The organism is Nonomuraea sp. NPDC001636 (genome assembly GCF_040298265.1).
Lineage (GTDB): Bacteria > Actinomycetota > Actinomycetes > Streptosporangiales > Streptosporangiaceae > Nonomuraea.
Map to the genome: position 1 here is coordinate 56,962 of NZ_JBEOZT010000009.1, position 112,234 is coordinate 169,195.

General features: G+C 74.0%; 109 protein-coding genes and 1 pseudogene (2 of these 110 running past the window's edge). 46 read left to right on the forward strand and 64 right to left on the reverse strand.

Annotated features, from left to right (window positions below; all coding sequences use genetic code 11):
• From ABT158_RS18945 to ABT158_RS18955, 3 genes are all read right to left on the reverse strand, one after another.
• Positions 1-136, reverse strand: the 5' end (the start) of a protein-coding gene (locus tag ABT158_RS18945; protein WP_352354905.1) for a hypothetical protein. 254 nt of this gene lie to the left of the window's left edge; only the first 136 of its 390 coding nucleotides appear in the window; it begins with the start codon at positions 134-136; its stop codon lies beyond the left edge, outside the window.
• 55 nt (positions 137-191) lie between these two features.
• Positions 192-1,802 (reverse strand): amidase, encoded by a 1,611-nt coding sequence (locus ABT158_RS18950; protein ID WP_352354907.1) that lies wholly within the window; start codon positions 1,800-1,802, stop codon positions 192-194.
• Positions 1,803-1,984: 182 nt separating this feature from the next.
• Positions 1,985-3,112 carry an esterase-like activity of phytase family protein gene (locus tag ABT158_RS18955; protein ID WP_352354909.1) on the reverse strand — a complete coding sequence of 376 codons (1,128 nt, stop codon included), beginning with the start codon at positions 3,110-3,112 and terminating at the stop codon, positions 1,985-1,987.
• A gap of 205 nt (positions 3,113-3,317) precedes the next feature.
• Here ABT158_RS18955 and ABT158_RS18960 point away from each other — a divergent pair, with 205 nt between their 5' ends.
• Positions 3,318-5,180: an ABC transporter ATP-binding protein gene (locus tag ABT158_RS18960; RefSeq protein ID WP_352354911.1), complete on the forward strand. Its 1,863-nt coding sequence runs from the start codon at positions 3,318-3,320 to the stop codon at positions 5,178-5,180.
• 22 nt (positions 5,181-5,202) lie between these two features.
• On the opposite strand, the gene ABT158_RS18965 is transcribed toward ABT158_RS18960, so the two are convergent.
• Positions 5,203-5,745 (reverse strand): GtrA family protein, encoded by a 543-nt coding sequence (locus ABT158_RS18965; RefSeq protein WP_352354913.1) that lies wholly within the window; start codon positions 5,743-5,745, stop codon positions 5,203-5,205.
• A 288-nt stretch (positions 5,746-6,033) separates the two neighbouring features.
• Between ABT158_RS18965 and ABT158_RS18970 the strand changes: the two genes are divergently transcribed.
• The 8 genes from ABT158_RS18970 to ABT158_RS19005 all read left to right on the forward strand — a co-directional run bounded on the left by ABT158_RS18970 (position 6,034) and on the right by ABT158_RS19005 (position 13,095).
• On the forward strand, positions 6,034-7,047 hold the full coding sequence (locus ABT158_RS18970) for an ABC transporter substrate-binding protein (RefSeq protein ID WP_352354915.1): 1,014 nt from the start codon (positions 6,034-6,036) through the stop codon (positions 7,045-7,047).
• The gene (locus ABT158_RS18975; RefSeq protein WP_352354917.1) at positions 7,044-8,084 is read left to right on the forward strand and encodes a methyltransferase; all 1,041 of its coding nucleotides are present in this window, start codon (positions 7,044-7,046) and stop codon (positions 8,082-8,084) included. The genes ABT158_RS18970 and ABT158_RS18975 overlap by 4 nt, the downstream gene beginning before the upstream one ends.
• 147 nt (positions 8,085-8,231) lie before the next feature.
• Positions 8,232-9,314 carry a hypothetical protein gene (locus ABT158_RS18980; protein ID WP_352354919.1) on the forward strand — a complete coding sequence of 361 codons (1,083 nt, stop codon included), beginning with the start codon at positions 8,232-8,234 and terminating at the stop codon, positions 9,312-9,314.
• Positions 9,311-10,588 carry a DUF8832 domain-containing protein gene (locus ABT158_RS18985; protein ID WP_352354921.1) on the forward strand — a complete coding sequence of 426 codons (1,278 nt, stop codon included), beginning with the start codon at positions 9,311-9,313 and terminating at the stop codon, positions 10,586-10,588. Before ABT158_RS18980 ends, ABT158_RS18985 begins: the two co-directional genes overlap by 4 nt.
• Positions 10,585-10,971: a FixH family protein gene (locus ABT158_RS18990; protein ID WP_352354923.1), complete on the forward strand. Its 387-nt coding sequence runs from the start codon at positions 10,585-10,587 to the stop codon at positions 10,969-10,971. The genes ABT158_RS18985 and ABT158_RS18990 overlap by 4 nt, the downstream gene beginning before the upstream one ends.
• 45 nt (positions 10,972-11,016) lie before the next feature.
• Entirely contained in the window at positions 11,017-11,625 is a 609-nt protein-coding gene (locus ABT158_RS18995) for a TetR/AcrR family transcriptional regulator (protein ID WP_352354925.1), read from the forward strand.
• A complete protein-coding gene (locus ABT158_RS19000) occupies positions 11,622-11,822 on the forward strand; it encodes a ferredoxin (RefSeq protein WP_352354927.1) in 201 nt (66 codons plus the stop codon). The genes ABT158_RS18995 and ABT158_RS19000 overlap by 4 nt, the downstream gene beginning before the upstream one ends.
• A 1-nt stretch (position 11,823) precedes the next feature.
• The gene (locus tag ABT158_RS19005) at positions 11,824-13,095 is read left to right on the forward strand and encodes a cytochrome P450 (RefSeq protein ID WP_352354929.1); all 1,272 of its coding nucleotides are present in this window, start codon (positions 11,824-11,826) and stop codon (positions 13,093-13,095) included.
• Positions 13,096-13,142: 47 nt separating this feature from the next.
• Here the strand turns inward: ABT158_RS19005 and ABT158_RS19010 are convergent, their stop codons facing one another.
• Positions 13,143-13,916 carry a methyltransferase domain-containing protein gene (locus ABT158_RS19010; RefSeq protein WP_352354931.1) on the reverse strand — a complete coding sequence of 258 codons (774 nt, stop codon included), beginning with the start codon at positions 13,914-13,916 and terminating at the stop codon, positions 13,143-13,145.
• Positions 13,917-14,079: 163 nt separating this feature from the next.
• Positions 14,080-15,318 (reverse strand): methyltransferase, encoded by a 1,239-nt coding sequence (locus ABT158_RS19015; RefSeq protein ID WP_352354933.1) that lies wholly within the window; start codon positions 15,316-15,318, stop codon positions 14,080-14,082.
• 306 nt (positions 15,319-15,624) lie between these two features.
• On the opposite strand from ABT158_RS19015, the gene ABT158_RS19020 reads away from it, so the two are divergent.
• Positions 15,625-16,686 carry a hypothetical protein gene (locus ABT158_RS19020; RefSeq protein WP_352354935.1) on the forward strand — a complete coding sequence of 354 codons (1,062 nt, stop codon included), beginning with the start codon at positions 15,625-15,627 and terminating at the stop codon, positions 16,684-16,686.
• A gap of 8 nt (positions 16,687-16,694) precedes the next feature.
• On the opposite strand, the gene ABT158_RS19025 is transcribed toward ABT158_RS19020, so the two are convergent.
• From ABT158_RS19025 to ABT158_RS19040, 4 genes and pseudogenes are all read right to left on the reverse strand, one after another.
• On the reverse strand, positions 16,695-17,150 hold the full coding sequence (locus ABT158_RS19025; RefSeq protein ID WP_352354937.1) for a MarR family winged helix-turn-helix transcriptional regulator: 456 nt from the start codon (positions 17,148-17,150) through the stop codon (positions 16,695-16,697).
• A gap of 242 nt (positions 17,151-17,392) precedes the next feature.
• A pseudogene (locus tag ABT158_RS19030) lies at positions 17,393-17,577 on the reverse strand (respiratory nitrate reductase subunit gamma); the annotation flags it as partial.
• A gap of 239 nt (positions 17,578-17,816) precedes the next feature.
• Entirely contained in the window at positions 17,817-18,233 is a 417-nt protein-coding gene (locus ABT158_RS19035; RefSeq protein WP_352354939.1) for a MarR family winged helix-turn-helix transcriptional regulator, read from the reverse strand.
• 330 nt (positions 18,234-18,563) lie between these two features.
• On the reverse strand, positions 18,564-19,397 hold the full coding sequence (locus tag ABT158_RS19040) for an SAM-dependent methyltransferase (protein ID WP_352354941.1): 834 nt from the start codon (positions 19,395-19,397) through the stop codon (positions 18,564-18,566).
• 210 nt (positions 19,398-19,607) lie between these two features.
• On the opposite strand from ABT158_RS19040, the gene ABT158_RS19045 reads away from it, so the two are divergent.
• The 8 genes from ABT158_RS19045 (at position 19,608) to ABT158_RS19080 (ending at position 27,709) form a co-directional block, all read left to right on the forward strand.
• Positions 19,608-20,813 (forward strand): CoA transferase, encoded by a 1,206-nt coding sequence (locus ABT158_RS19045; protein ID WP_352354943.1) that lies wholly within the window; start codon positions 19,608-19,610, stop codon positions 20,811-20,813.
• Positions 20,814-21,212: 399 nt separating this feature from the next.
• The gene (locus ABT158_RS19050; RefSeq protein WP_352354945.1) at positions 21,213-21,896 is read left to right on the forward strand and encodes a hypothetical protein; all 684 of its coding nucleotides are present in this window, start codon (positions 21,213-21,215) and stop codon (positions 21,894-21,896) included.
• A gap of 4 nt (positions 21,897-21,900) precedes the next feature.
• The gene (locus tag ABT158_RS19055; RefSeq protein WP_352354947.1) at positions 21,901-22,689 is read left to right on the forward strand and encodes a glycosyltransferase family 2 protein; all 789 of its coding nucleotides are present in this window, start codon (positions 21,901-21,903) and stop codon (positions 22,687-22,689) included.
• Positions 22,686-23,849: a 2-phospho-L-lactate transferase CofD family protein gene (locus ABT158_RS19060; RefSeq protein WP_352354949.1), complete on the forward strand. Its 1,164-nt coding sequence runs from the start codon at positions 22,686-22,688 to the stop codon at positions 23,847-23,849. Before ABT158_RS19055 ends, ABT158_RS19060 begins: the two co-directional genes overlap by 4 nt.
• A 5-nt stretch (positions 23,850-23,854) precedes the next feature.
• Positions 23,855-24,478, forward strand: a complete 624-nt coding sequence (locus ABT158_RS19065) for an HAD family hydrolase (RefSeq protein ID WP_352354951.1) — start codon at positions 23,855-23,857, stop codon at positions 24,476-24,478.
• An 8-nt stretch (positions 24,479-24,486) separates the two neighbouring features.
• Complete coding sequence (locus ABT158_RS19070) at positions 24,487-25,233, forward strand: NTP transferase domain-containing protein (protein ID WP_352354953.1); 747 nt, start codon at positions 24,487-24,489, stop codon at positions 25,231-25,233.
• Positions 25,221-26,474 (forward strand): lipopolysaccharide biosynthesis protein, encoded by a 1,254-nt coding sequence (locus ABT158_RS19075; protein WP_352354955.1) that lies wholly within the window; start codon positions 25,221-25,223, stop codon positions 26,472-26,474. Before ABT158_RS19070 ends, ABT158_RS19075 begins: the two co-directional genes overlap by 13 nt.
• Entirely contained in the window at positions 26,471-27,709 is a 1,239-nt protein-coding gene (locus ABT158_RS19080) for a glycosyltransferase family 4 protein (protein WP_352354957.1), read from the forward strand. The genes ABT158_RS19075 and ABT158_RS19080 overlap by 4 nt, the downstream gene beginning before the upstream one ends.
• A gap of 3 nt (positions 27,710-27,712) precedes the next feature.
• Here the strand turns inward: ABT158_RS19080 and ABT158_RS19085 are convergent, their stop codons facing one another.
• The 7 genes from ABT158_RS19085 to ABT158_RS19115 all read right to left on the reverse strand — a co-directional run bounded on the left by ABT158_RS19085 (position 27,713) and on the right by ABT158_RS19115 (position 34,650).
• Positions 27,713-28,684: a glycosyltransferase family 2 protein gene (locus ABT158_RS19085; protein ID WP_352354959.1), complete on the reverse strand. Its 972-nt coding sequence runs from the start codon at positions 28,682-28,684 to the stop codon at positions 27,713-27,715.
• A gap of 81 nt (positions 28,685-28,765) precedes the next feature.
• The gene (locus ABT158_RS19090; protein WP_352354961.1) at positions 28,766-29,767 is read right to left on the reverse strand and encodes a hemolysin family protein; all 1,002 of its coding nucleotides are present in this window, start codon (positions 29,765-29,767) and stop codon (positions 28,766-28,768) included.
• Positions 29,764-31,074: a hemolysin family protein gene (locus ABT158_RS19095; protein WP_352354963.1), complete on the reverse strand. Its 1,311-nt coding sequence runs from the start codon at positions 31,072-31,074 to the stop codon at positions 29,764-29,766. The genes ABT158_RS19090 and ABT158_RS19095 overlap by 4 nt, the downstream gene beginning before the upstream one ends.
• A gap of 111 nt (positions 31,075-31,185) precedes the next feature.
• Positions 31,186-31,632, reverse strand: a complete 447-nt coding sequence (locus ABT158_RS19100) for a pyridoxamine 5'-phosphate oxidase family protein (RefSeq protein ID WP_352354965.1) — start codon at positions 31,630-31,632, stop codon at positions 31,186-31,188.
• Positions 31,633-31,658: 26 nt separating this feature from the next.
• Positions 31,659-32,351, reverse strand: coding sequence for a DNA-binding response regulator (locus ABT158_RS19105; RefSeq protein WP_352354967.1), 693 nt, complete (start codon positions 32,349-32,351; stop codon positions 31,659-31,661).
• Positions 32,321-33,439, reverse strand: a complete 1,119-nt coding sequence (locus tag ABT158_RS19110; RefSeq protein WP_352354969.1) for a hypothetical protein — start codon at positions 33,437-33,439, stop codon at positions 32,321-32,323. Before ABT158_RS19110 ends, ABT158_RS19105 begins: the two co-directional genes overlap by 31 nt.
• Positions 33,436-34,650: a sensor histidine kinase gene (locus ABT158_RS19115; protein WP_352354971.1), complete on the reverse strand. Its 1,215-nt coding sequence runs from the start codon at positions 34,648-34,650 to the stop codon at positions 33,436-33,438. The genes ABT158_RS19110 and ABT158_RS19115 overlap by 4 nt, the downstream gene beginning before the upstream one ends.
• Before the next feature lie 287 nt (positions 34,651-34,937).
• On the opposite strand from ABT158_RS19115, the gene ABT158_RS19120 reads away from it, so the two are divergent.
• Positions 34,938-35,702 carry a PP2C family protein-serine/threonine phosphatase gene (locus tag ABT158_RS19120; protein WP_352354973.1) on the forward strand — a complete coding sequence of 255 codons (765 nt, stop codon included), beginning with the start codon at positions 34,938-34,940 and terminating at the stop codon, positions 35,700-35,702.
• 67 nt (positions 35,703-35,769) lie between these two features.
• Here ABT158_RS19120 and ABT158_RS19125 read toward each other — a convergent pair whose 3' ends face one another.
• Positions 35,770-36,303, reverse strand: a complete 534-nt coding sequence (locus ABT158_RS19125) for a hypothetical protein (protein WP_352354975.1) — start codon at positions 36,301-36,303, stop codon at positions 35,770-35,772.
• Between the two features lie 45 nt (positions 36,304-36,348).
• Between ABT158_RS19125 and ABT158_RS19130 the strand changes: the two genes are divergently transcribed.
• The 3 genes from ABT158_RS19130 to ABT158_RS19140 all read left to right on the forward strand — a co-directional run bounded on the left by ABT158_RS19130 (position 36,349) and on the right by ABT158_RS19140 (position 39,992).
• Positions 36,349-37,959, forward strand: a complete 1,611-nt coding sequence (locus ABT158_RS19130; protein WP_352354977.1) for a PucR family transcriptional regulator — start codon at positions 36,349-36,351, stop codon at positions 37,957-37,959.
• A 151-nt stretch (positions 37,960-38,110) separates the two neighbouring features.
• Positions 38,111-39,481 carry a type III PLP-dependent enzyme domain-containing protein gene (locus tag ABT158_RS19135; RefSeq protein ID WP_352354979.1) on the forward strand — a complete coding sequence of 457 codons (1,371 nt, stop codon included), beginning with the start codon at positions 38,111-38,113 and terminating at the stop codon, positions 39,479-39,481.
• 184 nt (positions 39,482-39,665) lie between these two features.
• Complete coding sequence (locus ABT158_RS19140) at positions 39,666-39,992, forward strand: WGxxGxxG family protein (RefSeq protein ID WP_352354981.1); 327 nt, start codon at positions 39,666-39,668, stop codon at positions 39,990-39,992.
• Between the two features lie 114 nt (positions 39,993-40,106).
• On the opposite strand, the gene ABT158_RS19145 is transcribed toward ABT158_RS19140, so the two are convergent.
• Complete coding sequence (locus ABT158_RS19145) at positions 40,107-40,898, reverse strand: putative protein N(5)-glutamine methyltransferase (protein ID WP_352354983.1); 792 nt, start codon at positions 40,896-40,898, stop codon at positions 40,107-40,109.
• Between the two features lie 401 nt (positions 40,899-41,299).
• Between ABT158_RS19145 and ABT158_RS19150 the strand changes: the two genes are divergently transcribed.
• Positions 41,300-43,369, forward strand: a complete 2,070-nt coding sequence (locus ABT158_RS19150; RefSeq protein WP_352354985.1) for a S9 family peptidase — start codon at positions 41,300-41,302, stop codon at positions 43,367-43,369.
• Positions 43,370-43,384: 15 nt separating this feature from the next.
• Here the strand turns inward: ABT158_RS19150 and ABT158_RS19155 are convergent, their stop codons facing one another.
• From ABT158_RS19155 to ABT158_RS19195, 9 genes are all read right to left on the reverse strand, one after another.
• Positions 43,385-43,891, reverse strand: a complete 507-nt coding sequence (locus ABT158_RS19155) for a DUF1707 SHOCT-like domain-containing protein (protein ID WP_352354987.1) — start codon at positions 43,889-43,891, stop codon at positions 43,385-43,387.
• Entirely contained in the window at positions 43,888-44,691 is an 804-nt protein-coding gene (locus ABT158_RS19160; protein ID WP_352354989.1) for an ABC transporter permease, read from the reverse strand. The genes ABT158_RS19155 and ABT158_RS19160 overlap by 4 nt, the downstream gene beginning before the upstream one ends.
• The gene (locus ABT158_RS19165; RefSeq protein WP_352354991.1) at positions 44,688-45,653 is read right to left on the reverse strand and encodes an ATP-binding cassette domain-containing protein; all 966 of its coding nucleotides are present in this window, start codon (positions 45,651-45,653) and stop codon (positions 44,688-44,690) included. The genes ABT158_RS19160 and ABT158_RS19165 overlap by 4 nt, the downstream gene beginning before the upstream one ends.
• Before the next feature lie 17 nt (positions 45,654-45,670).
• A complete protein-coding gene (locus ABT158_RS19170) occupies positions 45,671-46,603 on the reverse strand; it encodes a DUF4097 family beta strand repeat-containing protein (protein WP_352354993.1) in 933 nt (310 codons plus the stop codon).
• A gap of 5 nt (positions 46,604-46,608) precedes the next feature.
• On the reverse strand, positions 46,609-47,175 hold the full coding sequence (locus ABT158_RS19175; RefSeq protein ID WP_352354995.1) for a toxin-antitoxin system HicB family antitoxin: 567 nt from the start codon (positions 47,173-47,175) through the stop codon (positions 46,609-46,611).
• Positions 47,176-47,247: 72 nt separating this feature from the next.
• The gene (locus tag ABT158_RS19180; protein WP_352354997.1) at positions 47,248-47,637 is read right to left on the reverse strand and encodes a YunG family protein; all 390 of its coding nucleotides are present in this window, start codon (positions 47,635-47,637) and stop codon (positions 47,248-47,250) included.
• Between the two features lie 120 nt (positions 47,638-47,757).
• Positions 47,758-48,264, reverse strand: a complete 507-nt coding sequence (locus ABT158_RS19185; RefSeq protein WP_352354999.1) for an FBP domain-containing protein — start codon at positions 48,262-48,264, stop codon at positions 47,758-47,760.
• Positions 48,261-49,622, reverse strand: coding sequence for a DHA2 family efflux MFS transporter permease subunit (locus ABT158_RS19190; RefSeq protein ID WP_352355001.1), 1,362 nt, complete (start codon positions 49,620-49,622; stop codon positions 48,261-48,263). The genes ABT158_RS19185 and ABT158_RS19190 overlap by 4 nt, the downstream gene beginning before the upstream one ends.
• Positions 49,619-50,191: a TetR/AcrR family transcriptional regulator gene (locus ABT158_RS19195; protein WP_352327684.1), complete on the reverse strand. Its 573-nt coding sequence runs from the start codon at positions 50,189-50,191 to the stop codon at positions 49,619-49,621. The genes ABT158_RS19190 and ABT158_RS19195 overlap by 4 nt, the downstream gene beginning before the upstream one ends.
• Positions 50,192-50,322: 131 nt before the next feature.
• Here ABT158_RS19195 and ABT158_RS19200 point away from each other — a divergent pair, with 131 nt between their 5' ends.
• The 3 genes from ABT158_RS19200 to ABT158_RS19210 are packed head-to-tail and all read left to right on the forward strand — an operon-like array spanning position 50,323 to position 53,156.
• Entirely contained in the window at positions 50,323-50,523 is a 201-nt protein-coding gene (locus ABT158_RS19200; protein WP_352355003.1) for a ferredoxin, read from the forward strand.
• Entirely contained in the window at positions 50,516-51,892 is a 1,377-nt protein-coding gene (locus ABT158_RS19205) for an NAD(P)/FAD-dependent oxidoreductase (protein WP_352355005.1), read from the forward strand. The genes ABT158_RS19200 and ABT158_RS19205 overlap by 8 nt, the downstream gene beginning before the upstream one ends.
• A gap of 16 nt (positions 51,893-51,908) precedes the next feature.
• A complete protein-coding gene (locus ABT158_RS19210; RefSeq protein WP_352355007.1) occupies positions 51,909-53,156 on the forward strand; it encodes a cytochrome P450 in 1,248 nt (415 codons plus the stop codon).
• A gap of 76 nt (positions 53,157-53,232) precedes the next feature.
• Here the strand turns inward: ABT158_RS19210 and egtE are convergent, their stop codons facing one another.
• From egtE to ABT158_RS19250, 8 genes are all read right to left on the reverse strand, one after another.
• On the reverse strand, positions 53,233-54,369 hold the full coding sequence (gene egtE / locus ABT158_RS19215; RefSeq protein WP_352355009.1) for an ergothioneine biosynthesis PLP-dependent enzyme EgtE: 1,137 nt from the start codon (positions 54,367-54,369) through the stop codon (positions 53,233-53,235).
• Entirely contained in the window at positions 54,366-55,346 is a 981-nt protein-coding gene (egtD, locus tag ABT158_RS19220) for an L-histidine N(alpha)-methyltransferase (protein WP_352355011.1), read from the reverse strand. Before egtD ends, egtE begins: the two co-directional genes overlap by 4 nt.
• A 17-nt stretch (positions 55,347-55,363) precedes the next feature.
• A complete protein-coding gene (gene egtC / locus ABT158_RS19225) occupies positions 55,364-56,074 on the reverse strand; it encodes an ergothioneine biosynthesis protein EgtC (protein WP_352355013.1) in 711 nt (236 codons plus the stop codon).
• Positions 56,075-57,370: an ergothioneine biosynthesis protein EgtB gene (gene egtB / locus ABT158_RS19230; protein ID WP_352355015.1), complete on the reverse strand. Its 1,296-nt coding sequence runs from the start codon at positions 57,368-57,370 to the stop codon at positions 56,075-56,077.
• Positions 57,367-58,632 carry an ergothioneine biosynthesis glutamate--cysteine ligase EgtA gene (egtA, locus tag ABT158_RS19235; RefSeq protein WP_352355017.1) on the reverse strand — a complete coding sequence of 422 codons (1,266 nt, stop codon included), beginning with the start codon at positions 58,630-58,632 and terminating at the stop codon, positions 57,367-57,369. The genes egtB and egtA overlap by 4 nt, the downstream gene beginning before the upstream one ends.
• A gap of 98 nt (positions 58,633-58,730) precedes the next feature.
• Complete coding sequence (locus ABT158_RS19240) at positions 58,731-58,976, reverse strand: anti-sigma factor family protein (protein ID WP_352355019.1); 246 nt, start codon at positions 58,974-58,976, stop codon at positions 58,731-58,733.
• A 40-nt stretch (positions 58,977-59,016) separates the two neighbouring features.
• Positions 59,017-59,724, reverse strand: coding sequence for an RNA polymerase sigma factor (locus ABT158_RS19245; protein WP_352355021.1), 708 nt, complete (start codon positions 59,722-59,724; stop codon positions 59,017-59,019).
• Between the two features lie 116 nt (positions 59,725-59,840).
• On the reverse strand, positions 59,841-60,239 hold the full coding sequence (locus tag ABT158_RS19250) for a VOC family protein (RefSeq protein ID WP_352355023.1): 399 nt from the start codon (positions 60,237-60,239) through the stop codon (positions 59,841-59,843).
• A gap of 67 nt (positions 60,240-60,306) precedes the next feature.
• Here ABT158_RS19250 and ABT158_RS19255 point away from each other — a divergent pair, with 67 nt between their 5' ends.
• A complete protein-coding gene (locus ABT158_RS19255) occupies positions 60,307-60,795 on the forward strand; it encodes a DinB family protein (RefSeq protein ID WP_352355025.1) in 489 nt (162 codons plus the stop codon).
• Positions 60,796-60,808: 13 nt separating this feature from the next.
• On the opposite strand, the gene ABT158_RS19260 is transcribed toward ABT158_RS19255, so the two are convergent.
• Together ABT158_RS19260 and ABT158_RS19265 are read right to left on the reverse strand one after the other, a co-directional pair.
• On the reverse strand, positions 60,809-61,672 hold the full coding sequence (locus ABT158_RS19260) for an SMP-30/gluconolactonase/LRE family protein (RefSeq protein ID WP_352355027.1): 864 nt from the start codon (positions 61,670-61,672) through the stop codon (positions 60,809-60,811).
• A 37-nt stretch (positions 61,673-61,709) separates the two neighbouring features.
• A complete protein-coding gene (locus ABT158_RS19265) occupies positions 61,710-62,621 on the reverse strand; it encodes an EamA family transporter (protein ID WP_352355029.1) in 912 nt (303 codons plus the stop codon).
• Between the two features lie 76 nt (positions 62,622-62,697).
• On the opposite strand from ABT158_RS19265, the gene ABT158_RS19270 reads away from it, so the two are divergent.
• Entirely contained in the window at positions 62,698-63,195 is a 498-nt protein-coding gene (locus ABT158_RS19270; protein ID WP_352355031.1) for a MarR family winged helix-turn-helix transcriptional regulator, read from the forward strand.
• An 87-nt stretch (positions 63,196-63,282) separates the two neighbouring features.
• On the opposite strand, the gene ABT158_RS19275 is transcribed toward ABT158_RS19270, so the two are convergent.
• The 6 genes from ABT158_RS19275 to ABT158_RS19300 form a co-directional block, all read right to left on the reverse strand.
• Positions 63,283-64,518: an MFS transporter gene (locus tag ABT158_RS19275; protein WP_352355033.1), complete on the reverse strand. Its 1,236-nt coding sequence runs from the start codon at positions 64,516-64,518 to the stop codon at positions 63,283-63,285.
• 44 nt (positions 64,519-64,562) lie between these two features.
• Complete coding sequence (locus ABT158_RS19280) at positions 64,563-65,042, reverse strand: RrF2 family transcriptional regulator (protein ID WP_352355035.1); 480 nt, start codon at positions 65,040-65,042, stop codon at positions 64,563-64,565.
• 23 nt (positions 65,043-65,065) lie between these two features.
• Positions 65,066-65,956, reverse strand: a complete 891-nt coding sequence (locus ABT158_RS19285) for a pentapeptide repeat-containing protein (RefSeq protein ID WP_352355037.1) — start codon at positions 65,954-65,956, stop codon at positions 65,066-65,068.
• A 44-nt stretch (positions 65,957-66,000) separates the two neighbouring features.
• Positions 66,001-66,546 (reverse strand): hypothetical protein, encoded by a 546-nt coding sequence (locus tag ABT158_RS19290; protein ID WP_352355039.1) that lies wholly within the window; start codon positions 66,544-66,546, stop codon positions 66,001-66,003.
• Between the two features lie 26 nt (positions 66,547-66,572).
• The gene (locus ABT158_RS19295; protein WP_352355041.1) at positions 66,573-67,547 is read right to left on the reverse strand and encodes a small ribosomal subunit Rsm22 family protein; all 975 of its coding nucleotides are present in this window, start codon (positions 67,545-67,547) and stop codon (positions 66,573-66,575) included.
• Positions 67,548-67,727: 180 nt separating this feature from the next.
• Entirely contained in the window at positions 67,728-68,291 is a 564-nt protein-coding gene (locus tag ABT158_RS19300; RefSeq protein ID WP_352328110.1) for a TetR/AcrR family transcriptional regulator, read from the reverse strand.
• A 57-nt stretch (positions 68,292-68,348) separates the two neighbouring features.
• Between ABT158_RS19300 and ABT158_RS19305 the strand changes: the two genes are divergently transcribed.
• Entirely contained in the window at positions 68,349-69,308 is a 960-nt protein-coding gene (locus ABT158_RS19305; protein WP_352355043.1) for a DsbA family protein, read from the forward strand.
• 59 nt (positions 69,309-69,367) lie between these two features.
• Positions 69,368-70,213 (forward strand): alpha/beta fold hydrolase, encoded by an 846-nt coding sequence (locus tag ABT158_RS19310; protein ID WP_352355045.1) that lies wholly within the window; start codon positions 69,368-69,370, stop codon positions 70,211-70,213.
• A 33-nt stretch (positions 70,214-70,246) separates the two neighbouring features.
• Here the strand turns inward: ABT158_RS19310 and ABT158_RS19315 are convergent, their stop codons facing one another.
• Positions 70,247-70,717, reverse strand: a complete 471-nt coding sequence (locus tag ABT158_RS19315; RefSeq protein WP_352355047.1) for a MarR family winged helix-turn-helix transcriptional regulator — start codon at positions 70,715-70,717, stop codon at positions 70,247-70,249.
• A gap of 78 nt (positions 70,718-70,795) precedes the next feature.
• On the opposite strand from ABT158_RS19315, the gene ABT158_RS19320 reads away from it, so the two are divergent.
• Positions 70,796-72,247 carry an LLM class flavin-dependent oxidoreductase gene (locus tag ABT158_RS19320; protein ID WP_352355049.1) on the forward strand — a complete coding sequence of 484 codons (1,452 nt, stop codon included), beginning with the start codon at positions 70,796-70,798 and terminating at the stop codon, positions 72,245-72,247.
• On the opposite strand, the gene ABT158_RS19325 is transcribed toward ABT158_RS19320, so the two are convergent.
• Positions 72,171-73,475 carry an MFS transporter gene (locus ABT158_RS19325; protein ID WP_352355051.1) on the reverse strand — a complete coding sequence of 435 codons (1,305 nt, stop codon included), beginning with the start codon at positions 73,473-73,475 and terminating at the stop codon, positions 72,171-72,173. The genes ABT158_RS19320 and ABT158_RS19325 overlap by 77 nt on opposite strands.
• A 55-nt stretch (positions 73,476-73,530) precedes the next feature.
• Between ABT158_RS19325 and ABT158_RS19330 the strand changes: the two genes are divergently transcribed.
• The 4 genes from ABT158_RS19330 to ABT158_RS19345 all read left to right on the forward strand — a co-directional run bounded on the left by ABT158_RS19330 (position 73,531) and on the right by ABT158_RS19345 (position 76,096).
• Positions 73,531-73,920 carry a MerR family transcriptional regulator gene (locus ABT158_RS19330; RefSeq protein WP_352355053.1) on the forward strand — a complete coding sequence of 130 codons (390 nt, stop codon included), beginning with the start codon at positions 73,531-73,533 and terminating at the stop codon, positions 73,918-73,920.
• A 37-nt stretch (positions 73,921-73,957) separates the two neighbouring features.
• Positions 73,958-74,593, forward strand: a complete 636-nt coding sequence (locus ABT158_RS19335; protein WP_352355055.1) for a GNAT family N-acetyltransferase — start codon at positions 73,958-73,960, stop codon at positions 74,591-74,593.
• A 210-nt stretch (positions 74,594-74,803) separates the two neighbouring features.
• The gene (locus tag ABT158_RS19340) at positions 74,804-75,157 is read left to right on the forward strand and encodes a hypothetical protein (RefSeq protein WP_352355057.1); all 354 of its coding nucleotides are present in this window, start codon (positions 74,804-74,806) and stop codon (positions 75,155-75,157) included.
• A 129-nt stretch (positions 75,158-75,286) separates the two neighbouring features.
• Positions 75,287-76,096, forward strand: a complete 810-nt coding sequence (locus tag ABT158_RS19345; protein ID WP_352355059.1) for a TetR/AcrR family transcriptional regulator C-terminal domain-containing protein — start codon at positions 75,287-75,289, stop codon at positions 76,094-76,096.
• Here the strand turns inward: ABT158_RS19345 and ABT158_RS19350 are convergent.
• The 6 genes from ABT158_RS19350 to ABT158_RS19375 all read right to left on the reverse strand — a co-directional run bounded on the left by ABT158_RS19350 (position 76,083) and on the right by ABT158_RS19375 (position 81,434).
• Positions 76,083-77,213 carry an aminotransferase class I/II-fold pyridoxal phosphate-dependent enzyme gene (locus ABT158_RS19350; RefSeq protein WP_352355061.1) on the reverse strand — a complete coding sequence of 377 codons (1,131 nt, stop codon included), beginning with the start codon at positions 77,211-77,213 and terminating at the stop codon, positions 76,083-76,085. The genes ABT158_RS19345 and ABT158_RS19350 overlap by 14 nt on opposite strands.
• Complete coding sequence (locus tag ABT158_RS19355) at positions 77,210-77,836, reverse strand: helix-turn-helix transcriptional regulator (protein ID WP_352355063.1); 627 nt, start codon at positions 77,834-77,836, stop codon at positions 77,210-77,212. The genes ABT158_RS19350 and ABT158_RS19355 overlap by 4 nt, the downstream gene beginning before the upstream one ends.
• A gap of 53 nt (positions 77,837-77,889) precedes the next feature.
• Positions 77,890-79,014 carry a winged helix DNA-binding domain-containing protein gene (locus ABT158_RS19360; protein ID WP_352355065.1) on the reverse strand — a complete coding sequence of 375 codons (1,125 nt, stop codon included), beginning with the start codon at positions 79,012-79,014 and terminating at the stop codon, positions 77,890-77,892.
• 106 nt (positions 79,015-79,120) lie between these two features.
• On the reverse strand, positions 79,121-80,359 hold the full coding sequence (locus ABT158_RS19365; protein ID WP_352355067.1) for an RNA polymerase sigma factor: 1,239 nt from the start codon (positions 80,357-80,359) through the stop codon (positions 79,121-79,123).
• Positions 80,356-80,727, reverse strand: coding sequence for a YciI family protein (locus ABT158_RS19370; RefSeq protein WP_352355069.1), 372 nt, complete (start codon positions 80,725-80,727; stop codon positions 80,356-80,358). Before ABT158_RS19370 ends, ABT158_RS19365 begins: the two co-directional genes overlap by 4 nt.
• A gap of 41 nt (positions 80,728-80,768) precedes the next feature.
• Entirely contained in the window at positions 80,769-81,434 is a 666-nt protein-coding gene (locus ABT158_RS19375; RefSeq protein WP_352355071.1) for a DUF998 domain-containing protein, read from the reverse strand.
• 159 nt (positions 81,435-81,593) lie between these two features.
• Between ABT158_RS19375 and ABT158_RS19380 the strand changes: the two genes are divergently transcribed.
• The 3 genes from ABT158_RS19380 (at position 81,594) to ABT158_RS19390 (ending at position 87,450) form a co-directional block, all read left to right on the forward strand.
• Positions 81,594-82,019: a hypothetical protein gene (locus ABT158_RS19380; RefSeq protein WP_352355073.1), complete on the forward strand. Its 426-nt coding sequence runs from the start codon at positions 81,594-81,596 to the stop codon at positions 82,017-82,019.
• Between the two features lie 557 nt (positions 82,020-82,576).
• Positions 82,577-85,945, forward strand: coding sequence for an OmpL47-type beta-barrel domain-containing protein (locus tag ABT158_RS19385; RefSeq protein WP_352355075.1), 3,369 nt, complete (start codon positions 82,577-82,579; stop codon positions 85,943-85,945).
• 89 nt (positions 85,946-86,034) lie between these two features.
• Positions 86,035-87,450, forward strand: a complete 1,416-nt coding sequence (locus ABT158_RS19390) for an amino acid permease (protein WP_352355077.1) — start codon at positions 86,035-86,037, stop codon at positions 87,448-87,450.
• Between the two features lie 15 nt (positions 87,451-87,465).
• Here ABT158_RS19390 and ABT158_RS19395 read toward each other — a convergent pair whose 3' ends face one another.
• Positions 87,466-89,727, reverse strand: a complete 2,262-nt coding sequence (locus tag ABT158_RS19395; RefSeq protein ID WP_352355079.1) for a hypothetical protein — start codon at positions 89,725-89,727, stop codon at positions 87,466-87,468.
• On the reverse strand, positions 89,724-89,858 hold the full coding sequence (locus ABT158_RS19400; protein WP_352355081.1) for a hypothetical protein: 135 nt from the start codon (positions 89,856-89,858) through the stop codon (positions 89,724-89,726). Before ABT158_RS19400 ends, ABT158_RS19395 begins: the two co-directional genes overlap by 4 nt.
• A 234-nt stretch (positions 89,859-90,092) precedes the next feature.
• Between ABT158_RS19400 and ABT158_RS19405 the strand changes: the two genes are divergently transcribed.
• On the forward strand, positions 90,093-93,098 hold the full coding sequence (locus tag ABT158_RS19405; RefSeq protein WP_352355083.1) for a M4 family metallopeptidase: 3,006 nt from the start codon (positions 90,093-90,095) through the stop codon (positions 93,096-93,098).
• Positions 93,099-93,311: 213 nt separating this feature from the next.
• Entirely contained in the window at positions 93,312-93,797 is a 486-nt protein-coding gene (locus tag ABT158_RS19410) for a DUF4232 domain-containing protein (protein ID WP_352355085.1), read from the forward strand.
• Between the two features lie 17 nt (positions 93,798-93,814).
• Here ABT158_RS19410 and ABT158_RS19415 read toward each other — a convergent pair whose 3' ends face one another.
• From ABT158_RS19415 to ABT158_RS19425, 3 genes are read right to left on the reverse strand one after another with little or no spacing between them, the layout of a single operon-like run.
• Entirely contained in the window at positions 93,815-93,937 is a 123-nt protein-coding gene (locus tag ABT158_RS19415) for a hypothetical protein (RefSeq protein ID WP_352355087.1), read from the reverse strand.
• A gap of 51 nt (positions 93,938-93,988) precedes the next feature.
• Entirely contained in the window at positions 93,989-94,561 is a 573-nt protein-coding gene (locus ABT158_RS19420) for a dienelactone hydrolase family protein (RefSeq protein ID WP_352355089.1), read from the reverse strand.
• Positions 94,562-94,612: 51 nt separating this feature from the next.
• Entirely contained in the window at positions 94,613-94,930 is a 318-nt protein-coding gene (locus ABT158_RS19425; protein WP_352355091.1) for a helix-turn-helix transcriptional regulator, read from the reverse strand.
• Between the two features lie 228 nt (positions 94,931-95,158).
• On the opposite strand from ABT158_RS19425, the gene ABT158_RS19430 reads away from it, so the two are divergent.
• The 5 genes from ABT158_RS19430 (at position 95,159) to ABT158_RS19450 (ending at position 99,250) form a co-directional block, all read left to right on the forward strand.
• Positions 95,159-95,542, forward strand: a complete 384-nt coding sequence (locus ABT158_RS19430; protein ID WP_352355093.1) for an STAS domain-containing protein — start codon at positions 95,159-95,161, stop codon at positions 95,540-95,542.
• Positions 95,542-95,937 carry an STAS domain-containing protein gene (locus ABT158_RS19435; protein WP_352355095.1) on the forward strand — a complete coding sequence of 132 codons (396 nt, stop codon included), beginning with the start codon at positions 95,542-95,544 and terminating at the stop codon, positions 95,935-95,937. The genes ABT158_RS19430 and ABT158_RS19435 overlap by 1 nt, the downstream gene beginning before the upstream one ends.
• A 204-nt stretch (positions 95,938-96,141) precedes the next feature.
• Positions 96,142-97,326, forward strand: a complete 1,185-nt coding sequence (locus tag ABT158_RS19440) for an alpha/beta hydrolase family protein (protein ID WP_352355097.1) — start codon at positions 96,142-96,144, stop codon at positions 97,324-97,326.
• A 263-nt stretch (positions 97,327-97,589) separates the two neighbouring features.
• Complete coding sequence (locus tag ABT158_RS19445) at positions 97,590-98,534, forward strand: DUF6807 domain-containing protein (protein ID WP_352355099.1); 945 nt, start codon at positions 97,590-97,592, stop codon at positions 98,532-98,534.
• Positions 98,531-99,250 carry a cupin domain-containing protein gene (locus tag ABT158_RS19450; protein WP_352355101.1) on the forward strand — a complete coding sequence of 240 codons (720 nt, stop codon included), beginning with the start codon at positions 98,531-98,533 and terminating at the stop codon, positions 99,248-99,250. Before ABT158_RS19445 ends, ABT158_RS19450 begins: the two co-directional genes overlap by 4 nt.
• Positions 99,251-99,343: 93 nt before the next feature.
• On the opposite strand, the gene ABT158_RS19455 is transcribed toward ABT158_RS19450, so the two are convergent.
• From ABT158_RS19455 to ABT158_RS19475, 5 genes are all read right to left on the reverse strand, one after another.
• On the reverse strand, positions 99,344-100,345 hold the full coding sequence (locus ABT158_RS19455) for a LacI family DNA-binding transcriptional regulator (RefSeq protein WP_352355103.1): 1,002 nt from the start codon (positions 100,343-100,345) through the stop codon (positions 99,344-99,346).
• A 109-nt stretch (positions 100,346-100,454) separates the two neighbouring features.
• Positions 100,455-103,583: a glycosyl hydrolase gene (locus ABT158_RS19460; RefSeq protein WP_352355105.1), complete on the reverse strand. Its 3,129-nt coding sequence runs from the start codon at positions 103,581-103,583 to the stop codon at positions 100,455-100,457.
• A gap of 4 nt (positions 103,584-103,587) precedes the next feature.
• On the reverse strand, positions 103,588-104,466 hold the full coding sequence (locus tag ABT158_RS19465) for a carbohydrate ABC transporter permease (RefSeq protein ID WP_352355107.1): 879 nt from the start codon (positions 104,464-104,466) through the stop codon (positions 103,588-103,590).
• Positions 104,463-105,350 carry a carbohydrate ABC transporter permease gene (locus tag ABT158_RS19470; RefSeq protein ID WP_352355109.1) on the reverse strand — a complete coding sequence of 296 codons (888 nt, stop codon included), beginning with the start codon at positions 105,348-105,350 and terminating at the stop codon, positions 104,463-104,465. Before ABT158_RS19470 ends, ABT158_RS19465 begins: the two co-directional genes overlap by 4 nt.
• Positions 105,334-106,713: an ABC transporter substrate-binding protein gene (locus ABT158_RS19475; protein ID WP_352355111.1), complete on the reverse strand. Its 1,380-nt coding sequence runs from the start codon at positions 106,711-106,713 to the stop codon at positions 105,334-105,336. The genes ABT158_RS19470 and ABT158_RS19475 overlap by 17 nt, the downstream gene beginning before the upstream one ends.
• Before the next feature lie 210 nt (positions 106,714-106,923).
• On the opposite strand from ABT158_RS19475, the gene ABT158_RS19480 reads away from it, so the two are divergent.
• The gene (locus ABT158_RS19480; protein WP_352355113.1) at positions 106,924-107,958 is read left to right on the forward strand and encodes a LacI family DNA-binding transcriptional regulator; all 1,035 of its coding nucleotides are present in this window, start codon (positions 106,924-106,926) and stop codon (positions 107,956-107,958) included.
• On the opposite strand, the gene ABT158_RS19485 is transcribed toward ABT158_RS19480, so the two are convergent.
• Both ABT158_RS19485 and ABT158_RS19490 read right to left on the reverse strand, forming a co-directional pair.
• On the reverse strand, positions 107,939-110,908 hold the full coding sequence (locus ABT158_RS19485) for an alpha-mannosidase (RefSeq protein WP_352355115.1): 2,970 nt from the start codon (positions 110,906-110,908) through the stop codon (positions 107,939-107,941). The two genes, ABT158_RS19480 and ABT158_RS19485, sit on opposite strands and share 20 nt — an antisense overlap.
• 18 nt (positions 110,909-110,926) lie before the next feature.
• A protein-coding gene (locus ABT158_RS19490) for an FAD-dependent oxidoreductase (RefSeq protein WP_352355117.1) crosses the window boundary here: on the reverse strand, positions 110,927-112,234 show its 3' portion. It continues 936 nt past the right edge of the window; the window shows 1,308 of its 2,244 coding nt (coding positions 937-2,244); its start codon lies off the right edge, out of view — the gene reads right to left on this strand; its stop codon occupies positions 110,927-110,929.

Below are 112,234 nucleotides of genomic sequence, written 5' to 3' on the forward strand. Positions count from 1 at the left end.
TGACCTGCGTGACAGCCTGCGTGACGGCCTGCGTGACGGCCGGGGCGGCGACCTGGGCGGCGACGGCGGCGTGGCCCGTCGCGGGGAGCAGCCACGACAGGACGAGAAGCAGCGCGGCGGGCAGCCTGGTGCGCACCTCGCCTCCTTCCCGTCGTGACCGTCGCCCCTACCGTAGCCCGCCGCCGGGTCGCTCAGGGCAGGGTGCGCAGGTACGTCGGCGGTTTGCGGACCTGAGCGGCCTGCTCGAAGGCGTATCCGAGAGCGATCAGGGACGGCTCGGAGAACCGCCCGCCGAAGAACGTGACGCCGAGCGGCAGGACGTCCCTGGCGTACCCGGCCGGGACGGTGACCGCCGGATAGCCGGAGATCGCCGAGGGCGCGGAGGAGGAGACGAAGCCGGTGAAGTCGTCGCCCTTGGTCAGGTCGGTCAGCCAGGCCGCGTGGTTGGTGGGGGCGAGCAGCGCGTCCAGGCGGCCGGCGGCCATCGCCGAGTCGATCGCGCGGCGGGCCAGCGTGGTGGCCCGGTCGCGGAGTGCGCGGTAGGCGGGGTCGTCCAGGTCGCCGGTGGTGGCCTGCGCCTGTTCGAAGACCTCCTGGCCGAAGTACCGCAGCTCGGTCCCGGCGTGCCGGCGGTTGAAGTCGATCAGCCCGGCCAGGTCGGCGGGGTGCCGTCCGGGGGTGGCGGCGAGGTAGGCGTTCAGGTCGTGCTTGAACTCGGTCAGCAGCGCCGGGAACTCGGCCTCGCCGGCCTGGTCCATGCCCTCCAGCTCGACGTCCACCACGGTCGCGCCGCGGGCCCTGAGGGTGGCGACGGTGGCGTCCAGGGCGGCGCGCACCTCCTGGTTGTCGCCCGCGACCGAGCGCCACACGCCGACGCGGGCGCCGTTCAGGGCGCCGGGACGCAGGGCCTTGAGGTAGTCGCGGTCGCCACCCGGGACGGTCGCGGGGTCGCGCGGGTCCGGTCCCTGGATGGCCGAGAGCACGGCGGCGGCGTCGGTGAGGTTCCTGGTGATCGGCCCCGCGGTGTCCTGCCGGGCCGAGATCGGCACCACGCCGGCCCGGCTGACCAGCCCGATCGTGGGCTTGATGCCGACCACGCCGTTGATCCCGGCCGGGCAGACGATCGAGCCGTCGGTCTCGGTGCCGATGGTGACGGCGGCCAGGGTGGCGGCGGCGGCGACCGCCGAGCCGCTGCTCGACCCGCAGGGGTTGCGGTCGAGGACGTAGGGGTTGCTGGTCTGCCCGCCGATCGCGCTCCACCCGCTGGAGGACGGGCTGGAGCGGAAGTTGGCCCATTCCGACAGGTTGGCCTTGCCCAGGATCACCGCGCCGGCCGCCCGCAGCCGCTGGACGAGGAACGCCTCCGCGGCCGGCCGGGCGCCGAGCAGCGCCTGCGAGCCGGCGGTGGTGCGCAGCGGCGCGGCGGTGTCGATGTTGTCCTTGAGCAGGACCGGGACGCCTTCCAGTGGCCCGTGCGCGCCCCGGCGGCGGCGCCGGTCGCTGCGCTCGGCCTCGGCCGGCGCGTCGGGGTTGGTCTGGACGACCGCGTGCAGCAGCGGGTCCACCGCGCGGATGCGGTCGAGGTAGAAGCGGGTCAGCGTCACCGCGTCGAAGCGGCCGTGGTCCATGGCGCGTTGCAGGTCGAGCACGGTGGCGCGGTCGAGGTCCAGCCCGCGCAGGACGGTGCCGGCGGACGGCGGGGCCGCCTCGCGCGCGTGCGCGGGGACGGCCGCGGTTAACCCGGCGGCGAGCGCGAGCGCCAGAGCGGCGGCCGCCCGGCGTGCGGGCTTCAGGAGAGTCATGGCTGTCGAGCGTAGCCATGATGCTTTCCCGGGAAAATATTCCAATTCGTATATATCCACCACCGTCGGCCCGGCCCGGCCCCCGCGCGTGCGAAGGCCGGACCGGCGGCGGGGCGGCCCCGCCTACGCGGTCCCGGGCCGGTGGCCGGGCGGGCCTTCCCCCACGGGCCGGTGGCCGGGCGTCAGGGGCAGCCGGTGGCGGCGAAGGCCGTGAACTGGCTGACCTCGTTCCTGCTGAAGTTGTCGTCCGAGCCGATCACCAGCGTGCACTCCCCACTGGCCAGCCGCGGCCCCCACGACATGGCCTCCAGGTTCTGCACCGGCGGCCGGAAGTCGCCCAGGTCGTAGACCAGCCGCTTGCTCACCGGCCGGTACCCGGCGCTCAGGTCGTCCCGGCTCAGCACGTTGGTCGCGCCCGTCAGGTCGATCTCGTACAGCTTGACCTTGTAGTCGACGCCCTCGATCCAGGAGCGTTCCAGGGCCAGGTAGCGGTGGTCGTCGATGGGCAGGATCTCCGAGACCCCGCTGTCGGACTCGCCGGTGGGCGGCACCGGCGCGGCCGGGAGCGCGTCGAGCGGGTAGACGAACTGGCCGCGCGGGACGCCCCGCCGGTCCCACACGGTGAGCCGGGCGGGCGCGCCGTTCCGGACCGTGGACGGCTCGCCGTCCTCGTACCGCGGGCCCTCGGTCATCGCCGTGATCCGGCGGGCGGTGACGGCCAGGCCCTCGAAACCGGCGTTGCGCCGCGGGCCGTGCTCGGTCGTGGTCAGGCGCAGGTTGCCCGGCAGGCGCAGGTCCCCCTGGTGCCGGCCCTGGAGGTCGGCGGCGCGCACGCCGGAGGCGGCCAGCGGCAGGTCGGGGTGGCCGGCGTCGGGGCGGTCGCCCTCGTCGCCCCACAGCAGGCGGCCGGACCAGCGGTCGTACCTGATGGACTCGGGGTCGGCCGAGCCGGGCTTGCCGTAGCCGGGATAGGGGGTGCCGTCCTGCCTGGTCAGCGTGGTGACGCCGGTCAGGCTGATGCCGGTGAACGCGCCCGAGTCCCGGTCGATGTCCAGGCGGGCGGTGTAGAAGCGGGCGGGACCGTAGCGCCAGCGGTCGTCGGAGATCAGGTACCAGGCGCCGGTGCGCGGGTCGCGGTCGATGCCCGACACCCCGCCGACGGTGGTGCCGTCGAACTGCATCAGGTACGGCAGGCGCTGCTCCCCCAGATACCGGGTGATGCGGACCTCCTCCCGCGGGGCCGCCCAGGCGGGCTGGGTGACGCTGATGGCGACCGCGCACGCGACCGCGAACCCCGTGATTCTTCGCATTCCGTCCCCTGTGTCGTTCTGGTTACGTGGAGTGACCGGGGGACATGAAATCGTGCCCGCGCCCGCCGGGCGACCGGGACACGCCGCCGCCCGCGCGTCTTTGCCTGGCGGGCCGTGGACAGGCGGGTGGCGCACGGGCCACCGTCCTGTCACTCCGGCGCGCGAAGCGATGGAAACCGTCGGTGCCCGCCCGCACACTCAGCGCATGCCCGATGAGCCTCTGGAACTCGGTGAGATCACCGTCTCCGACTGGTACGCCCACAACGACAAGATGGCCGAGGTCGGCTTCCTGACCATCGCCAGGCGTCTGCCCTCGCTCGTGGCGCAGGCGATGAGCATGTCCTGGCGGGCCGGCCCCCGCGACACCGTGGCCACCATCGCGCTCAACCTCCTCGGCGGCGTCTTCACCGCCTTCGGCCTGCTGGCCACCACCGGCGTGCTGAGCGCCCTGTTCAGCGAGGGCCCGACCCCCGACCGCGTGCTGGCCGCCCTGCCCAGCCTCGTCCTGGTGGGCGTGGCCGCCGTGCTGCGCACGGTGGTGCAGGCCGGCGCGGGCTGGGCGCAGTCACGCCTGACCCCGCAGATCTCCCGCCACACCGAGGAACGCCTCTACGGCCTGACCAGCCAGGTGGAGCTGGTCGCCTACGACGACCCGGAGTTCCACGACAGCCTCGAACGCGCCAACATGCGCGGCGTCAGCGTGGCCGGCGCGGTGGTCAGCTCGGCCATCAACGTCGTCACCGCGGCCGTCGGCATCGCGGCGGCGGCCGGCGTGCTGGGCGTGCTCCACCCGGTGCTGCTGCCGCTGCTGCTGCTGGCCGTGCTGCCCGACGCGTGGGCCACCGTGCGCGGCGCCCGCATGCGCTACTCGACGATGTACTCCCTCATCCCCGCCCGCCGCCGCAAGTGGATCATCGCCGAGCTGCTGGCCGACCGCGAGCCCGCCGCCGAGGTGCGCTCGTTCACCATGCGCGGCTTCCTGCTGCGCATGTACGACGCCGTCGCCAGGGCCGAGCAGGAGGTGCTGCTCACCCTGGCCAGACGCCAGACCCTGGCCGGCCTGGTCGGCGAGGCCCTGGGCGGCCTCGGCACCGCCCTGGTCTACGTCGCGCTGGGCGTGCTGCTGGCCGTGGCGGCGATCCCGCTCGCGGTCGCGGGCACCGCGGTGCTGGCCATCAGGACCGGCCAGTCCTCGCTGGCCAACCTCCTGTACGCCACCAACCGCCTCTACGAGGACGGCCTGTACTTCACCGACTTCCTCCAGTTCTGCGCCGACGCCGAGCGCCGCGTGCCCACGGCCCGCTCCGCGGCCGCGCCCGAGGGGTTCGAGCGCATCGTGGCCGACGACGTGACGTTCACCTACCCGGGCGCCGACCAGCCGGCGCTGCGCGGGGTGACGGTCGAGATCAAGCGCGGCGAGGTCATCGCGTTCGTGGGCGAGAACGGCTCCGGCAAGACCACCCTGGCCAAGATCCTGTCCGGCCTGTACGAGCCCGACACCGGCACCGTCTTCTGGGACGACGTCGACCTGGCCGACGTGCCCCCCGACGACCTGCGCCGGCGCACGGCCGTCATCGCCCAGGACCACACCCGCTGGCCGCTCACCGCCCGCTACAACATCACCATGGGCACCGACAAGGGCGAGCCCGCCCTGGTCGCGGCGGCCTCGGTCGCCGGGGCCGACGAGGTGGTCGCGGGCCTGCCGCACGGCTACCGCACGCTGCTCGACCGCCGTTTCAAGGACGGCTGCGAGCTGTCCGGCGGCCAGTGGCAGCGCATCGCGGTGGCCAGGGGGTTCCACCGGGACGCCGACCTGCTCATCTGCGACGAGCCCACGGCGGCCCTCGACGCCCGCGCCGAGCACGCCCTGTTCGAGCGCATCCGCGACCACTCCGAGGGCCGTACGGTGCTGCTCATCACCCACCGCCTGGCCAGCGTGCGCTACGCCGACCGGATCTACGTCCTCGACCACGGCAAGGTCACCGAGCAGGGCGACCATCAGGCGCTGATGGCGCTCAACGGCCTGTACGCCGACCTCTACACCCTCCAGGCGGCCGCCTACCGCTGACCCCGCCTACGGCTGCCCCCCTCTACCGCTGACCCTGCCGGACGCCGGACCTGCGCGGCTTGCGCTTGGCCACCGGCAGGGTGCGCCGTCCGTGGTACCGGGGAAGGGCGGCCGGCCGCACGCCGACGGGGTGGGTCTTCTCGTCGGGGAAGACCCACTTCCGCAGCGCCCAGAAGCGGAAGACCATGGCGATCACCGTGCCGACGAGCTGCGCGCTCACGAAGTCGGCGATCTCCTGGGCCGCCAGGCCCACGTCGGGGGCCTCCAGGCGGAACACGTAACGGGAGACCCACAGCGGCGCCGAGCTGAGCACCAGGCCGATGCCGCTGACCAGGAAGAACAGCCCCGCCTCGTGGCGGCGCTCGCGACCGCCCCTGAGCCGGAACGACCACTCGCGGTTGAGCACGTAGGACACGATCGTCGCCACGAGCACCGCGATGATCTTCGCGGTGACCGGCTTCGGTTGCAGGATGGTCAGCTTCAGCCCGTAGAACACCGCGTTGTCCACCACGAACGTCGCTCCGCCGACCACCGCGAACTTCAGCAGTTCACGGTGCCTCAGCACGAGCGCCTGCAGCGGCGCCGGTAACCTCGCGATTACTGCTTCTGCGATTCGGAGCACTCTCGATCTTCTCATCCGTCCGGACCGCGGACGACGCTCACCCCGTCGCGGCCAGGCTGCCGCGCCGGACGGGTCGCGGTCGATCACGGCGGTCTGACAAGGCGGCCATCCCGTTCTGACCGGGCGTTGCAAGGCGGGCCTCCCGATGGTGCACTCAAGGACGTTGGTTCCGACCTGTGTTCAGGCCGCCAGCGGGAGCGAGGGCCGGCGGCGGACCTCGAAGGGAGAACCGTGAGACGATTACGTCCCCTACTGCTGTTCCTGCTCGCCGCCCTGCTTGCCGCCCTGCTCGCGGCCTGCGGCGGGGCCGCGCCCGGCGGCCCGCGGCCGACCGGTTCCGGCGCGCCGCTGGAGAAGATCCGGATCGGCGTCATCCCGATCCCCGACAGCGCGCTGGTCTACCTCGCCCGCGACCGCGGCTATTTCGCGGCCGAGGGGTTGTCGGCCGAGCCGGTGACCGTCCAGGGCGGCGGCCCGGCGATCGACCGGATGAAGGGCGGCGCCCTGGAGTTCGGGCTGGTCAACTACGTGACGGCGTTCCTGTACCAGCGGCGCGAGCCGGGGCGGCTGAAGCTGGTCGCCGACGCCTACCACGCCGCGCCGGGCGCGTTCCAGCTGTTCGTGGCGCCCGGCAGCCCGATCAGGAGCCCGCGCGACCTGCGGCGCTCCGGCGGCGCGAAGAAGAGCGTCGCGGTGGCCACGCTGCGCTCGGTCGGCACGCTGAGCGCCGAGACGGTGCTCGCCGCGGCCGGGGTGTCCGCGGACGACGTCGCGTTCAAGGAGATCCCCCTGCCCGACATGCCGGCCGCGCTGGCCGCGCACGCGGTGGACGTGGCGTGGATGACCGAGCCGTTCATCACCGCCTACCGCCGGCAGGGCGGCCGGTCGCTGGGCGACGCCATGGCGAACGTCCCCGCTGGATGGCCGATCGCGGGGTGGGCCACGACCGCCTCGTACGCGGCCGCGCATCCCCGGGCCGTCGCCGGGTTCCAGCGGGCCATGGCGCACGCCCAGCTCGACGCCCGCGACCGGAACCTGGTCACCGGGGTGCTGGGCACGTACACGAAGATCCCGCGCGAGGTGCTGCCGACCATCACGCTCGGCTCGTTCCCCGCCGCGCTGGAGCCCGAAGGGCTGCGGTCGGTGGTGGACACCATGGTGAGGTTCGGTTACCTGCCCGCGCCGGTGCGGGCCGAAGACATGATCGTCCGGCCGGCCTGGGAGTCGGGGAAGGGGAACCCATGAGCGAGACGCCGGAGCGGGCGCGGGTGCTGCGCCTGATCGACGACTTCATCCTGTACGCCGCCGTCCGGGCCGCGCTGCGGCTGTCGGTCTTCGACCTGCTGGCCGCCGGGCCGTGCGCCGTGCACGAGCTGGCCGACGAGATCTCCGCGGGCGGCGCAGGCCGTCCGGACGAGATGCTGCTCGGCCGCCTGCTGCGCGCGCTGGAGCACCTGCGGCTGGTCGAGCGGGACGCCCGCGGCCGCTACCTGCTCACCGGCGAGGGCGACCTGCTCACCAGCGGCCGGGACGACTCGCTGGCCCCCGCCGCGCTGATGTGGGGCGAGGAGCTGTGGCGCGACTCGGCCGACCTGCTGCACCGGACGATCGTCGGGGGCGCGCCCGCCGCGCTGGAGCTGCACCAGGTGGACTCCCCCTACGCCTGGCTGGGCGCCCGGCCCGCGGCCGGCGCGCTGTTCAACGAGTTCATGGCCACCCGCAGCGTCACCGTGGCCCGCGCGCTCGCCGAGCAGGACGTGACCGGCGTGGACGTGGTCGCCGACATCGGCGGCGGCACCGGCATCGTCCTGGCCACGATCCTGGCGGCCCACCCGCGGCTGCGCGGCGTGCTGTTCGAGCTGCCCGAGGTGGCCGCCCAGGCCCGCCGTCACCTGGACGGGCGGGCGGGCATCACGGTGGCCGAGGGCGACATGTTCACCGACCCGCTGCCCCGGGCGGGCCTGTACCTGCTGGGCAACATCCTGCACAACTACCCCGACGAGCAGGCCGCCAAGCTGCTGGCGCGGCTCGCGGCCCTGATGGACGGCCGCGCCGAGCTGTGGATCGTGGACGCCGTCCTCGACGACGACCCGCTCCGCTCGCCGACGTCGGCGGTCGCGCTGGACATGAAGATGCTCACGCTGTTCAGCGGCGGCCAGGAACGCACGCTGACCGAGGTCGAGAGCCTGCTGGGGGCCGCGGGGCTGCACGTCGCCCGCACCGAGCCGCTCCCCCACGGGCTGCACCTGGTGGTGGCCAGGCAGCGCCCGGCTCCGGCGTGAGCCCCGGCCGCCGCGCACGTGCGGCGGCCGTCGGCGAGACTGGCGGCCACGGGCGTCGGCCCGGGCCGCTCGGCGATGGTGATCTTGGGCTTCCCGCCACTTCGCGGCTTCTGGAAGTATTCGATCATGGAAGAAGGGAGACGCGAAGTGGCAGAGGCCAACGCGGGCGTACGGCGATTACTTGCGGACTCTGGGGAGCCGCGCGGATGGGTCCCGCTCCGGGCGGATCTCGTCACGGCGCTGCTGGGGGTCTGGTTCGGCGTCGGACTGATGATCGACGCCTGGGCGCACACCAATCGCAGCGACCTGGAGACGTTCTTCACGCCGTGGCACGCGGCGTTCTACTCCGGGTTCGCGGCGGTGTCCGGCTGGATCATCTGGCAGGTGTTCCGCAACGTGCGGCTCGGCCGGCAGGGGGTCGCGGCCGTTCCCCAGGGTTATCTGGCCGGGCTGGTCGCCATCCCGGCGTTCGCGCTCTTCGGGCTGGCCGACATGACCTGGCACACCGTGCTCGGCATCGAGACGAGCGTCGACATCCTGTTCAGCCCGTCGCACCTGGGGCTGATCGTGACCATGCTGCTCATCATCACCACGCCGCTGCGCTCGGCCTGGAACGCCCCCGACGTCGGCGTCCGGCCCTCGCTCGGGCGGCTGTTCCCGGCGCTGGCCGGTCTCGCGTTCGCGGCCACGCTGGTGTCGCTGTTCCTGTCGTACGGCGACGCCCTGCAGTACCGGTCCGCGCGCGTCGTCGTGGCGTTCTCCAGCGTGGACGGGCCCGGCGCCGAGCATCTGGCCACCTCCATGGTCATCAGCAACGTCGTCCTGCTGGCCCCGGTGCTGCTGGTGGCCCGGCGCTGGAATCTGCCGTTCGGCGCGGTGACCGTCATGTACACGATCGCCGTCCTGATGCCCGGCGCGCAGACGGCGTTCGAGAACGCGTCCACCCTGCTCACGTTCGTCGCCGCGGGCCTGGCGAGCGACGTGCTGATCCGCCTGCTGCGCCCGTCCGGCGCGCGGCGGGGCGCCTACTGGGCCTTCGCCGGGCTGTCGGCCTTCGTCACCTGGTCGCTCTACATCGGGGTCGCCTCGGCGGCCGTGGGCAGACTGCCCGCGGTGCCCGAGCTGTGGACCGGCGCGCCGGTGGTGGCCGGGCTGATCGGCCTGGCGCTCGGGGCGCTGTTCCTGCCGAACGCGCTCCCCGCGGACGCGGCCGACGCCGGACGGGCATGATCCGGCCGCTCCGGGTCCTGTGTCTCGTCGCCGTACTCATGCTCGCGGGCGCCGCCCCGGCCGCGGCCCACAACGTCACGGCCGGGGCGGACCTGCGCTTCGCCCAGACCATCGCCGGCGCCGAGCTCACGGTCGTGATCAAGGGCACGTCGCGGGTGCCGGGGCCGCTGCTGATCGGCGTGATCGCCTACGAGCCGGCGACCGGGCCGCCGATCGGCCTGGAGGTGCGCTCGGTCGAGGACGGCCACAAGGCGACGGCCACCGCGCAGCCGTCCGCCACCCCCCGGTACGTCCAGATCGCGGTCGAGCGCACCGGGCCGCACGAGCTCCGGCTGACGGCGGGGGGCGAGGTCGCCGTGCTGCCGTTCCGCGTCCTGGTGGACCGCGGTTCCGCCGGCGAGTTCCTGATCTACGGCGGCCTGCTGGTGGCCGGGTTGCTGCTGGTGGGCGGCCTGCTCACCGGGGCGCTGTCGCGCCGGACCCCGGCGATGCTGCTGGCCGGCGGCGCGGCGGCCGCGGTGACGGTGGCCGCGATGGTCGTCGTGTTCGAGCCCTCGCTGCCGCCCCCGCCGCCGGACGGCGCCGCTCCGGCGGTGAACACGACGGCCCTCGGACGGCCCTTCGCGCAGGGACGGGTGACGACCGTCCCGGCCCGTCCGGCGGCCGGCGAGGAGTTCACGCTGCGCCTCGACCTCACCGACGGCTCGACCGGGCATCCGGTGGACGACCTCGTCCTGCACCACGAAGCGCTCGCCCACCTGGTGGTCACCAGCGAGGACGGCGCCTACTTCCGGCACCTGCACCCGCTGCGCACCGCGCCCGGACGGCTGGAGGTCCGGCTGCGCGCCGACCGGCCGGGCCGGTTCCTGGCCTACGCGGAGCTGGAACGCGAGGACTCCGGCGGCCAGCTGCTCGACGGCGAGTTCCGGGTCGCCGGGCCGGCGGTGGCCGCCCCGCCGCCGGTCCCGCCCGGGACGGGAGGCACGCCGGTGGTGCGGCCGTCCGTGCCGGTCGCGGGGCGTCCGGCGGCGATCGAGGTGGGGCTCGGGGTCACGCCGCGGCAGTGGCTGGGCATGTCGGGGCACCTGATCGTGCGCAGCCAGGACGGCGCGTTCCTCGGCCACGTGCACGAGATGGGCGCGCCCGCGCCCCGGCTGCGCTTCACGTTCAGCTTCCCGGCGCCGGGCCGCTACCTGGCCTGGGCGCAGTACGCGGCCGCCGACCGGATCGTGACCGTGCCCTTCACCGTCGAGGTCGCGGAGGCTCTCCGATGAGGCGGATCCTGGCCGTCGCCGCGCTGCTGGCCGCGGCCCTGGCGGTGTTCCTGTACGTGCGCGGCTCGGCGCCCGGCCCGCTCACCCTCACCAGCACCGGCGAACGGTACGCCGTCACCGTCCTGGTCCCGAGGCCGACGACGGGCCGCGTCACGGCCGAGGTGCGGGTGACCTCCGGCGACCCGCACACGGTGGCAGTGTCCACGGTGATGCCCGGCATGGGCCACGCCACCCCGGAGATCGTCGCCGGCCCGCGGCAGCCGGGCCGTTACGTGGCCGAGGGCGAGTTGTTCCCGATGGCCGGGGTGTGGGAGCTGTCGGTCCGGCTGAGCGGCGCGGCGGGAGAGGAGGTGCTGGTGGTGAAGGCGCCGATCACGGGATAGGAGGCCGCTCTTGACGGATGAAATGAACGATCTTTTAATTCGTCCATGGGACGTATCGCCGGCGTCACCGCCGCCGAGACGCGGGAACGCCTGCTGCGCGCCGCCGCGGACGTCTTCGCCAGGCGCGGCTACGACGGCACCCGCGTCGCCGACATCGCCGCCGCCGCCGGGGTGAGCAACGGCGCCCTGTACGCCCACTTCGGCTCCAAGGCCGGCCTGCTCGTGGCCGCCCTGGGCGCGCACGGGCGGCGGCTGATGGACGGCCTGTTCGCCGACGACCCCGATCGGCCGGTCGCCGACCTGCTCGTCGCCGCCGGCCGCCGGCTCCCCCGCCCTCTGGACGCCGGCGGCGACCTCGTCGTCGAGGCGCTGGCCGCCGCCCGCCGCGACGAGGACGTGGCGCTGCCCATGCGCGACTACGTCGGCGAGCGCGCCCGCCGGCTGGCCGGCCTGGTCCGCGCCGGCCAGGACGGCGGCGAGCTGGACCACGCGCTGTCACCCGAGGCGGTCGCCCACTTCTGCCTCCTGCTCGCGATGGGCAGCGCGCTCGTCGCCCCGGACCCCCACCAGGTGGACGAGGAGGAGTGGGCCAGGCTGCTCATCCGCGTCGTCGCCGCCCTCTCCCCCGCCCCACCGCACGAAGGAACGCCGTGAGAGTACAGATCGACCCCGAGCGCTGCCAGGGACATGGCCGCTGCTACGACCTCGCCCCCGACCTGTTCGGCGAGGACGACGAAGGTTACGGAACGGTCCTCGGCGACGGCGAGGTGCCGCCCGGCCAGGAGCGCACGGCGCGGCTGGCCGTCTCCAACTGCCCGGAGCGGGCGATCGACCTGCTCGGGGAGGCGTGACATGAGCGTGGACGAGCGCTTCGTCAAGAACTTCGGCGAGCCGGGCGACGGCGAGGAGCTCGGCACCCGCAGCGAGATCGTCACCGGCCCGGTCTCGGACTGGGCCACCGACTTCTCCCACCTGGAGCCGGAGTGGGCCGCCGACCCGTACCCGATCCAGGACGACCTGCGGCGGCGCTGCCCGATCGCGCACACCGACCGGTTCGGCGGCGGCTGGCTGCCCACCCGCTACGAGGACGTCGCGGCCGTCGCCTACGACACCGAACGCTTCTCCTCACGCTCGATCATCATGAGCAACTTCCGGCCGCCGCGGGAGAGCGCGCCGGTGGGCGGCACGCCGCCGATCTCGTCCGACCCGCCCTTCCATCACGACGCGCGCAAGCTGCTGCTGCCCGCGTTCACCAAGACGGCGGTCGCCAGGCGGGAGGAGTCGACGCGGGCGCTGTGCCACGAGCTGATCGACGGCCTGGAGGGCCAGGACGTCGTGGACGCCGCCCGCGACTACGCCCAGCACATCCCGATGCGGGTGATCGCCGACATGCTGGGCTTCCCGCCCGAGGACGGCCCGCGCTTCCGCGAGTTCATCGAGAACGCCCTGGAAGGCGTCAACCTGCCGCCCGAGCAGCGGACCGCCAACATGGGACGGCTCTTCGACTACCTGCTGGACCAGATCCGCGACCACGTGGAGCACCCGCGCGACGACCTCACGACGTACCTCGTCGAGGCCGAGCTGTACGGCCACAAGCTGGAGGCCGGGCACGTGGCGGGCACGATCGCGCTGCTGCTCATCGCCGGGATCGACACCACGTGGAGTGCGATCGGGGCGTCCCTGTGGCACCTGGCCAAGACCCCCGCGGACCGCGAACGCCTGGTCGCCGAACCCGCCCTGCTCCCCACCGCCATGGAGGAGTTCCTGCGCGCCTACGCCCCCGTCACCATGGCCCGCCTCGTCAAAGACGACATGCACTGGAACGGCGTCGACATGAAAGCCGACGACTGGGTCCTGCTCTCCTTCCCCGCCGCCAACCGCGACCCCGCCCACTTCGACCACCCTGCCCACATCCGCATCGACCGCGAGGTCAACCGCCACGCCGCCTTCGGACTCGGCATCCACCGCTGCGTCGGCTCCCACCTGGCCCGCATGGAACTCCGCACCGCCCTCGACGTCTGGCTCCAGCGCATCCCCGTCTTCACCCTCGCCGACCCCGACGCCGTCACCTGGGCGACGGGCCAGGTCCGCGGCCCCCGCACCCTCCCGCTCCGCATCGCCTGACCCGCGCCCGGCCCCTCGCCCGCCCCTCGCCCCCGCCAGGGCGCCGATCACCCGGCTTCGGCCGTCACCAGGAACAGCAGGGCCGAGGCCAGGAAGGGGCGGGAGCGCAGGTCGTCGAACCACTCCTCGGCGCCGGGTGCGAGATGTCCGGCGCCGACGGCCCTGACCAGGTTGCGGCGCAGGCCGAGGACCTGGTCGGCGGTGGCCAGGTCGCGGAAGACCGGCGCGACCGTGGCCACCGACCGCACCGTGAGGCCCGCCTCCTCGCACAGCCGGGCCAGGCTGCGGCCGAGCGTGCCGTGGCGGACGATCTCGGTGGAGATGAACCGGGCCAGCGTCCGGCCGACGTCCGGGCGCGGGGAGTCGACGAGCATGCCCTCCCAGTCGGGTTCGGCCATGACGATCCGCGCCCCCGGACGCGCCACCCGGCGGAACTCCGCCAGCACCCGCGCCGGGTCGTCCACGTGCTGCAGCACCCGGTCGGTACGGGCGCGGTCGACGTTCCCGTCCGCGAGCGGCAGCTCGTGCACGTCCCCGGGACGCACCTCGACCTGGGGACGTCCGGCCAGACGGGCGGCCGCCTCGGCGACCATCGCCGGGTCGCGGTCGAGGCCGATCACCCGTCCGGCAGGGGTGACGGCGTCGGCCATGGCGGCGAGGTCGGTCCCGGGGCCGCAGCCGAGGTCGAGCACGGTCTGCCCGGGCCGCAGGTCCAGCAGGTCGAGGACCTGCCGCTTGTACCCCCTGCCGACGTCGGTCGAGGCGACGTGGTCGAGGTAGGCGATGGGGTCGGGGCGGGAGGCGGGGTCAATGTCGATCATGAATCCAGCCAACCAGACGCGTTCGCAGATCCCGGGGACACGAGGTGAAGGTTCCGTGCACCCGAGCCCCCGGCCGCGCGCTGCCGCCCGGGGGCGGGTGGGCGCGCGGTCCGACTGCCCGGCCCGGCTCAGGGGCCGGGCCCGGCCGGGCGGGGTGGGGGCGTCAAGTGCGGCGGAGGCGCCACAAGGAGGTGGTCTCGGTGGCGCGGGCGGCGTGCAGGGGGTCGGTCCGGTCGGAGGCGCGTGGGTGGCGTGGCCGGGTCCGGAGCCGGTCCACGACCCGCAGGCCCGCGCTCGCGAACGCGGACAGCAGCTCGGCGCGGGTCCGCAGCCCCAGCCGTTCGGCCAGGTCCGACAGGATCAGCCAGCCCTCGCCCTCCGGGGTCAGGTGCTCGCCCAGGCCGTCGAGGAAGCCGCGGAGCATGCGGCTCCCGGGGTCGTAGACCGCGTGATCGAGGGGCGAGGCGGGCTTGGCCGGGAGCCAGGGCGGGTTGCAGACGACGAGCGGCGCGCGTCCGGGCGGGAAGAGGTCGGCCTCCCGGACGTCGACCCGGCCGGACAGCCCCAGCCGTCGCACGTTGTCGCGGGCGCAGGCCACGGCGCGCGGGTCGCGGTCGGTGGCCACGACGCGCTCGACGCCTCTGCGGGCGAGGACCGCGGCGAGCACGCCCGTCCCGGTGCCGATGTCGTACGCCCCGGCGCGCGAGACCAGCGGGGCCGCGGCCACCAGGTCGACGTACTCGCCCCGCACCGGTGAGAAGACGCCGTAGTGGGGGTGGATGCGGTCGTTCAGGGCGGGCACCTCGACGCCTCGCCTGCGCCATTCGTAGGCCCCGACGATGCCCAGCAGCTCACGCAGCGAGATCACCGAAGCCTCCGTCGCGGGCCCGTAGACCTGCGCGCAGGCGCTCCGCACGTCGGGGGCGCGCCGCAGGGGGACGCCGTGGTCCGGGTCGAGCGGCACCAGCAACCGGCCCAGCGTGACGGCCCGCTGGGAGCGGGCCTGCCGGTGCTGGTGGAACGCCTGCGCGAGCGAAGACGCAGGCACGGGCAGGTGAGCGGACGCGAGGTCCGGCGAGGGCGAGGGCGTGGCCCCGAGGGCGGGCGAGGGTGGGGGCGCGGGGGCGGGTGGGGGCGGGGGTGTGGGGGACGGGGAGCGGGAAGGGCGGGGTGAAGGTGCGTGGTGGTCGGCGCGGCGGGTCATGGCGCGGAGCAGGCGGCGGGCGGCGTGGAAGTCGCCGCGCCACAGCAGCGCCGTGCCCTCGCAGGCCAGCCGGTACGCCGTGGCCGCGGCCAGGCGCTCGTCGGCGATCACCACGCGCGCGGGCGGCGGCGAGCCGTTCTCGGAACGCCAGCGGGCCGACCGGACCTCGCCGTCTTCGGTCCAGCGGATCTCGAGCACTCAGGGCTCCTCATGATCGAACCAGTGATGGCCATGAGAAGCACTTCGACGCGGAGAGGGTCAGCCTGTGGCGGCCTCCCGCGAGGAAGTGCGCGCCGGGGCGTCGCCGAGAACCATGCCGGGCGGTGGGAACGACATGATCAACCTCCTCGCGGTGCTGGAAACCCTCTCATCCTAACTTCACGGACGGACGTCGAGCGCTGTCAGCTTCCTCCTGACCGCGTTTCAAGGACAGATCCGGTCGAGCCGGAATACGGTGGGCCGTTGACCATCGGCCAACGCCCGCAAGCCCTACGGAGTCCCTCCATGCGTACCGCAGCGGCAGTCCTCTCCTTCGTGCTCGCCCTCGCCCTTCTCCCCGTCCAACCGGTGACGGCCACTGTGACGGCCACCGCCACCACCGCCACCACCGCCGCCGCCTCGCCGCTGCCGGGCGGCAAGTCCACCTTCGTCGTCTCGCAGGGCCATCTCCAGGCCGCCTCCCGGCAGAACTGGGTGCGCCTGGGCACGTACCGCTTCGCCGCGAACGGCACAGTGAGCGCCGCCCTGTACCTGTGGTGGCAGCGCTTCCCCAAGGCCAGGCAGCGCACCGGCACCGTGCCCGACCCGAGCTGCACCACCAAGGCCGGCGGCGTCGCGTCGCGGCCGCGCGGCTGCGAGGTGCTCACCGCGGGCGGCTACACGGGCGGCCCGAGCGAGACCCGTACCGGGACGTACACGCTGGCGGGCAACGTGCTCACGATCCGGTGGAAGATCGCCCAGACCTGGACCGAGCAGTGGTACGTGCGCACCTCGCCCGACGGCAAGCTGGCCCGCCTCGACCTCAAGGGCAGCAGCCTGGCCACGCACGGCTACGGCTACGGCAGCAACGCCGCGGTCGGCACCCGGCGCGCGATGACCTCGGTGCGGGCCTTCCCCGGCTCGCTCAGGCAGGACCTGACGAGCTGGGCGAGCGGCACGCTGGTCAACTCGGCGAACCAGCCGTTCGGCCACTCCTCCTTCCGCGCCTGCAAGTCGACCACCTCGTGCCTGACCTACCTGCAGCCGTCCTCGCGGGGCGCGTGCCAGAAGTCGGGCGGCTGCCCCAAGTACGGCGGCGGCACGAAGGCCAACGTGAGCTCCATCCAGTACTACCTGACGACGATCTCCAAGTCCGACCGGCGTGACACGCTGTGGCACTGGTGCACGTGCCTGGCGATGGAGCGCGGCGAGTTCTGCTACACGGGCAACTCGCACGTCAAGCCGCTGATGCAGATCATCGACGACACGGGGGCCTTCCGCGGCTGGGTCGGCGTGGAGGCGTCGTTCTCGACCGGTTCGCGGGCGACGGACATGCTGGCGGTGCTGCGCATCTCCGACTTCCGCTGACCGACGGGTCAGGAGCCGGAGCGCAGGTCCTCGGCGGCCTCCTGGTAGGCGCGGGCGGCCCGGTCGAAGTAGTCGTAGAGCACGTCGAGGTGCTCGGCCGGGTAGCCCGCGAGGATGTCGCCGATCTTCTGCCGGACGGGGGCCATGACCGCGTCGAGCTCGGCGGGCTTGCCGACCGGCTCGACGATCACCTTGCGGCGGTCGTCGGGGGCGGGCACGCGGCGGACGTACCCGGCCTGCTCCAGCCGGTCGATCAGCCGGGTGGTCGGGCCGGTGGTCAGGCCGGTGCGGACGCCGAGCTCGCCGGGGGTCATCGGGCCGGCCAGTTCGAGGATGTTCAGGGCGTACAGGTCGGTGGCGCCCAGGCCGCAGGCTTTGGCGCCGGCGTGGCCGTGCAGCATGACCGCGCTCAGGTAGCGGCGGTAGCGCCGGCCGGCGTCCGACGGGTCGGGGGTGTTCGGCACGCGGTCCTCACTTCCTGTCCTCCTTCTTGGGGAAGATAAATCCTCCAAGAAGTAACTTCTTCTGCGAAGTTACCACGCGGAAGAGGCACAGGCGTCCCAGCGCGGGCACGCTGATGCACGCCGCGGCCCGCCCGGCGACCGCGCACGCCCGGCGGCCCGCGCCCTGACCGTTCCCCGCTCCCCGGCCCGGCCACCGGCCGCCCCCTCCGCGCCTTCCGACCCCTCCGCGGCGGCTCCGGCGCTCATCGGGGCAGCGCGCCACCGCGGGAGCGGTAGACGATGTACGGCCTGGCCAGGTAGCGACGGGCGCGGCGAAGGCGTGCACCAGGCGGCTGAACGGCCACAGCGCGAACAGGGCCAGGCCGAGCAGCGTGTGCGCCTGGAACACGGACGGCGCCGAGGCCATGGCGTCGACGTCCGGCTCCAGTTCGAGCAGTGCGCGCCGGCCCGGCCGGGACGCGGTCCTCCCCCTGCGCCCGGAAACCGGCGAATCGACTGAAAGTTAAAGCTGCAGTCAGGCGACTGTTTCTAGCATGCGACAGTGTCCATATGGAATGTGTTAGTTCCGCGGGAAGGTTTCGCCGCCCCCGAAAACACAATTAGGTCTATCGACCGAAATTTCGCGAATTAAGGGGAAATAGTGGCTGATGTGGCTGGATCAGGCGCTCAGGAGTCGGCCGCCTCGGTCAGCCGCCGCAACACGTGGACGAGCGTCCCGCGGTCGTCCGGGGCCAGTTTCTCCAGGGCCTGGCCGATGCGCTGCCGCCGCGCGGCGCGCAGCCGCTCCAGCACCTCCCGGCCGGCCGGGGTCGTGCTGATGCGGATCTCCCGGCGGCTGTGGGCGGCCGGGGCCCTGCTCAGCAGGCCGGCGGTGTCCAGGCGGCCGACGACCCGGCCGGCCGCCGAGAGCGACATGTCCAGGCGGTCGGCCAGGGAGCGGAGGTTCATCGGGCCGTGCCGGTCGACCGCCAGCAGCACCCGCAGCCGGGGCACCGACAGGTCGCCCAGCGCGGCCATGGCGTCGAGCGTCGCCTCCACCAGCACCAGGGACGCCTCCTCGATGTGCCATGCCGAGTCGTCCATGCCCGCGCCTTCGAGCGGTGTCGTGGAGCGGCCGTGGAATACCGAAGCCGCCAGTCCGACATTTTCCCCCATAACGGGCCACCTATTCATCACACCGCCGACGACCAAAAGGAAAGTCCTAGCAGGCGGCCCGCCCTCGACGCACCCCCGGCCGGTACGGGCCAGGCCGACGCCGCCGTCCGGCGGAGCGACGGTGTTCACCCCTCATCACAGGGTTTTCCCCTGAGGTTTTCACATGGTGATGAATTGGGGGCCTTCGGGGACGCGCACGGTGATCGGCGGGTCCGAGGATGGGGTCGTGGCGGCCGCGGAGAGCCGTCCGGTGGGAGGTCAGGGGATGCGGGCCACGGCTCCGTAGTTGCCGGACGAGGCGGGGGCGTCCGCGCAGGCCGGGTCGTCGCCGGCGGGACGCCACTCGGGCACCCACACCAGGCCCGGCTCCAGCAGGTCGAGACCGTCCAGCAGGTCCGCGACCTCGGCGCGGGTGCGCACGTTCAGGCCGGGCAACGTCATGGCCAGCATGCCCCGCACGGCCGGGGCCAGCTCCCCCGGCACGCCGTCGAAGGTGATGTGCAGCAGCCCGAGGAAGCTGCCCTCGGGGACGGCGTGCCGCAGCCGCTTGACGACGGTACGGGCGCACTCGTCGTCAAGGCTGTGGGCCGACAGCAGCAGCACGGCGATCGGCCGGTCCCAGTCGAGGAACGTCTGCACCACCGGGTCGCCGAGCATCTCGTCCATCTCCCGCACGTCGCCGTCGACCACGCGCACCAGGTCGCAGAAGGGCTCGATGGTGGCCTGGGCCAGCGTCAGGGCCATCGGGTCGCTCTCGACGTACACGACGCGGACGTCCGGGCCGGGCGAGGTCAGGCGGGCCACCTCGTGCAGGCGGCTGCCGCCCGAAGGGCCGTTCGGCACCCCGCTCCCCACGATCATGAATTGGTCCACGCCTTCGACAGCGGCCAAATGCCGGATCACCCGCGACAGGTATTCAAGAACGGCACGGGCCGCGGTGGTGGCGACGGGAGTTACTTGATCGAAATGGCGCACCAGGTCGCGGTCGGCGAGGAAGTTGTTCTTCCCGCCCGCGGCGGCGTCAAGTATCCGCGTGATCCTGGCGTGCGCCGTGCCAAGCCTGGCCAAGTTGCGGACAGCACGCTGGCGCATGAGCGTTGCCCCTTTCCCCTCGCCGCCACCCTCTTGCGGTAGGCGATCTTTGGACTTCACTCGTGACTCAGACCATATGTTCCAACAATTCCAGTTAATGACAATGGGGCAGACCGGTTATTTCGGGAAATGTTTGTTACCAGAACTTCCGTGCTAGATCATCGGGCCGCCGTCCGCGCGTAGGATCGGCGGATCGACATGGAGGTGGCCGTGGCGCAGGAGCATGCCGCACCGCTGGCCGGGATGCGGGTCGTGGAGCTGTCCAGCTTCGTCGCCGCGCCGCTCGGCGGGATGACGCTGGCCCAGCTCGGGGCGGAGGTCGTCCGGGTCGATCCGGTCGGCGGCGGGCCCGACGCGCGGCGCTGGCCGCTCGCGCCCTCCGGCCGCAGCCTCTACTGGGCGGGGCTGAACAAGGGCAAGCGCTCGGTCACCGTCGACCTGCGTTCGGCCCGGGGGCGCGCGCTGGTGGCCGACCTGGCCGTCGCGGCGGGCACGGTGCTCACCAACGCGCCGCCCCGGGCCGGGCTGTCGTACGAGGAGCTGGCCGCCCGCCGTCCCGATCTGGTGTACGCGCGGCTGCTCGGCCACCGCGACGGCCGTCCCGCCGTGGACTACACGGTCAACGCCGGGCTCGGCCTGCCGTACGCGACCGGCCCCGCCGGCCACGACGGCCCGGTGAACCACGTGCTGCCGGCCTGGGACGTCGCCTGCGGCCTGTACCTGGCGGTGGGCCTGCTCGCGGCCGACCGCCACCGGGCCGCGACCGGCCGGGGACGCCGCCTCGACGTCGCCCTGCACGACGTCGCCCTGGCGACCATGGGCAACCTGGGCTTCCTGGCCGAGGCCCAGCTCCGCGGCGCCGGCCGTCCCCGCATCGGCAACGACCTCTACGGCGATTTCGGCCGCGACTTCGTCACCGCCGACGGGCGGCGGCTCATGGTCCTGGTGCTCACCGAACGCCACTGGCGCGACCTGGTCGCCGCCACCGGGCTGTCGCGCGTGGTCTCGGCGCTGGAGGAGGCGCTACCCGCCGACTTCCGCTCCGAGTCCGACCGCTACGCCCACCGGGAGGCGCTGGGCGGGCTGCTCGCGCCGTGGTTCGCCGCGCGTACGGCGGCCGAGGCCGAGGAGGGACTGAAGGGCACCTCGGTGCTCCGGTCGCGGTACCGGACGCTGGCGGAGCTGGCCGCCGGCGGGGCGGCGGCGCTGCGCGCCGAGCCGCTGATGGCCCCGCTCGACCAGCCGGGCGTCGGCCCCCACCTGGCCCCGGGCGGCCCCCTCCTCCTGGACGGCCGCCAATCCCCGCCGTCGCCCGCGCCGGAGCTGGGCGAGCACACCGACGAGGTGCTGGGCGAGCTCCTGTCCCTGTCCCCGGCACAGGTGGCCGGCCTGCGCGCGGACGGCGTCATCGGCTGACAGCATTTAAGACATGCCCGAAACAAGGGATACGGGCCCGAAAGATGAGAAGTCGCGGGAGCGCTCCCAAAGGGCCTGAACACCCGCCGAGCTGGACTTATCCAGAGACGATCCAACTTTCACTCAAAAAGCACCGAACAGAGCGCCCGTCCTCCAGGCTCCCCGCCGGGTCTTGACATCGCAGGCAGGCCCTTTGCGGTCACTCTTCTCCTGCATCGTTCCACCCGTCGCTCCACCGGCTCTGAGCTGGCCTTTCAGGCGGACACTACTGTTAGTCAGCATGCCCGCAAGTTCCGGTGAGTCCGTTATCCGATATTGCGGTAGCCGCCGCCGGGACAGGTGACATACTGCGTTGGGAGCGCTCCCGTGACCCTTCGATGACGCCCACGAGGACCGGTAGTGAACCATCCCGCCCCCCCGTTCGACGCCCCGCGCCCCTGGGCCGCCCACATCTGGTGGATCGCCCTGGCGGTCGGCGCGGCCGGTTTCGCCTTCGTCTGGCTGGCCACCCCGCACGCCCGCGAGATCGACGCCGCCTGGCAGCTCGCCGCCAAGCTGCTCGCCTTCGCCTGCCTGTGCTGCGCGATCGCGTTCTTCCCCTGGGTGTCGCCGCGCCTGCACTGGCTGCTGTACGCGCCGTTCGTGTTCCTGACCGGCTACCTCATCCCGAGGATCAGCTGGTTCTACTACGGCGACGGCGCGCGGGCCCATGGCGACGACTTCTACACGCACCTGTACCTGCTGCTCTACCCGGGGATCGTGCTGACGGTCGCCGCCGCGTACCGGATCGGGGGCGGCTCGCCGGGCCGCTGCCTGAAGATCATGGCGAGCGGGGTGCTGATCGTGTTCTCGGGCTTCCTCGACGTGATGTGGCAGGTGGTCAACCCGGTCGAGATCCCCGACCGGATCGACGCCCCGCACATCAACCTGTTCACCGGCGGGCCGATCCCGTTCTGGGGGGCGGTCGTGTTCACGCTGGCGCACGTCCCGGTCGTCGCCGGGATCAACCTGCTGCCCCTGGACCGCTGGATCGGGCGCCTGACCGGGGCCGGCGCCGACCCGGACGCCACCCGGAGGAGGTGACCCCTTGCCGAACAGGCCGGCCGTCGACGTCTCCGTGGCGGCACCCGCGTACAACGAGGCGGACAACATCGCGGCGGCGGTGACGGAATGGCGGGAGTACCTGGAGCGCCACCCGGGGGTGGCCGCGTGGGAGATCGTCGTGTGCGACGACGGCAGCTCCGACGCGACCGGGCGGATCCTGCGCGAGCTGCGGGAGGACTGCCCCCAGCTCGTCGTCGTCACCTTCGCGCGCAACCGGGGCGCGGGGGCCGCCATCGCCGCGGCCGTCGCGCGCACCCGGCTGGACTGGGTGGTGCTGCTCGACTCCGACGGCCAGTTCCCGATCGCCAACCTCGACGCGTTCCTGGAGCGCATCCGGGCGGGCGGCGGGCCCGCCTTCTCGGGGGCGCGGGTCAGGAAGGCCGACAGCCTGCCGTACCGGTGGGGGTCGGCGGCCAGCGGCGCGGTCAGCAACCTGCTGCACCGCACCCGCTACCGCGACTTCAACTCGATCTTCAAGGTGGTGCGCGGCCCGCTGTTCAGGGCGCTGCCGCTGGAGTCGGCGGGGATGAACTGCTCCACCGAGATCACCGCCCGCGTGGCCGAGCTGGGGCACGTGTGGGAGGAACTGCCGATCGAGCACCGCGAGCGGGGCGGCGGCAGCCGGGGCTGGCGGTTCTGGCGCGGGGCGCGCGACCGGGCGCTGTTCGTCGGCTACCTCGGGCTGCGCCGCTGGTTGCTGCGCCGGGGCGTGCTGCGGGCGCCGCTCGCGCCGTTCCCGCTAGGCCGCTCCCCGCTGGAGGAGGTGCGATGAGGGCGGTCTCAGTGGCCCTGTTCGGCGGCGGGCGCGGCGGGGCCGGCATCGCCCGCGCGCTGCTGCGCATCCCGGGGACGAGCCTGTCGCTGCTGGTCAACGGGTACGACAACGGGCTGTCCACGGGCGCGCTGCGCCGCTGGCTGCCGGGCATGCTGGGCCCGTCCGACTTCCGCAAGAACCTGCTGCTGCACCTCGACCCCGGCGACCCGCGCCACACGCTGCTGGAACGCCGGCTCCCGCCCGGCACCACCCCGGCCGACCTGGACGCGCTGATCGCCGACGTCGCCGCGGCGGGCCCGGCGGAGGCGGCGCGGGAGCTGCGGGTCGTCGCGGACCGTCTGGCCGCCCGGCCCGGCGGGCTCGACCTGGCCGACTGCGCGCTGGGCAACCTGGTGTTCGCCGGGGCGTACCTGCGGCTGGGCGCGGACTTCAACGCGGCCGTACGGGCGTGCGCGCGCACGTTCGGCTCGCCGGTGCGGCTGCTGAACGTGACCGGCGGCGAGAACGCGTTCCTCGTCGCGCTCAAGCAGGACGGCCGGGTGCTGGCCGACGAGGCCGACATCGTCGCGCCGCAGGACGGCGTGGCCATCACCGGCCTGTTCCTGCTGCGCGAGCCGCTGTCGGCGGCCGACCGCGCCGCGCTGGCCGGCCGCCCGGCCGAGCGGGTGCGCGAGCTGCTGGCCCGCCGGTCCGCCGCGGTCACGCCGAACCCCGAGGCGCTGCGGGCCCTGGCCGAGGCCGACCTGATCGTGTACGGCCCCGGCACCCCCCACTCCTCGCTGCTGCCCAGCTACCTGACCCCGGGCCTGGCCGAGGCCGTGACCGGCAGCCGGGCCGCGGCCAGGGTGTTCGTCGTGAACGTCGGCGGCGACCACGACGTCCAGGGGCTGACGGCCACCGACCTGGTGGACCGCACGCTGGCCTACCTGGGCGACCCGGGCAACGAGCGGGCCACGATCACGCACGTGCTCAGCGGCCGGGGCGCGGGCGCTCCCGCCGTGCCGGCCCGCGTGCTGGACCGGGGTTCGTGGGCGGGGGCGCGCTGGATCAGCGCCGACCTGGCGGACCCGGCCAGGCCCGGCGCCCACCGCGGCCCGCGTACGGCCGAGGCGCTGCTCGCGGTGCTCGGCGAGGCGCCGCTGGCGCGGGCCGGGTGAGCCGGATGCTGCCCTGGACGGTCTGGCTGTGCGACCTCGACGGCACGCTGGTGGACTCGGCCCCGGCGCACGAGGCCGCCTTCCGCCACGCCCTGGCCGAGCACGCGCCCGGCGCGCTGGAGAGCTTCCGCTACGCCGACCACGCGGGCGCGAGCACCGCCGCGGTGGCCGCCCGGCTGACCGGCGACCCGGCGGCGGCCGGTCGGCTGGCGCGGCACAAGCAGCGGCTCTACCGCGGCTACGTCGAGGCGGGCCTGGTGCGGCCGTTCCCCGGCGCGCGCCGGCTGCTGGCCGCGCTGGGCGCGACGGGCCGGGCCGCCTACCTGGTCACGGGCGGCAGCCGGGCCTCGGTGGAGCGGGTGCTGGCCGCGTGCCCGCTGCCGGTGCGCGGCGTGCTGACCGCCGACGACGTGCCGGTGACCAAGCCCGACCCGGAGTTCTACGCCGCGGCCTGCCGCCGCTGGGGCGTGCGCCCGGCCGCGGCCGTCGCGCTGGAGGACTGCGCGCACGGCGTGGCCTCGGCCATCGGCGCCGGGCTGGCGACGCTGCACGTGCACACCGCCGAGCCCGCGCCCGGCGCGGTCGCGGCCCCCGACCTGGACCACATCGTGTCCCTGCTGGAGAGGTGATCGGAGACGTGAGTGAACGGCGGGTGTGCGCGGTGATCCCGGCCGCCGGACGCGGGACGCGGCTCGGCCACGACCTCCCGAAGATCATGATCAGCCTGGCCGACGGCGTCACCGTGTGGGACGTCCTGCACCGGCGGCTGCGCCCGGCGGCCGGGCACGTGCACGTCGTGGTGTCCCCGGCGGGCGCGGGCCCGTTCGGCGGGCTGGTGGCCGGGACGCCCGGGGTGTCGGTGAGCGTTCAGGAGCGGCCGACCGGGATGGGCGCGGCGATCTTCGGCGCGGCCGGGCACTGGGCCGGGTACGACACGATCCTCGTGGTCTGGGGCGACCAGGCGAACCTGTCGGCGCGGACCGTGCGCCGGGTGGTCGCCGCCCATCCGGGCGAGGGGCTGACCCTGCCGCTGGTGCCGATGGAGGACCCGTATGTGGAGTACGAGCTGGCCGGGGGCGAGCTCGTCCGGGTGCGGCAGTCGCGCGAGGGCGAGGCGTGCCGGCCGGGCGGGCTCAGCGACATCGGGGTGTTCTGCCTGGCCACCGCGGGCCTGCGGGAGGCGTGGGAGCGGTACGCGGCGGGCGCGGCGCACGGCGCGGCCACCGGCGAGGTGAACTTCCTGCCGTTCCTGGCGCATCTGTCGCGGGCCGAGGGCTGGCCGGTGACGGTCGTGCCGGTGACCGACCCGGCCGAGGCGCGCGGCGTCAACACGGCCGACGACCTGGAGTTCGCCCGGCGGGCGTACGCGCGGTGCACGGGCTGAGGGGCCGCGCGGCGGGCCTGGTCCGGGGGCACCGGTGGGCGGCGGGCCCGACGCTGGTGAGCACGGCGGCCAGCGGCATCGCGGCGGCCACCACGCTGGTCGTCGCGCGCGGCGCGGGGGCGAGCGCGTTCGGCCGGTTCACGGTGGTGTTGTCGATCGCGCTGATCGTCACCGTGGTCATGCTGACGAGCCTGCACTACGTCGTGCTCCAGGAGCTGCCGCGGGCCGCCCCGGGCGAGCGTCCGGCGCTGGTCACGACGGCGCTGGCGGCGACGCTGGCGATGAGCGCCGGGCTGGCCGCGCTGGGCCTGCTGGCCGCCCCGCTGCTCACGCCCGCGCTGAACGTGGACGTCCCGGCGCTGGCCTACGGGCTGGCGCTGGCGGTGTCGCTGACGGTCAACCAGCTCGCGGACGCGTTCCTGCGCGGGCTCGGCCGGTTCGCGCTGGTGGCCCGGCTCAAGCTGGCGGTCGCGGTCGCCTACCTGGGCGCCGCCTGCTTCTGCCTGCTGGTGCTGGGGATCAGGGACGCCGGGCCGTACCTGGTCGCGCTGATCGCGACGAACGCGGCGTTCGCGGTGGTGGCGACGGCGGCGGCCGGGGTGCGGCCGCGGGCGTTCTCGGCCCGGCTGGCCCGCTCGCTCTACCGGCACGGCGCGTACGTGACGGCCGTCGCCGCGCTGACCGGCCTGCTGTTCGGCGTGGACGTGCTCTACCTCAACCACTGGGCGGCCCCGGCCGACGTCGGCGTGTACGCGGTCTACAACGGCTTCCCCAAGCGGCTGCTCGGCGTGGTGTTCACCGACGGCGTGCTGCTGGTGCTGCTGCCCGCGATGGCGACCGCCGACAAACCGGTGCTGATGCGGCGGATCGCCCGGCTGGTCCCGGCCGTGGCGGGGGCGACGGCGGTCTTCTCCTTCGCCGCGAGCACGGTGTTCTTCCTGCTGATGGGCGGCGACTACCCGTACTCGACCGGGCTGATGACGCTGTCGGCGCTGGGCATCGGGGCGCACACGGCGTTCAACCTGTACTCGGTGGCGCTGTCCATGGACGGGGTGCGCGGCGCCCGGGTGCTGATCGGCTGCCTGCTGGTGAGCGCGCCGGTGGCGCTGGCCGTGCCGGCCTGGTGCGTCCGGTGGCACGGGGTGGCCGGCGGGCTGGCCGGGTTCGCGCTGGTCAACCTCCTCCTGCTGGCCGTCGTGGCCGTGACGGCCGCGCGCGTCTACCTCAAGGACCCGTCATGAGAATCGCCTGCGTCGTCAACCAGTTCCCGCCCAACGTCACGGCGGGGCTCGGCCGCTACGTCGAGCTGATCACCCCCTGGCTCGCCCGCGACCACGAGCTCACCGTCCACACGCTCAACGTCGGCGGCCTGCCCGTGGACGAGCGCGTGGACGGCGTCACCGTGCACCGGCCGCGCGTCCGGCTGCCCGGCGCGCGCGGGCGGCGGCTCAACCGCACCCGCCGCGCCGAGTTCCTGCTGCTGGCCGCGCAGGTCGTGGTCAGCGACTGGCGGTACGTGCGGCGGCTGCGCCGCGGCGGGCGGCCGGACCTGGTCGCCGTGCACGACTCGACGAACTTCCTGGCCGCCCTGCTCTGCCACCACCTGCTGCGGCTGCCGGTGGTCCTGCACGTGCACACCACCGAGTACGGGGTGGCGGCGCAGCGCAGCATCCGCGACCCGCTGAACCTGTTCGCGGCGCTGGAACGCCACCTGGCCCGGATCTCGCGGCGGGTGGTGGTGGCCACGCCCGAGGTGCGCGAGCAGCTTCTCGCCGCGGGGTGGCGGCGCACGCCCATCGACGTGGTGCCGCTCGGCGGCACGTACGAGCGGGTCGTCGCCGATCCGGCCTTCGACCGGGACGCGCTGCGGCGGGGCGCGGCGGCGCTGCGGCGGCGGCTGGGGTTGTCGGAGCAGGACAAGGTGCTGCTGTTCGTCGGCAGGATCGAACGCCAGAAGGGCGTCTACCAGCTGCTGGAGGCGATGCGGACGGCGTCGGCCGCCGTGCCGGGCCTGCGGCTGCTGATCGTCGGCGAGGGGGACGAGGTGGGCGTCCGGCGCATCGTGGCCGCGACCGGGCTGCGCGGGCGGGTGCTCACCTCGGGCCGGTTCGTCGCCGGCCGCGAGCTGCTGGAGTACTACGAGCTGGCCGACGCGTGCGTGTTCCCCTCACTGTTCGAGCCGTTCGGGCTGGTCGCGACCGAGGCGATGGCGCTGGGACGGGCGACGGTGCTGGGCGACGGCTTCTCCCGGATCTTCCTCGGGGACGACCCGGCGCGGCCCGCGGCGCGGTTCGTCCGGGCCGCAGAGCCGGCCGACATCGCGCGCGGGATCATCGACGTCATGTCGGACGAGACGCTGCGCCGGTCGCTGGGCGAGCGCGGCGAGCGGTTCGTCCGCGAGAGCCTGAGCTGGGAGCGCGCGGCGGCGGCGACGACCGCGGTCTACCGGGCGGCGCTCAAGCCGCCCGCCTCCTGAGGGTCAGGCCGGGCCGCCCCGCAGGACGCGCAGGGAGCCGACGGCCAGGCCGGTGACCAGCACCACGTGCACGGCCAGGTGCACGGCCATGAAGTAGGCGGTGAAGGCCGGGCCGCGCTCCCGGTGGACGAACCGCAGCAGCTCCGGATCGGCCACCACGAACCACCCGACCAGCACGACGGGCACCGCGAACAGCGCCGGCGCGAACAGGCCGAGCGGCAGGCAGGCCAGCGCGAGCGCGCAGGCGAGGATCCCGGCCCGGCTGTTGGCGTTCTCCGGCTTGGCCGCGCCCCGCCTGGCCGTGGCCAGCGCGAGCGGGATGAGCGGCAGCGCCCGCCGCCACTGCTCCGACAGCACGGGCAGGAACCGGTGGCCCTCGTCGTGCCGGCCGGACACGGCGTCGGTCAGCACGATCCGGGTGTGGACGGCCAGGCGGCTGCTGTACTCGACGTCCTCGCAGTCGCGCAGGCTCTCGTCGAGCCGGCCGGCCCGGGTCAGCACCTCGCGGCGGATGGCGGCCAGGGCGAACACGACGCTGTTGACCTCGCCCAGGTGCCGGCGCCGCCAGTGGACCTGGTGCAGCAGCCGATACCACTCGACCGGGCCGTCGTCGATCAGCGGCTCGGTGTCGTAGACGCCGTGCACGCAGCCGACGCCCGGATCGGCCTCCAGGATCGCGACCGCGTTGGCGACCGCGTCGGGCCGCAGCGCCACGTCGCTGTCCAGGAAGAAGATCACTTCGCCGGTCGTGTGCTCGACGCCGGCGTTCCTGGCCGCCGACACGCCGCGGTTGGCGGGCAGGCGCACGACCCGGCAGCCCAGCTCCTCGGCGATGGCCGCCGAGCCGTCGGAGCCGGCGTCGTCGACGACCACGATCTCGTCGGGCAGGCGGGTCTGGGCCAGCACCGACTCCAGGCACAGGCGCAGGGTCCTGGCCGCGTTGTAGCACGGCACGATCAGCGAAACCGTCGTCACGAGCGTTGCCCTCCGGCGAGTTCCCGGTCGCGGTCACCAAGGCCCGCGGCCCTGCTCCATGATCTCGCACGGACCCCCGTCTCAGCCAGTCAGGATCCCGCCGAGCACGTCGTCCAGGGTGACGACGCCGAGCACCTGTCCGGACTCGTCGGCGACCGCGGCGAGCTGGGCGCGGCGGGCGCGCATGACGGCCAGCACCTGGGCCAGGGTGGCGGTGGCGGGCACCTGCGGCAGCGCGCGCACGGGCAGCGGCTCGGCGGCGCCGTGGCCGTTCAGCGCGTCCAGGACGTGCAGGTAGCCGCGCAGTTCGGCGGGGTCGGCGCCGTGCACGGGGAAGCGGGAGTGACCGTGGCGGCCGGCGTACCGTTGCAGGCCGGCGCTGTCGATGGTCTCGGGCACGCTGACGACCTCGCTCATCGGCACCATCACCGAGCCGACCGGGCGGGCGTGCAGGGCGAGGGTGGCGATCAGGCGGTCGCGTTCGTCCTGGCGGAGCAGGCGGTGGCGGCGCGACTCCTCGATGAGCACGGGCAGCTCGCCGGAGGTGTAGACCGTACGGACCTCCTCGGCGGACGGGACGCGCAGCAGCCGCAGCACCACCCCCGCCATGGCCTTGACCAGCGTCAGCACCGGCCGGGTCGCCCTGGCCAGCACGAACAGCGGCGGCACCAGCCACAGCGCGGCCACGTCGGGCGCCGACAGCGCCAGGTTCTTCGGCACCATCTCGCCGATGATGACGTGCGCGGCGACCACCAGCAGCAGGGCCACCGCGAAGGCGATCGGATGGACCAGCCGCTCGGGCAGCCCCACGGCGGCCAGCAGCGGCCCGACCGCCCCGGCCACCACCGGCTCCCCTGCCGCGCCGAGCACCAGCGAGGCCAGCGTCACGCCGAGCTGCGCCGCCGCCAGCATGGTCGGGACGGCGTTCATGGCGGCGAGCACGGCCTGCGCCCGCCGCGACCCCTCGCGCGCCCGCGGCTCGATCAGGGTGCGGCGGGCGGAGATGAGCGCGAACTCCGCGCCCACGAAGAAGCCGTTGACGGCCAGCAGCAGCACGATGACCAGCCCTTGGGCGAGGCTCACCGGCGCTCCCCCGCCCGGTCCGGCGCGGTCAGCGTGACCTGCTCGATCCGGCGTCCCCGCATGGTCTCCACCCGCAGGACCCACTCGCGCACCGCGACCTCGTCGCCCGGGTCCGGGATGCGGCCGAGCGCGGCCAGCACGAGCCCGGCGAGCGTCTCGTAGGGGCCCTGCGGCATGCGGAAACCGGTGCGCTCCTCGACCTCGTCGGCGCGCAGCAGGGCCGGCAGGCCCACGGAGGCGCCCGGCGCGAGCAGCACGGGCGAGGGCTCGTCGGACTGCTCCTCGGGCAGGTCGTACTCGTCGGCGATGTCGCCGATCAGCTCCTCCACCAGGTCCTCGACGGTGACGACGCCGGCCAGGCCGCCGTACTCGTCGATCACGACGGCCATCTCGGCGCGGGCGGAGGCCAGGCGCTCCTGCACGACCTCCAGCCGCAGCGTCTCGGGCACCTGGAGGGCGGGCCGGGCGATCGCGGCCACCGGGGTCGTGTCGCGTTCGGACGGGGGCACCGCGCAGGCGCCGGGGACGCTGGCGATGCCGAGGATGTCGTCGCGTTCCGCGCCGCAGACCGGGATGCGCAGGTGGCGGCGGCTCCTGGCCAGCTTGAGGAAGTCGGCGACGCTGATCGTGCCGGGGACGGTCACGCAGTCCGTACGCGGGGTCATGGCCTCGGCCGCGGTCTTGCCGCCGAAGCGCAGGGCCCGCTGGAGCATGGCGGCGGTGCCGGGCTGGAGCACGCCGGCCTCGGCCGACAGGCGTACCAGGAGGCCCAGCTCCTCGGGCGAGCGGGCGGAGGCCAGCTCCTCCTGCGGCTCGGCGCCGAGCCGTCGGACGATCGCGTCGGCCACCGCGTTGCACAGCCGGATCAGCGGCCCGCACGCCGCCGAGAACGCCCGCTGCGGCGGCGTCGCCAGCCGGGCCACCGCGAGCGGCCTGGACAGGGCGGCGTTCTTGGGCACCAGCTCGCCCAGCACCATCTGCGCCACCGTGGACAGCGCGATCGCCAGCACGACCGGCACCACCGGGACGCCGCCCAGCAGCGGGTCGAGCAGGTCGGCGATGGCCGGCTCGGCCACCACGCCGAGCAGCAGCGAGGTGACGGTGATGCCGAGCTGGGCGCCCGACAGGTGGAACGACAGCCGTTGCACCGCGGCCTCGACGCCCTGGGCGCCCCGGTCGCCGTCCTCGGCGAGCTGGCGGACCTGGCCGCGTTCGACGGTGACGAGGGAGAACTCGGCCGCGACGAAGATGCCGTTGGCCAGGATCAGGGCCAGGGCCGCGAGCAGGTGGACGGCGTCGAGGAGCACGTCAGCCCGGGCCCTCGGGTAACGCCGCGGGCGGCCGGTCGTACTCAGACTCCACGGGCGAAAGCTAGCATCCGGCTCGGGCGCGCGGAAGTCATGACGAACCGCCAGTGATCAGACGTTGCCCATCACGCGCGTCACCTGGATCTCCAGCACCACCCTGGACGGGTTGGGCCGGGGCGGCTTGTAGCGGGCGGTGTACCGGCGTTCGGCGTCGGCGACCTGCTCGGGCTCGGTGCGCACCACGGCCCGCCCCTCCAGGGTGGACCAGCGGCGGCCGTCGACCTGGCACAGCGACACCGCCGCGCCGTCCGGGCCGTTCGCGCCGATCAGCCGGGCCTTGCGGGAGGAGCCCGAGGTGATCACGCGGGCGGTCGCGGTGTCCAGGTCGAGGGTCGCGCCCACGGGCACGACGTGCGGCGGGCCGCCGTCGCGGGCGGTGGCGAGCGTGCACAGGTGCCGCTCCCGCCAGAACGCGGCGAACTCCTCGCCCAGCTCGGCCAGGTCCACGATCCTCCTCGGGGTTCCGGGCGCCTCGTCGGGCTCCCGGGCGAGCGACATCGTATATCGCCTGGTGACGGGGCGGCTCAGGAGGGCGGGCCCTGGCGGGCGTGCGAGGTGTAGATCCCGACCTCGTCGGGGCGGATCAGGCCGTCCTGGATGGCGCAGATGAGCAGTTTCTCCTTGGTCGGCGCGGGCCGGCCGGCCGCCGCGTACTTGACCCTGGCCCGGTCGATGTACTGGCGCACGGTGCGTTCCTTGATGCCCATGCGGGCCGCGACCGACGCCTTCGACATCGACTGGAACCAGAACAGCAGCGCCGCCCGCTCCTTGTCCGACAGCTGGGGGCGGTGGGGGCCCTCGTCCGTGGCGATGGCCTGGGCCATGGGCAGCGTCACGGACGGCCGGTCGGCGGCCACCTCCATGATCGTCTCCAGGCAGGACTCGCGGGTGGCGCGTCCCTTGCCGATGAACGCCGACGCGCCCGCGTCCAGCACCGCCCGGACGATCTCGGGCTCCTCGTGCTCGGAGAAGACGATCACCCGCTGGCCGCCCGCGCACAGGCCGCCCACCCGGTCGGCGACCATCGTGCCGTTGAGGTTGAGGTCGAGCAGCAGCACGTCGGCGGCCACGCCGCGGACCGACTCGATCGTGGGCCCCTGGGCGACCAGCTCGACGCCGCTGCCCGGCCCGAACCAGGAGCGCACGCCGTCCACCACCACCTGGTGGTCCTCGACCAGGGCGACCGTCACGGGCGCTGCCAGATGCTGTTGACCCATACCTCCCCTCCCTGGCGCTGGTAGGTGACCACGACCCCGCTGGGCTCGCGCACCGGCGTGGGGCTGACCGGCAGGTCGTCGTTGTCGGCGACGACGGCCACGCTCACCATGGCCGACATCGCCGACACGGTGACCCTGGCCCGCGAGCGGGCGCCGTCCAGCGCCAGCACGGGCGCCCTGAGCAGATCCTCCCGCACGCCCTCGGGCAGCGCGGGCAGGTTCTCGCCGAACGGCGGCGCGGTCACCAGCACCTGACGCCGCTCGGCCGCGTCGATGCGCTCGCGCAGCGCGGCCACCAGCGCGTCCGGGACGTCCTCCCGTTCGGTGATCAGGCGGCGCAGCCGCATGGCGCCGGCCGTGCAGTCCTCGCGGACGCGCGGGTCGCCGGGGTCGGCGCCGTCGGCGAGCTGCTGGAGCAGCGACTCGGCCACGTCCCTGATGGCGGCGTACCTGCGGATGCGGTCGGCGTGGATGCTCCTGGCCGACTCCCGCCAGGCGTCGTCGGCGGCGAGCCGGCGGGCCAGCAGCACGGCGTCCTCGGCGCGGGCGCGCAGCAGGGCGCAGCCGGCCGTGTAGCCGAGCTGCATGGTGACGCCGCCGACGATGACCACCAGGTACTTGGCGACCGACACCCTGTCGAACGCCCCGGCCACGGCCATCGCGGCCAGCATGACGGCGGCGTTGACGGCGAGGAACGCGCCCAGCTCCGCCCGCCAGCGCGGCCGGTTCCAGGCCAGCATGACGCCCAGCCAGCCGACCGACCCCCATCCCCAGTCGCTGATGCCGAGCAGGTCCTGCGGGCGGCAGGCCACGATCACCGCGACGTCGGCGGCCAGCGCCGCGACCGCCAGGCCGAGGACGCGGTCCGGGCCGCGCGAGGTGCGCGCGAGCGACAGGCCCGCGACCACGCCGACCGCCGTGTAGACGACCCAGGCGGCCGCGGCGAGCAGCGGCCAGCGGAAGGAGCTCCAGCCGGTGACGGTGACGGTGAGGTCGTAGCCGGTGTGCCAGAAGCCGGCGATGACGGCCGCGCCGAGCGCGGTGTAGCGGGCGTAGCGCTGGGCGACCTGCTCGATGTCGTCGGTCACGGCCGCCACCACATGCTCACCCGCGTGCCGGTGTCGCCGGAGGAGATCCGGGCGCCGCCGCCGCGCAGCGCGTTCATCGTGTCGAGGATCGAGCCGCGCACGCCGAACCGGTCGGGCGGCAGGCGGTCCTGGTCGAAGCCGTGGCCCGCGTCGGCGACCTCCACCCGGATCTCGCCGTCGGTCCCGCTGGAGACCAGGACGGCCTCGGCCACGCCGGCGTGCCGCGCGACGTTGGCCAGGGCCTCGGTGACGGCGCGGGCGAAGTGCTCGGCGACGTCGCCGGGAACGGTCTGCGGGATCAGGCGGCGGCGCACGTCCAGGCCGGGCACGCGGCCGGCCACCTCGTCGAGCAGGGCGTCCAGGGCGATGAGGGCGGTCTCGGGGCGTGGCCGGTCGCGCAGCTTCTCCAGCGCGGCCAGGTCGGTGCCCGCCTGGGAGCGCAGGGTGGGCGACGGCTCGTCGTAGGTGCCGAGGCCGACCATGGTCAGGGTGTGCAGGGCGGTCTCGTGGATGCCGGCGACCTGGCGCAGCTCGTCCTCGCGGCGCAGGCGTTCGACCATGAGGGCGATCTCGGCCCGCGCGCTCCCGCGCAGGAACGCGTCGGCGGAGGCGGCCGAGCGGCGCAGCAGCGTCATCAGGAAGACGATCGCCAGCAGCTGGACGAGGTGGATGCCCAGCGTGCCGGCCACGTCCTGGGACGGCGCGGCGAGCCGCACCCCCGCCAGGTACGCCCCCGCCACGGCCAGCCCGGCCGGCACGGCGATCCGGGGCCGCCAGGTCACCCCGATGACGACGATCGTCATGGTGACCAGCCCCGCGATCCAGCTCGACCCGGCGTCGAACGCCCGGACGGGCACCAGGTGGCGCTGGGCCAGGCAGGCCGCCACGGTGGTCGCCGCGTCACCGGCCACCAGCCAGTGCGGCAGCGGCTCCTCGCCGCGCAGCCGGCGCAGGTACAGCCCGGTCCACACCAGGCCGGCCGCCAGCGCGGGCGCCAGCCACGCGGCCGAGACCGGCGGGACCGCGCCGAGGCCGGCCGCGACCACCGACACCAGGCCGACGGCGCCGCGCGCGCCCGCGGCGGTACGCGCGACGGCCTGGTCGAGCTGCCGGGTCGCGGAGTCGTACCTCGTGTCGTGCCTCGTGTCGTGCCTCGTGTCGTGTCTGGGGTCGAGCCTCTTGCCGAGACGCGTGGAGCCGGGGTGAGCCATGTGCGATCCGCCCGCGAAGAGGGCACAGGACGGGTCTCACAATATCGACTTTGAACAGGCTTGTTCCTGTCATGACGGTCGGCTGGTTCCATGGCTCTTCCTCGGGGGGCCGGCGGCGCCCCGGTGCGCGTGCGCCGCCCTGCCTCACTGTGGGTCGCGCACGCCCGGGGCGGCATGACGGCTGATCGGCCGTCGTGCCGCCACGACGGCTGATCGGCCGTCAGTCGCATCCCGCGCAAGAGGGGTGTACTGGGCGGGTGTCGTCGCGCGCGACGGGAGGGACGATCATGACTGTGTTCTCGATCTCGATTCTGCTCGGCTGCCTCTCGGTGATGGCGGTCCGGGGCCGCCGGGGGGACTGGCCGCCCGGCCTGCCGGCGGCGCGGCCCCGGCTGGTGACCGCGGGCGGCACGTACGAGGGCTCGCACGGCCACCCCTCCGACGCCTACGTCGTCCAGGAGCGGCTGATCGCGCTGGCCGACGGGCAGGGCGGCACGGAGGTCGCGCACACGGCGGCCGCGCTGGCCCTGGGCGCCGTGGTCGCCGCCCGCCCGCAGCACTCCGCCCGCCGGGAGGAGGACCTGGACGAGTGCGCCCAGGCCGCCCACCGGGCCGTCCGGCGGGCCGCGTTGCGCACGCCGTCCAAGCCGGCGCTGGTCACGACGATGGACCTGCTGGTGCTCGTCCCCGGGGAGACGCCGTGCCTGCGCTTCGCCCACGTGGGCAACGGCGCGATCTGGCATTGCGCCAAGGGCGGCAAGCCGCGCCGGCTCACCACGTCGCACTCCTTCGACGACGGGCCGCTGCTGCGCGGGATCGGGCTGGCCTCCACGCTGAACCCCGAGGTCGGCACCGTGCCGCTGCGGCCGGGCGACCGCGTGGCCGTCGTCACCGACGGCGTGCTGAAGGCGCTGGGCGAGCACCGGCTGACCGAGCTGCTCGCCGTCGGCCCGTCCCCGGCCGCCTGCCTGGACCGGCTGTACGACGAGGTGGCCGCGGCGGCGCCCAAGGACGACGCGACGATGGTCGTCGCCGACTTCGTCACCGCCTGACCTCCGGCCGCCTCTGGAACGTGCCACCCGTCGCGCAGGCGGGGGCCGGGTGGCACGCCCGGGGGCGTCAGGCCAGGCGCTGGAGGAGGCCGTACACGAACAGGGCGCGGCGGGGCGTGCCCGCGCAGGCGAAGTCGACCGCCCAGTGGTGCGGGGCCGGCCCCTCGCCCTGGAAGCTCACCGGGAAGCTCGCGGCGACGTCGGCCACGACGCACCCCCACGGGGTCAGGTCGGCGGCCGACAGCCGCCGGTCGCCGCCGGGCCGCACGAACCACAGGTTCCACACCTCGCCGCCGGGGCCGGTCAGCGCCTCGAACTCCAGCTCCGGCCAGGACGGCAGCCGCCAGCGGGCCACGTCGCAGGTCAGGCTGCCGAACGGGGCCGCGCCGGCGTACGCGGGCGGGCCGAGCGCCATCCGCAGCGCGGCCCGGCCCTTGGGCGCCCGAGGGGCGTGGGCCAGCCGGGTCCAGTGGGCATGGGCGGCGCGCAGCTCGGCGCGGGAGGCGTCCAGGTCGGCCAGCGCCTGCTCCACGCGTCCAGGGTTGAGGTCGCGCATGCGGTGCATCAGGGCCAGCTCGAACTGGCGTACGCCGAATCGCATGGCCCCCAGCCTGCCAGGCGTCGTGACCTGCGTATGCTCCCCGTCATGAACAAACGGGGGCAGATCACCCTCCGCGAGCTGCTCGCCTTCGACGAGGGCGGCGTCCTGCGGCTGCTGCTCGCGCCGTCGGGCCAGGACGTGCACGTGTCCGGGATGATCATCGGCGACGAGGGGCCGGCGCGCTCGTACGCGGGCCGGGTCGTGCTCGCGGCCGGGCTGTTCCACTCCACCGGCGCGGCCACCGCCTCCATCCGCGAGGCGGCGCGGCGCGGCGCCGCGGCGGTGGTCGTGCGGGCCGGCGAGGACCTGGCCGACGACGCGCTCGACGCGGCCGAGCAGGTCGGCATCGCCCTGCTGGCCCGCGCCGAGTGGGCCGACTGGGACGACGTGGCGACCCTGCTGCGCTCGGCCGCCGCCTACGGCGAGGCGGGACGCGGCGACCGGATGGCCGAGGCCACGGCGGGCGGCGGGCTGGCCGCGCTGGCGTCGGTCGTCGCCGAGTTCACCGGCGGCTCGATCACCATCGAGGACACCCAGTTCCGCGTGCTGGCGCACTCGGCCACCGGGCCGGAGGCCGACGAGCTGCGCCGCTCCACCATCCTGGGCGGCCGGGTGCCCGACTGGCGGGTGGACGAGCTGCGCCGCAGCGGCCTGCTGCGCACCCTGTGGTCCTCCGGCGAGGTGATCCACCGGCCCGCCGACGGCGACACCCCGGAGCGGCTGATCATCGCCATCCGGAGCGGGCGGGAGATGCTGGGCTCGATCTGGGCCGCCGCCGACGGCCGCAGCCTGTCGCCCAACGCGGCCAGCGCGCTGAGCCGGGCCGCGGAGGTGGCGGTGCCGTACCTGGTGCAGCACCGGCTGCGGGAGAGCGGCGCGCGGCTGCGCGAGGAGCACGCGCTGCGCGGGCTGCTGGGCGGCGAGGGCGACATGAGCACCCACGCCTGGACGCTGGGCCTGCCGCCCGACCTGCGCTGCGCCGTCGTGATCGCCGAGACCGGCCCCGGCGCGGCGGGCGAGGGCGCGGCGGCCCGGGGCCCGGCCGGGGAGCGGGTGCTGGAGGTGCTCGCGCTGCACGCCGCCTCCTACCGGACGGGGGTGCGGGTGCTGCGGGAGACCGGCCGGGTGCTGGCCCTGGTGCCGGTGCGCGGCGGCGACGAGCGGGACGTGCTCGGGCTGGCCCGCGAGCTGGACGGGCTGGCCGCCTCGACGCCGGGCGCCGCCGCGGTGCTGGTGGGAGCGGGGTCGGTGGCCGCCTCGCCGCTGGTCGCGGCGGGCTCGCGGGAGGAGGCCGACCTGGTCGTCCGGGTCCTGCGCGCCCGTGACGCGGGCCCCCGCCACGCCCTGGCGGCCGACCTCGGCCCCGCCCTGGACGTGCTGCGCGTCCTGGACGCCGTCCGCCCGGTGTGGGAACGCGGCAGCGGCCCGGTGTACGACCTGGTCCACGCTGACCTGGCGGCGGGCGGCGAGCTGGTACGTTCGATCGCCGCCTACCTCGACGCCGCCGGGGACGTCGGCCGCGCCGCCCGCCGGCTGGTCCTGCATCCGAACACCCTGCGCTACCGGCTGCGCCGCGTCCGCGAGCGCTTCGGCGTCGACCTCGACGACCCCGACACCCGGCTGCTGCTCACCCTCGCCGTCCGCCTGGCCGCCTGACCTGGGGCTCCGGATTTTCCTTGGCCGAGTGGACAAAGCCGGATACGGGCTTTGTCCACCCGGCTGAAGACGTGGCCTGCGGTCATGGCCGAATCTCGTCTGGCCCCCCTCCGAAACTCCCTCTTTCCCGATGCATCCAGGAGCCTTGGACGTGATCCAGAGCAGTGCCACGCTCGCGCCCGCCCCGGCCCGCGGCACCACCGCCGAACGCGCCGCCCACGTGCTGCGCCATGCCGTACGCGCCGGTGCGCTCGGCCCGGGCGAGCCGGTCGCCGGCTTCGTCGACACCGCCGGCGTGCGGGACTCGGTCAGGGCGTTGCACGAGGCGTTCGGCGAGGTCCCGGACGTGCTGCACACCTTCGCCGCCAAGGCCGCGTCGTTGATCCCCGTCCTGCGGCTGCTGGCCGCCTCGGGCATGGGGTGCGAGGTGGCCAGCCCCGGCGAGCTGCGGATCGCGCTGGACGCCGGGTTCGCGCCGGGCACGATCGTCTTCGACTCCCCCGCCAAGACCCGCGAGGAGCTGCGCCAGGCGCTCTCCCTGGGCGTCGCGGTCAACGCCGACAGCCTGGCCGAGCTGCGCCGCATCGACGAGCTGCGCGCGCCGGACTCCTCCTCGGTGCTGGGACTGCGGGTGAATCCGCAGGTCGGCACCGGCACGATCGGCGCGATGAGCACCGCGACCGCCACCTCCAAGTTCGGCGTCGCGCTGCGCGACCCGGGGGCCCGCGAGGCCGTCGTCCGCGCGTTCGCCGAGCGGCCGTGGCTGACCCGCCTGCACGCGCACGTCGGCTCCCAGGGCTGCCCGCTGGAGCTGATCGCGGCGGGCATCGCCGAGACCTACCGGCTGGCCGAGGAGATCAACGCGACGCTCGGCGTCCGGCAGATCACCAGCATCGACATCGGCGGCGGCCTGCCGGTGAACTTCGACGGCGACGAGGTGGCCCCCACCTACGCCGACTACGTCGCCACGCTGCGCGCGGCCGTCCCCGGGCTGTTCGACGGCCGGTACGCGCTGGTCACCGAGTTCGGCCGGTCGCTGCTGGCCAAGAACGGCTTCGTCGCGGCGCTGGTGGAGTACACCAAGGACGCGGGCGGGCGGCGGGTGGCGATCACCCACGCGGGCGCGCAGGTCGCCACCCGCACGGTGCTCATGCCGGACGCCTGGCCGCTGCGGGTCGGCGCGTACGGCCCGGCGGGCGACCCCAAGGACGGCCCCCTGCTCGCCCAGGACGTCGCGGGCCCGTGCTGCTTCGCCGGCGACGTGGTCGCGCACGCCAGGGAGCTGCCGGAGCTGGCCGAGGGCGACATCGTCGTGCTGCACGACACCGGCGCCTACTACTTCTCCACCCCGTGGGCCTACAACAGCCTGCCCTATCCGGCGGTGCACGGCTTCACCGTCACGGCGGACGGCGACGTCCGGCTGAGCGAGGTGCGCCCGGCGCAGACCCTGGACGAGATCGCCGCGGCCAGCGGGCTGGCCCAGGCCGACGCGCTGACCGGCCTCCTGGCGGCGACCGCCTGAACACCTGCCGTCCCAACTATGACGGTATGTCCTGGTTTGTGGGGATTGTTTTCGCGGCTGGGGGTATGTCTACCAGCGAGTATGGAGTTCTCGCTCCATTTCGGGGGAACCTTCCGGGCCGTCGCCCGGAAGGCGCGACAGGCGGCTCTCCGCCTTGAGGGCCGCCGGATCCGGGGGAACCCACATGCGCAAGACGCTCACCGGCCTGGGGATGGCATTCTGCTTGGCGCTGGCCCCGGCCGCCACCGCTGTGGCGGACACGCCCGTCGTCCAGAGCCAGGCGACGCCGAGCCCGCAACCGACCGAGACCAGACATAACGAGGGCGGCGGCAACGGCGGTCTGTGGGGCCTGCTGGGGCTGCTCGGACTGCTGGGGCTGGCGGGCCTGCGCAAAGGCCGCAACCCGGTGGGGACGGCTGAGCACATGACCACCCGTCCCACAGGAACCACAGGAACCACCGGGACCGCGACGGGGACCACCGCCAACCCCACCCGCCCGCAGCGTCCGTAAGGAGGACGCGGGCGGTGCCCGGCACGCTCCGGCGCGCCGGGCACCGCGCTGCCCGCCCCCGGCAGCGCCGCCGCAGCCCGGCCCGCCGCAGCCCGATTCGCGTGGGTACGGGCCTCAGGCGGGGCGGGTGGCGATGACGGCGGTGGCGTCCAGTTCCTCCGAGACCGTGGCCCGCGCCGGGAGCCCCGCGGCCGCGGCGGCCCGGACGGTGGCCGCGGCCTGCCGTTCGCTGGTCTCCACCAGCAGGTGCCCGCCCGGCGCGAGCCAGCCGGGCGCCCCCGCGATCACCCGGCGCACCACGTCGAGCCCGTCGCCGCCGCCGTCGAGCGCCATCAGCGGCTCGTGCAGGCGCGCCTCGGGCGGCAGCAGGCCGACCGACCCGGTGGGCACGTAGGGCGGGCTGGCGATCAGGATGCCGACGCGGCCGCGCAACGAGCCGGGCAGGGCGTCGTACAGGTCGCCCTGGTGGACGTGGCCGCCGGGCAGGTTGAGCCGGGCGCAGCGCACGGCGGCGGGGTCGAGGTCGGCCGCGTGCACCTCGGCCCCCTCCCCCAGCGCCGCCGCGACCGCGGCGCCCATCGCGCCGGTGCCGCAGCACAGGTCGAGCACGACGGGCGGGCGGCCGGCCCGGCGGGCCAGCGCGACGGCCTGACGGATGAGGAACTCGGTGCGCGGACGCGGCACGAACACGCCGGGCTCGACGGCGACGCGCAGGCCGCAGAACCGCGCCCAGCCCAGGACGTGCTCAAGCGGCAGCCCGCCGGCCCGGCGCTCGACCATCGCGGCCAGCTCGGCGGGGGTACGGGCGGTGGAGACCAGCAGCTCGGCCTCGTCCTCGGCGAAGACGCAGCCGGCGGCGCGCAGCCGGGTGACGACGGCGGACACGGGGATCGGGGAGGGGGACATGGGGAGCCTTTCGGGATGCCGATGGGCGCTCCCCGCGGTCACCTGGCCCAGGCGGGCCGGACGTGTGCCGGAAGGGAGCCCCAGCCTGACGAAGCGGTAATGGGTCTCACCTCCTACGGACGATCTCGGCCAGAGACCGTCACAGTACCAGAGCCGATCCGGCGCGACGCGGGCGGCCATCGGGGGTCTCCCCCGGTCACGGGCCCGCCGCCGCGCGGATGATCATGTAGTAAAATGTCCGGGAGCTCGGCCGCGGAGATCGTCCCGGCGAGCAGGAGGCGGCCGCGGGAGCCGCGCGAGAAGTCCCGCCGATCACCTGACACGAACGAAGCGCACACCACTACGGTGTGCGCTTTTTGTCGTGCCAGAAACCGGACCACAGTGAGAGGAACCAGGCACGCATGCCGCACCACGACGACACCAAGATCAGCCTGCCCCGGCAGTTCGCCCGCACCCGGCGGTTCACCCTGGGCGCCCCCTCGGCCTTCACCGTCTCGGCGGACGGCTCCGTCGTGCTGTTCCTGCGCAGCCGCGCCGGCGACGACCCCGTCACCTGCCTCTGGGCCCTGGACGCCGGCTCCGGCGAGGAGCGGCTGCTCGCCGACCCCGCCGCGCTGACCGGCGGCGGTGCCCAGGGGATCGGCTCCTACGCCACGGACGACGCGGCCGGCCTGGCGGTGTTCACCCTGGCGGGCGCGCTGTGGGCGGTGGACGTCCCGACCGGCGCGGCCCGTACGCTGCCGGTGCCCGGCGCGGCTCGCGACCCGCGGCCCGACCCGGCCGGGCGGCTGGTCGCCTACCTCTCCGGCGGCGCGCTGCGGGTGATCGGCGCGGACGGCGCCGGCGACCGCGCGGTGGCCGAGCCCGACGGGCCGGACGTGCGGTTCGGCGTGGCCGAGTACGCCGCCGCCGCCTCGATGGGCCGCTCCCGCGGCTACTGGTGGTCCCCCGACGGCGCCCGCCTGCTGACGGCCAGGGTGGACGAGGCCCGCGTCGCGCTCTGGCACGTCGGCGACCCCGCCGACCCCGCGCGCCCGCCCCGGGCCGTGCGGTACCCGGCGGCCGGCACCGCCAACGCCGACGTCACCCTCTGGATCGCCGGGATTGACGGCGGGCGCGTCGAGGTCGCCTGGGACCGGGCCGCCTTCGAGTACCTGACGGCCGCCGGCTGGGACGCCCACGGCCCGTACCTGTCGGTGCAGAGCAGGGACCAGCGGACGGTCCGGGTGCTGGCCGCCGACCCGGACTCCGGCCGGACGCGGCTGCTGGCCGAGCAGCACGATCCGTCCTGGGTGCAGCTCGTCCCGGGCACGCCCGCGCGTACCGGCTCCGGCCGGCTGGTCGCCCACGCCGACCTGGACGGCACGAGGCGGCTCACCGTCGGCGGCGTCCCGGTCACGCCGCCCGGCCTGCAGCTGGAGGCGGTGCTCGGCGTGGACGGCGAGGACGTGCTCTTCACCGCCTCCGACGACCCCGCGCAGACCCACCTGTGGCTGCACACCCCGGCGGCGGGCGCCCACCGGCTCAGCGTCGCACCCGGGGTGCACGGCGGGAACCGGCGCGCGGGCACCCTCGTCCACGTCACCCGCACCGCCGAGCATCCGGGCGAGCGCGTCCGCGTGGAACGCCCCGCGGCCGGGACGGCGTCCCCGGCGCGGAGCGGGGTCGAGGTGGCGTCGGCGGCGCAGCGGCCGGTGCTGGCGCTGCGCCGGCTGTCGCTCGTCACGACCGGGCGCGAGCTGCGCAGCCACCTGCACCTGCCCTCCTGGCACCGCCCCGGCGACCCGGCGCTGCCGGTCCTGCTGGACCCGTACGCGGGGCCGGCCGGGCGCCGGGTCACCGACGAGCAGGCGCCGATGATGTTCGTCTCGCAGTGGTTCGCCGAGCAGGGGTTCGCCGTGCTGGTCACCGACGGGGCCGGCACGCCGGGCCGCGGCCCCGCCTGGGAGCGCGAGGTGCACGGCGACATGTTCGGCCCCGTGCTGGCGGACCAGGTGGCCGCCCTGCACGCGGTCGCCGCCCGCCATCCTGAGCTGGACCTGCGCCGGGTCGCGATGCGCGGCTGGTCGTTCGCGGGCACGCTGGCCGTCATGGCGGTGCTGCGGCGTCCGGACGTCTTCCACGCCGCCGTCGCCGGCGCCGGCACCAGCGAGCAGCGCCTGTACGACACCCACTGGCGGGAACGTTTCCTCGGCCACCCGGACCGCCACCCGGGCCGCTACGACGCCTGCTCCACCCTGGTCGAGGCGCACACCCTGGCCCGGCCCCTGCAGCTCGTCCACGGCCTGTCCGACGACAACGTGTTCCCGGCGGGCACGCTGCGCCTGTCGTCCGCGCTGCTGGCCGCGGGACGCCCGCACGAGGTGCTGCCGCTGTCCGGCGCCTCCCACGCCCCCACCTCGGACGAGGACGTCTTCGAGGGCCTGCTCCTCCTCCAGCTCGACTTCCTCCGCCGCCACCTGAACGGGTAGCCGCTGGGGGCCTGGTCAGCGGCGGGCCGGGCGGATGAGCAGGCGACCGTGGGGCAGGTCGCCGGTCACCTGGACGTGCGGGTGACCGGGGCGGGGCCGGCCGGGGACCTTGCAGGTCACCCGCCCCCACTCGGACCGCACCCCGTCGGCGTTCGCGGTGGCGCCCGCGGGCAGGACGATCGTGGCGCTGCCGTACGCCAGCAGCAGCTCGATGTCGACGCGCGGGTACGGCACGTGGGCCCGCGACAGGTCGAGCCGCACCCGGCCGTACGTGGAGTCGACGCACAGGCGGCGCGGGACCTCCCAGTCGCCGGTCCGGGTGACGGCGCCGCCGGTGGAGCCCAGCCGGACCACCTCGTCCGGCAGGTCGGCGACGATCGGCGCCAGCTCGCGGGCGGAGGTGGCGGTGAGCGCCAGTTCGAGCCGCCGCTCCAGCTCGCCGGGGTCGAGCCGGCCGTCCGCGTACGCCTGCTGGACCAGCTCGACCGCCCGCTCGCGGTCCGCGCCCGAGACGGTGCTCATCGGCTGACGGCCCTGTTGTACAGCCGCGTGGCCAGCGGCACGAACACCGCCAGGAGCAGCACGGACCACAGCAGCGACACCGGCACGGCGTGCCGCAGCGGCCAGGCGGCGGGCTGGGGCAGGGCGGCGCTGGTGTTGCCGAACAGCTCCCGCGCGGCCTGGACGAGCGTGGAGACCGGGTTCCACTCGGCGATCGGCCGCAGCGGGCCGGGCAGGCGCGTGCTGTCGGCGAACGCGTTGGACAGGAACACCAGCGGCAACGACGTGAGGGTGGCGAGGTTGTTGAACACCTCGGGCGTGCGCAGGGCCAGCGCGACCGTGGCCGTCACCCAGGAGAAGGCGTAGGCGAACAGCAGCAGCATCGCGAACCCGAGCGCCGCCTCCGGCGGCGAGCTGTGGATACGCCAGCCGACCAGCAGGCCGACCAGCGCCATGGTGGCGATGCTGGTGACGTTCATGATCACGTCGCTGACGGTCTGGCCGGTGAGCACCGCCGTGGGGGACATCGGCAGGGTGCGGAACCGGTCGAAGATGCCCTTCTGCAGGTCCTGGGTGAGCGTGTAGCCGGTGATCTGCGCGCTGGTGACGATCGTCATGACGAAGATCCCGGGCAGCAGGTACTCGCCGTAGGACATGCCGGGCAGCTCGATCATGCTGCCGAAGACGTAGGTGAACAGCACCACGAACACGATGGGCAGCATGATCACGCCGCCCAGCAGGTCGGGGGCTCTGCGGATCTTGAGCGCGTTGCGCCTGGCGATGGTCAGGCCGTCGGCGGCGGCCAGCCGGAGGGCGGTCATCGGACGGTCTCCTCTGTCTTGTCGTCGGTCTGGCGTCCGGTGAGGGTGAGGAACACGTCGTCGAGGGTGGGCCGGCGCAGCCCGGCGTCGCGTACGGCGATCCGCTCGGCGGCCAGGTGGCCGAGTGCCTGGGTCAGCGCGGCCGCGCCGCCGGTCACCGGGATCGTCATGCGCAGGGCGGCGGCGTCGATCCGCATCTCCCCCAGGGCCAGTGGCGCCAGGGCGCGGGCGGCGTCGTCCAGGCTCGCGGCGCTGGTCACCGAGAGCTGGATGCGGTCGCCGCCGACCTGGTCCTTCAGCTCCTCGGCCGTGCCGCGGGCGATCACCCGCCCGTGGTCGACCACCACGATGCGGTCGGCGAGCCGGTCGGCCTCCTCCAGGTACTGGGTGGTGAGCAGGACGGTGGTGCCCTCCCGGACGAGCTCGGCGATGACGTCCCACAGGGCGATCCTGGCGCGGGGGTCGAGGCCGGTGGTGGGCTCGTCCAGGAACAGCACGGGCGGGTCGGCGACCAGCGCGCCGGCCAGGTCGAGGCGGCGGCGCATGCCGCCGGACCAGCCGCGCACCGGGCGGTCGGCGGCGTCGGCGAGGTCGAAGCGGTCCAGCAACTCGCGGGCGCGCTCGCGGCTGCGCCGCGCGCCCAGGTGGTACAGGCGGCCGACCATCTCCAGGTTCTCGGCGCCGGTGAGGTGGTCGTCCACGGCGGCGTACTGGCCGGACGCGCCGATGCGGGCGCGCAGCCGGTGGGCGTCGCGGACGACGTCGAACCCGGCCACCGTGGCGTGGCCGGCGTCCGGTCGCAGGAGCGTGGTGAGGATCCTCACCGTGGTGGTCTTGCCGGCGCCGTTGGGGCCCAGCAGTCCTAAGACCGTCCCCTCCGGGACGGTCAGGTCGACGCCGTCGAGGGCGGCCACGTCGCCGAACCTCTTGGTCAGCCCCTCGGCCACGATCGCGTCTGGCATGTCGGTCTCCTCGGTCGTCAGGAACGGTGGATGTCGATGTCGCCGTGCGTGGTGTGGGCGTGGATCTCGACGGTCCGCGCCGCGTCGCCGGGGTCGTCGCCGGGGTCGAGGGCGACGTTCACGGTGCCGTACCGGGAGCTGACGTCGAGCCAGGCGGCGGTGCCCTCGGGGACGCCGACGTCCAGGCCGCCGCCGGTGGTCTCCATGACGACCGTGCCGGACGCCACCTCGCGGATCTCCACGCCGGCGTAGGCCGTCTTGGCGACGACGCCGGCCAGCGGGCGCTCCACGGTGATGTCGCCGTGGGCGCTGTTGAGCCGCAGCTCGCCGGTGACCTGGCCGAGGCGCACGTCGCCGTGGGCGGTCTTGACGGCGGCGGTGCCGTCGATCTCGCCGACGCGGATGTCGCCGTGGTTCGTGGTGATCTCGGCGTGCCCGCGGGCGCGGGTGACGGAGACGGTGCCGTGGGTGCTCTTCAGGCGCAGCCGGCCGGCCTCCTCGACGCGGATGTCGCCGTACGTGGTGGTCGCCGTGACGTCGCCGAGCGGCCCGCGGCACGACAGGCCGCCGGACGTCCTGGCGTCGAGGCGGGAGCCGGCCGGCAGCTCGACCGTCACCTCCACCGAGCCCGTGCCGAGCAGCAGCGAACGCGCCCAGTCGGCGGGCGACTCGACGAGCTTGCCGAGCGAGAGCCCCCAGCCGAGCGCCGGCCCGCCCTGCTCCTTGTCGGCGGCCACCGTGAGCCTGCCGTCGGCGTAATGGACCCGGACGTGCCGGGCGGCCTGCACGTCGGCGTCGTTGTGCTCGTCGCTCGGACGGACCTCGACCACGGTCTCGCCGCGGTCGCCCGCGACGACGCGGACGGCGGCGGTCGCCAGGTCGAGGACGGCGACGATGGGGCGGGGCGTGTCGAAGGCCGGCATTCCGGTCTCCCTGTCATCGGTCGGCATGGTCATCAGCGCACCCAGCCGCTGTAGCGGTTGCCGGTCTGCGGGGCCGGGCGCCGGGTGGCGCGGCGGGTGGCGTCGCGGGTGGCGTCGCGGGTGGCGTCGCCGGGGTCGAGCGCCGCGGAGACGGCGCGGACCAGCCAGGCGTTGACGGACAGCCCGTCGCGCGCGGCCGCTTCCTCGATGCGCGGCTTGAGCGCCTCGGGCACCCGGAGGGAGATCCGGGACGTGCCGCCCTCGTCGGCCTCGGGGGGCGGCGGCGGTGCGGGCGGCCGCTCGCCCGGCCCGGCGCTGGCGGGCGGTTCGTCCTGGTCCGGGAACGGGTGGGCGGCGGGCGGTGACGTCACGACGAAGGCGGGGTCGCGGCCGCGCAGGCGCACCTCGACCGAGCCGGGCGCGAGGTCCTGGGTGATCTCGTCCGCGGCGGCCGACAGGGCCTCCAGCAGGGCGAGCCGGGCGGCCGACTCAAGGGTGGCGGCGAAGCGCTCGGCCAGCGCACGGGCCTCCTCGCCGCCCGTCCCGGCGGCGAGCATGAGCTCGCGCCGGAGTTGATCGACATACGGGGCAAGGTCCATGACGTCATCATGACACGCGAAATGACGCCATCGCAAGCGCGCGATGACGTCATTATGGCGTCACGTGACGTCTCAGGCGGGCGGCGGCCCGGACAGCGCGGTGACGACGCGGTGGCGCAGCAGCTCGTACTGCTCGCGGCACCGGCGCGGCGCGTCCGGGGGACGCTGCTGGACCTGGGGATTCACGATGACCTCACCCGGGTGGAACTGGTCGGCGGTGAAGTCGATCTCAGTGCCGCCGGGCAGCACGTTCCAGTAGTGGTGGCCGACCTTGACGCCGCCGGCGTGCACCTCGGCCATGATCAGGTCTCCGCCGAGCAGGTCCTGGACCACCAGCGCGGTGATCCCGCACTGCCCCCTGGCCGGGTTGTCGGCCCGCCACTCCTCCCGCGCGGCGGTGTCGCAGGTGTCGGGCCCCCAGGCGGCGCGCAGCGTCGGCCGCAACAGATCCAATATCAGCATCCGGGGAGTGTCGCAGGCAGGCCCGACAGTTCACCGGCCGCCACGTTCCCGAGCAAGGGCGCCGGGCGGCGTCCTTCCCGCCCTGCGGCGGGAGTTGGACGCCGCCCCTCCACACCCCGATCACGCCAGGGTGTCGTGGAGGATCTTGTCGAGGAAGGCGTCCAGGTTGACCGTGGTCCTGGCGACGCGTTCGGCCACGCTCAGCGACTCGAACCGGACGCCCAGCTCGGTCTCCTTGCGCCCCCGGACGTACAGGGAGCAGGCCAGGTCGGCGCACATGTAGGCACCCACCGTGTTGCCCTGCCGCCCCGCCGCGCCGACCCGGGCCGCGGTGAACAGCGCGACGCCGGTCCCGGCGTGCGGGGTCACGCAGACCGAGCAGAGCGTGCTCTTGGTGAAGCTCCTGCGCACCTCCTGGCCGAGCCGCAGCGCGACGCCGACCGGCGCGCCGCCGCGTTCGGCCACCAGGTACGCCCGCTCGGGCGCGCCCGGATCGCGCCAGCCCAGGAAGTCGAGGTCGGGCCAGGGCAGCTCGGGCAGCCCGCGCGGGACGGCGAGCCGGCGGGCCTCGCCCTTGGAGCAGTTGACGAAGGACGAGCGGATCTCGTTCTCGGTGACGGGGTTCATGACGTGCCTGCTTTCGCGGACGGGAGGAACGGGGCGGGCAGGAGGCAGAGCGCGACGACGGCCAGCGTGACCCAGAAGGCGGGCCGGTAGCCGCCGTGCTGGAGCAGCACGGCCACGCAGGCGGTGCCGGCCGCCGCGCCGACCTGCTGGCCGATGGCGTTGGCGGTGGTCGCGGCGGGCACCTTGGCCGGCGGCAGCGAGTGGTAGAGGGTGATCATGGTGGGTGAGACCGCGAGCGCGGCCCCCACCCCGCGGACGAACAGCGCCACCGGCAGCAGCGCCGGGCCCGCGCCGGGATCGGCCAGCGCGAACGGCAGCGTGCCGGCCGCCAGCAGGACCAGGCCCGTGACGACGATCCGGCGCGGGTTGCCGTTCAGGTCGATCAGCCGGCCGGCCGCGAGCACCGCGACGAGCATGCCGAGCCCCTGCGGCGCGAGCACCAGCCCGGCGCCGAGCGCTCCGGACCCCTCGGCCGTCTGGACGAACAGCGGCACCAGGAACACGGCGGCGAACAGGGAGAAGTTGGCCAGGAAGGCCAGCGCGGCGGAGGCGGCGAAGGCCCGGTCGCGGAACAGGCCGGGCTCGACGATCCGCGGCCCGGAGGTGCGGGCGGCCCGCCACAGGCAGGCGGCCAGCAGCAGCGCGCCGGCGGCCGCGGTCAGCGCGGCCACGGGCTCACCGGCCCCGCTCAGCCCGTGCAGCAGCAGGGTCAGGCCGCCGCTCACGCCGAGCAGGCCGGCCACGTCGAGGCGTTCGGCCGGCCCTTCTGGCCGGGCGGTGCGCACGTACAGAGCCGACAGGACGACGCCGGCCGCCACGAACGGGACGTTGACCAGGAACACCCACCGCCACGACAGCGCCTCCAGCAGCACGCCGCCGACGACCGGCCCGAGGACGGGCGCGAACACGGCGGGCACGGCCATCAGCGCCATCATCCGGCCGAGCCGCTCGCGCCCGGCCACCTCGACGACGATGATCCGGCTGAGCGGGAAGAGCATGCCCGCCCCGGCCCCCTGCACGACGCGGAAGGCGATGAGGCTGCCGAGCGACCAGGCCGACCCGCACAGGATCGAGCCGGCCAGGAACACGGCGAGCGAGGCGGTCCAGGCCGTCCCGGCGCCGAACCGCTGGGCCGCCCACCCGGTCGCGGGGATGACCGCGGCCAGGGCGAGCAGGTAGGCCGTCGTCACCCATTGGGTGGCCGCCAGGTCGGCGGAGAAGGCGCGGGCCAGGGTGTGCGTGGCGACGCCGACCACCGTGCCGTCGAGCAGGGCGGTGAAGGCGCCGAGGGTGAGCACCCCGGCGACCGTCAGCAGCCGCCGGTCGAGGCCGGGCCGGGCCGCGGTCGTTGCGGTCATGGGGAAACCTGCCAATGTCTCAGTGCGCTGTCGAGCGCGTCGATGATCGCGTCCCACGAGCTGCGGACGTCGCGGGACGCCTGGAAGCCGCCGCGGGCCTCCAGGTTGGTGAAGCCGTGGAAGGTGCTGCGCAGCAGCCGGATGGCGTCGGTGTGGGCCGGCTCGGGCAGCCCGTACGCGGCCACGACCGCGTTGGTGGTGGTGAAGATGCGCTGGACGTCGGCGCACCCGGCGACGATCTCGGGGTCGAGCCGGAGCTGGGTGGCCTCGTACAGGCCCGGGTGGGCGAGCGCGAAGTCGCGGTAGGCGGCGGCGAAGGCGGCCAGCGCGTCCTTGCCCGCCTTTCCGGCCACCGCCGCGGTCAGGGCGTCGGCCTGGATGCGGGCGGCGCGCAGCGCCACCCGGACGCGCAGGTCCTGGAGGTTCCTGACGTGGGAGTAGAGGCTGGCGTCCGCGACGCCGAAGCGGCGCGCCAGGGCCGAGACCGTCAGGTTGTCGAACCCGGCCTCGTCGGCCAGCTCCCCGGCCGCCTCCGTCACGCGGTCCGCCGTCAGACCGGCCCGAGCCATCATGATCTACCTCCACAGCAGGAAACCTAACCTTCCTAGGTTTTATCCTAGGAGTCCTAGGTTTCGCAAATCAGAAAAACTTGGGATCAGGTTGGAACGTGGCTGGAGCAGGCGTTCGTAACGTGGCGGACATGAGAGTGCTCGTCGATCTGAACCGCTGCCTGAGCTACGGCCAGTGCGTGTTCGCGGCGCCGGCGGTCTTCCGGTTCCACGGCGCCGAGTCCCTCGAGTACGACTACGCCCCGGCCGACGCGCTGCGCGAGCAGGTGCGCGAGGCCGCCGCGGCCTGCCCGGTGCAGGCGATCACCTGCTCGCCGGACGACCATGCGTAGCGCGGTGATCGTCGGCGCCTCGCTGGCCGGCCTGCGGGCCGCCGAGACGCTGCGCGCCGAGGGCTTCACCGGGGAGCTGACCCTGATCGGCGACGAGCCGTACGAGCCCTACGACCGGCCGCCGCTGTCCAAGCAGGTGCTGGCCGGACGCGCCTCGCCCGCGCACACCGCGCTCGTCACGGCGCGGGACCTGCGGGCGCGCTGGCTGCTCGGCGAGCCCGCCACCGGCCTGGACCTGCGCACCCGGCAGGTACGCCTGGCCGGCGGGCGCGAGATCGGCTTCGACCGGGTGCTGATCGCCACCGGCACCCGGGCGCGCCCCTGGCCCGAGCCCGCCGAGGCGGCCCTGACCGGCGTGTTCACCCTGCGCGGACGCGACGACGCGGCGAGCCTGCGGGCCGCGCTCGCCGCCGGGCCGAGCCGGGTGCTGGTCATCGGCGGCGGGTTCACCGGCTCGGAGATCGCCTCCGTGTGCCGCGAGATGGGCCTGGCCGTGACGGTCGCAGAACGCGGCCCGGCCCCGCTGGCCGGCGCCCTGGGCGCGGCGGCCGGCAGCGTGGCCGCCCGGCTGCACCGCGAGCACGGCGTGGACCTGCGGGTCAACACCACGGTGATGGCGCTGGAGGGCGACGCGGAAGGCCGGTTGCGCGCGGCGCACCTGTCCGACGGCGACGTCCTGCCGGTCGAGGTCGCGGTGGTGGCGCTCGGGGCCGTCCGCAACACCGAATGGCTGGCCGGGGCGGGCCTGGCGGCCGACCCGCGCGGGGTGGTGTGCGACGCCGCCTGCCGGGCCTTCGACGCCGACGCGATCGTCACCTCCGACGTGTTCGTGGCCGGCGACGTGGCGCGCTGGCCGCACCCGCACTTCGACGGCCTGCTGCTGGCCGTGGAGCACTGGGACAACGCGGTGCGCCAGGCGGCCACCGCCGCGCACAACATGGTCGCCGACCGGCCGCGCCCGCACCGGGGGCTGCCGGCGTTCTGGTCCTACCAGTTCGGCGTCAGCATCAAGTCCGTCGGGCTGCCGACGATCGCCGACGAGGTGGTGGTCACGCAGGGCTCGGTGGCCGAGCGCCGCTTCGTGGCCTGCTTCGGCCGCCAGGGCCGGTGCGTGGCGGCGGTCGCGGTGGACGCCCCGCGCTCGCTGCCCGCCTACGCCGGCCTCATCGAGGCGGCCGCGCCCTTCCCGCCCGACCTGCGGGCCGCCGACGGGCCGCGCACGCTGCTCCCGGTGCCCGCCGGCCTGGCCGTGGACGGCCAGTCCACGCACAGCCCGACGGCTGCGGTGACCGGGCAGGGCCCGACCGCGCGCGAGGTGCCGCGCGAGCGCGACCCCCGCTCGCCGCTGACCGCGCCGCCGCTGGAATGAGAGCCGGAGGACGACCATGGCCCATCAGGTGACGCAGAGCCTGTTCGCGCAGGTCCTGGACGAGGCGAGCCGCCCGGACCCGTACCCGCTGTACGCCCGGCTGCGCGAGACGCCCGTCTCCCGCCAGGGGGACGACCTGTACGCGGTGAGCACGTACGCCGAGATCGTCTCGCTGCTGCACGACCCGCGGATCAGCTCCGACGAGCGCAAGAGCAGGAGCGGCTCCGGCTCGTTCGGCGCCTCCGGCCGGCTGATGGCCGCAGAGAACGCCCAGGACGGCCAGGAGTCCCGGAAACCGGCGTTCATCTTCCTCGACCCGCCCGACCACGACCGGCTGCGGCGGATCGTCATGCGGCACTTCACCCCGGAGCGCGTCAACCGGCTCGGGGAGCACGTGGTGTCGCTGGTGGCCGAACTGCTCGACCGGCGCGCCGGCCACGACTCCATGGACGTGGTGGACGACCTGGCCTACCCGCTGCCCGTCACGGTGATCTGCGACCTGCTCGGCGTGCCCAAGGAGGACGAGCCGCGCTTCCACGGCTGGGCCTCGGCCCTGGCCCGCACGCTGGACCCGCCCGAGGGGCTGTCGGCCGAGGAGGTGCGGCAGGCCGAGACCGCCGCGCCGGAGCTGCGCGCGTACCTGGTGGAGCTGGCCGGCGAGCGGCACGCCCACCCGTCGGACGACCTGCTGTCGGCGCTGCTCACCGACGGCGAGACCGAGCGCATGGACGCCCCGGAGATCGTCGCGACGATGGCCCTGCTGCTCATCGCCGGCCACGAGACCACCGTCAACCTGATCACCAACGGCATGCTGACGTTCCTGCGCAACCCGGAGGCGCTGGCGCGGCTGCGCGCCGACCCCGGGCTGATCGTGCCGGCCGTCGAGGAGGTGCTGCGCTACGACCCGCCGGTGCAGTTCCGCACCCGCACGACGCTGGCCGACATCGAGATCGCCGGGGTCACCGTCCCCCAGGGCGCGGACGTGGCGCTGCTGCTGGCCTCGGGCAGCCGGGACCCGGCCCGCTTCCCCGGCGCCGACCGCTTCGACCCGGCGCGGCGGGACAACCAGCATCTGGGGTTCGGCGGGGGCGTGCACTACTGCGTGGGGGCGCCGCTGGCCAGGATCGAGGCGCGGGTCGCGCTGGGCGCGCTGGTGAGCAGGCTGGTCGGGCCGGAACTGGCCGCCGGGCCGCCGCCGTACCGGCACAGCGCGTCGCTGCGCGGGCCCGCGCACCTGGTGGTGGGCTTCGACCGCCTGCTCTGACCCCCTGCCGCCCTGACACCTGCCCGCTCTGACACCTGCCCGATCTGACGCCCGGCTGCTCTGACGCCCGCCTGCTCTAATGGCCGTCGAGGAGGCGGGCCAGGGCGTCCAGGGTCTCCTGCCGGGTTCCCGGGGGCGGCGAGACGCGCAGCACCGGTTCCCGCAGGTCGAGCGGGGCGCGGGCGACCGGCGCGACGCCCACCAGCAGGCCCTTCTCTGCCGCAGCCGCGGCCGTCCTGGCGGGGTCCGCGCCGCCGGGCGGGCGCAGGGTGACGATGGCCGTCGGCTCGTCGTACGGCTCGACCACCCGCCAGCCGCCCCTGCCGTCGAGCGTGCGCCGGGCCGCCGCGCCCAGCTCGGCGAGGTGGGCGCGGACCGCGTCCGGCCCCAGCGCGTGGTGCTCCAGGACGGCGACGCCGAGGCCGATCCGCGCCGCGACCGCCGACTCGGCGCTCTCGTAGCGCGCGGCGCCGGGCAGCGGCCCGCTGCGCGCCGGATCCTCCAGCCAGACGTGGCCGCCGAGCGCGGGGGCCGCCGCGTCCATGTCCTCGGTGAGGCCGGGCACGATCAGGAAGCCGACGCCGCGCGGCCCGGCCAGCCACTTGCGGGACGTGCCGACGTAGGCGGTGGCCCGCGCGCCGGCGACGTCCAGGTGGCCGAGCGACTGGCACACGTCCAGGACCAGGGGCACGCCGGCCTCCCGGCACAGGCGGCCGATCTCGCCGACCGGCTGCGCGGTGCCCCGGTGGGAGGGCAGGTGCGGCAGGGTGACCAGGTCCAGGCCGCGGCGCAGGGCGGCGGACAGGGCGTCGAGGTCGAGGCGGGCGTCGTCGTCGGCGGGCAGCTCGGCGAGGGTCCAGCCGCGCTCGGCGGCCAGGCGGCGCAGCAGCATGAGCGTGCTGCCGTACTCCGATCGGGTGAAGCCGACCCGGGCGCCCGGCGGCAGCCGCCAGCCGCCGAGCAGCGCCGCCATCGCGGCCGTGCCGCTCTCCAGGAAGGCGACGTCGGCCGGGTCCGCGCCGGTCAGGGCGGCCAGCGCGGCCCTGGGCGCGGTCAGTCCCGGCACGGCGGCGTACCCGCCGAGCTCGCGTTCGCGCCGCAGGTGCTCGACCGTCGCGGCCAGCGTCCGGTCGCTGGGCACGTTGCAGCCGGCCGCGTCCAGATGGCCGGGCGGCGCGGCCGAGCGGGCGGCCCGCCAGCGTGCGGCGATCACGCCCCGGCCAGCAGCAGCCCGAAGTCGCCGTCGGGGTCGGTCCACGACCGCAGGACGGTGAACCCGGCCGCGGCCAGCTCCTCCCCCAGCGGCTCCAGCCGGAACTTGGCGCTGATCTCCGTCCGCATCTCCTCGCCCGCGGCGAAGTCCACGGTCAGGCCGAGCGCGCCGACCCGCACCCGCATGTCGCGGGTGGCCCGCAGCCGCATCTCGATCCACTCGTTGCGCTGGTCGTACAGGGCGACGTGCTCGAACGCCGCCGGCTCGAACCCGGCCGCCAGCTCCCGGTTCACCACGCGCAGCACGTTCCGGTTGAACGCGGCCGTCACCCCGGCGGCGTCGTCGTAGGCCGCGACCAGCCGCCCGGTGTCCTTCACCAGGTCGGCGCCGAGCAGGAACGTGTCGCCGGGCCGCAGGGTGGCGCGCACCTCCTTCAGGAACACCTCGCGGGCGGCCGGTTCGAGGTTGCCGATCGTGCCGCCGAGGAAGGCCACCATGCGCCTGCCCGAGCGCGGCAGCAGCCGCAGGTGCCGCTCGAAGTCGGCGCACACCGGCCGCACCTCCAGCCCGGGGTGGCGGCCGCCCAGCCGGCGCGCGGCCGCCTCCAGGGTGACGGCGTCCACGTCCACCGGCGTGTACGCGCGCAGCGTGCCCGCCGCGGTGAGCGCGTCCAGCAGGACCACGGTCTTCTCGCTCGTGCCCGAGCCCAGCTCGACCAGCGTGTCGGCGCCACTCGCGGCGGCGATCTCGGCCGCCCGCGCGCGCAGGATCGTCAGCTCGCGGCGGGTCGGGTAGTACTCGGGCAACCGGGTGATGCGCGAGAACAGGTCGCTACCCGCCTCGTCGTAGAACCACTTGGGCGGCAGCCACTTGGGCGTGGCCGTCAGCCCGGTCCTGACGTCGTGTTCGAGCGCCTGGCGCAGGTAGCCGGGGTCAAGATGGTTGATCACATGGACGGTCGGCTGGGTGACGGGCACGAGATCCTCCTGGAAGGTCACAACGGCTGGACGCGTACGTCGTCCGGCGTGGCGGTGAGCAGGCTGCGGTCAGGCGCCTCCTGCCAGCCCGGCCGGTCGTCGAGCGGCTCGCTGGCCACGTACACGCCGTCCCGGTCGGCGCGGAAGAAGAGGGTGTCGCCCCAGACGGTCGCGGCGAGCGCCGTGCCGTCGCAGGCGAGCAGGTTCAGCCGGGCTGCGGGGTCCTTCTCCCCGGCGCGCACGACGACGTCGGCCAGCGCCGCGGCCAGGCCGAGACCGGCGCTGCCGCGGGCGAACACGGCGGCGGCCAGCCAGGCCGAGTCGCAGGGGCTCTCGGGCAGGTCGTCGGCCAGGTCCATGACCGCGTCGCGCTCGACCCGGCCGTTGTGGCTGAGCACCCAGCCGCCCCCGGCGAACGGCGCGGTGGCGCTCTCCTCCACCGGCATGCCGGTCGTGGCGCACCGCACGGCCGCGATCAGGCAGCCGGAGCGGGCGATCTCGGCGAGCGCGGGCAGGTTGGCGTCGGCCCAGATGGGGATGGCGCGGCGGTAGCGCACCGGCTCCGGCCTGGCCGGGTCGTACCAGGCCATGCCGTAGCCGTCGGCGTTGACCGTGCCGTGGCGCTGCCGCCGGGGCGCGTACGACTGGGCGAGCAGGCCGTGCGGCGGCTCGTGGATCAGCGCGGTCAGCGGGCGCGGGACGCCCAGCCAGGCGGCGTGCCGGCACATTCAGGCCCGCTCGGCGTCGCGGGCGCAGCGGAAGCCGGTGAAGATCTGCCGCCGGACGGGGTAGTCCCAGTTGCGGAACGTGGTGCGCACCGCCGCCGGGTCGGCCGCCCACGAGCCGCCGCGCAGCACCCGGTACTCCTGCCCGAAGAAGACCTCGCTGTACTCCTTGTACGGGAAGCTGCGGAACCCGGGATAGGGCTGGAACCACGACCCGGTCCACTCCCACACGTCGCCGACCATCTGCTCGGCCCCGTACGCGCTCGCCCCGGCGGGGTAGGCGCCCAGCGGTGCCGGCCGGGCCGCCCGGTGACCGAGGTTGGCCAGGTCGGGACGGGGGTCCTCGTCACCCCACGGGTACTTGCGGGCCCGCCCGGCTTCCGGGTCCCAGCCGCACGCCTTCTCCCACTCGGCCTCGGTGGGCAGCCGCCGGCCCGCCCAGCGGGCGTAGGCGTCGGCCTCGTACCAGCTCACGTGCTGGACCGGCTCGTCCATCGGGACGGGCTCGGCGCGGCCGAAGCGGGTGCGCCACCAGGCGCCGCCCTCGCGGGTCCAGAACAGCGGCGCGGTGGCCCCGCTCTCCTGCCGCCAGCGCCAGCCGTCCGGGTGCCACCAGCGCGGGTCGTCGTAGCCGCCGGACTCGACGAACGCGGCGTAGGCGGCGTTGCCGACGGGCAGCCGGTCGATCCAGTAGGCGGGCAGGTCCACCCGGTGGGCGGGACGCTCGTTGTCGTAGGCCCAGGGCAGGGTGCCGGTGCCCATCTGGAAGGGACCGGCGGGGACGTACACCTCGGCGGGGCCGGTGTCGCGGCCCGGCGGCAGGTCGCCGTCGCGGACCAGGCCGGGCTGGCGGGACAGCTGCCAGGTGGCCAGCATCGTCTCGTCGTGCTGGTGCTCGTGCTGGATGACCAGGCCGAACACGAACCCGTCGCGGTGCAGCGGCGCGGCGGCCTCCAGGTCGATCGCGTCCAGCACGTCGAGCACCCGGCCGCGCACGCCGCCGATGTACCTCCTGGCCTCCTCGGGGCCGAGGATCGGCAGGGTGGGGCGGTCCTTGCGGGGGTGCTTGAAGGCGTCGTAGATGTCGTCGATCTCGGGGCGCAGCGGCGTGATGCCGGCGGCCTCGCGCAGCACCCACAGCTCCTCGTAGTTGCCGACGTGCGCGAGGTCCCACACCAGCGGCGACATCAGCGGGGAGTGCTGGCGCAGCAGGAGGTCGTCCTCGGCCTCGGTGTAGGTCAGCGAACGGTCGCGCACCGCGGTCAGCTCGGCGGCGATGCGTTCCTTGATGTCGTTCATGCCCGTCCTTCTCCGCTCAGCCAGGCCGGCAGGCGCCGTGCCGGGTCCGTCATCAGGTCCATCAGGTCGGCCGCCGGGGAGCGGCCCGCGCTCACGTACCGGGCGGCGAAGCCGGACACGCCGTCGACCAGATCGGCGGGCGCGCCGAGCCGGGGCAGCGCCTCGACCGCGGCGCGGAAGGCCGCCTCGGCGGCGCGGGCGAGCCGCGGGTCGGTCAGGCCGCACCTGGCGGCCACCTCGGCCAGGCCCGCGACAGGCTCGGCGGCCGACAGGGCGGCGTCGGCGGCGCGGTCGTCGGTGATCAGCGCGTGGGTGACGGCGACGCACACCGGCCAGTCGTCCGGGTGCTGGGCGTCGAGGTAGCGGATCTCCAGCCAGCCGCGCGGCCGGACCGGCGGGAACAGCGTGGTGGCGTGGTAGGCCAGGTCGTCGGGGGTGGGCGGGCGCTCGCCCGCGCCGTCGAGCCAGTCGCGGAAGGTCGAGCCGTCGCCGACCGCGCGGTAGCGGCGCTCGTCCTCGCGGACGAGCATGAGCCGGGCGTCGAGCAGGTACGCCGCCCAGGCCGCCGCCGGGTCGCCGGAGCCGCTGACGGGCGCGGTGCGGGTCGGGTCCAGGTTCTCCCAGACGGCCTGGCGGCCCGACATCCAGCCGCAGGGGCGTCCGCGGCTCAGCGGCGAGTTGCTGAAGGCCGCGGTCAGGACGGGCCCGAGCAGCCTGGCGCGCTCCCACCGGACCGCCGGCCGCTCCCCCAGGTCCACGTTGACCTGGACGGACGCGGTCGAGCACATCATCAGCGGCCCGTACGGGCGGCCCAGGAACTCGGCCATGGCGTCGTAGCGCGGCTGGCGGAGCTGCCGCCGGGCCGGGCGCAGCGGGTCGAGCCCCACGCCGCCCAGCACCAGCCCGTCCCGCCCGAGCGCCGCGCGGACGGCGGCCACGTCGGCGGCCAGCCGTCCGATGGCCTCGGCGGGCGGCCCGGCCGGGCCCGACAGCTCGATCTGGCCGCCCGGCTCGTAGGTCACCCGGCTCCCGCCGGCCAGCGCCGGGACGATCCGCCTCACCCGGTCCATCGGCACCTGCCGCGCCGGATCCGCCCGGTCGAAGATCAGGAACTCCAGCTCGGCCCCCACCCGGTCGCCCGGGGCGGGGGCGAAGCACCGGCGTGCGAACTCCTCCACCTCCGGCACGCCCCGGAGCGGCTCGCCGGCCGTTCCCGAGGCGCCGGACCCGCCGGCCGCCGGGCCGGTCATCGCGTGGCGCATGTGCTTACAGACCCGCGAGACCCGCCAGCGTTACACGGAAATCTGATGATCTGCCGAGATTTGCCCTTTTTGCGGCTACTGGTGCGAGAAAGGGGCCGTCAGCCCCGGTGGTGGCGGGCTCTGAACGCGGACATCAGGCGGTCGCGCGTGCCGTCGGACAACTTGCGCTCCGGCGGGAGCTCGCGCAGGGCCCGGACGGTCTCGCGGAACTGGTCGAGCTGCCGCGCGCAGTCGGCGCAGGCCGCCGTGTGCGCCTCGAACCCCTCACGTTCGGGCCGGTCAAGAGCGCCGTCAAGGTAGGCGGTGATGAGTTCTACCAGCTCGTCGCACGTGAACCGCTTCACGACGTTGACCGCCTCACCTCTGAACGTTGAACCGTTTAACCTATTCTGACCGCTTCACGGACTGGTAGTAGCCTTCGAGCCGGTCGCGGACCGTGGCTCTTGCCCGGTGCAGGAGCACCCGTTGGTTGGCGGCCGAGATCTCCAGGATCTCGCAAACCTCCTCGGACGTGCATCCCTCCAGGTCGCGCAGGGTGATGACGATCCGCTGCCGGGGCGGCAGCCCGGCCAGCGCCTCGCCGATGAGACCGCGCGCCTCCGAGGCGAGCACCGCGCCCTCCGGCGTCCGGCCGTCCTCCTTCTGGGCCGGCTCGGCGGGCGGTTCGAACGCGCTCCACGGCAGCGTGCGGCTCTCGCGCAGGCCGCGTTTCTTGGCGGTGTTGACCAGGATGCGGTAGACCCACGTCTTGACCGAGGAACGCCCCTCGAAGGCGTCGATGGCGCCGATCACCGCCAGCCACGTGTCCTGCACGACCTCCTCGGCCGAGTCGTCGGTGGACACGTAGGACCTGGCCGCCCGCAACATCCCCCGCGACCAGGTGTCGAGGAGCGCGGCGAACATCGACTCGTCCCCGGCACGCAGCGCCGCGACGACGACGTCGTCCGGGGGCAGCCCACCGCCCGCGAAAGGCCCCACGATCGTTTCCTCCCGGTCGAGCGTCGGGGACATCATGACATCGGGCCGCGCGTCGTCCACGCCCGGCCGGCCGCCGGGCCCGTGCGGGACGTCATCCTCCAGGCTAGCCCTCACCCCCTCGCACCTGAAGATCGCGCACCGGTCCGCGCCCGCACGTCGTACGGCGGCACCGATGGGGAACCTTCCCCGGCGGAGGCCGTCCAGCCGCGCGGGACCGGGATCGCCGCAGGTCAGTCGCGGTCGTAGTGGCAGACGGCCTCCAGCATGACGCCGTGCGGGTCGAGCCAGAACGCGGCGTGGTAGGGCGGCGGGTACTCGGGGAACTCCCTGGGCTCGTGCAGCACCTGCGAGCCGAGCTCCACCGCCCGCGCGTGCGCCTCGGCCACCGCGGACCGGCTGCGCAGCGAGAACGCCAGATGCTGGAGCCCGGTGCGGTGCCGCGAGTAGTCCCCGGCCTCCTGCGCGGGGTAGAGGAACAGGTACGTGCCCGGCTTGTCGTCGGCCGGCATGTAGCCGATCTCCTCCTCGCTGCTGAAGAACTCCTTGAAACCGAGGTACGGCAGCAGGGCGTCGTAGTACTCCTTGGCCGCCCGCAGGTCGGGGACGTTGATGCCGATATGACCGATCATGCAGGGAGTATCGCGGCCCCCGGCGGGCGACGGCAACGTGTCGGTCGCGACTGTTACGGTCGCGGGCATGGGAAGAGGAGTGCCGCCGTCCGGTGGCGAGAAGGAGAGCCTGCACGCCAGCCTCGACCGGCACCGCGACGTCATCGTGTGGAAGCTCCAGGGCCTGGGCGAGGAGCAGGTCAGGCGGCCGATGACACCGTCCGGCACGTCGCTGCTCGGCATCGTCAAACACCTGGCCGCCGTCGAGTACGGCTGGTTCTGCTCGACCTTCGGCCGGGAGGCCGAGCCGCTGTGGTTCGCCCCCGAGGACGACTTCGCGATCGGCGAGCGGGAGACCACCGAGCAGATCGTCGCCTTCTACGGCCGGGCCCGCGCCGCCGCCGACAAGGTGATCTCCGACCTCCCCCTCGACGAGATCGGCACGTCGTGGGCGGGCCGCCGGGTGAGCCTGCGCTGGGTGCTCATCCACATGATCGAGGACACCGTGCGCCACGCGGGCCACATGGACATCCTGCGCGAGCTGATCGACGGCGCCACCGGCGACCACCCCCGCTGAGCGTCCGCTCCCGTCACAGGGTGGTGGGCAGCACCGGGCGGCCGCGCACGCCGGGGTCGGCCGCGAACAGGGCGCCCGCCTCGGGCTGCTCCCGGGCGTCCACCCCGAGTCTCGACGTGGTGACGAACAGCCGGTCGAGGCCGGGGCCGCCGAACGTGACCGCGGTGACCTTGCCCACCGGCAGCTCCACCACGGCGTCGAGCCGGCCGCCGGGGGTGTACCGGTGCACGGCGAACCCCTGCCAGAGCGCCACCCACACCCCGCCCTCGGCGTCGACCGTCAGCCCGTCGGGCGCGCCCTTGGCGGGGTCGATCGTCACGAACGGCCTGCGCCCGGTGAGCCCGCCCGCCGGGTCGTGGTCGAGGACGTCCACCCGGCCGGTGGCGGTGTCGGCGTAGTAGGCCAGGCGGCCGTCGGGGCTGAAGTCGAGGCCGTTGGAGACGGTGACGCCGGTGATCACCGGGCTGAGCGCGCCGTCCGGCCCGGCCACGTAGAGGGAGCCGGCTCCGGGGGTCTCGTCGTAGGGCATGCTGCCGATGTAGAAGCGGCCCTCGGGGTCGCAGCCGCCGTCGTTCATGCGCACGCCGGGGTCGCTCCACGCCTGGCCGAGCGGGCGCAGCGGCGCGTCGAGGTCGTCGGAGCCGGCCAGCAGCAGCTCGCGTTCGCCGGCGACCACGTAACCGCCGGACACGCGCGGGCGCAGGGCCGCGGCGACCGGGCCGACGTGCCGCCGTCGCACGCCGCCGGAGTCGTCGAGGGCGAGCACGTCGCCGGCCAGCATGTCCACCCACCGCAGCCCGCCCCAGCGGGCGCACCACACGGGCCCCTCGCCGTGCTCGGCCACCGGCCCGGTCACGGGGTACGCCTGCATGCTCATACCGGCCTCCTCGGCCCGATCCTAGCGGCGGACGCGATCATCGATTCCCGCCCGCGGGCACGGGGGCCTCCAGCGGCTCGGGCGCGGCGCGGTGCCGTACCGGCTGGAGCTGCGCCACGAGGAGGGCGGCGAGCACGACGACGGCGCCGGCGACCTGCGCGAGCGTGAGCCGCTGGCCGAGCACCAGCCAGCCGAGCGCGGTGGCGACGACGGGGCTGAGCAGCCCGAGGAAGGTGACCTTGGTGGCCGACAGCTCGCGGATGCCGCGGAACCAGAGGGTGTAGGCCAGGGCCGAGCCGATGATCGCGAGGTAGGCGTACCCGGCGAGGTTCTCGCCGGTCAGGTGGGCGGGCGGCGGCCCCTCGACGAGGAGCGTCACCGGGGCGAGCAGCAGGCCGCCGGCCGCGAGCTGCCATCCGGTGGTGGCCAGCAGCGGCGCGGGCGACCTCCAGCGCTTGCTGAGCACGACCCCGACCGCCATCACCACCGCGCCGCCCAGCGCGGCGGCCACGCCCAGCAGGTCGAGCCGGGCGTCGGCGCGCAGCACCAGCAGGCTCACCCCGGCCACGCCCGCCGCCGCGGCGAGCGCGACGCGCCAGGTCAGCCGCTCCCCCAGCAACCCCGCCGACAACAACGCGACCAGCAGCGGCTGGATGGCCCCGACGGTGGCGGCCACCCCTCCGGGCAGCCGGTAGGCGCCCACGAACAACAACGCGAAGAACAACCCGATGTTGAGCGCGCCGAGTACGAGGGCACGCCACCACCAGTTCCCCTGGGGCAGCCGGCGGGTGATCGCGATCAGGATCAGCCCCGCCGGCAGGGCGCGGATCAACGCGGCCAGCAGGGGGCGGCCGGGTGGCAGCAGTTCGGTCGTGATCAGATAGGTGGTCCCCCAGATGGCGGGGGTGAGGGCGGTCAGCAGAACGGTTCCCGTTCGATTACTTAGCACTAAGACAAATTAACCGAACGCCGACGTTCCGGCCAGGTGATTTTCCTCACCGCTAAGACACTTGTAGGCTGCCAGGGTGGCTGACCAGGTCGACTACATCCTCAGGCAGTGGCACGCACAGCGCCCTGACCTGGACGTCTCCCCCATGGCGGTGATCGGGCGGCTGTCGCGGCTGTCCCGGCTCATCGAGGCCGAGCTGAGCCGTACGTTCGCCGGACACGGGCTCGACCGGGCCTCGTTCGACGTGCTGGCCACGTTGCGACGCAGCGAGCCGCCCCACCGCCTGACCCCCGCCGCCCTGATGCGCGCCTCCATGGTCACCTCCGGGGCCGTCACCCAGCGGCTCGACCGGCTGGAGTCGCGGGGGCTGGTGCGGCGCACGCCCAGCGACTCCGACGGGCGCGGCGTGCACGTGACGCTCACCGCCGAGGGGCTCGCGCTGATCGACCGCGCGCTGCCCGACCATCTGGCGACCGAGCAGCGCATGTTGTCGGCGCTCACCGGGCAACGGCGCGACGAGCTGGCCGCCACCCTGCGCGACCTGCTCGAATCCCTCGGCGACCACACTTCCTGACACGACCCGCGCCACCGCCCGGCGCGGGCCGTCCTCCCGGCCGCGGGCCGCGCCACCGGGCGAGGCGGGTCAGGCGGGTCAGGCCGGTTACTCGGGGGCGCCGCCCGCCGATCTGGTGGCCAGGGCGAACAGCAGGGCGGCGGCCGCCAGCGCCGCGCCGGTCGCGTACGTGAGGGCCGCGCCCGACGGCAGCGTGAGCCCGCCGAGCAGCGTGCCCGCGCCGATCCCCGCGTAGATCGCCGAGGAGTTGAGCGAGACCACCAGCGGCGCCTCCCCGGGCGCGGCGGCGATGAGCCGGTGCTGCTGCGGCGGCGTCTGGCACCAGCTGCTCGCGCCCCACGCCAGGACCAGCACACCGACCAACGCCACAGTGCCACCCGCAGTGCCGCCCGCAGTGCCGCCCGCTGGGCCATCCGCTGTGCCGACCGCCGAGCCGGCCGCCGCCATCCAGGCGAGCAGCCCCAGGCTGACGGCCATGACCAGGTACGCGACCGGCAGCACCCGGCGCGCGCCCCACCGGTCGGTGGCGTACCCGGCGGCCAGGTTGCCCAGGACGGCGCCGAGCCCGTACAGGAACAGCATGCCCGCCGTCCCCTCCACGCCCACCGCGCGCAGGGCGGGCACGCTGTAGGCGTACACCGTGTAGCTGCCCGCCATCCCGAGCACGGTGAGCGGCAGGATGGCCGTCACCGCCGGCCGCCTCAGCACGTCCAGCCGGGCGCGCAGCGGCACCCGCGGCGCGCCAGGCAGCACCGGCATGATCGCGTACACCCCGGCGGCGACCGCCAGGCAGGCCACGGCCACCGCCCCCAGTGCGTACCGCCAGCCGAGCCGTTCGCCGGCCAGGTCGCCGAGCGGCACGCCGAGCGCCGTCGCGACCGTCAGCCCGCCCACCACCACGGCCAGCGCCCGCGCCCGCAGCTCGGGCCGCACCAGGACGGCCGCCACCGCGCCCGCGCCCGGCGTGTACGCCGCCGCCCCGGCCGCCGCCAGCACCCGGCTGACCACCAGCACGGGGAACGACGGCGCCAGCGCCGACCCCAGGTTGGCCAGCCCGAGCACGACCAGCGCCGTCACCAGCAGCGCCCGCCGCGGGACCCGCGCGGCGACGGTGGCCAGCACGGGCGACGACAACGCGTACGCGACGGCGAACACCGTCACCGACTGCCCGGCCGCCCCCTCGGTCACCTCCAGCGACGCGGCCAGGTCCGGCAGGAACCCGGCCACCACGAACGCGTCCGTGCCCACGGCGAACGTCCCGAGGGCCAGCACCAGCGTCGGGGCGAGGCCCCGGGACTCCGTCTTATTCGGGACATTCAACATCCCGATTCTCCTTCCAGATGTGCGCCCCGCGGGCGGGGTCGAGTTCAGCCGCGAAGGCGTTCGTAGTGGCGGCGCGCGCGGTCGGGGGCGTTCGCCGGAGCCGCGTCCATGAGGTCGGCGACCGTCTGGGCGGCCAGCTCGCGCCGCCAGGCGAGCTCGGCCCGGCGCATGGCCGCCGCGACCCCGCACGGGTGCGCGAACTCGCGGGCGGGCGCCTCGACCCCCGCGCCGCGCTGCCGGATCTCGGTGCACCTGAACGCCTCGTCGGGCCCCTCGACCGCGGCGACGACGTCCATGAGCGTGATCCGGGCGGGCGGTCTGGCCAGCCGGAACCCGCCCTGCGCGCCCGGCACCGAGGTCAGGATGCCCGCGCGGACCAGCGCCTGGAGCCGCTTCTTGAGGTAGACGGGCGGCAGCTCGAACAGCGCCGCCAGCCGTCCGGTGGGCAGCGGGGCCTCGTCCTCCAGCCACGCCAGCACCAGGCAGCAGTGGAGCCCCCACTCGACGCCTTCACCCATGCGCATGAAAGGGGATACTACATGTCCTTTTAGGGTCGGCCGCGGCGGCCCTGCCGGCGAGGGGATCCGGCCCTGCCGCGCGGGGCGCGCGGCTCCGGACCGGCGGCGGCGGTCCAGTGGGCGGGGCGGGTCAGGGCGGCGGGCAGTCTCGTGTCGGGGGTGCCCTTGGCGGCGTTGACCTGGGCCTGGGTGAGGAAGACGCAGCCGGTGAGGTCGGCCCCGGACAGGTCGGCGCCCCGCAGGTCGGCGCCGATCAGGTCGGCCAGGCGCAGGTCGGCCCCGCGCAGGTTCGCGCCGATGAGGTAGGCGCCGCGCAGGTTGGCCGCACGCAGGTCGGCGCCCTTGAGGTTGGCGCCGATCAGGTCGGCGCCGCGGTGCTCCCTGCCCCGCCGACCGGCCCTGACCAGCTCGCTCGTACGCAGCAGCAGCGTGTTGACCTCGCCCCGGTGGGCGGCCACGTCGAGCCACTCCAGGACGCCGGGGCTCTCGCGGGTCAGGCGCTCGGTCTCCTCGTACGCCGCCCGCAGCTCGGGGGCGATCTCCGCGGCGGCGTCGAGGGTCAGCGCCTCGGCGAGGTACCACAGCAGCTCGTGGAGCTGCCGCATGACCGGGAACACGGCGAACATCTGCCCGGACGTCTCAGGCGCGGCACGCCAGTCGCGGCCCTCGAAGGTGACCTGCGAGACCTTCTGCCCGGCGCCGAAGCAGTCGAAGACGGTGCAGCCGGGGAAGCCGCGCTCCCGGAGCTGGGCGTGGATGCCGCAGCGGAAGTCGTCGCGCAGGTTGACGCAGGGGCGGCCGGCGTCTTTGGCGACGGCGAAGTCGGCGGAGGCGGCGAACGGCAGCGCCACGCAGCACAGGCCGAAACAGCTCTCGCAGTCGGCCAGCAGGCCGAGCTCGCGCGGGGTCCTCTCGGGCAACGCTCTCCTTGTCACGACGGGGTGTGCCCAGGGTACCGGCGAGGTCAGGCCCGCACGTACGGCGTGGTCGTGGTCAGCGGGACGAACCCGAGCCCGAGCAGGATCGGCCGGCTCTGGTCGGAGGCGTCGACCTGGAGGTAGTCGTAGCCGCGCGCGGCTGCCCACCGGGCCCGCCAGGCGACCAGCGCCCGTACGCCCGCCTCGTCGGTGACCGGCACCAGGCTCACGCCGTCGGGCGGCTCCACCTCGGTGTCGAGGTCGGCGACCCGGGCCACCATCACGGTCTCGGCCGGTTCGGCGGCGAACCCGGCGGCCAGGAGCCGGTCGGCCAGGTCAGCGGGCCGGTCGTGGGCGTACAGCTTCCACTCGAAGCCCAGGCCGAGGTCGCCGAAGAAGCGCACCTGGCGGGCGACGGCCGCGTCGGCGCTCTCTTCGTCGAGGCCGGACCACAGGACGCCGTTCCACGCGTGCGGCGGGCCGACCTGGCGGACGACGCCGGCGTCCCGCTCGACCCTGACGTCCGGCCCGTCGGGGCGGGCCTCCCGCCGCATCTGCCGGTCGAACAGCGCCAGCACCGCATCGTGATCCATCCCGCCGACCCTACCGCCGGACCGGGTCACTCGGCGGCCGGCCAGTCGTCGCCCCAGTCGACGTCGCGGGCCAGCCGGTACAGCTCGCCCTGCCGCTTGGAGACGACCACGTCGCGCACGCCCTCCTCGGCGGTGCACAGGCGCAGCGACACCAGGCCCTTGCGCTTCTGCGGGTGGCGCAGGACGCGGGCCGCCGCCCGCGGCCACTCCCCCCGCACGGCGGCCACGTAGGAGAACTTCTCGTCCTCGAAGCCGAGCGTGCCCGACTTGACGCGGCGGTGCAGGGTGGTGCGCGGCAGGCGGACGGAGAAGTGGCACCAGTCGTGGCCCGGCCGGATCGGGCAGGGGCCGTCGTGCGGGCAGGGGGCGACGACGGTCAGGCCGCACCCGGTCAGCGTCTCCCGGGCGGTGACGATGTTGGCGTACCCGGCGGGGGTGCCGGGCTCGATGACGATCACCATCGTGGCGTCCGCGGCCAGCCAGCGCACGACGTCGGCGTGCCGCTGCGCGGGCAGCTCGTTCAGCGCGTACGACATGGTGACCAGGTCGGCGGCGGGCCGGTCGAGCCCCGGGTCGATCGAGGCGCGCCGCCAGGTGACGTCGCGTACCGGCGCGGTCCTGGCCAGCCGCCGGCCCAGCTCGATGATCTGGGGGTCGTGCTCGACGACGGTGACCCGCTCCAGCGAGGGCCAGACCGGCCCGGCCGCCCAGACCGCCGCGCCGGTGCCGCCGCCCACGTCGAGCTGCGTCCGCGGCGCGAAGCCAGGGGTCATCGCGGCGGCCATGCGCATGGCCGTGCCCGCGGCGGCGTACGTGGCGGGCATGCGGTAGGCGGCGTAGGCCGCGATGTCGGCCGGGGTGCGCAGATGCGGCGCGGCGGCGGACGGGCCGGTGCGGTAGCGCTCGGTGAGCTGTTCCGTCGCGCGGGACAGCTCGTGCGGCGCGAAGCGGGCCAGGGCCGAGTCCAGGGCGGTCCTGAGCTCGTCGGGAAGCATGGTCATCGTGTGGTCCTGGCGGTCGGGTCGGGGTCGGGGAAGGGGCGGGCGACCGCTGCCAGGTGAGGAATGACGCCTCTGACCTGTCCTGCGATGTCGCGACGCAGCGTACCAAGCGGGCGGCGCGCGGAGCTCAGGCCCAGCCCCCCGCACCGGTCTCCGGAGGGCGGCGCACGGCGGCGGGGCTCAGCCGGGGACCGGGGGGCGGAACAGGCGCCAGAACGACTGGGCCGCGGCGGCGTCGCGGCGGCCGCCGCACACCCAGTGCGTGATCACGCCGATGAGCGCCCCGGCCAGGAAAGCGGCGTGCACGTCGGCGGGCACGTCCTCGAACCCCGCCGGGCGGCTGCCAGTGGCGAAGCGGCCGGTCAGCTCCTCGGTGAGCCGCTCGCGCATCCGGGCGGCGAAGCGGGCGCTGCCCTGGCCGCCCAGCATGCGCTCGTACAGGGTGGCGTTGGCGGCCACGTGGTCGAACAGCTCCGCCAGCGGGGCGGGCGGCCGGTCGCGGGGGGCGTCGAGCGGGCACAGGGCCGCCGCCCGCGCCACGGCGGTGACGGCGTCCTCCATGGCGTCGGTGACCAGCGCGTCGACGTCCGGATAGTGCAGGTAGATCGTGGCGCGGTTGACCTCGGCGTGCTGCGCCAGCGCCGACATGGTGATGCTGCCCAGTTCCTGCCGGGCGGCCAGGTCCAGCACGGCGGCCTTGAGACGGGCGCGGGTACGCCGCGCGCGCGGATCGTCCGGGTTCACGCCGCCACTATACGACACATGTTGACTAATCGACAGTTGTCGCATAGATTGCCCGTCATGCGAATCGAAGTCTGGGCGGACATGGTCTGCGGATGGGCCCACATCGGGAAGCGGCGGCTGGAGAAGGCCCTCGCCTCCTGGGAGGGCGAGCCGGTCGAGGTGGTCTGGCGGCCGTTCCAGATCGATCCGTCGGCGCCGGCCAAGGCCGAGCCGCTGGCGGAGGTGCTGAGCGACCCCATGGTCGAGGAGGCGCTCCAGGTCTGCTCGCCCGGCCTGTCCCCGGCCGACAACCGGGTGCGGGTGGCCGGCATCGCCGCCGACGAAGGGCTCGGGCAGCAGTGGGGCGCGGCCTGGCGGCCCAACACGCTGGAGGCGCACCGGCTGATCGCCGTGGCGTACGAGACGGGCGGCGCGGCGCTGCAGTCGGCCGTGGTCGGGCGGGTCCTGTCGGCCCACTTCGTCGAGACCCTCGACATCGGCGACCCGGCCGTGTTGTCGGCGATCGCCGACGAGACCGGCGTGCCGTGGGACGGCCGGGGCGCCGGCCTGGTGCGCGAGCTGCTGCTCACGGGCAAGGCCAAGGGCGTGCGCACGTCGCCGACCATCGTGGCGGGCGGCCGCGCCCTGGCCGGGGCCCAGCCGCCGGACGTGATCAGGGACTTCCTGGCCGACGCCGCCGCTCACCCGGTCCGGCGGCTGCCCGCCGAGGTGGAGCGCCTGCGCCACGCCGAGTCGCTGCTCGACCAGCGCGACCCGCTCGGCGCGCTCACGCTGCTGCGCCCGCTGCTCGACGAGCACGGCACGGATCGCGGGGTGCGGCTGCTGGCGGCCCGCGCGTACTTCGCCTCGGCCCAGCTCGGCCGGGCGCGTACGGCCCTGGAGAGCCTGGTCGCCGAGGCGCCCGACGACTCCTACGCCCGCCACCTCCTCGGCCGCACCCTGCACCGTCAGGGCCACCCGGAGCAGGCCGCCCCGCACCTGACCCTGGCCGCCGTCATGACCCCCGACTACGCCTGACGCTGAGCCCGTGGCGAACGCGACCCGCTCCCGCACCCCCGCGGGAGTAGGTTGCGGGGATGAAGATCGCCTATGACCAGGCCGGGCCCGCGTCGGGCGACGCCGTCGTGCTGCTCCACGCCGGGGTGGCCGATCGGCGCATGTGGGAGCACCAGTTCGCGGCGCTGTCGCGGCGTCATCGGGTGATCCGCTACGACCGGCGCGGCCACGGCGGGTCCGCCGACGCCGAGGGCGAGGCGTGCCACCACGAAGACCTGCTGGAGCTGATGGACACGCTGGAGGTCGGGCGGGCGGCGCTGGTCGGCTGCTCGATGGGCGGCGCGTACGCCATGGAGGCCGCCCTGGCCGCGCCCGGCCGGGTGGCGGCCCTGGCGTTGATCGGCTCCGGCCTGGCCGGTCACCAGTGGCCGCCGGAGATGCTGGCGCAGGCCCGCGAACGCGTGCACACCTCGGTGCCCGCCGACCGGCTGGCCCGCTACCGCGAGGGCGGGGCGACCGGCGTCGATCCGCGTGACGTGCGGGCGATGGCGGAGGCGCACACGGCCTGGCAGGTCGCCGGGCCCGGCCGCGGCCGCGACGCCCTGCCCGGCGCGGTGTGGGAGGCGGCCGTGGAGATGTGCGCCCTGGTGTTCCAGCGGTCCTGGACCGGGCCCAGGTCGTCGGAGCGGTTCCTGTCCCCGCCGGCCGCGGGGCGGCTGCGCGAGGTCGCCGCGCCCACGCTGGTGATCAACGGCTTGTCGGACGTGCCGGGCATCCAGGAGGTGTCGGACATCCTGGCGGCGGGCATTCCGGGCGCGCGCCGCCTCGACCTGCCCGAGACCGGCCACCTGGCGCCCCTCGAACGCCCCGAAGAGGTGACGGCGGCGTTGACGTCGTTCCTCGCGGAGGTCTTCCCCCGCCCCTGACGCTCCCCTGACCGGCGGCCGTTCAGCGGCCGTTCAGCGGCCGGGCTCCAGGCGGCCCCAGGCGCGGCCGGTGCGGGCGGTGTCCGCGGCCAGGATCTCCCCGACGGCCGCGGCCAGCAGGTCGCGGTGGCCCGCGGGCAGCCCGGCGGCCAGCATCTCCAGGCGGGCCGCCACCCCGTCGTGGGCGCGCACCGCGATCCCCGCACCCTCCGGGGTCAGCTCGATCAGGCAGGCGCGGCGGTCACGCGCGTCGCGCACCCGGGCCACCAGCCCGCGTTTCTCGGCGCGGTCGACGAGCCCGGTCAGGCTCGACTTCTCCAGGTGCAGCGCCCGGGTCAGACCGGTCATCCCGATGGGCCCGCCGACCAGCAGGCACAGGAGCTGGGCCTGCTGCGGGGTCAGGTCGTGCTCCCTGCTGACCTCGCCGTAGACCTGCTCGACCAGGTGCGCCAGGCGGACGAGCGCCTCGGTGAGGCTCAGACCCGGGGCTTCGGTGGCGACCATGCGACCAGTGTAATTGACAGTAGTTGGCGGCACGAACTAAATTTACTTCGCAACACCAACAGTTCGTACAACCAACCAATGGGTGAGCCCCTCATGCCCGACTACGGTCACGACCTGCAGTTCAGCGCCAACCTCGTCCCGGCCGCCGGGCAGGCGGACGAGGTCGTGGCCCTCGCCCAGCTCGCCGAGCGCGCCGGGCTGGACCTGGTGACCTTCCAGGACCACCCCTACCAGCCCGCCCTCCTCGACACCTGGACGCTGCTCAGCTTCGTCGCCGCGCGCACCGAGCGCATCCGGCTGGCCGGCAACGTGCACCCGCTGCCGCTGCGCCCGCCGGCCGTGCTCGCCCAGGCGGCGGCCAGCCTCGACCTGCTCAGCCACGGGCGGTTCGAGCTGGCGCTCGGCGCGGGCGGCTACTGGGACGCCATCGAGGCCATGGGCGGCCCCCGGCACACCCCGTCCGAGGCCGTGGCCGCGCTGGAGGAGGGCATCGGGATCATCCGCGCGATCTGGGACACCGGCCCGCGCGGCGGCATCCACCACCGCGGCGAGCACTACCGGGTGGACGGCCTCAAGCGCGGCCCGCGACCGGCCCACGACATCGGGATCTGGCTCGGGGCGTACAAGCCGCGCATGCTCCGGCTCACCGGGCGGCTGGCCGACGGCTGGCTGCCCTCGCTCCCCCGCTTCCAGGACGTCGCCGCCCTGGGCGAGGGCAACGCCGTCATCGACGAGGCCGCGCTGGAGGCCGGGCGGTCGCCGTCCGACGTGCGGCGGCTGCTCAACCTGGGCGGCCCGCTGCCCGCCGCGCAGCTCGCCGAGCTGGCGCTCGTCCACGGGGTGAGCGTCTTCATCCTCATGTCCGGCGATCCGCGCGAGATCGAGCGCTTCGCCGCCGAGACCGCCCCGGCCGTACGGGAGCTGGTCGCCGCCGGACGCGGGCACTCCCCGGAACCGGACCGCCCCGCCGGGACCCGCGCCGCGATCCAGGTCTGGGACGAGGCCACCAGGCCCACCGCGCCCGACCCCGACCCCGCCCGCCGGTACACCCCGGCGGAGCAGGCCGCCGGGCAGCACCTCGTGGACGTGCACGACCACCTGCGCGCCGAGCTGGCCCAGCTGCGCGACCTCGTCGAGCAGGTGGCCGCGGGCACGATCGACGCGGGCGCGGCCCGTTCGCAGATCGCGACCATGACGATGCGGCAGAACAACTGGACGCTGGGGGCGTACTGCGAGTCGTACTGCAGGCTCGTCACCATGCACCACACCGGCGAGGACACCATGGTCTTCCCGAAGCTCCGCCGCGCCGAGCCGGGGCTCGCGCCCGTCCTGGACCGGCTGCAGGAGGAGCACGAGGCGATCCACAAGATCATCGAACGGGTGGACCGGACGCTGGTCGCCTTCGTCGGCGAGCCCGGCGGCCTGGGCGACCTGCGCGCCGCCGTCGACCTGCTCAGCGACGCGCTGCTGTCCCACCTGTCGTACGAGGAGCGGGAGCTGGTGCCGCCGCTGTCGAGGCACGGCTTCTAGCGGCGCCCGTTCCGGCGGCCCCGCGTCCGGCCACAGGGTCTCCGGGGGCCGGGTCGCCGGGGGCCGGGCCGCCGGATGCGGGGAAGGCGTGCCGGCGGGCGGCGGCCACGACCGCGAGGGCGGCGAGCACCACGGGGAGCGCGGTCCACGGCAGCGCGCCCGCCCCCGCGCCCTCCAGCACCAGCCCGCCGGCCAGCGACCCGGCCGCGATGCCCGCGTTGTAGACGGTGGTCTGCATCGACGTGGCCACGTCGGCGTTCTCCGGCCCCGAGGCGACGACCAGCGCGGTCTGCAGCAGCGTCGGCGCTCCCCCGAACGCCGCGCCCCACAACGCGACCGCGCCCAGCAGCACCCCGGCGGACCCGGCGTACAGACCGAGGGCCGTCATGGACGCGGCCACCGCGGCCAGCACCGCGAGCAGGGTCGCCCGCGGGCGCCTGTCGATCACCGCGCCGACCACCCAGATGCCCGCCACCGTGGCCAGGCCGAACACCAGCAGCACGGTCCCCGGCCGGCCGAACCCGGCCCGCTCCGCGAACAGCGCCAGGTACGTGTACATCGCCTGGTGCCCCAGCAGCACCAGCGCCGTCACCGACAACACGGTCCTGACGCCGGGGACGACCGCGACCCGCCGCAACGGCACCCGCCGCGCCGCCGGCTCGCCGGGGAAGGGCGGCACCTTCCACAGGACCCAGCCCACCAGGACCACCGCCACCGCCGACAGCGACCCGAACGCCGCCCGCCATCCGACGACCGCCGCGAGCTGCGTCCCGGCCGGGATGCCCGCGCACAGCGCCACCGTGATCCCGGCCGAGACGATCGCGATGGCCCTGCCGCGGCGCTCGGCGGGGACCATGCGGGCGGCGTACCCGACGAGCATGGCCCACAGGATGCCGCCCATCGCCCCCGCGCCCACCCGCGCCGCGAACGTCACCGCGTACCACGACGACACCGCCGTGACCGTGTTGAACAGCGCGAACCCGAGCAGCGCGGCCACCAGCACCTGCCGCCTGGGCAGCCCGCGCAGCAACGCGGTCAGCGGGATCGCGGCCAGGAAGGAGGCGACCGCGTAGGCGGTCACGAGGAACCCGGCCGTCCCCTCCGGCACGCCGAGGGCAGCGGAGAGCTGCGGCAGCAGGCCCGCCGGGAGGAGTTCGGTCATGACGGCCGTGAACGCCGCCGTGAACAGCGCGAGCAGCCCCGCCCACGGGAGTTTCGCAGGAGACATGTCGCCTATGCTGAAACCTTCACATCAGTGTGAAGGCAAATCTTCCGGGGAAAGCATGAAGATCGGACAGTTGTCCCAGCGTACGGGCGTGCCGACGCGCATGCTGCGTTACTACGAGGAGCAGGATCTGCTGCACCCCGACCGCGCCGTCAACGGCTACCGGGACTATCCCGAGCCGGCGGTGTACCGGGTCCAGCAGATCCGCGGCCTGCTCGACTCCGGGCTCACCACGGAGATCATCCGCCGCATCCTGCCGTTCCTGAACAAGCCGGACGAGATCCACCTGCATCCGGAGTGCCTGACGCCCGAGCTGGCCGAGTTGCTGCGGGCGGAGGCGGGCCGCATCCAGCAGCGCATCGACTGCCTGTCCCGCAACCGGGACGCCATCCACGCCTACCTGGCCGCCGTACGGTCCGCGGCGGACGGGGGCGCGGCCTCGGGCTGATCGTTCCGGCGGGAAATCGGTCTGCTGGAATGTGGGCATGGAGACCTTGGCCGACCTTCTCTCGGACGCGGCGGCGGGCCGCCCGCCCGCCCCCGACGGCAGCGTGACCGTCCTCCCCCAGCCGTCGGAGCGCGACGCGGGGATCATCGCCTTCACCGCCCACACGGTGGTCTTCGCCGACGTCGATCCGGCTCGGGTGCACGCCCTGCTGCCCGCCGGCGACCTGTCGGCGCCGCTCATGCCGGCGTTCCTGACGGCGATGGAGGCCGCGACCGGCAGGCGGACCGGCAACCTGGACCTGCTCGCGCTGGCCGCCCCCGCCCCCGGGCCGCCCCCGCTCGCGCTGGAGGAGCTCACCGACGGCGACCATCCGCGCGTCGTCCGGGCCCGCCGCTACCGGGACGCCGTGCGCGTGTGGGTCACCGGCGACGGCGCCGGCCTGGTCACGCTGGGCCGCGGCGTGGCGGGCCGCTGGGAGGCGGCCGTCGAGGTGGAGCCCGAGCACCGCGGGCGCGGGCTCGGCAGGTCGCTGGCCGCGGCGGCCAGGCACCTGACGCCCGGCCCGCTGTGGGCGCAGATCGCGCCGGGCAACGCCGCGAGCGTACGGGCCTTCCTGGCCGCGGGGTATCTGCCGATGGGGGCCGAGGTGCTGCTCGTTCCGGAGGACGGCTGACTCGGCGGCGTCGCGCGCCCGAATTCCGCTCGTGCCGGAACGCCGTGCGGAAGGCCCGTGCGCCCTTGCCAGGCCGGGGTTGCCGGTGTCCGCGAGTTTGCTGGTAGGGGGCCCGCTGTTGGGGGAAACCGGGTGTGGCGCTGCGAAGGGCGTCCAAGATCGCTACGTATAGTGATGGCCGATGTCACTTCGTGATTACAGGGGGAGCTCATGAGAGGTAACCTCATCGCCGCCGGCGGTGCACTGCTCGTCGCGGCCGCGGTGTTCAGCATGGCCGGCGTGGCCGCCGCGGACGCCTGGTCCGACGAGAGGCACTGGCACCCGGACAACTGCAGCCTCGGAACGAACGACGACTCCACGTACCACCACGTCACGAAGTACGGCCGGTTCGCCGGCACCCGTGACGCCGACGCCTGCAAGGGCGGCGAGCACGGGCACGACTCCGACGACGACGGCTGGGGCTGGAAGCACGACCACGGCCGCCACAACTGGCCGGGCAGCGGCAACGGCAACTGGATCGGCCACGGCTACGGCCCCGGCGCGGGGGTCGGCGTCGGGGGCTGACGCCCTCACCCACCTCGATCCCGGCGCCCCCGCGGGGCGCCGGGATCGACGCACGCCCCCGCCCGCTCGCCGCCGCGGGCGCTGATATCTTCTGCCGTAAAGAGATCCGGGGCAGAGGAGAGTCGTACCGTGGTCGTCTTCGCCGGGCAGGGGGACGCGCGCCGTTCGATGGCGTTGTTGTGGCGGACCGAGGAGCCGGGCGAGTCGCGTCCCGGCCCCAAGCCGGGCCTGAGCGTGGACCTGATCGTCGACGCCGCCATCGCCGTCGCCGACGCCGAGGGCATGGCCGCGCTGTCCATGCGCAAGGTCGGCGAACGGCTGGGCCGCACCGGCATGGCCCTCTACACCTACGTCCCCAGCAAGGGCGAGCTGGTGGACCTCATGTACGACAAGGCCCTGGGCGAGCTGCCCACCGCCCACGACCTGGCCGGGGGCTGGCGGCCGGCGGTCACCGCGTGGGCCGGGCACCTGTGGCACTTCTACCAGCGCCACCCCTGGGTGCTCCAGGTGTCGCAGGCCCGTCCGGTGCTGGGCCCCAACGAGTTCGCGCTGCTGGAGAGCCTGGTCGCGATCCTGCGCGAGACCGGCCTGCGCCCGCCCGCGCTGCGCGGCGTGGTGTCGCTGCTGTTCGACTTCGTCCGCGGCGCGGCCCGGACGGTCGCCGAGTCCCGGCAGGCCCCGTCGGCCACCGGCGTGTCGGACGAGGAGTGGTGGCACACCCGTTCCCGGCTGCTGGAGGAGGTCGCGCCGGGCTTCGCGGCCCGCTTCCCCATGGTGGCCTGGATCGAGAGCGAGGCCGGCGTCCCCGGCGAGGGCGAGCCGTACCTGGAACACCAGGTGAACGAGGCGTTCACGGTCGGGCTCACCGTGCTGCTCGACGGCGTGCAGGCCGCCGTCGGGCGGACCGGCCCGCCCGCCGGGCCGGTCACCGCCCCTTGAGGAAGGACGCCCAGGCTTCCAGGCCCGGCTCGGGGTCGGCGCGGCCCACGCCGAGGCGGAACCGGTCGTCCGGCGTGGGCGTGAGCTCCGAGCGGTAGACGCCCGCGGGCAGCAGCAGCACGCCGGCCTGTTCGACCAGCTCGGCGCAGAACGCCTCGACGCCGTCCGGCCCCAGGTAGCGGGGGAAGGTGACGCAGCCGCCGTCCGGCGCCCGCCACTCGAACAGGTCGCCGAACTCGCCGAAGAACGCCTCGAAGCGCGGCAGGTTGGCGGCGATGATCCCGCGGTTGCGCGCCAGGATGCGGTCCCGGGCCTTGATCGCGATGCGGGCGAGAAGCTCGCTGGGCGCGGAGTTGCAGATGGTCGTGTAGTGCTTGGCGCGTTCGAGACGGGTGCGCAGCTCGCGGTCGCGGCAGGCGATCCAGCCGATGCGCAGGCCGGGCATGCCGAGGGACTTGGAGGTGACGTTCAGGGAGAGCGCCGCCGGTGACAGGTCGGCGGCCTGCGGCAGCGTACGGGCGGGGTCGAGCTCCAGGCCGCGGTAGACCTCGTCACTGAACAGGTGGATGCCGCGCTCATCGCACAGCGCGGCCAGCCGGGCGAGGTCGGCCGCGCCGATGACCTTGCCCGTCGGGTTGTTGGGGAAGTTGACCGACACCACGCGGGTGTTCGGCCGGATCGCGGCCTGCACGGCGTCGAGGTCGAGCGCCCAGTCGCGGGCCGGGTCGAGCGCGACGCCGGTGACCTCGCACAACGCCATCGGCACCGTCTCGGCGGACTGGTAGCACGGCGTGACCACCACGGCGTGGTCGCCGGGGCCGAGCAGCACCTGCATGGCCAGGTACAGGGCCTCCTGGGCGCCCGCGAAGACGACCACGTCGTCCGCGCCGACGCGCTCGTAGGTGTCCGCGACGGCCTGGCGCAGCCCGGGGTCGCCGAACGTCTCGGTGTAGCCGAGTGACAGCGTCTCCCAGGCGTGCCTGTCGTCGTCGCCGGCCAGGGCGAGCAGCTCGGCCATGGTCATGGTCTGCGCGTCGGAGGCGGCCAGGTGGTGGCGGGCGGTGAACTCCCAGCGGGAGAAGTAGACCTCCAGCCGGAAGTCGGGAAGCGGGGTCACGGTCGGCTCCTCCTGAGCTCGGCGAGCAGGGCGTAGAGGGTGGAACGGGACGTCCGCAACGCCCCCGCGACGACGGACGGCGCCCGCCGGACGGTGAAGACCCCGGCCCGGTCCAGCTCGGCCAGCACGGCGAGGCGGTCCTCGCGGGTCAGCCGCTCCACCGGCCGGCCGTGCTCGCGGACGTAGGCGCCGACGATCTGCTGCACGCGCTCGGTCCAGTCCTGCTCGAACAGCGCCTCCGGCCGGGACGCCGACGGCGCGGCGAACGCGGCCAGCAGCGCCGCGGCCTGCTCCAGCGGGGTGCGGTCGAGGTTCACGCAGAGCACGGCGGACGGCTCGCCGCCGGGGTCGCGCAGCACGGCGCTCACCGACGACAGCCGCCGCCCGTCGGCCAGCAGCTTCTCGTAGGGCCCGTAGACGCCGCCGGGCGAGGGGGCGAGCCGGTCGAGCTCGCCGAGCAGCGACGGGGCGCCGGGGCCGCGCCCGGACATCGGGTTCCACACGCCCAGGACCCGGTCGCCGCGGACGTCGTGCAGGACCACCTCGGCGTACGGGGCCAGCAGCGCGGCCACCGCCTCGCACACCGGCGACCACAGCCGCACGCGCTCATCCGTGTTCGTCACGCCCGGATGCTATGTCCAGCTCGGACATATTGTCCAATGAGGCGTTCCCCCGCTCAGGCGTGCGCGCCCACGGTGACCGGGCCGAGAGTCAGGCGCGGCCTGCCCTCCAGGATCTCCCCCACCCGTTCCACCTGCTCGTCGAGCTCGCCGCGCTGGGCGGCGGTCAGGGCGGACAGCAGTTCGACCGTGACGTCGATCCGGCTGCCGGAGCGCCGCTGGTGCCAGACGCCGCGCACCTCGCCGTCCACCAGCAGCACGGGGAAGGTGCCGGCCTGCCCGCCGGACAACGCCCGCTGCCAGGCCGGGCCGGGGTAGAGCAGCTCGCGCGGCCGGCCCGCGATCAGGTAGGCGTCGAAGTACGGCAGCAGGCGCACGCCGCGCGGCGGCCCGTCCGGCACCGTCGTGTCCCCCGCCAGCACCCGGGCCGGACGCCCGTCGAACGACACCTCCTCGGTCTCCACCGTCGCGAACGCCTCGGCCGCCCACCGCACCGTCGCGCCGACCCACTGGGCGAACTGCGCCGGGGTGGCCGGCCCGTACGCGGCCAGGTAGGCCCTGACCAGGCCGGCCCGAGCGTCCGGCGGCACGGGCGCGGCCGGCGCGGCGCGGTAGGTGACCTTGCGCCCTCTGACCGGCCCGAACACGAACGCCCCGCGGTGCGCCGCGGTGTGCATCGCCTGCCGCCAGCGCGGCCACATGCCCTGGAACGCGGGCATGACCAGGTCGCCCGCCCACGGCCCGGTGGCCGCGACGACCGCGTCGCTCAGCTCGTCGATCGTCAGGTCGGCCCCGGCCAGCACGTCGCGGACGGCCTGGACGACCTGGTCGGTCTGCTCCGCCGTCAGCCGGACGCCCTCGGCCCCGCCGGGCCCCGGGGGCAGCGACGACAGGGCGCCCAGCCACATGGGCAGGTCGTCCGCCGGCAGCAGGTGCACGGTCCCGCGCGGCCCGTGCGTCTTGACCAGGCTGCCCTCGTCCCACAACGCCTCGCGTACGTGGGCGCGGGTGACGCCGTCGAGCCGCAGGCCGATCGAGAGCTCGGCCGCCGACATGACCTGGGCGTGCGCCCCGCACATGGCGGCCACGACGGCGGCCTGGCCCTTGTCGGCGGCGGGGGCGGCCAGGTGCGCCCGCTCCAGACGGCGCGCGCTGACCTGCGGCCACGACAGTTCGATCACGAATTCCTCCTCGGTGCGTTCGCCTTCACCGTAGAAGGACAGGCGGAAAGGTTCGTTCCGCTACCACGGCGATCCGCCCACGGCGTCGTCGGTGCCGGGGGGCCGGTCAGCCGAGATCGCCGGCCTTGCCGAGCAGGTAGCGCTGCTCGACCTGGTTCGCGGTCAGGCCGGCCGCCTGACGGTAGAGCGCGGCGGCCCGCGCGGTGTCGCCGGTCATCTGGAGCAGGTGGGCGCGGACCGCGTGCTCCCGTTGCCTGGTGAGCGGGTGCCGGTCCAGGTGGTGGTGGCGGTCGAGGTCGTCCAGGAGCGCCAGGCCGCGGACCGGTCCGTAGGCGTGAGCCACCGCCACCACCCGGCTGAGCTGGACCGGCGCAGTGGGGGTGAGCCGTTCGAGCCACACGTACAGCATGGCGATCTGGGCCCAGTCGGTCCGGTCGGGCGCGGCGGCCGCGGAGTGCACGGCGGCGATCGCGGCCTGGAGCTGGTAGGGGCCCGTCCGGCCGCGGTTCCAGACGCCGTCGATGAGCGCGGTGCCCTCGTCGATCAGGTCGCGGTCCCACCGGGTACGGTCCTGCTCGTCCAGGGGGACCAGGTCGCCGCCGTCCGTACGGGCTGCGCGCCTGGACTCGGTGAGCAGCATCAGCGCCAGCAGGCCGGTCACCTCGGCGTCGTCGCCGAGCGCGGCGTGCAGCATGCGGGTCAGCCGGATGGCCTCGCGGGTCAGGTCGACGCGGGCGAGCCGGTCGCCGGCGGTGGCGGTGTAACCCTCGTTGAAGATCAGGTAGAGCACCCGCATCACGGCGGTCATGCGGCTGTCGCGGTCGGCGTCGGTGGGCGGCGTGAAGCGGGCTCCGGCGCGGGCCAGCCGTTGTTTGGCGCGGCTGATCCGGGCGCCCATGGTGGGCTCGGTCGTGCCGTGGGCGTGCGCGATCTCGGCGGTGGTCAGGCCGCCGACCGCGCGCAGCGTGAGCGCCACCTGGGAGGTGGGGTCGAGCGCGGGATGGCAGCACAGCAGCAGCAGGGTCAGGCTGTCGTCGCTGCCGGCCGCGGGGTGTGCCCGGCGCCCGGGTTCCTGCATGGCCAGGTCGGCCACCCCGGCCCGCAGCTCGCGGCGGTGGCGGGCCTGGTCGGAGCGGAGCAGGTCCACCATGCGCCGGTATGCGACGCGGATCAGCCAGCTGCGCGGGTTCTCCGGGACGCCCTCGACCGGCCAGGTACGCCCGGCGGTCAGCAGCGCCTCCTGCACCGCGTCCTCGGCGATGTCGAACCGGCCGAAGCGGCGGACCAGCGCGCCGAGCACCTGCGGCGCCTCGGTGCGCAGCAGGTGCTCCAGCTCGCGGTTCACGTCCCGAAGTCCGCACCCATGATCGGGCGGATCTCGATCGGTTCGCCGAGCACCTCGACGATGCGCGCGGCGATCTCGACGGCCCGCTCCTTGCCGGTCACGTCGATCACGGCGAAGCTGGCCAGGACCTCCTTGAGCTCGGCGAAGGGACCGTCGGTGGCGACCACCTCGTCACCGTCGCGATGGACGGTGGTGCTGACCGCCGGGTGCCCCAGGCCCTCGCTGCTGACGAACTCGCCGGAGGCGATCAGCTCCTGCTCCAGCTTCTGGTACGTCGCGAAGGCGGCCAGCGCCTCCTCGGAGGGGACGTCGGCGGTGGCGGCGTCCCACGCGGCGGCCGGGGTGTAGCCGAGCAGCAGGTATTTCACGGTGAATCCCTTGATCGTGGCAGCCGATTCTACGTTTCGCCTCAGGCGGCGCGCCGCAGCGACACCGCGAGGACGGTCGTCCAGGTGAAGGCCACCAGGCCGTTCACGGCGATCTGGACGCTCATGCGGTCGGGCGACATCGGCACGAGGAGCACCAGCGCGGCGACGGCACTCAGCACGGCGCCCGGCACGGCGGGCGGCGCCGACCGGCGGCGGGCGCACCGGACGCTCATCACCACGGCCGCGACGGCCAGCGCGGTGAAGGCCACGGCGGCGGCGGCCGAGTGCGCGATGCCGTGCCAGGACATCTGCGCGACCGGCCCTTCAGGCGTCCCCGCCGGGAAGCCCTTCTCGGGGTCCATGGTGAAGACCCCGGCCGCCACCAGCCCCGCGCCGAAGACGCCCACCAGGATCGGCAGCGCCCGCCGCCCGATCCCTTCGGTGAGCGTGCGCCTGACGCCGACGGCCAGCGCCAGCGCGCCCGTCCCCGCGAGGACGAAGGTGAGGATCTGGATCCATCCCAGGTCGCCGGTGGACAGCTGGCTGATGGGGTGCCGGGTGATGTCGAAGCCCGCACGGGTGAGCATCTGCGTGGTGGCCGAGGCGAAGAAGATCGGCCCGGCCAGCGCCCCGGCCAGCAGCAGGCGTCCGGACGTCCGGGCGCTCCTGCGGGCGGGAACGCCGGTGTCGGTGGTGGTGGCGGTCATGCACGTCCTCCTTTGTCGGTGGGTTTCCCGCTCGCTACCTCGGACCCGGATCGCCCTTCTTGACGCCGGTCGAGCGTGATTCATGTCACAGCGAGCTCGTGTCAAAGCCCGGCGGGGGCCTCCGAGGTACCGGTGAGACAACCCACAGAGGAGGGCAACATGATCCAGACCCCGCAGCCCAGCCCCGAGCTGAAGGCCCTGGACCGGCTGGTCGGCACCTGGAAGGTCACCGGCGGCGCCGAGGGGACCGTGCGCTACGAGTGGCTGCCCGGACGGTTCTTCCTCGTCCAGCACGTCGAGCTCACCCAGTTCGGCGAGCCGGTCACCGGCATCGAGGTCATCGGCAACCTGCGGCCGTTCGGCGAGCCGACCGGGGCGGACGTCGTGTCCCGCTACTACGACTCGGCGGGCAACACCTTCGACTACGTCTACGAGCTGGACGGCGACCGGCTGACCATCTGGGCCGGGGCCAAGGGCGGCCCGGCCTACTACGCGGGCACCTTCGACGCCGACGGCACCACGCTCACCGGCGAGTGGGTCTACCCCGGCGGCGGCGGGTACGCCTCCACCTCGACGCGCATCTGACGCCCGGCGGGAGAACCCGCCGCGCATCTGACGCCCGGCGGGAGAACCCGCCGCGCGTCTGACGCCCGGCGGGGGAACCCGCGGGGGCGGCGAGCCGTCCTGAACGGCCCGCCGTACCCGGCGTCATGGGCCTCCTGGGTCCCCTGCCCTGATCCGCCTGCCGCGCTCACCGCTTGGGGATGTCGCGGGCGGCCTGGCACACCCGGCCGTGCCCGCCGGCCGTGGCCCTCTGCTCCACGCCGTCGTCACCGCCGCACCGCTCCGCGATCAGCCCGTACGCCGCCGGCCCCTCGCACCAGCCGTTCTCGTGGGGACGGCGTACGTCGTCGGGAGCACCGAGCGTCGTCAGCGTCCTCTCGGCACCCGAGCGTGGACCAGGCGCCTGCCCCCATCCAGCGACACCCGGAGAGATCCGATCACCTGGCGGACAAAACGTGATTTTCGGCGCAGCACGAACCTTCAGGCGTTGATTGGTCGGATGAAACGTGACCTTGGCGTGATCGCCTTCGTCTGAGGGGTTGGCCACAATGAGGGCCATCCCCCGACTGGAGGCCCTTGTGCGCCATGGCAAGCCCTGGCGGCTGCTCCTCGCGGCGACTCTCGCCGCGACCGGACTGACCGCTCTCTCCCCCGCCTCCGCCCAGGCGGCCGGCACCGTCTTCCACGTCTCCCCCGACGGCGACGACGGCGCCGCCGGCACCGAGGCGGCGCCGTTCCGTACGATCGAGCGTGCCCAGCGCGCGGTGCGCGCGGTCCTGCCCACCGCGCCCGAGCCGCCCCGGGTACGGGTCCGCGGCGGCGTCTACCACCTCGCCGAGCCCCTCACCTTCACCCCCGCCGACTCCGGGGCCGTCTACGAGGCGGCCGCCGGCGAGCAGGTCGTGCTCAGCGGCGGACGCCGGCTGACCCCCGCCTGGACCCCGTACCAGGGCGCGACCCTGGTGGCCGACATCGGCGCGGGCCTCGACTTCGACGAGCTCTTCCTCGACGGCACCCGGCAGGTCCTGGCCCGCTACCCGAACGTCGATCCCAAGGAGGCCGTGCTCGACGGATACGCCGCCGACGCGATCTCGCCCGCTCGGGTGGCCCGCTGGAAGAACCCCACGACCGCGCTGGTCCGCGGGCTGCACCAGGGCGAATGGGGCGGGAACTCCTTCAAGGTGACCGGCGTCGGCGACGGCGGCGTCCCGATCCTGAAGTGGGTCGGCGACAACAACAGGGGCGACGGCCTGCATCCGCAGAAGCGCATGGTCGAGAACGTCCTGGAGGAGCTGGACGCCCCCGGCGAGTGGTTCTACGACAAGGACGCCGGCCGCCTCTACCTCCAGCCGCCCGCGGGCCTCGACCCGGCCAAGGCCCGCGTCGAGACCGCCGAACGCGAGGAGCTCGTGCGGGTCGTCGGCGACTCGCCCTCCGCGCCGGTGCGCGACCTCACCTTCACCGGGTTCACCTTCACCCAGACCCACCGCACGCTGTTCAGCCGCCCGTACGAGAAACTGCAGCTCGGCGACTGGGCCATCGTCCGCGCCGGCGCGGTCTACCTGCGCAACACCCAGCGGGTCGCCATCCGCGACGCCCGGTTCGACCAGGTCGGCGGCAACGCCGTCTTCATGGACGGGTACGCCGAGGGCAACGTCGTCTCCGGCGGCGAGTTTCGCGAGTCGGGGGCCAGCGACGTCGCGGTCGTCGGCTCGCCGGCGGCCGTCCGCGAGCCGTCCACCTGGGACGACATGCGGCGCACGATCACCGACACCACCCCGGGCCCGAAGACCGAGGACTACCCGCGCGACATCACCATCAGCGGCAACCACATGACCCGCAACGGCCGGTTCGAGAAGCAGAGCTCGGGCGTGCAGATCTCGATGAGCCGCCGGGTGACGGTGTCCGGCAACACCGTGCACGACGGCCCGCGCGCCTGCGTCGACATCAACGACGGCACCTGGGGCGGCCACGTCATCGAGGACAACGACATCTTCGACTGCGTGAAGGAGACCTCCGACCACGGGCCGATCAACAGCTGGGGCCGCGACCGCTTCTGGCCGCTGACCGCCGGCGACGCCCAGAAGAAGGCGTACGCCAAGCTGGACGCGACGGAGACGACGAAGATCCGGCACAACCGGATCCGGCACTCCTCGCACTGGGACGTCGACCTCGACGACGGCTCCTCCAACTACGAGGTCACCGGGAACCTGCTGCTCAACGGCGGGGTGAAGCTGCGTGAGGGCTTCTTCAGGACCGTGCGCGGCAACATCTTCGTCAACGGCGGCGGCCACTTCCACGTCTCCTACGCCGCCAACGGCGACGTCGTCGAGAAGAACATCTTCGTCACCGACGACCCCTACGACTTCATCCAGAGCGACCCGTCCACCTCCGGGACCGTCTACGACGACAACCTGTTCTGGAACAACGGCAAGCCGGTCGCCGACATCACCGCCGCCTGGCGGGCCCGCGGGCTCGACACCCGCTCGGTGGTCGCCGACCCGCTGTTCGAGGGGCAGAGCCCGTACGCCGACCCGGCCAAGCTCGACTACACGCTCAAGGCCGGCTCCCCCGCCCTCGCACTGGGCTTCCAGCCGTTCCCGATGACCGGGTTCGGCAAGCCCGGCTCGCCCACGCCGCCGCCGCTCACCTGGCGTGCGCCCGAGACCGGCATGACGATCGGCAACCTGGCCGAGCCGCTCATGGGCGCGACGGCCACCGAGGTCCACAGCGACGAGGTGAAGTCCTCGGTCGGGCTCACCGACTACGACGGCCTGTTCCTGGCCGCCGTCCCGGCCGGGTCCCACGCCCACGGGCAGGGGCTGCGCACCGGCGACGTGATCAGGGAGATCGCGGGGACCAAGGTCACCGGCCGCGACAGCTTCTGGAAGGTCTACAACCGCACGCCCGCCGGGCGTCCGGTGCCGCTGAAGGTCTGGCGCGCGCAGGCGCTGACCGAGCTGAGCCTGACCAAGGCGTACGGCGTGGAGACCATCGACAACGTCTCCGGCGTCACCTACACCGGCGAGGGCTGGGACTGGAAGAACGACCGGCGCGGCGGCGGCGGCTCGACCCTCGACGACCTGCACGCCACCCAGACCGACGGCGACTCCTTCGAGCTGGCCTTCCACGGCACCGGCGTGGAGTACATCGCCCAGGTCAACTCCGACGAGGGCAAGGTCGACCTCTACCTGGACGGCAAGCTCGACGCCACCATCGACAACGGCAACCCGACCCGGGAGTACCAGAAGGTCGTCTACACCAGGACCGGGCTGGCGCCCGGCCCGCACACGCTCAAGGGCGTCAAGAAGGACGGCTCGTACTTCATCGTGGACGGCTTCAAGATCCACTCTGCGCCCGCGAACGAGGACGGCGAGCCTCCGGTGACGACCGCGTCCGGGGTGCCCGCCGGCTGGGCGGACGGGCCCGTGGACGTGGTCCTGACCGCCGCCGACACGGGCTCCGGCGTGGCGCGCACCGAGTACCGGCTCGGCGACGGCTCCTGGCAGCCCTACACGTCCCCCGTCCGGGTGGACCGCGAAGGGGAGAGCGTGCTGGCCTTCCGCAGCGCCGACCAGGCCGGCAACGTCGAGGAGCCGAAGTCGGTCACCGTCCGGATCGACGCGACGGCCCCTGCCCTGACCGTCACGCCGGACCCCGCCCGGCTGTGGCCGCCGAACCGCAGGCTGGTGCCGGTGGAGGTGGCGCTGAAGGCGTCCGACGCCGGGCCCGTCACCGTCACCCTGGTCTCGATCACCAGCTCCCAGGGCAACGCCCAGGACGACGTGCGCGAGGCCGCCCCCGGCACCGCCGACACGTCCTTCGCCCTGCGCGCCGAGCGGGACGGCGGCCAGGACCGGGTCTACACGATCACGTACCGGGCGGTGGACCGCGCGGGCAACGCCACCGAGACCCGCGCCCAGGTCACCGTGGGACGCGCCGGCTAGCAAGCGGACGGACCGGCTCCTTCGAGCCGGTTCGTCCGACTTCCGCCGTCATGCGCATGGCGGGCTTCCTGTCAGGGCAGGACCCCGCCATGACGTCTGCGCGAGGCTTCGGCGGCGGGTCCGGGATATTCCGTCGCAAACCGGTAGAACAGATCGCCACCGAGCACGAGGGCGAGCTCAACCGCGTGCTCGGCCTCTGGCAGCTCACCGCGATCGGGGTGGGCGGCATCATCGGCGCCGGCATCTTCGCGCTGGCCGGCGCCGTCGCCAACCAGACCGCCGGGCCCGCCGTCGTGATCTCCTTCCTGATCGCCGGCATCGCCAGCGCCGCCGCCGCGTTCTCCTACGCCGAGTTCACCGGCATGATCCCGAAGGCCGGATCGGCCTACACGTACGGCTACGCGGTGCTCGGCGAGATCGTCGGCTGGTTCATCGGCTGGGACCTGCTGCTGGAGTACACCGCCATCGTCGCGGTCGTGGCGATCGGCATCTCGGGCTACTTCGGCTTCCTCGTCGGCCAGCTCGGCATCGACCTGCCCGCCTGGATGCTCGGCGCGCCGGGCACCGGACCCGGACACGTCGTGGACCTGTTCGCCGGGATCCTGTGCCTGTTCATCGCGTTCCTGCTCAACCTCGGCATGCGGTCGGCCGCCCGGTTCGAGACGTTCGTCGTCGCGATCAAGGTCGCGGTGGTGCTGCTGGTGATCGTGGTCGGCTTCTTCTACATCGAGACCGCCAACTACACGCCCTTCTTCCCCTACGGGTTCGGCGGGGCCGTGACCGGCGCGGCCACCGTGTTCTTCGCCGTCTTCGGCTACGACGCCATGAGCACGGCGGCAGAGGAGTCGAAGGACGCCCAGCGGCACATGCCCAAGGCCATCCTCTACTCCCTGGCCATCTCGATGGTCCTGTACGTGCTGGCCTGCCTCGTGCTCACCGGCATGCAGAACTACCAGGACATCGACCCCGAGAGCGGCTTCTCCTCGGCGTTCGCCTCCGTCGGGCTGTCCGGGCTGGCCGGCGTCATCGCGGTCGGCGCCATCGTCGGCATCCTGACCGTCATGTTCACGTTCATGCTGGGCGTCACCCGCGTGTGGTTCGCGATGAGCCGGGACGGGCTGCTGCCCTCCTGGTTCGCCAAACTCCACCCCGTACGGCACGTGCCGTCCAGGGTCACCTGGATCGTCGGCGTCGGCTCCGCGCTCATCGCCGGGTTCCTGCCGATCAGGGAGGCGGCGGAGCTGACCAACATCGGCATCCTGCTGGCCTTCGTGGTGGTCTGCGCGGCGGTGATCGTGCTCCGCTACCGGCGTCCCGACCTGCCGCGCGGCTTCCGCATGCCGGGCATGCCGGTGGTGCCGGCGATCGGGGTGCTCTTCTCCCTCTGGCTGATCACGTTCCTGGAGCCGCTGACCTGGCTCAGGTTCGTCGTGTGGTTCCTGATCGGGCTGGTGATCTACTTCGCCTACGGGCGCCGCCACTCAGCGCTGAACCGCCGCGACTGACGTCCGGCGGCGGGGTCAGTTCGTGTCCTGGTAGACCTTGGGGCCGATCGCCTTGTACGCGGCCTTGGAGGCGTCCTTGAGCCACGGCCGGGTGCTGGTGGAGTTGGCGCGGTTGGTGTAGACGGCCATGGTGTGCAGCAGGTAACGGTGGGTGTACCCGACCCATCCCCAGGTCTGGGCCCTGCTCCAGCTCGTCGAGTGGCACAGCCCCGAGCCGGGGCCCTTCCTGGGGCAGACGATCCCCCAGGCGTCGGCGTAGGCGTCGTCGAGCCGCGCGTACGCGGTGTCGGCCCGGCCGTCGTTCTTCAGCGGCACGACCCACACCGAGACCATGATGCGCTTGTTCCCGGGTGCGCCCGGGTTCACGTACGAGCCCTTGACCATCCTGGAGCAGTGCGCCTTGCGCAGGACCGAGCGGACGTTGGCCGCGTGGTAGGCGTCCGGGCACTTGTCCACGCCGCTCGACCGGAGGGTGTAGCGCACGCCCTTGGCCGTGGTGAAGGAACTGGGAAGCAGGGCGCTCGGCGTGAGCGGGATCGGGTCGGTGTCCTGACGGTCGAGGTCACCCGGGTCGAGCGGCTCCTCGGTGGGCGGTTCGAGCGTGGGCGTCTCAGTGGGCGTTTCGGTGGGTGTCTCGGTGGGCTGTTCGCTGGGCCACGGAGTAGCGGAGGACGGCGACGGTGTGGGGGCGACCGCGTCCGGCGAGCCGGAGGACGCCGCGGTCAGCCTGCTGTCACCCCGCTCCGGGCCGAGATCCTTCACCACCGAGACCACGAACACCGCGGCCGCCACGGCGAGCGCCACACCGACCACTCCCACGCCGGCCCCCAGACCGACCTTCATCCCCGTACTGAGACCACCGCCGGACGGGGACGGCCCCGCGGGCCTGGGAAAAGGCGGCCTCGGAGGCCCTTGCGGTGGCAGCGAAGGTGACGTCGGCGGCAGCAGCGGTGGCCCCTGCGATGGTGCCGGTGGCTGCAGCGAAGGTGACGAGGGTGACGGCGGCGGCCCAAGCGGCGGCCCCTGCGGCGGTGCCGGTGACAGGAGTGAGGGGGACGGCGGTGGCAGGAGCGGTGGGCCCTGCGATGGTGCCGGTGGGCCCTGCGGCGGTGCCGGTGGCAGCAGCGAAGGTGACGTCGGCGGGGGTGATGGCGATGGCACCAGTGGAGGTGACGGCGGAGGTGGTGGCAGGAGCGGGGGTGGTGGGGGCGGTGCGTGGGTGGGCGTGGTCGTGGTCATGGTCGTGGTCGTGGCCGACGAGGCGGCCTGCCGCAGTTCCTGCGCCCACCGCTCCGGACGCGGCCGCTCGTCCGCGGGCCCGTGGAGCGCCGCCGCCGCGAGGTCGGCCGCCGCGGGGACGACCGCGGCCAGCCGGCCGGGGTCCGTGGAGGTCCGGTCGCGGGCCAGGAGCCGTACGGCCAGCAGCGCGAACCTGTAGGCGTCACCCTGCGGCGTGCCCTCGGGCTCGTCGGCGGGAATCTCCCACCCGGACGTCTCCACCTGGGGTAACGCCGCCGCCCCGGCGAGCCGCATTGCGTCGCAGCCGATGAGGAAGCACTCCGGGGAGCCCTCCGTGGCGAACAGCAGGTGCTCGGGCGCCAGGTCGCCGACGACGATGTCCATCGTGTGCAGGCGGGCGAGCGTGTCGGCCAGGTCGGCCAGCAACAGCAGACGGTCGCGATCGCCGACCCGCTGGCCGATGTCACCGCCATGGGCGCCCCCGTGAGCGCCGTCATGGGCGCCGTCATGGGCGCCCGAGTGAGCGCCGACGTGGGCGGGGTCGTCGGCGCCGGCGTGGGCAGGGTCGTGGGCATCGACCTGGGCAGGGTCGTGGGCGTCGTCGTCGAGCAGGAGGTCCATCGTGGCCGGGCGGCGCTCGGTTCCCGACGGCGTCCGCAGGTCGAAGGAGAACCGGTGAGGCGCCGACCGCATGAGGAAGCCGCGAACCTCGCCGCCGGACTGGACGATCTCGGCGGGCCAGGCGGCCTTGTCGCACAACCAGGCCGCGTCCCATCCGGACAGCCGGCCGATCAGCCCGGCCATCTCGGTGAGGACGCCCGCGTCGAGGCCCGCCAGGACGGCGGGGTCGTACTCCTTGTAGACGACCTCGAACTGGCCGTTGATCCGACGGCCGGGCACCTCGTGGACCGTGCCCCGGCCGCCCTGCCCGAGACGCCGTCCGAGGACGAGGTCCGCCCGCTCAGCGCCGCTCGCGGGGCCGCTCGCGGGGCCGGTACCCGGGTCGCCGGTGCCCGGGTCGCTCGTCGGGTCGCTCATCGGGCCGCGTCCCTCGGCCACAGGGCCGGCTCGGGCACCGGGCGCGGTGGCTCGATCTTCAGGCCGGGTGCGTCGAGCGCGACGCGCTCCCAGGCGCGGATCCGGTCTGCCTGCTCCGGTGCGTGCCGCACGTGCGCTCTCCCCGCCCTTCGAGCCCGCCCTTTTTCGGAGGATATCAGCGTCCATTTGCTGAAGATCAAGGATTTGTGGAGCCGGATCTGCCGGTGCCCCCGGCATACCGTGGCGTTATGGAAATTTGTGAGCTGTTCGCCTGACCACCCTGGGTGACAACTTTAAGCAAGCCCCAGCCAAAGGGCTCCTTCGATCCCCACACCCCCGGGGACATGTGAGAGGAGTCACCCAGAGTGAACAGCACGTTCAAGTCGGGCACGATCGCCGTATTGGCGGCGGCGGCCCTTACCGCCTCGATGACAGGCGCCGCCGGCGCCACCTCGAAGGCGCAGTTATCCACCGCGGCGACCACCGTCGCCAGGACCGATCCCCCGGCGTTCGCGCCGGCGGACGCCAAATCGCGCGACCGCGCGAAAGTGAACGCCGACGCGGCACTCGCCGCCGGAGCCGAACGCCTGCACAAGGGCTCCGGCGACGCCTTCACTCTCTCGTCCAACGTCGCCGGCACCTACGGCCTGCAATATCTGACCTACGAACGTACGTACAAGGGCCTGCCCGTCTACGGCGGCGAGGTCGTCGTGGGCACCGACCGGGCCGGCCAGGTGATCCAGCAGGTGGTCACCGGCCAGACCGCGAAGATCAAGGTCGGCACCGAGCCCTCGGTCCCGGCCAGGCAGGCGACGGCCACCGCCAGAGCCCTCCTGCCGCAGGTGGACGAGGTGACCACGGCGAAGCTGGTCGTGCACGCCACCAGCGCCACCCCCAAGCTGGCCTGGCGGGTCCAGGTCACCGGGCGGACGGCCACCGGCAGGCCCAGCATCCTCGACGTGTTCGTGGACGCGCGCTCCGGCTCGCTGATCGACAAGTTCGACAAGGTGCACGAGGGCACCGGCCGCGGCTTCTACGACGGCACGGTGACGATCGACACCAGCGGCTCCACCGGCTCGTACCGGATGGTGGACAGCACCAGGCCGGGCCTCCAGTGCGGCGGCCAGAACGGGTCGGCCTACACCAAGAGCAGCGACTCGTGGGGCAACGGCTCGGGCACCGACCTGGAGACGGCCTGCGTGGACGCGCTGTACGCCGCCCAGATGGAATGGAACATGCTGCGCGACTGGCTGGGCCGCAACGGCCACAGCGGGACGGGCCGCTCGTTCCCCATCCGCGTCGGGCTGAACGACGTCAACGCGTTCTGGAACGGCTCGTACACCACCTTCGGCCACAACCAGGCCGGCAACCAGCAGGCCACCCCGATGGACGTCGTCGGCCACGAGTTCGGCCACTCCGTCTTCACCAACACCCCCGGCGGCGACACCGGCAACAACGAGGTCGGCGGCCTGAACGAGTCCACGGGCGACATCTTCGGCGCGCTGACCGAGGCCTACGCCAACAACCCGAACGACCCGCCGGACTACCAGGTGGGCGAAGAGGTGAACCTCGTCGGGAACGGCCCGATCCGGTACATGTACAACCCGTCCCAGGTCGGCGACCCCAACTGCTACAGCTCCTCGATCCCCAACACCGAGGTGCACGCGGCGGCCGGGCCCCAGAACCACTGGTTCTACCTGCTGGCCGAGGGCAACAACCCCGGCGGCGGCAAGCCCTCCAGCCCGATCTGCTCCGGCGGACCGTCCTCGGTGACCGGGATCGGCATCCAGAAGGCCGGCAAGATCTTCATGGGCACGCTGCAGGCCAAGACGCAGCCGTGGACCCACGCCAAGGCGCGGGTGGCCTCGCTCAACGCCGCCAAGGCGCTGTTCCCGAACAGCTGCGTGGAGTTCAACGCGGTCAAGTCGGCCTGGGACGCGGTGAGCGTCCGGGGCACCAGCGACCCGACCTGCGTGGCCAATCCGGACACCTTCTCGCTGCAGGTGAGCCCCGGCTCCGGCGCGGCCGACCCGGGCGGCTCGGCCGTCACGACCCTGAGCACGGTGACGACCGGCGGCAACGCCCAGCAGATCCAGCTCAGGACGGGCACCCTGCCGGCCGGCGTGACCGCCCAGTTCAACCCGGCCACCATCCAGTCGGGCCAGTCGTCCACGCTGACCCTCAACGTGGCGGCGAACGCGGCTCCCGGGACGTACACCGTCCAGGTGACCGCGCAGGGCACGGCCCAGACGCAGACGCAGAACTACTCGCTCACCGTCAACCGGCCGATCCCCGACCAGTTCTCGCTGACGCTCAGCCCCACGTCGGGGTCCGTGGACGCGGGCGGCAGCACCGCCTCGACGCTGACCACCACGACCACGAGCGGCAACGCCCAGCAGATCCAGCTCAGGACGGGCACGCTCCCGGCGGGCGTGACCGCCCAGTTCAACCCGGCCACCATCCAGTCGGGCCAGTCGTCGGCGCTGACGCTCGCGACGGCGTCCTCCGTGCCGGCCGGGACGTACACCGTCCAGGTGATCGCCCAGGGCACGGCCCAGACGCAGACGCAGAACTACACCCTGACCGTCTCCCGGCCCGGTGACCCGGACGCGTTCTCCGTCCGGCTCGACCCGGAGGCGGGCACCGCGACGGCCGGCGGCACCGTGGCCACCACGGTGAACACGGCGACGACCGGCGGGCAGCCGCAGCAGGTCACGCTGTCGGCGGCCAAGCTGCCGAGCGGCGTCACCGCGGCCTTCGACCCGGCCACGATCCAGTCGGGCCAGTCGTCCAGGCTGACCTTCACGGTGGCCTCGACGGCGAAGAACGGCACGTACCCGATCACGGTGACGGCCACCGGTACGGCCCAGACGCAGACGGCGAGCTACGCGCTCACGGTCACCGGCGGCACGCCGGCGGGCGACTTCACCGTCGCCGCCACCCCGTCGTCGGCCACCGTCACGGCGGGCGCGACGGCGACCACCACGCTGAGCACGCAGGTCACCACCGGCCGGCCGATCCCGCTCACGCTGGCGGCCGACGGCGTGCCGCCGGGCGCGACCGTGACCTTCAGCCCGTCGTCCATCAACTCGGGCGAGTCGTCCACGGTGACGGTGACCACGTCGGCCAGCACGCCGGCGCAGACGTACACGATCACCCTCAACGCGAACGGCTCCGCCAGCCACGGCACGTCGTTCTCGCTGACGGTGAACGGCGGCGGCACCGGTGACACCTGGCAGGAATGGCACGCCTACAACGCCGGCGACGAGGTCACCTACCAGGGTGTCCGCTACCGCTGCGTGATCGCCCACACCTCGCAGCCGGACTGGACGCCCGACGTCGTACCGGCTCTGTGGCAGCGGATCGGATGACGGTCCGCCCGGTGCCCCACGTACCCGGGGGGTGACTGAGGGCCGGAGCGGAGGGGGTCCCACCGGACCCCCTCCGTTCTGGTTCCCGGACGCCCCGGCACCGGCTGTGGTTCGGCGCCGCCTACCTCGCCTCCGCCGTCGTCCTGACGCTGGTTCACGGACGAGTTGACGGCCGGGCGTAACTTTCACCGCGGTTCCTGCGTCGAACACCACATGAGACGCTTCACCACCGCCACGCTCGTGGCCGGGCTGCTGCTGGCGGGCGGGGCCGCGCCGGCGCTGGCCGGCGAGTCCGCCCCCGTCCGCCGCTGCTCGGCCGCCCAGCTCCAGGTGCGCCTGGGCACGATCGACGCCGGCGCGGGCAACAGGAACGCGCCGCTGGTGTTCACCAACAGCTCACGAACCGCCTGCACCCTGTACGGCCACCCCGGCCTGATCATGATCGACAAGCAGGGCGACACCCTGCGCACCCGCGTCCGCCGCACCGCCGGCCCCAAGCACCGGGTGACGGTCAAGCCGGGCGGCAGGGCCCGCACCACGCTGCACTGGACGGTCGTCGAGACCGGCGACGAGACGGCCTGTCCGAGCCCCGCCCGCCTGCTGGTCATCCCGCCGGACGAGCGCTCGTACCTGAACGTGCCCTTCGACGCCGGCCAGGTGTGCGACGGCGGACGGCTCGACGTCACCCCGCTGGCCTGACGTCCGCACGGGGGCGGTCAGCGCAGCAGCCAGTTGACGGCGACCGTGAGCACGGCCGACAGCAGCAGCGAGATCAGGATCATCGCCAGGCAGCCCGGCCAGCCGCCCAGCGGTCGCACTTCCCAGTTCCCGAACCTCATCCCCGGCCCCTACCCGGGGCGGCCTGGGTCGTACCCGGGCCGGGGCAGGCGTCAGAGGCCGGCGACGAAGTCGAGGGCGACCGCCCAGGCGCGTTCGGCGGCCGGGGCGTCGTGGTCGGGCAGGCCGGGGTCGGTGAACAGGTGGCCGACCCCCGGGTAGCGGAAGACCTCGACGTCGGCCCGCGCCCGGCGCATCTGGAGGTACCAGGCGTTGAGCCAGTCGACCGGCTCGTAGAAGTCGGGGTCGGCGACGTGCAGTTGCACCGGCAGGTCGTCGGCGACGGCGCCCTCGGCCATGTCGGAGGTGCCGTGCATGAGCAGCAGCCCCCGGGAACGCTCGTCGCCCAGCGCGAGGTTCTGGGCGATGGCCGCGCCGAGGGAGAAGCCGGCGTAGACCAGGCCGTCGCCGGACAGCGGGGCCGCCGCCGTGATGGCCCGCTTCAGCAGCTCCTCGCTGCCGATCTCCTCCTTGATGGCGATGCCCTCCTCGGGCGTGTCGACGACGCGGCCGTCGTAGAGGTCGGGGACGTGCACCTCGTGCCCCGCCCCCCGGAGCCTGTCGGCGGCCTGGTGGACGGCGGGCCGCAGGCCGTACATCGAGTGCAGGAGGAGAATCCGCGCCATACGCGCAGCTTAGCGGCCCTGGGCGAGTGCGCCCGGTCCGGCCGCGGCGGGTCAGCCGTCGCCGGTGGGCAGGTCTCGGGCGGTGAACATGTCGATCAGCAGGCGGACGGGCAGCCCGGCCTCGGTCGGGTAGCGGAACTGCCGGTCGAGGTCGAGGCTGTAGCGGTTGCGGCGGCCGATCCGCTCGCGGGTCAGGTAGCCGGCCTGGTAGAGGTCGGAGACGATGTTCTGCACGGTGCGTTCGGTGACGCCGATGCGGGCGGCGATGTCGCGCAGCCGTGCGTCGGGGTCGCGGGCGATCTCCACCAGCACGCGGGCGTGATGGGTCAGGAACGTCCACGTCGCCGGATGGTCTTCAGGGTCGGGCACAGCCTCTGACGCTTTCTACCTGGACGTCCCGGATCCGCGGGGCGGACGAGAATGCTTACCTGAAGATCCTATGACGAAAGCTCTTTCCTGCAACCCTCTTCGCCCCTAACCTTGGGTCGTGGGGCGGCCCCGACGCCGTCCCTACCGGCCAGGCCCACTTGGGGAACAACAGATGTCCGTCACCCAGACGTACCTTGCCGTCGCGCCGAGCGCCGCCACCAGGCCGCCATGTCCGTGCTCAGCATGAGCTGCCGGCCGGTTCCGGCCGGCGCGCTGGTCACGGTTTCCGGTGAGCTCGACGCCACCAACGCCGATCGCCTGGAGTCCGCCATCCGCGACGCCCACCGCCCCGGCCGGTCCGTGATCCTCGACCTGGGCGAGCTGACCTTCATGGACAGCAGCGGCCTGCACGTGCTGCTGCGGGCGCACGACGACGTCCACGACACGGGCGGGAGCCTGCGCCTGGCCGCCGTGCGGGACATCCCGGCCCGCATCCTGCAGATCACCGGGGTGTGGGACACGCTGCACATCCACGCCTGCGTGGAGGAGGCCGTCGGCGCGACCGCGCACGCCCGGCCCGATCGGCTGCCGGATGACGCGGAGCGGTTGTGATGCACCTGGCCAGCAGCTACCTGCCGGGGATCACCGTGATCACGGTGGCCGGCGAGGTCGACGCCACCGCCTCCGGCCACCTGGAGACCTACCTCGACCAGGTGCGCCGCAGCCTGGACGAGCACCTGATCATCGACGCGCACCGGCTGACGTTCCTCGACAGCTCCGGCCTGTCCGTCCTGCTCGCCGCCGCCACGCTGGCCCGCGCGCACGGCGTCGACGTGCACCTGGCCGGCCTCCAGCCCACGGTGGCCCGGCTGCTGGAGATCACCGGCACCGTCGAGCTCGTGACGATCCACGACCGCGTCTCCCAGGCCGTCACGGCGGTCGAGGCGCTCCGGGACGCCGACCCCGGGGAGCCGGATGAGCCCGCCGAGCCTTCCGAGGCCGTCTGACCGTCGCGCGGCCGGGCACCGGGTGCCGCCGCACCACCTGTTCGACGAAATCCGCCGTTTCTAGCAGGAAGTGCCCTCGGTGTCCAGACCAAGCCGGCCGTGACCTCCCCTCCAGGTGGACGGCGGCTTCGTTCGTGCGCATGAGTGCCGAAATCATCTCCGGTACGGAGTTTTTGCGCGCTGCGCCTCCCTAGCGTGGCGGTCATGAATCGCGCACTTCTCCGACGGGGTCTGGCCGCCGCGGCGACGGTCGGCCTCCTGCTCACCGGACCCGCCGTACAGGCCAGGTCGAAGCCCGTCACCATGACCCTGCCGCAGCCGACAGGCCCACGCGAGATCGGCACTGTCACCCTGCACCTGCGTGACGGCTCCAGGGCCGACCCGTGGATCAAGGCGCATGACCGGCGCGAGCTGATGGTCAGCCTGTGGTACCCCACGCGCCGTCCGGACGGCCACCCCGCCGCGCCCTGGCTGCCGCCTCGCGCCGCCGAGGCCTTCTACCGCGGCAACGGCCTGTCGCCCGCGGCTGTCAGCCTGCCCCTGACCCATGGCCGCGAAGGGGCCCGCGTAGCCGGCCGGGGGCTGCCCGTCGTCCTGTTCTCGCCCGGCAACGGCGCCGACCGTTCCATGAACACCACCACGGTCGAAGAACTGGCCAGCTGGGGCTACATGGTGGTCACCATCGACCATCCGGGCGACGCCGGCGAGGTGGAGTTCCCCGACGGCACGGTCACCGGCCGCGTGCTGAAGCCGGTCCCGGTGAGCCGGCTGGCGGAGAAGGCCGACGAGATCAAGGTGCGGGTGGCCGACGCGCGCTTCGTGCTGGACCGGCTCAAGGAGCTGAACAAGGGGCAGAACCCCGACGCCGAACGCCGGACGCTGCCCGAGGGGCTGCGGGGCGCGTTCGACCTGGGCAGGGTCGGGATGTTCGGCCATTCCGCCGGAGGCGCGACGGCCGCCGCGACGATGCTGGCGGACCGGCGGATCAAGGCGGTGCTGAACCTGGACGGCCCCGCCCTCGGCAAGGTGGCCGCCAAGGGGTTGGCCAAGCCGTACATGCTCATGGAGGCCGAGATCTTCGACAAGCCCATCCGCGGGCAGAAGGCCTTCTGGTCCCGGCTGAAGGGCTGGCGGCTGCACGTGCGGACCAACGGCGCCAAGCACAATTCCTACACCGACCTGCCGGTGGTGTACGAGCAGGCGGCCGCGGTGATGGGCCTGTCGAAGGAGCAGTTGCGAGCGGTGAACGGGACGCTTTCTGCGGCGCGTTCCGTGGCCGTCACCCGCGCCTACACCAGGGCCTTCTTCGATCTGCATCTTCGACGCGAAGGCACCCTGCTCGACGGGCGTTCCCCGCGGTTCCCCGAGGTGAAGGTGATCGCCCGCTAGTTCCCGGCGTGATCTCGTGAGGTCCGAGCCGGCGCTTCAGCCGGCCGGAACCCGGCGCCATGGGCCCTGGGCACGGGGTTGACCCCGAGGGGCGGTCGGCATAGCTTGATCAAGCAAAAGTGATCGATCACTCTTGGTCTCTCCCCGCGAGTCGTCGTGGCCCGGCCGGCGGGAGACCGGGAGCGGCGGTCCGGCCACGCACTCCCCCGGCGGCGGCCACGCGCCGGCCGCCGCCGCCCGTTCCCAGCCGAAGGACCCGCACCATGCCCGACACCCCCCTCGACACCATGCCCGGCACCACCCTCGACACCCCCCTCGCCGTCCGCGAAGAGGACGACTCCCTGTCCATCACCGCCGGCGACGTGCAGATCGCCCGGTACGTGCACCAGCCGGACGCTCCCGACACCGAGTCCCCCAAGCCCTACCTCCACCCCATCCGCAGCCTGTCGGGCGCGCCCATGTCGGTCTACCGGCCGCACGACCACCGCTGGCACAAGGGCCTGCAGATGACCTGGGCACACCTGTCGGGGCAGAACTTCTGGGGCGGCCCCACCTTCTCGGCAGAGCGGGACTACCACTGGGAGGACAACCACGGCCACATCAACCACCTCGCCTTCACCGACGTCACCTCCGACGGCACGCGGGTCGTGGTCGAGGAGAGCCTGCACTGGCTCTCGGCCCGCGGCGAGCACTGGATCACCGAGCAGCGCCGCCAGGTCTTCCACGGCGTGGACACCGCGCGCGGCATCTGGGCCCTGGACTTCACCACGTCGCTGCGCAACGTCCGCGGCGCCACGCTCGACTTCGGCAGCCCCACCACACACGGCCGACCGGGGGCCGGGTACGCGGGCTACTTCTGGCGCGGCCCCAGGTCCTGGACCGGCGGCACGATCACCGGCGCCGGCGGCCTGGGCGGCGAGGAGATGATGGGCGTCGAGGCGCCGTGGCTGGCCATGGTCGGGCAGCACGACGGGATCGACGGCGGCGGGACCGTGCTGGCCGTCGCCGGGCACTCCAGCGCGCCGGCGCCGATCAAGTGGTTCGTCCGCACCGAGGCGTTCGCCGTGATCAGCCCCTCCCCCTCCTTCGACGAGGAGATCGCCCTGGCCGACGGCGACACCCTCGAACTCGCGCACCGTTACGTCTTCATCGACCACATGTGCGACCGGGCCGAGCTCGACGAACTCGGCGCGGAGTTCGCGTTGTGACCCCGCTGTTCCCCGGCGGCACCTCGATCAGCGACCTGGCGGTCTACGACTGGGCGTGCGCCGACGGTGTGCACGGCGGCACGCCGCACCTGCACACGGTCTCGACCGAGGCGTACGTCGTGACCGCGGGCCGCGGGGAGGTGCACACCCTCAGCGCCGCCGGCTTCGCCCGCGACCGGCTCGAAGCGGGCACGGTCCTGTGGTTCTCGCCCGGGACGATCCACCGCCTGGTCAACGAGGACGGGCTCCGGCTGCTGGTGATCATGCAGAACGCGGGCCTGCCCGAGGCCGGGGACGCCGTGCTCACCTTCCCCGCCGACGTCCTGCGCGACCGCGACGCCTACCTCGCCGCGGCGACGCTGCCGGCGGGCGGTTCGGAGGGCGAACGGGCGGCGGCCGCGCGGGCCCGCAGGGACCTGGCGGTCGCCGGGTTCCGGCGGCTGGTGGCGGACGCCGAGGAGCGCGGCGGGCAGGCGCTGGCGGACTTCCATCGGCTGGCGGCGGCGATCGCGCGTCCCCGGGTGGCGTCGTGGAAGGAGTTGTGGGACCGGACCGTCGCCGCCGAGACCGAGCGCACGGCGGCACAGCTCGACGCGATCGCGGGTGGTGATCCCGCCCATCTCGGGCAGGCCGCCGTGGTGCGGACCACGCCCGCGCCGGGCCCTCGCGCCTTCGGCATGTGCGGCCGGCTGCGCACGTGGGCTCCGCACCCCTGATCGGGTGGCCGGCTGCGCACATGGGCTCCGCGCCGCTGATCGGGCGGCCAGCGGGTTCGGTGGCTGGATCGGCGCCGACGTGCGGGCCGGTGCTCAGGCGGGCGCCGGACCGGCCGTCTCGCGGACGATGACCCGGTTGATCGACCGGTCGGGCGGAGGCGGCGCGGGCTCGCCGCGCACCGCCGCGATGAGCCGGGCCATCGCCTCCCGCCCCTGCACCTCCCGGTCCACCGCCACGGTGGACAGCGAGGGGGTGGCGAACCGCCCCAGTTCCTCGTCGTCCCAGCCGAACACGCTGACGTCGCCCGGGATCCGCCAGCCCCGTGCCAGCGCCGCGCGTACGGCCCCCATCGCCACGTGGTCGTTCACGGCCACGATGGCGGTCACGCCACAGCCGTCGGGCAGACCGCGAACGGCGTCGTAACCGGACCGGGAGCTCCAGTCGCCGAGCGCGACGCCGTAGGAGACGAGCCCGCGGCGCGCGATCGTCTGCTCGAAGACGAGCCTGCGGTTGCGGGCCGAGGCCCAGCTCTGCGCGCCCGCGATGTGGAAGAAGACCCGGTGGCCGAGCGAGGCGAGACAGTCGATGATCTCCTCGACCGGGGAGGCGTCGGCCAGCTCGTTCGTGCCGCGCAGGTGGTCGTCGTAGTCGCCCGTGACGACGATCGGCACCGGCGCGGCGGCCGGGTCGATCTCCAGCGGCGTCAGCGACAGGACGCCCTCGACCTGCCCGGAACCGGCCAGCTCCAGCACCCGCTGCGCCCTGGCCGGCGGATCTCCCTCGACGCTGAGCACCTCCAGCTGGAAGCCCTCGGCGTGCGCCGCGGCCGCGGCGGCGCGGAGCATGCGCGCCGGCCACAGGTAGTCGGAGGCGGGCAGGGTGACCGCCAGCCGGTTCGTGTGCCGCGTGCGCATGGAACGCGCGACGAGGTTCGGCCGGTAGTTGAGCTCCTGGACGACCAGGTCGATCCTGGCGCGGGTCGCCGGTCTCAGGGTCTCGTTCTTCCTGAAGTACCGGGAGACCGTCTGGTGCGACACGCCCGCGCGCCGGGCCACCTCGTGGATCGTGAGGCGCGGCGTCTCAGCCTCGTCCAAGGGCCCCCTCTCCTCGCGCTGCGCGTCACAGCCTAGCCGGTCGCCCGCTCACCGGGCGACGACGAAGTGATCGATCACTTCGTCGTCGCCCCCGGCCCGCGTGGAGCCCTCAGGAGCCGGACGCCCCCTGGAGGCCGCTGGTGAGTCGTACGGGGAAGTGCCGGCCGGTGTCCTTGCTGTGGCCGATGCCGGACGACCACTCCAGATACCCCTTCCTGCCGGGGCCGTCGTCGTCGTTGACCAGCAGGGACAGCGCGAACACGCCGGCCGGAGGGCCGTTGAGCCCCAGGCTCTGCCAGGGCAGGACGACGTCGTAGGCGGTGGTGGCGCCGGTCCTGGTCACCGCGAGCCGTTCCGTCGGGGTCGGGCCGGTGATCGCGACGCCGAAGGCGGCGAAGGTGTAGGCGGCCGGCCCGCCGGGCGTCAGCGCCAGGCCGATCTCGGTGCGTTCGGTGGAGGCGCCGGGGAGCGCGGGCGACAGGGAGAGCTGGATGGAGTCGCCGTTGTACAGGTTGCCCGCCGGGTTCTTCTGGGTGAACACGTCGTCCTGGACCGTGGCCTGGAGGCGCAGCCCCGTCGCCGTCTGCGTGATCCGGACGGGACCGCCGAGGTCGGCGGCGCCGCCCCAGTCGGCGGTGTAGCGGAACCAGGTCGCGTCGGCCGCCAGGTCGATCGGCGCGACCGTGGTGGCCGTGTCGGGCTCGATCGGTCCCGCGCCGACGGACTGCCGCAGCTGGAGCGCGGGACGGTCGCGCAGCCTGACGGACACGTCGAGGTAGCCCTGCTCCCACACGCGCAGCGACGGGAGCGGGACGGCGTGCGAGACCTGCTTGCCGGGCTGCAGGGTGGTGGTGTCGGCGATCGTGCCCGACTCCTTGCCGAGCGTCCAGGTGATGCCGTCGAGCGTCACCGGGGTGCTGCGGGAGGTGTTGGACAGGGAGACGGACGCCTGCGCCCGGTAGCCGCCGTCGCGGACGAGGTCGACCCCGACGGCGGCGACCACGGGGGTGGTGACCCTGATCGTCGGCGTCGCGAGTCGTGCCACCTTCTCGGTCCCGGTCGCGGCCCAGCCGGTGACCCAGCTCGCCTTGCCGCCCGGGGGGGCCGGGAGGTCGAAGACGGTCTCGGCGGTGCCGCAGCCCTTGACCTTGACGTCGCGGCGCCGCCCGTCCAGGGTGATCGTCACCTTGGCGGGGACGGCGCGGCAGTTGCGGCCGGTGCGGTCGACGACCGCGCGCACCTCGATGCCCTCGCCGTCGGCGACGGTCGGCGACGTCTTCAGCGTGATCGCGGGCGCGGGGTCGAGGGCGAGGGAGTCGACCTGGCCCCTGACGTAGACCGGGTGCTCGGTCAGGGTCACCTGGACCGCCCCGGCGTGCGGGCTCAGCGTGGCGGGCACGCCGTACTGGTCGGTGAGGGTGAGCGGCTGGGCGGTGCGCAGCGTCACGGTCCGCGGGCCGTCCGAGGCCCACATGACGCGGACGAGGTCGCCCGCGGTGCTCCTGAAGGGGAAGGAGTACGTGGCCGCGTCCAGCGTGTCCCGCCGGGTGATCGTGCGTCCGGCGAGTTCGGCCGCCATCACCGCCTGCGCGACCGCGGCCGGCTTGGGCTCGGCGGCGTGGCGGGCCGTCGCGCGCCGGACCTCGAAGACGCCGAAGTTGTGCTCCTGGTTGCCGGGATCGGTGCCGTCGTCGCGGGCGTCGTACCAGTAGAGGCGGTCGGCGCCGCCGGCCAGGGAGAGCACCGCCGAGCGGACCAGGTAGTCGGCCTGCATGGCGTCGGTCGTGCCACCCGCGGTGTGGGTCGGCCAGCCGTACTCGGTCAGCCACAGCGGGAGCGGGCGGCCGGCGGCGGCGTCGATGGTCCCGCTCAGCGACGCCATCTGCGTGTCCATGCCCTCGGGCGGCGTGGGGTGGCGGTAGGGGTGGACGGACACCGCGTCCAGCGCCTGCGCACCGCCCTGTTCGAGCACCTGGCGCACGTAGTCGGCCGAGGCGCCGGAGATCGCCGGGCCCACCAGGCGGGCTCCTTGCGGCTTGGCGTCGGCGGCGGCCTGGAGGAGCTGCGCGTAGCAGGCGGGGGTCCGGCCGCACAGGCCGTCGTTGAAGTTGATGTTGAACTCGTTGTAGACCTCGGTCGCCCGGGTGTGGCTCGCGAAGTGCTGGTTGACGGCGGCCGTGAAACGTCCGTAGGCGGCCAGGCCCTCGGGCGAGCTGGGCGTGCGGTTGCCGTCGTAGAGCGGGTTGCGGTAGGCCGCGATCGGCAGCGGCTCGATCCCGGCGGCGTGCAGGGCGGCGAATCCGGCGTCGTAGCGGTCGAAGGTGTAGACGCCCGCCTGCTTCTCGACCGCCGACCAGCCCACGTCGTTGCGTGAGTGGGTGTAGCCGATGCGCGCGATGCCGTCGATGAGCTCCTGCTCGTACCCGTGCAGGCCGACCCCGAACGGCGAGGCGGCCGCCTCGGCGGGCATCGGCGGCACGATGCCGAAGCTCGTGCTCAGCGTGCCGGAGGTGAAGGTGTAGAAGCCGTTGGGCAGCGAGGCCAGGTCCACGACGCTGTTCCCGCCGGTGAAGGCGGCCGTGCCGGTCGCGACCTGCGTCCCCCGGGCGTCCTGCACGGCCCAGGGGGCGGGGGCCGGGTCCTGGGCGTCGGTGAACAGTTCCAGGGCGGCCTTGCCGGGGTCGAAGAGCAGGGAGTCGTTCATGACCCCGAAGTAGGTGGAGTGTTCCTCGAAGCCGGGGTTGGCCAGCAGGTTCCGGCCGCCGCCGTCCTCGGTCATGGTCAGGTCGTCCAGCCGTACGCCGGGGGTCACGTCCTGGGAGACGATGCGCAGGGAGAAGCTGGTCTGGGCGGCCTGGGTGGTGTAGGTCCAGGAGACCTGGCGCCAGTCGTAGGCGCCCATCGGGAAGTTGAAGCGCTGGGTGCTGTCCGGGCTCAGCACCGCCTGCAGCGCGGCCGCCTTCGACAGCCCTTCGGAGGCGACCCAGGCGGTGAACCGGTAGAGCGTGCCCGGCTTGACCGGCACGGTCTGGGCGAGCTGCCCGTAGGTGTTCGGGCTGCTCGGCGTCTGGTTGACGATGCGCACCGCCGACCCGGTGCGGCCCTGCGCGGTGGCGGTGAAGGCGACCTCGGCCGAGCCGCTCCTGCTGATGGCCCACGGGTCGAAGGTGTTGGAGTACGGGAGTTTCGGGGCGGCTAACGCGGTGGTGACGAGGAGGAGCGCGGACAGTGTTTTCATCGGGTCACCCCTTGACGGCGCCGGCGCGGCCGGCGCTTCGGAGGAACTGCTTCTGGAACAGCAGGAAGAAGACCAGCGGCAGGATCACGGCGATGAACATGGCGGCGATGAGCGTGCTGGTCTCCGCGGTGGCCGAGATCTTGTAGAGGACGACGGACAGCGGCTGCAGATCGGGCGAGGGCAGCACGAGGAGCGGCCACAGGAACTCCTTCCAGGCCGACACCAGCGTGAGCAGCGAGACGACGGCGATGATCGGCCGCGACATCGGCAGTACGATGCGCCGGAACACCTCGAAGGAGTTGGCGCCGTCGACCTTGGCCGCCTCGAAGACCTCCTTCGGCAGCTCGGCGAAGAAGTTCTTCACCAGCAGCACGTTGAAGGCGTGCGCGGCGGCGGGCAGCCACACGGCCCAGTAGCTGTCGATCAGGTTGGCCCCGACGCCCGGCACGTCGATCACGGTCAGGTACAGCGACACCAGGGAGACGACCCCCGGGATGAACAGGGTGGCCATCACCGCGGCCGAGACGACCCCGGCGTACCTCGGCCGCAGGATGGCGAGGGAGTAGCCGCCGGTCAGGGCGACCAGCAGGCCGAAGAACCAGTTGCCGGCCGCGATCCAGACCGTGTTGGCCAGGGCCCGGCCGATGTCCATGCCGTTCCACGCCCTGGCCAGGTTGTCCCACCGGATGCCGCTCGGCCACCAGCCGAACGGGTCGCGCAGGATGTCCTGCGAGGTCGACACCGCCGACTTGGCCAGCCACAGGATCGGCCCGGCCGCGACGATCGCGAGGCAGGCGAGCACGGCGACGATCAGCCCGGTGAACACCACCCGGGTCGCCGGCCTGCGTCGTTCGCCGCCGGACAGGATGCCACGCTCGTTCATGCGTGCTTCCACCCCCTCGTCGCGCGCAGGTACACCGCGGACAGGGCGGTGAGGAAGACGGCGAGCATCAGGCTCAGGGCCGTCGCCTTGCCGAAGTCGCCGGCGACGAAGGCGTACTTGAAGATCAGCATGAGCAGCGTCACCGTGCTGTTGTCGGGCCCGCCGCCGGTCATGACGTAGGGCTCGGTGAACACCTGGAAGGTGCCGATGACCTGGAGGATCAGCATGAGCAGAAGGACCGGGCGCAGCTGCGGCAGCGTGATGTGCCACACCCGGCGCAGCACCCCGGCGCCGTCGAGCTCGGCCGCCTCGTAGAGCTCGGGCGGCACCGACATCAGCGCGGCGACGTAGATGATGGTCGTCGTGCCGAAGCCCGCCCAGGTCGCCTGGACGACGATGCTGGGCATCGCCGTCTCGGCGCTCTGCAGCCAGGGGAACGGTCCCAGCCCGGCCCAGCCGGCCACGGTGTTGAGCAGGCCGTGCTCGCTCGGGTCGTACAGCTGCTTCCACAGCAGCACCGCCACGACCGGCGGGATGATGATCGGCACGTAGACGAGCACGCTGGCGATCGTCCTGGTCCGGCGCAGCTCTCCGATGAACACGGCGAGCAGCACCGGCACGGGGAAGCCGACGACCAGGGCCAGCGCGGTGAACCAGACGGTGTTCCAGGCGGCGGTGGCGAGCAGCGGGTCGGCGAGCACCCTGCTGAAGTTGCGCAGCCCGACCCAGGTGGGGTCGGTGACCAGGTTGGTGCGCTGGAAGCTGAGGACCAGGCTGCGCAGGATCGGCCACCACGAGAACAGCCCGAACACGATGAGCATGGGCGCGGTGAACAGGAGGTTCCCGAGGCCGCCGCGCTGGGCCCACCTACTGAGCGGCGGCATCGATCAGCGCCTGCGCGTCCGTCCGGGCCCGGGTGAGCGCCGCCGGGATGTCGGCGTCCTGCTTGGTGAGGACCTGCTGGGTGACGGCGTCGAGGAGCGCGTACGTCTCCTGCGCGGCCACGGGCGGCTCGCCGAGGATGGGCAGTTCGCCCAGGCTGTCGAAGTAGGCCCGGTAGTTGTCCCGCTTGACGTTGACGTAGCCGGAGACCCAGCTCAGGTAGCGGTCGTAGATCTCCGGTGAGAACAGCGGCACCTCGGGCGCGCCCACGGGCAGGCCGCCCGCCTTGGACGTCTCGGCCCACTCGACGGCGGCCTGCTGGTCGAGGAAGCGGTTCAGGTACCGGAACTTCACCCACTCCAGGGCGGCGGCCGCCTCGCTCGGGGCGGCCTTGGGGCTGACGACGGCGATGTCGCCGCCGCCCAGCGTGCCGATACCGGCGGCCGACTGCGGGAGCGGCGCGATGCCCAGGTCGTCGCCGGGCATGTCGCGGTTGCCGACGAGGTCGCGGTAGAGGTCGGCGCCGAGGACGGTCTGCCCGATCCGCCCGGCGGCGATGGAGTTGCGCATGTCGTCCTGGCTCAGCAGGAAGTTCTTGCCCGCGGCCTGGTCGGTCCACCGGACGTCGTGCAGGAACGTCAGCGCGCCCCGCACGCCGGCCGCGTCGATCGTGGACGTGACGGTGTCGCCCTGGCGCCGCTGGATCGTGCTGCCGTTGGCGTAGGCCATCGTGGTGAGGATCCAGCCGCCGGAGTTGGTCGTCGTCGCGATCGTGAAACCGGCCGCGTCGCTCGACCTGCTGATCGCCTTGGCGTTGGCGCGCACCTCGTCCCAGGTCTTCGGCGGGGTGTCGGGGTCGAGGCCCGCCTTCTCGTACAGCGCCCGGTTGTAGATGAAGGCCATCGTGTACGCGGCCGAGACGACGCCGAAGGTGTGGCCTTCCGCGTTCTGCGTCTGCTTGGCGACGGCCGGGTTGAGCTTGGAGAGCACCGCGTCGCCCTTGACCAGGTCGGTGATGTCGCGTACCTGGCCGTTGAGGGCGAGCTGCTGGATGTTGGTGTACGGCACCTGCATCGTGGTGGGCATCGAGCCGCCGGCGACGAGGGCGGCGAACGTCTGCGGGTCGAACTTGGTCTCCTCGCCCACCACGGTGACGTTCGGGTGGAGCTTCTGGAAGGCCGTGACCTGCTTGGTGAACAGAGCGAGATTGTCGGCGTTGTCCTTGGTGGGCATGTTGCCGACGTGGATCGTCACCTTGGCGTCCGGGTCCGCCCCGGCCTCGGGACTTCCGGACGAACACGCGGTGAGAGCTATGATTCCGGTCATCGCGATACCGGCGAGCCGCCAGTTTTTGTGATAAAGCATGACGAATCCCTCTTTGCGGGCATGGTGGCGATCGAGCTCGGGCGGTGTCGTGACCGCTGGGGGCTCACGCGGGCAGCAGTGGCGTGCCGGCGGATTTCGTGGCGATGGTCAACCGGTTGACCATCGCCATGGTCGTGCTGATCCTGCTACTTTGTCAAGAGTCCGGAGAAACGTGGATGTAACCTGTTGTCACCGGGAGGACAGGAACTGATGGCGCGCAAGGCCGCTACCCTCGCGGACGTCGCCGCGGCCGCCGGCGTCTCGGTGTCGCTGGTGTCGAAGGTGCTCAACAACACCGGACGCGCCTCCGAGGAGACCCGCAGGCGCATCCACGACGCCGTGGAACGCCTCGACTTCCGGCCCAACGCCCTGGCCAAGTCCTTCGCAAGAGGGCGGAGCGAGCTGGTCGGGATCATCATCGAGGACGCCTCGGAGATCTTCAGCAGCATGGTGCTGCGCGGCGCGGAACGCAGGCTGGCCGCGGCCGGGCTGGCCACGCTCGTGTGCGACGCCGCCGAGAGCGACCAGCGGCGTGCCCAGTTCGTCCGGGCGCTCGAAGCGCGTCACGTCGACGCCGTGCTGGTCATCGGGTCGGGGCCGGCGGGCCTCTACCCGTCCGTGTCCGACCGGCTGTCGTGCCCCGTCGCCTACGCCTTCTGCGAGTCCGACAATCCGGCCGACGTCTCGTTCCTGCCCGACGACCACGGCGCGGGGCGGATCGCCGCCGAGCACCTGCTGTCGCTCGGCAGGACGAAGATCGCGCACATCGGCGAGGGCAGCGAGCGGGGCGCCGAGCTGCGCACCCGCGGGTTCGTGGAGACCCTGGCCGCCGCCGGGCACGCGGTGGAGCCCATCGTCGGCGACTGGTCCAAGGCGTGGGGCCTGCAGGCCGTCAACCGGCTGATCGAGGCGGGCACCGAGGTCGACGCCATCTTCTGCGCCAACGACTTCATCGCCTACGGCGCCTACGTCGGCCTGCGCGCCCACGGCCTGCGCATCCCCGAGGACGTGGCGCTGGTCGGCCACGACCACTTCTCGATGGACCCGCCGCAGCGCAGATCGGGGTTCCTGACGACCATCGACCCCAACCTGCCCGCGCTCGGCGACGCGGCGGCGCGGCACCTGATCGCGCCGGGCACGGCGGCCGACTTCGCGCCGAAGCTCGTCGTCGGCCGCACCACCGCGGGCGGTCAGGCGGCCGGCGACCTCGCCACCCTGCTGGAGTTCATCGACCAGCTGCTGTGAAGCGCAGCGTGACCAGCTGGAACGGGCGCAGCGTCAGCGACACGGCCCCCGGCTCGAACTCCGCGCCCGCGGGCGGCTCGACGTCGCGTTCGACCAGGTCCACGAAGCGGGCGTCCCCGACGCCCTCGACGCGCACGGGCGCCCTGGTCCCCTCCGACTCGTACAGGCGCACGATCACGTCGCCGCTGCGGTCCTCGGCGAGCTTGACCGCCTCCACGATCACCGCCGGGTGCGAGACCCGCACCAGCGGCTCGACCTGCCGCCCCCCGCGCACGGCACGCGCCGGCACGTTCGCGCGGTACCCCTCGGCGACGGCCTCGCGGATGCCGGCGTTCGGCCTGATCGAGTAGGCGAGCGTGTGCCTGCCCAGGTCGGAACCGGGATCGGGGAACATCGGCCCGCGCAACATGGACAGGCCGACGGTCGTGGTCGTGCCGCCGTCCTGGCGGGTGTCCCGCACCACGTCGTGCCCGTACGTCGACTCGTTGGCGACGGCCACCCCGTACCCGGGTTCGCCGACGTGGATCCAGCGGTGCGCGCACACCTCGAAACGGGCGGCGTCCCAGGAGGTGTTGGTGTGCGTGGGCCGGTACACGTGGCCGAACTGGGTCTCGGCGGCGAACCTGTCGGCGTGCACGTCCAGCGGGAAGACGAGCTTGAGCAGGGCGTGGCGCTCGTGCCAGTCGACCTCGGCGACCAGGTCGAGCGCGGCCGATCCGGGAAGCAGCCGCAGCGTCTGCCTGATCGCCGAGTCGCCGAAGCGGCGGGTGACGACGACCTCCCCGTCGCCGGTCTCCAGGCTCTCGACCTCGTCGACGTCGCGGGCGACGCGCCGGTAGTGCTCGTCGATGTCCCAGGCGTCCCACTCGTTGGGGATGTCGCGGTGCAGCACCAGGCGGTGGCCCGCCGCCCCCGGCGCGATCGCCTCCCGGCCGGTTTCGGCGTCGCGCAGCGACACCAGGTGGCCCCGGCGGTCGATCACCGCCCGGACGAGCCCGTTGTCGAGCACGAACCCGGCGTCCTCCTCGGTGAGGGAGACGCCCGCCGGGTGCGTGGGGCGCTCGCGGATGCCGAGCCCGTCCGTGGCGAGCTCCAGGTCGCCGTCGCCGACGAGGACGCGGACGCTCTCGTCGATCACCCGGTCCAGCCGCTCCAGCAGGCCGGCGTTGTTCTGCTCGACCTCGTCGTGCACCCAGGCGATCGAGGTGCCGGGCAGCACGTCGTGGAACTGCTGCAGCAGCACGGTGTGCCAGCTCTCGGTCAGCTCGTCGTAGGGGTAGGCGGCGCCCTCCCGGACCGCGGCGGTCGCGGCCCACAGCTCGGCCTCGCGCAGCAGGTGCTCGTTGCGCCGGTTGCCCTGCTTGGTCAGGTGCTGGCTGGTCAGGGTCCCGCGGTGCAGTTCGAGATAGAGCTCGCCCGACCACACCGGCGGGTTCTCGTACTCGGCCTCGGCGCGTTCGAAGAAGGCCTGGGGCGAGTCGATCGTCACCACCGGCGAGCCTTCCAGTGACCTGAGCCGCTCGGCGGCGGCGAGCATCTCGCGGGTCGGGCCGCCGCCGCCGTCGCCCCAGCCGAACGGCACGAGCGAGGTCCCGGCCACGCCCTTCTCCTTGTAGCTGCGCGCGGCGTGGGCGAGCTCGGCGCCGGACAGCTCGGAGATGTAGGTGTCGGCGGGCGGGAAGTGGGTGAAGATCCGGGTGCCGTCGATGCCCTCCCACAGGAAGGTGCTGTGCGGGATCTGGTTGACCTGGTTCCAGGAGATCTTCTGCGTCAGGAACCAGCGGCTGCCCGAGGCGGCGATGATCTGCGGCAGCGCGGCCGAGTAGCCGAAGGTGTCCGGCACCCAGGCCTCCAGCGTGTCCACGCCGAACTCCTTCAGGAAGAACTGCTTGCCGTACAGGAACTGGCGGGCCAGCGACTCGCCGCCGGGCATGTTGATGTCGGGTTCGACCCACATGCCGCCGACCGGGATGAACTGCCCGGCGGCCACCTTCTTCCTGATGCGCTCGAACAGCGCCGGGTAGTGCTGCTTCACCCAGGCCAGCTGCTGGGCGGAGGAGCAGGCGAAGCGGTACTCGGGGTGCTCGTCCATGAGCGTCACCGCGCTGGCGAACGTGCGCGCGCACTTGCGGATCGTCTCGCGCACCGGCCACAGCCAGGCCGTGTCGATGTGGGCGTGCCCGACGGCGACGATCCGGTGGCTGCTGGCCGCGGCCGGGCTGGCCAGCACGCCGGCCAGCGCCGCGCGTCCCGCCGCCGCGGTCGCCGACACGGCGGCGGGGTCGACGGCGTCGAGCATCCGCTCCAGCGCCCGCAGGATCTCCCACCGGCGCGCCGAGTCGGGGCTCAGCTCGCGCATCAGCCCGTCCAGCGTCCAGATGTCCTGCGCCAGCTCCCACACCCCGATGTCCAGCAGCGCCACGTCGAACGCCCTGGCCGTGTACAGCGGCCCGCCGCCCGCCGTCGCCCGGTCGCCCAGCGTCGTCGGCTCGTAGGTGTTCTCGCCGGCGAGTTCCGGGTTCGCCGCCGCCTCGACGTACAGGTCGACGTACGGCTCGGCCGGGTCCCACGGCAGGTGGGAGCTGCGCGGCGCCACGGCCTTGATGAGCGTGCCGTCGGGCAGGTAGCCGAGCCCTTCGGCCTGGAACCCGGGACGCGGCCCGGAGAAGCCCAGGTCGACGACGATCTCCAGCCGGGTGCCCGGGGGGATCACCTCCGGCGTCCGGCCGGTCACGTGGAACCAGGTCGTGCCCCACGGGTCGCCCCACCGGTGCGGCAGCGTGACCGGCTGGTATCCGGCCGCGAACGCCGCCTGTGCGGGCACCGGCTCGCCCGGCGCGTTCCACGCCTCCACCGTGAGGGGCCGTCGTTCCCGGTAGAGGGCTCCGGGCAGGAACTGCTGGACGAAACGCGCCAGCCGTCCCTCGACGATCGAACGGTTGTCATGCACGATGCACTCTCTCCAAAGTCAGGTTTCGAAGACCCGCACGGCGACGATCATGGCTCGCTCGTCGCCGTTGGTCGCCGTGACGACGACCCGCAGGGCGCCCGCCCGCGTGGCGGGGTCAAGCACATGGACCCGGCGGCGCACGCGGTTGCCGGTGACGGACACGGCCGTCTCCCAGCCGCCCGTACGCGCCACCTCGATCCGGTAGTCCTTCACCAGTTCCGGCATGACCAGGTACGGCGTGCGATGGTGATGCAGGTTGACCAGGTCCTCGTCGACGTCGTCGTTGAAGATCAGCTCCACCCGGCCGATCGCCCGCTCCTCGCTCCAGCGCAGCTCGACGTGCTGCTCGCCGCCGCCTTCTGAGACCCACAGGTTGGGCCCGTCGTAGGGCCTGGCCAGCCCGCCCGCGACCTGCTCGGGCCGGTAGGCGGCGGTGGCGGGCTCGACCTCGAACCACGGCGTGCGCCTGCGCAGCTCGACGGCCGACCACGCGTTGCTCTGCGGCTTGCCGGTGTCGAGCGCCGGTTCCCTGCTGAGCAGCCCGAGGACGCCGTACGGCGGGCGGCCCGCGCCGACCAGGACGGCGAGGTCGGCGTTCCGCCGGACGACCACGACCACCTCGCCGCCGTCGAAGGGCACGTCGAAGGGCACGTCGTCGAAGCGGACCTCCAGGCGGCCGCGCCCGGCCTCCACCCGGACCTCGCGCCGGGCGAGCGGTTCCACGGGGATGTGGTTCAGCCCGCCGCCCGTGCCCCACAGCTCGACCGTCGCGGTGGTGGCGCGGGCGGCGTCGACGCCGATCCGCACGACGTCGATCCGCAGGTCGGCGGGCAGCAGCAGCCCGAAGTCGGCCTCGCCGATCGGCAGCGGTTCCGGCTCGCCGCCTCCGCCGCCCGCCAGGCGGGTGAGCGTGGACGACGCCGTCACCGTGGCCTTGAGCGCCAGGTCGGACGGGTCCTGCCAGGGCACGCCGAGCAGGGAGGCGTCCTGCCGCAGGAGCATCGACTGCAGCTCGCCCAGGTGCGAGGTCGCGATCTCGCGCGGCGTCACGCCCCTGCGCACGGCGAGCGCGGCCCCCGCGCCCGCGGCCTCCCCCACGACGGCGCAGGTCGCCATCACGCGGGTGCTGCCGAAGGCGACGTGGCTGGCCGAGATGTCGCGGCCCGCCAGCATCAGGTTGCGGACGTTGGCGGAGTACAGGCAGCGGAACGGGATGTCGTACAGGCCGGGGCCGAACAGGTGCTTGGAGGGGCTGTCGGCGGCGTAGATGCCGCCCGGCGGGTGCAGGTCGATGGACCAGCCGCCGAAGCCGACCGCGTCGGGGAA

Excerpts from the sequence above, each read along its gene's own strand:
- ABT158_RS19035 (WP_352354939.1), bottom strand. The coding sequence starts at position 18,233 with ATGGACGACTCGGCATGGCACATCGAGGAGGCGTCCCTGGTGCTGGTG.
- ABT158_RS19465 (WP_352355107.1), bottom strand. The coding sequence starts at position 104,466 with ATGAACGAGCGTGGCATCCTGTCCGGCGGCGAACGACGCAGGCCGGCG.
- egtA (WP_352355017.1), bottom strand. The coding sequence starts at position 58,632 with ATGCGCCACGCGATGACCGGCCCGGCGGCCGGCGGGTCCGGCGCCTCG.
- ABT158_RS19175 (WP_352354995.1), bottom strand. The coding sequence starts at position 47,175 with ATGGACCTTGCCCCGTATGTCGATCAACTCCGGCGCGAGCTCATGCTC.
- ABT158_RS19395 (WP_352355079.1), bottom strand. The coding sequence starts at position 89,727 with ATGAGCGACCCGACGAGCGACCCGGGCACCGGCGACCCGGGTACCGGC.
- ABT158_RS19390 (WP_352355077.1), top strand. The coding sequence starts at position 86,035 with ATGACGTCTGCGCGAGGCTTCGGCGGCGGGTCCGGGATATTCCGTCGC.
- ABT158_RS19330 (WP_352355053.1), top strand. The coding sequence starts at position 73,531 with ATGAAGATCGGACAGTTGTCCCAGCGTACGGGCGTGCCGACGCGCATG.
- ABT158_RS19310 (WP_352355045.1), top strand. The coding sequence starts at position 69,368 with ATGAAGATCGCCTATGACCAGGCCGGGCCCGCGTCGGGCGACGCCGTC.
- ABT158_RS19065 (WP_352354951.1), top strand. The coding sequence starts at position 23,855 with ATGCTGCCCTGGACGGTCTGGCTGTGCGACCTCGACGGCACGCTGGTG.
- ABT158_RS19210 (WP_352355007.1), top strand. The coding sequence starts at position 51,909 with ATGGCCCATCAGGTGACGCAGAGCCTGTTCGCGCAGGTCCTGGACGAG.
- ABT158_RS19140 (WP_352354981.1), top strand. The coding sequence starts at position 39,666 with ATGCGCAAGACGCTCACCGGCCTGGGGATGGCATTCTGCTTGGCGCTG.
- ABT158_RS19475 (WP_352355111.1), bottom strand. The coding sequence starts at position 106,713 with ATGCTTTATCACAAAAACTGGCGGCTCGCCGGTATCGCGATGACCGGA.
- ABT158_RS19020 (WP_352354935.1), top strand. The coding sequence starts at position 15,625 with ATGCGTACCGCAGCGGCAGTCCTCTCCTTCGTGCTCGCCCTCGCCCTT.
- ABT158_RS19275 (WP_352355033.1), bottom strand. The coding sequence starts at position 64,518 with ATGTTGAATGTCCCGAATAAGACGGAGTCCCGGGGCCTCGCCCCGACG.
- ABT158_RS19105 (WP_352354967.1), bottom strand. The coding sequence starts at position 32,351 with ATGGGTCAACAGCATCTGGCAGCGCCCGTGACGGTCGCCCTGGTCGAG.
- ABT158_RS19250 (WP_352355023.1), bottom strand. The coding sequence starts at position 60,239 with ATGATCGGTCATATCGGCATCAACGTCCCCGACCTGCGGGCGGCCAAG.
- ABT158_RS19375 (WP_352355071.1), bottom strand. The coding sequence starts at position 81,434 with ATGACCGCCACCACCACCGACACCGGCGTTCCCGCCCGCAGGAGCGCC.
- ABT158_RS19205 (WP_352355005.1), top strand. The coding sequence starts at position 50,516 with ATGCGTAGCGCGGTGATCGTCGGCGCCTCGCTGGCCGGCCTGCGGGCC.
- ABT158_RS19255 (WP_352355025.1), top strand. The coding sequence starts at position 60,307 with ATGGGAAGAGGAGTGCCGCCGTCCGGTGGCGAGAAGGAGAGCCTGCAC.
- ABT158_RS19295 (WP_352355041.1), bottom strand. The coding sequence starts at position 67,547 with ATGACCATGCTTCCCGACGAGCTCAGGACCGCCCTGGACTCGGCCCTG.
- ABT158_RS19125 (WP_352354975.1), bottom strand. The coding sequence starts at position 36,303 with ATGCGATTCGGCGTACGCCAGTTCGAGCTGGCCCTGATGCACCGCATG.
- ABT158_RS19080 (WP_352354957.1), top strand. The coding sequence starts at position 26,471 with ATGAGAATCGCCTGCGTCGTCAACCAGTTCCCGCCCAACGTCACGGCG.
- ABT158_RS19170 (WP_352354993.1), bottom strand. The coding sequence starts at position 46,603 with ATGCCGACCGATGACAGGGAGACCGGAATGCCGGCCTTCGACACGCCC.
- ABT158_RS19040 (WP_352354941.1), bottom strand. The coding sequence starts at position 19,397 with ATGCGCCAGCGTGCTGTCCGCAACTTGGCCAGGCTTGGCACGGCGCAC.
- egtC (WP_352355013.1), bottom strand. The coding sequence starts at position 56,074 with ATGTGCCGGCACGCCGCCTGGCTGGGCGTCCCGCGCCCGCTGACCGCG.
- ABT158_RS19435 (WP_352355095.1), top strand. The coding sequence starts at position 95,542 with ATGCACCTGGCCAGCAGCTACCTGCCGGGGATCACCGTGATCACGGTG.
- ABT158_RS19280 (WP_352355035.1), bottom strand. The coding sequence starts at position 65,042 with ATGCGCATGGGTGAAGGCGTCGAGTGGGGGCTCCACTGCTGCCTGGTG.
- ABT158_RS19200 (WP_352355003.1), top strand. The coding sequence starts at position 50,323 with ATGAGAGTGCTCGTCGATCTGAACCGCTGCCTGAGCTACGGCCAGTGC.
- ABT158_RS19180 (WP_352354997.1), bottom strand. The coding sequence starts at position 47,637 with ATGCTGATATTGGATCTGTTGCGGCCGACGCTGCGCGCCGCCTGGGGG.
- ABT158_RS19100 (WP_352354965.1), bottom strand. The coding sequence starts at position 31,632 with ATGTCGCTCGCCCGGGAGCCCGACGAGGCGCCCGGAACCCCGAGGAGG.
- ABT158_RS18960 (WP_352354911.1), top strand. The coding sequence starts at position 3,318 with ATGCCCGATGAGCCTCTGGAACTCGGTGAGATCACCGTCTCCGACTGG.
- ABT158_RS18975 (WP_352354917.1), top strand. The coding sequence starts at position 7,044 with ATGAGCGAGACGCCGGAGCGGGCGCGGGTGCTGCGCCTGATCGACGAC.
- ABT158_RS19445 (WP_352355099.1), top strand. The coding sequence starts at position 97,590 with ATGCCCGACACCCCCCTCGACACCATGCCCGGCACCACCCTCGACACC.
- ABT158_RS19340 (WP_352355057.1), top strand. The coding sequence starts at position 74,804 with ATGAGAGGTAACCTCATCGCCGCCGGCGGTGCACTGCTCGTCGCGGCC.
- ABT158_RS19165 (WP_352354991.1), bottom strand. The coding sequence starts at position 45,653 with ATGCCAGACGCGATCGTGGCCGAGGGGCTGACCAAGAGGTTCGGCGAC.
- ABT158_RS19410 (WP_352355085.1), top strand. The coding sequence starts at position 93,312 with ATGAGACGCTTCACCACCGCCACGCTCGTGGCCGGGCTGCTGCTGGCG.
- ABT158_RS18955 (WP_352354909.1), bottom strand. The coding sequence starts at position 3,112 with ATGCGAAGAATCACGGGGTTCGCGGTCGCGTGCGCGGTCGCCATCAGC.
- ABT158_RS19305 (WP_352355043.1), top strand. The coding sequence starts at position 68,349 with ATGCGAATCGAAGTCTGGGCGGACATGGTCTGCGGATGGGCCCACATC.
- ABT158_RS19460 (WP_352355105.1), bottom strand. The coding sequence starts at position 103,583 with ATGAAAACACTGTCCGCGCTCCTCCTCGTCACCACCGCGTTAGCCGCC.
- ABT158_RS19335 (WP_352355055.1), top strand. The coding sequence starts at position 73,958 with ATGGAGACCTTGGCCGACCTTCTCTCGGACGCGGCGGCGGGCCGCCCG.
- ABT158_RS19060 (WP_352354949.1), top strand. The coding sequence starts at position 22,686 with ATGAGGGCGGTCTCAGTGGCCCTGTTCGGCGGCGGGCGCGGCGGGGCC.
- ABT158_RS19150 (WP_352354985.1), top strand. The coding sequence starts at position 41,300 with ATGCCGCACCACGACGACACCAAGATCAGCCTGCCCCGGCAGTTCGCC.
- ABT158_RS19260 (WP_352355027.1), bottom strand. The coding sequence starts at position 61,672 with ATGAGCATGCAGGCGTACCCCGTGACCGGGCCGGTGGCCGAGCACGGC.
- ABT158_RS19190 (WP_352355001.1), bottom strand. The coding sequence starts at position 49,622 with ATGACCGCAACGACCGCGGCCCGGCCCGGCCTCGACCGGCGGCTGCTG.
- ABT158_RS19320 (WP_352355049.1), top strand. The coding sequence starts at position 70,796 with ATGGGTGAGCCCCTCATGCCCGACTACGGTCACGACCTGCAGTTCAGC.
- ABT158_RS19430 (WP_352355093.1), top strand. The coding sequence starts at position 95,159 with ATGTCCGTGCTCAGCATGAGCTGCCGGCCGGTTCCGGCCGGCGCGCTG.
- ABT158_RS19160 (WP_352354989.1), bottom strand. The coding sequence starts at position 44,691 with ATGACCGCCCTCCGGCTGGCCGCCGCCGACGGCCTGACCATCGCCAGG.
- ABT158_RS18950 (WP_352354907.1), bottom strand. The coding sequence starts at position 1,802 with ATGACTCTCCTGAAGCCCGCACGCCGGGCGGCCGCCGCTCTGGCGCTC.
- ABT158_RS19325 (WP_352355051.1), bottom strand. The coding sequence starts at position 73,475 with ATGTCTCCTGCGAAACTCCCGTGGGCGGGGCTGCTCGCGCTGTTCACG.
- ABT158_RS19115 (WP_352354971.1), bottom strand. The coding sequence starts at position 34,650 with ATGGCTCACCCCGGCTCCACGCGTCTCGGCAAGAGGCTCGACCCCAGA.
- ABT158_RS18990 (WP_352354923.1), top strand. The coding sequence starts at position 10,585 with ATGAGGCGGATCCTGGCCGTCGCCGCGCTGCTGGCCGCGGCCCTGGCG.
- egtB (WP_352355015.1), bottom strand. The coding sequence starts at position 57,370 with ATGAACGACATCAAGGAACGCATCGCCGCCGAGCTGACCGCGGTGCGC.
- ABT158_RS18995 (WP_352354925.1), top strand. The coding sequence starts at position 11,017 with ATGGGACGTATCGCCGGCGTCACCGCCGCCGAGACGCGGGAACGCCTG.
- ABT158_RS19420 (WP_352355089.1), bottom strand. The coding sequence starts at position 94,561 with ATGGCGCGGATTCTCCTCCTGCACTCGATGTACGGCCTGCGGCCCGCC.
- ABT158_RS19005 (WP_352354929.1), top strand. The coding sequence starts at position 11,824 with ATGAGCGTGGACGAGCGCTTCGTCAAGAACTTCGGCGAGCCGGGCGAC.
- ABT158_RS19120 (WP_352354973.1), top strand. The coding sequence starts at position 34,938 with ATGACTGTGTTCTCGATCTCGATTCTGCTCGGCTGCCTCTCGGTGATG.
- ABT158_RS19195 (WP_352327684.1), bottom strand. The coding sequence starts at position 50,191 with ATGGCTCGGGCCGGTCTGACGGCGGACCGCGTGACGGAGGCGGCCGGG.
- ABT158_RS19145 (WP_352354983.1), bottom strand. The coding sequence starts at position 40,898 with ATGTCCCCCTCCCCGATCCCCGTGTCCGCCGTCGTCACCCGGCTGCGC.
- ABT158_RS19415 (WP_352355087.1), bottom strand. The coding sequence starts at position 93,937 with ATGAGGTTCGGGAACTGGGAAGTGCGACCGCTGGGCGGCTGGCCGGGC.
- ABT158_RS19290 (WP_352355039.1), bottom strand. The coding sequence starts at position 66,546 with ATGGATCACGATGCGGTGCTGGCGCTGTTCGACCGGCAGATGCGGCGG.
- ABT158_RS19010 (WP_352354931.1), bottom strand. The coding sequence starts at position 13,916 with ATGATCGACATTGACCCCGCCTCCCGCCCCGACCCCATCGCCTACCTC.
- ABT158_RS19380 (WP_352355073.1), top strand. The coding sequence starts at position 81,594 with ATGATCCAGACCCCGCAGCCCAGCCCCGAGCTGAAGGCCCTGGACCGG.
- ABT158_RS19480 (WP_352355113.1), top strand. The coding sequence starts at position 106,924 with ATGGCGCGCAAGGCCGCTACCCTCGCGGACGTCGCCGCGGCCGCCGGC.
- ABT158_RS19130 (WP_352354977.1), top strand. The coding sequence starts at position 36,349 with ATGAACAAACGGGGGCAGATCACCCTCCGCGAGCTGCTCGCCTTCGAC.
- ABT158_RS19470 (WP_352355109.1), bottom strand. The coding sequence starts at position 105,350 with ATGCCGCCGCTCAGTAGGTGGGCCCAGCGCGGCGGCCTCGGGAACCTC.
- ABT158_RS19315 (WP_352355047.1), bottom strand. The coding sequence starts at position 70,717 with ATGGTCGCCACCGAAGCCCCGGGTCTGAGCCTCACCGAGGCGCTCGTC.
- ABT158_RS18985 (WP_352354921.1), top strand. The coding sequence starts at position 9,311 with ATGATCCGGCCGCTCCGGGTCCTGTGTCTCGTCGCCGTACTCATGCTC.
- ABT158_RS19185 (WP_352354999.1), bottom strand. The coding sequence starts at position 48,264 with ATGAACCCCGTCACCGAGAACGAGATCCGCTCGTCCTTCGTCAACTGC.
- ABT158_RS19440 (WP_352355097.1), top strand. The coding sequence starts at position 96,142 with ATGAATCGCGCACTTCTCCGACGGGGTCTGGCCGCCGCGGCGACGGTC.
- ABT158_RS19155 (WP_352354987.1), bottom strand. The coding sequence starts at position 43,891 with ATGAGCACCGTCTCGGGCGCGGACCGCGAGCGGGCGGTCGAGCTGGTC.